Origin of the sequence: Methanosarcina vacuolata Z-761 (assembly GCF_000969905.1) — an archaeon.
In the GTDB taxonomy this organism is placed as follows: Archaea; Halobacteriota; Methanosarcinia; order Methanosarcinales; family Methanosarcinaceae; genus Methanosarcina; species Methanosarcina vacuolata.
Map to the genome: position 1 here is coordinate 3,402,620 of NZ_CP009520.1, position 115,343 is coordinate 3,517,962.

Annotated in this window: 105 protein-coding genes, 2 tRNA genes, 3 rRNA genes and 1 pseudogene; 50 read left to right on the top strand and 61 right to left on the bottom strand. The window is 39.7% G+C overall.

The window, feature by feature from the left end:
* Window positions 1-20 precede the first annotated feature (20 nt).
* Complete coding sequence (locus MSVAZ_RS13990) at window positions 21-629, top strand: TIGR00296 family protein (protein WP_048121933.1); 609 nt, start codon at window positions 21-23, stop codon at window positions 627-629.
* Between the two features lie 223 nt (window positions 630-852).
* On the opposite strand, the gene MSVAZ_RS13995 is transcribed toward MSVAZ_RS13990, so the two are convergent.
* Window positions 853-1,311 carry an Hsp20/alpha crystallin family protein gene (locus MSVAZ_RS13995; RefSeq protein WP_048121935.1) on the bottom strand — a complete coding sequence of 153 codons (459 nt, stop codon included), beginning with the start codon at window positions 1,309-1,311 and terminating at the stop codon, window positions 853-855.
* 556 nt (window positions 1,312-1,867) lie between these two features.
* Between MSVAZ_RS13995 and MSVAZ_RS19690 the strand changes: the two genes are divergently transcribed.
* Complete coding sequence (locus MSVAZ_RS19690; protein ID WP_269746778.1) at window positions 1,868-2,053, top strand: ATP-binding protein; 186 nt, start codon at window positions 1,868-1,870, stop codon at window positions 2,051-2,053.
* A gap of 295 nt (window positions 2,054-2,348) precedes the next feature.
* Here the strand turns inward: MSVAZ_RS19690 and MSVAZ_RS14000 are convergent, their stop codons facing one another.
* Window positions 2,349-5,210, bottom strand: coding sequence for a M1 family metallopeptidase (locus MSVAZ_RS14000; RefSeq protein ID WP_048121937.1), 2,862 nt, complete (start codon window positions 5,208-5,210; stop codon window positions 2,349-2,351).
* 146 nt (window positions 5,211-5,356) lie between these two features.
* On the opposite strand from MSVAZ_RS14000, the gene MSVAZ_RS14005 reads away from it, so the two are divergent.
* Entirely contained in the window at window positions 5,357-5,761 is a 405-nt protein-coding gene (locus tag MSVAZ_RS14005; RefSeq protein ID WP_232316107.1) for a hypothetical protein, read from the top strand.
* 177 nt (window positions 5,762-5,938) lie between these two features.
* On the opposite strand, the gene MSVAZ_RS14010 is transcribed toward MSVAZ_RS14005, so the two are convergent.
* Entirely contained in the window at window positions 5,939-6,466 is a 528-nt protein-coding gene (locus MSVAZ_RS14010; protein ID WP_048121939.1) for a protease inhibitor I42 family protein, read from the bottom strand.
* 235 nt (window positions 6,467-6,701) lie between these two features.
* Here MSVAZ_RS14010 and MSVAZ_RS14015 point away from each other — a divergent pair, with 235 nt between their 5' ends.
* From MSVAZ_RS14015 to MSVAZ_RS14045, 7 genes are all read left to right on the top strand, one after another.
* The gene (locus tag MSVAZ_RS14015; protein ID WP_048121941.1) at window positions 6,702-6,992 is read left to right on the top strand and encodes a hypothetical protein; all 291 of its coding nucleotides are present in this window, start codon (window positions 6,702-6,704) and stop codon (window positions 6,990-6,992) included.
* 393 nt (window positions 6,993-7,385) lie between these two features.
* On the top strand, window positions 7,386-7,625 hold the full coding sequence (locus tag MSVAZ_RS14020; RefSeq protein WP_048121943.1) for a hypothetical protein: 240 nt from the start codon (window positions 7,386-7,388) through the stop codon (window positions 7,623-7,625).
* Window positions 7,626-8,061: 436 nt separating this feature from the next.
* Window positions 8,062-8,352, top strand: coding sequence for a hypothetical protein (locus MSVAZ_RS14025; protein ID WP_048121945.1), 291 nt, complete (start codon window positions 8,062-8,064; stop codon window positions 8,350-8,352).
* Between the two features lie 551 nt (window positions 8,353-8,903).
* Window positions 8,904-9,713, top strand: a complete 810-nt coding sequence (locus tag MSVAZ_RS14030) for a helix-turn-helix transcriptional regulator (protein WP_048121948.1) — start codon at window positions 8,904-8,906, stop codon at window positions 9,711-9,713.
* A gap of 362 nt (window positions 9,714-10,075) precedes the next feature.
* The gene (locus tag MSVAZ_RS14035) at window positions 10,076-10,366 is read left to right on the top strand and encodes a hypothetical protein (RefSeq protein WP_048121950.1); all 291 of its coding nucleotides are present in this window, start codon (window positions 10,076-10,078) and stop codon (window positions 10,364-10,366) included.
* 367 nt (window positions 10,367-10,733) lie between these two features.
* Window positions 10,734-11,216 carry a formaldehyde-activating enzyme gene (fae, locus tag MSVAZ_RS14040; RefSeq protein WP_048124102.1) on the top strand — a complete coding sequence of 161 codons (483 nt, stop codon included), beginning with the start codon at window positions 10,734-10,736 and terminating at the stop codon, window positions 11,214-11,216.
* A 1,245-nt stretch (window positions 11,217-12,461) separates the two neighbouring features.
* The gene (locus tag MSVAZ_RS14045; protein WP_048121952.1) at window positions 12,462-12,869 is read left to right on the top strand and encodes a DUF1699 family protein; all 408 of its coding nucleotides are present in this window, start codon (window positions 12,462-12,464) and stop codon (window positions 12,867-12,869) included.
* Window positions 12,870-13,312: 443 nt separating this feature from the next.
* Here MSVAZ_RS14045 and ahbC read toward each other — a convergent pair whose 3' ends face one another.
* The 4 genes from ahbC to cobA form a co-directional block, all read right to left on the bottom strand.
* Window positions 13,313-14,512 (bottom strand): 12,18-didecarboxysiroheme deacetylase, encoded by a 1,200-nt coding sequence (gene ahbC, locus MSVAZ_RS14050; protein ID WP_048121954.1) that lies wholly within the window; start codon window positions 14,510-14,512, stop codon window positions 13,313-13,315.
* 1,083 nt (window positions 14,513-15,595) lie between these two features.
* The gene (locus MSVAZ_RS20510; RefSeq protein WP_156151104.1) at window positions 15,596-15,736 is read right to left on the bottom strand and encodes a hypothetical protein; all 141 of its coding nucleotides are present in this window, start codon (window positions 15,734-15,736) and stop codon (window positions 15,596-15,598) included.
* Window positions 15,737-16,362: 626 nt separating this feature from the next.
* Complete coding sequence (locus MSVAZ_RS14060; protein WP_048121958.1) at window positions 16,363-17,154, bottom strand: uroporphyrinogen-III synthase; 792 nt, start codon at window positions 17,152-17,154, stop codon at window positions 16,363-16,365.
* Between the two features lie 40 nt (window positions 17,155-17,194).
* Window positions 17,195-17,962, bottom strand: a complete 768-nt coding sequence (gene cobA / locus MSVAZ_RS14065; protein ID WP_048121960.1) for a uroporphyrinogen-III C-methyltransferase — start codon at window positions 17,960-17,962, stop codon at window positions 17,195-17,197.
* Between the two features lie 530 nt (window positions 17,963-18,492).
* Between cobA and MSVAZ_RS14070 the strand changes: the two genes are divergently transcribed.
* On the top strand, window positions 18,493-20,376 hold the full coding sequence (locus tag MSVAZ_RS14070) for an alpha-amylase family glycosyl hydrolase (protein ID WP_232316108.1): 1,884 nt from the start codon (window positions 18,493-18,495) through the stop codon (window positions 20,374-20,376).
* Between the two features lie 151 nt (window positions 20,377-20,527).
* Entirely contained in the window at window positions 20,528-21,445 is a 918-nt protein-coding gene (locus tag MSVAZ_RS14075; protein ID WP_048121964.1) for a ribonuclease Z, read from the top strand.
* 221 nt (window positions 21,446-21,666) lie between these two features.
* Here MSVAZ_RS14075 and MSVAZ_RS14080 read toward each other — a convergent pair whose 3' ends face one another.
* Entirely contained in the window at window positions 21,667-21,927 is a 261-nt protein-coding gene (locus MSVAZ_RS14080) for a hypothetical protein (protein ID WP_048121966.1), read from the bottom strand.
* Between the two features lie 553 nt (window positions 21,928-22,480).
* Entirely contained in the window at window positions 22,481-23,599 is a 1,119-nt protein-coding gene (locus MSVAZ_RS14085) for an AAA family ATPase (RefSeq protein ID WP_048121969.1), read from the bottom strand.
* Between the two features lie 792 nt (window positions 23,600-24,391).
* Here MSVAZ_RS14085 and MSVAZ_RS14090 point away from each other — a divergent pair.
* Window positions 24,392-24,580, top strand: a complete 189-nt coding sequence (locus MSVAZ_RS14090; protein ID WP_048107671.1) for a hypothetical protein — start codon at window positions 24,392-24,394, stop codon at window positions 24,578-24,580.
* A 458-nt stretch (window positions 24,581-25,038) separates the two neighbouring features.
* Here the strand turns inward: MSVAZ_RS14090 and rrf are convergent.
* The 3 genes from rrf to MSVAZ_RS14105 form a co-directional block, all read right to left on the bottom strand.
* Window positions 25,039-25,160 (bottom strand): 5S ribosomal RNA (rrf, locus tag MSVAZ_RS14095).
* Between the two features lie 71 nt (window positions 25,161-25,231).
* Window positions 25,232-28,139, bottom strand: a 23S ribosomal RNA gene (locus MSVAZ_RS14100).
* Between the two features lie 208 nt (window positions 28,140-28,347).
* A 16S ribosomal RNA gene (locus tag MSVAZ_RS14105) occupies window positions 28,348-29,825 on the bottom strand.
* The 16S, 23S and 5S rRNA genes sit together here, the layout of an rRNA operon.
* Window positions 29,826-30,543: 718 nt before the next feature.
* Between MSVAZ_RS14105 and eif1A the strand changes: the two genes are divergently transcribed.
* The 3 genes from eif1A to MSVAZ_RS14120 are packed head-to-tail and all read left to right on the top strand — an operon-like array spanning window position 30,544 to window position 32,213.
* Window positions 30,544-30,879, top strand: a complete 336-nt coding sequence (eif1A, locus tag MSVAZ_RS14110; RefSeq protein WP_084626153.1) for a translation initiation factor eIF-1A — start codon at window positions 30,544-30,546, stop codon at window positions 30,877-30,879.
* Window position 30,880: 1 nt separating this feature from the next.
* The gene (locus tag MSVAZ_RS14115) at window positions 30,881-31,663 is read left to right on the top strand and encodes a serine protein kinase RIO (RefSeq protein ID WP_048121974.1); all 783 of its coding nucleotides are present in this window, start codon (window positions 30,881-30,883) and stop codon (window positions 31,661-31,663) included.
* A 1-nt stretch (window position 31,664) separates the two neighbouring features.
* Window positions 31,665-32,213: a KH domain-containing protein gene (locus MSVAZ_RS14120; protein ID WP_048121976.1), complete on the top strand. Its 549-nt coding sequence runs from the start codon at window positions 31,665-31,667 to the stop codon at window positions 32,211-32,213.
* 290 nt (window positions 32,214-32,503) lie between these two features.
* Here MSVAZ_RS14120 and MSVAZ_RS14125 read toward each other — a convergent pair whose 3' ends face one another.
* The 6 genes from MSVAZ_RS14125 to MSVAZ_RS14150 form a co-directional block, all read right to left on the bottom strand.
* Window positions 32,504-33,910, bottom strand: a complete 1,407-nt coding sequence (locus MSVAZ_RS14125) for a dihydroorotase (protein ID WP_048121978.1) — start codon at window positions 33,908-33,910, stop codon at window positions 32,504-32,506.
* A 90-nt stretch (window positions 33,911-34,000) separates the two neighbouring features.
* Window positions 34,001-34,651: a phosphate signaling complex protein PhoU gene (gene phoU / locus MSVAZ_RS14130; protein WP_048121980.1), complete on the bottom strand. Its 651-nt coding sequence runs from the start codon at window positions 34,649-34,651 to the stop codon at window positions 34,001-34,003.
* 5 nt (window positions 34,652-34,656) lie between these two features.
* Window positions 34,657-35,433, bottom strand: coding sequence for a phosphate ABC transporter ATP-binding protein PstB (gene pstB / locus MSVAZ_RS14135; protein ID WP_048121982.1), 777 nt, complete (start codon window positions 35,431-35,433; stop codon window positions 34,657-34,659).
* Window positions 35,434-35,488: 55 nt separating this feature from the next.
* Complete coding sequence (gene pstA / locus MSVAZ_RS14140; protein WP_048124104.1) at window positions 35,489-36,346, bottom strand: phosphate ABC transporter permease PstA; 858 nt, start codon at window positions 36,344-36,346, stop codon at window positions 35,489-35,491.
* 68 nt (window positions 36,347-36,414) lie between these two features.
* Entirely contained in the window at window positions 36,415-37,305 is an 891-nt protein-coding gene (gene pstC / locus MSVAZ_RS14145) for a phosphate ABC transporter permease subunit PstC (protein WP_048121986.1), read from the bottom strand.
* Between the two features lie 56 nt (window positions 37,306-37,361).
* The gene (locus MSVAZ_RS14150; protein WP_048121988.1) at window positions 37,362-38,252 is read right to left on the bottom strand and encodes a phosphate ABC transporter substrate-binding protein; all 891 of its coding nucleotides are present in this window, start codon (window positions 38,250-38,252) and stop codon (window positions 37,362-37,364) included.
* A gap of 174 nt (window positions 38,253-38,426) precedes the next feature.
* Here MSVAZ_RS14150 and MSVAZ_RS20515 point away from each other — a divergent pair, with 174 nt between their 5' ends.
* Window positions 38,427-38,570, top strand: a complete 144-nt coding sequence (locus MSVAZ_RS20515) for a hypothetical protein (RefSeq protein WP_156151105.1) — start codon at window positions 38,427-38,429, stop codon at window positions 38,568-38,570.
* 611 nt (window positions 38,571-39,181) lie between these two features.
* On the opposite strand, the gene MSVAZ_RS14160 is transcribed toward MSVAZ_RS20515, so the two are convergent.
* From MSVAZ_RS14160 to MSVAZ_RS20920, 9 genes are all read right to left on the bottom strand, one after another.
* Window positions 39,182-39,859 (bottom strand): pentapeptide repeat-containing protein, encoded by a 678-nt coding sequence (locus MSVAZ_RS14160; protein WP_052727991.1) that lies wholly within the window; start codon window positions 39,857-39,859, stop codon window positions 39,182-39,184.
* Between the two features lie 243 nt (window positions 39,860-40,102).
* Entirely contained in the window at window positions 40,103-41,632 is a 1,530-nt protein-coding gene (locus MSVAZ_RS14165; RefSeq protein WP_232316109.1) for a PKD domain-containing protein, read from the bottom strand.
* Between the two features lie 523 nt (window positions 41,633-42,155).
* The gene (locus MSVAZ_RS14170) at window positions 42,156-44,270 is read right to left on the bottom strand and encodes a PAS domain-containing protein (RefSeq protein WP_052727993.1); all 2,115 of its coding nucleotides are present in this window, start codon (window positions 44,268-44,270) and stop codon (window positions 42,156-42,158) included.
* A 197-nt stretch (window positions 44,271-44,467) separates the two neighbouring features.
* A complete protein-coding gene (locus MSVAZ_RS14175; protein WP_232316102.1) occupies window positions 44,468-44,884 on the bottom strand; it encodes a transposase in 417 nt (138 codons plus the stop codon).
* 29 nt (window positions 44,885-44,913) lie between these two features.
* A complete protein-coding gene (locus MSVAZ_RS14180) occupies window positions 44,914-45,273 on the bottom strand; it encodes a transposase (RefSeq protein ID WP_048119490.1) in 360 nt (119 codons plus the stop codon).
* Window positions 45,274-46,038: 765 nt separating this feature from the next.
* Entirely contained in the window at window positions 46,039-46,785 is a 747-nt protein-coding gene (locus tag MSVAZ_RS14185; RefSeq protein WP_231592257.1) for a hypothetical protein, read from the bottom strand.
* A 147-nt stretch (window positions 46,786-46,932) separates the two neighbouring features.
* Complete coding sequence (locus tag MSVAZ_RS20520) at window positions 46,933-47,070, bottom strand: hypothetical protein (protein ID WP_157206098.1); 138 nt, start codon at window positions 47,068-47,070, stop codon at window positions 46,933-46,935.
* Window positions 47,071-47,639: 569 nt separating this feature from the next.
* Window positions 47,640-48,218, bottom strand: a complete 579-nt coding sequence (locus MSVAZ_RS14190; protein ID WP_198146748.1) for an acetoacetate decarboxylase family protein — start codon at window positions 48,216-48,218, stop codon at window positions 47,640-47,642.
* Between the two features lie 18 nt (window positions 48,219-48,236).
* Window positions 48,237-48,440: a hypothetical protein gene (locus MSVAZ_RS20920; RefSeq protein WP_198146749.1), complete on the bottom strand. Its 204-nt coding sequence runs from the start codon at window positions 48,438-48,440 to the stop codon at window positions 48,237-48,239.
* 408 nt (window positions 48,441-48,848) lie between these two features.
* Here MSVAZ_RS20920 and MSVAZ_RS14195 point away from each other — a divergent pair, with 408 nt between their 5' ends.
* Together MSVAZ_RS14195 and MSVAZ_RS14200 are read left to right on the top strand one after the other, a co-directional pair.
* Window positions 48,849-49,319 carry a hypothetical protein gene (locus MSVAZ_RS14195; RefSeq protein WP_048121993.1) on the top strand — a complete coding sequence of 157 codons (471 nt, stop codon included), beginning with the start codon at window positions 48,849-48,851 and terminating at the stop codon, window positions 49,317-49,319.
* A gap of 385 nt (window positions 49,320-49,704) precedes the next feature.
* Window positions 49,705-50,538 (top strand): SDR family NAD(P)-dependent oxidoreductase, encoded by an 834-nt coding sequence (locus MSVAZ_RS14200; RefSeq protein ID WP_048121995.1) that lies wholly within the window; start codon window positions 49,705-49,707, stop codon window positions 50,536-50,538.
* A gap of 172 nt (window positions 50,539-50,710) precedes the next feature.
* Here MSVAZ_RS14200 and MSVAZ_RS14205 read toward each other — a convergent pair whose 3' ends face one another.
* Entirely contained in the window at window positions 50,711-51,208 is a 498-nt protein-coding gene (locus tag MSVAZ_RS14205) for an inorganic diphosphatase (RefSeq protein WP_048121997.1), read from the bottom strand.
* A gap of 489 nt (window positions 51,209-51,697) precedes the next feature.
* Window positions 51,698-52,591, bottom strand: a complete 894-nt coding sequence (locus tag MSVAZ_RS14210; RefSeq protein ID WP_048122000.1) for a NosD domain-containing protein — start codon at window positions 52,589-52,591, stop codon at window positions 51,698-51,700.
* A 584-nt stretch (window positions 52,592-53,175) separates the two neighbouring features.
* On the opposite strand from MSVAZ_RS14210, the gene MSVAZ_RS14215 reads away from it, so the two are divergent.
* The 4 genes and pseudogenes from MSVAZ_RS14215 (at window position 53,176) to MSVAZ_RS14225 (ending at window position 56,801) form a co-directional block, all read left to right on the top strand.
* Window positions 53,176-53,583: a DUF1699 family protein gene (locus tag MSVAZ_RS14215; RefSeq protein ID WP_048122002.1), complete on the top strand. Its 408-nt coding sequence runs from the start codon at window positions 53,176-53,178 to the stop codon at window positions 53,581-53,583.
* Window positions 53,584-54,021: 438 nt separating this feature from the next.
* Window positions 54,022-54,198, top strand: a pseudogene (locus tag MSVAZ_RS21355) (Rieske 2Fe-2S domain-containing protein); the annotation flags it as partial.
* Window positions 54,199-54,448: 250 nt separating this feature from the next.
* Window positions 54,449-55,276 (top strand): sulfite exporter TauE/SafE family protein, encoded by an 828-nt coding sequence (locus MSVAZ_RS14220; protein WP_048122005.1) that lies wholly within the window; start codon window positions 54,449-54,451, stop codon window positions 55,274-55,276.
* Between the two features lie 1,027 nt (window positions 55,277-56,303).
* Window positions 56,304-56,801 carry a GNAT family N-acetyltransferase gene (locus tag MSVAZ_RS14225; RefSeq protein WP_048122006.1) on the top strand — a complete coding sequence of 166 codons (498 nt, stop codon included), beginning with the start codon at window positions 56,304-56,306 and terminating at the stop codon, window positions 56,799-56,801.
* 615 nt (window positions 56,802-57,416) lie between these two features.
* On the opposite strand, the gene MSVAZ_RS14230 is transcribed toward MSVAZ_RS14225, so the two are convergent.
* The 3 genes from MSVAZ_RS14230 to MSVAZ_RS14240 all read right to left on the bottom strand — a co-directional run bounded on the left by MSVAZ_RS14230 (window position 57,417) and on the right by MSVAZ_RS14240 (window position 59,914).
* Window positions 57,417-58,547, bottom strand: coding sequence for an ABC transporter ATP-binding protein (locus tag MSVAZ_RS14230; protein ID WP_048122008.1), 1,131 nt, complete (start codon window positions 58,545-58,547; stop codon window positions 57,417-57,419).
* A 2-nt stretch (window positions 58,548-58,549) separates the two neighbouring features.
* Window positions 58,550-59,227, bottom strand: a complete 678-nt coding sequence (gene modB, locus MSVAZ_RS14235) for a molybdate ABC transporter permease subunit (protein WP_048122010.1) — start codon at window positions 59,225-59,227, stop codon at window positions 58,550-58,552.
* 477 nt (window positions 59,228-59,704) lie between these two features.
* On the bottom strand, window positions 59,705-59,914 hold the full coding sequence (locus tag MSVAZ_RS14240; protein WP_048122012.1) for a TOBE domain-containing protein: 210 nt from the start codon (window positions 59,912-59,914) through the stop codon (window positions 59,705-59,707).
* Window positions 59,915-61,409: 1,495 nt separating this feature from the next.
* Between MSVAZ_RS14240 and MSVAZ_RS21360 the strand changes: the two genes are divergently transcribed.
* The 6 genes from MSVAZ_RS21360 (at window position 61,410) to MSVAZ_RS14270 (ending at window position 67,395) form a co-directional block, all read left to right on the top strand.
* Complete coding sequence (locus MSVAZ_RS21360; RefSeq protein ID WP_269746829.1) at window positions 61,410-61,823, top strand: FmdE family protein; 414 nt, start codon at window positions 61,410-61,412, stop codon at window positions 61,821-61,823.
* A 96-nt stretch (window positions 61,824-61,919) separates the two neighbouring features.
* Complete coding sequence (locus tag MSVAZ_RS14250) at window positions 61,920-62,960, top strand: 4Fe-4S binding protein (protein WP_048122014.1); 1,041 nt, start codon at window positions 61,920-61,922, stop codon at window positions 62,958-62,960.
* Window positions 62,961-64,715, top strand: coding sequence for a formylmethanofuran dehydrogenase subunit A (locus MSVAZ_RS14255; protein WP_048122016.1), 1,755 nt, complete (start codon window positions 62,961-62,963; stop codon window positions 64,713-64,715).
* A gap of 4 nt (window positions 64,716-64,719) precedes the next feature.
* Window positions 64,720-65,625 carry a formylmethanofuran dehydrogenase subunit C gene (locus MSVAZ_RS14260; RefSeq protein WP_048122018.1) on the top strand — a complete coding sequence of 302 codons (906 nt, stop codon included), beginning with the start codon at window positions 64,720-64,722 and terminating at the stop codon, window positions 65,623-65,625.
* A gap of 10 nt (window positions 65,626-65,635) precedes the next feature.
* Window positions 65,636-66,031, top strand: coding sequence for a molybdopterin dinucleotide binding domain-containing protein (locus MSVAZ_RS14265; protein ID WP_048124112.1), 396 nt, complete (start codon window positions 65,636-65,638; stop codon window positions 66,029-66,031).
* Window positions 66,028-67,395: a formylmethanofuran dehydrogenase subunit B gene (locus tag MSVAZ_RS14270; protein WP_048122019.1), complete on the top strand. Its 1,368-nt coding sequence runs from the start codon at window positions 66,028-66,030 to the stop codon at window positions 67,393-67,395. Before MSVAZ_RS14265 ends, MSVAZ_RS14270 begins: the two co-directional genes overlap by 4 nt.
* 464 nt (window positions 67,396-67,859) lie before the next feature.
* Here MSVAZ_RS14270 and MSVAZ_RS14275 read toward each other — a convergent pair whose 3' ends face one another.
* The 3 genes from MSVAZ_RS14275 to MSVAZ_RS14285 all read right to left on the bottom strand — a co-directional run bounded on the left by MSVAZ_RS14275 (window position 67,860) and on the right by MSVAZ_RS14285 (window position 71,487).
* The gene (locus MSVAZ_RS14275; protein WP_048122020.1) at window positions 67,860-68,933 is read right to left on the bottom strand and encodes a hypothetical protein; all 1,074 of its coding nucleotides are present in this window, start codon (window positions 68,931-68,933) and stop codon (window positions 67,860-67,862) included.
* A 1,096-nt stretch (window positions 68,934-70,029) separates the two neighbouring features.
* On the bottom strand, window positions 70,030-70,731 hold the full coding sequence (locus MSVAZ_RS14280; RefSeq protein ID WP_048122022.1) for a dienelactone hydrolase family protein: 702 nt from the start codon (window positions 70,729-70,731) through the stop codon (window positions 70,030-70,032).
* A 102-nt stretch (window positions 70,732-70,833) separates the two neighbouring features.
* Entirely contained in the window at window positions 70,834-71,487 is a 654-nt protein-coding gene (locus tag MSVAZ_RS14285; protein WP_048122024.1) for a phosphoribosyltransferase, read from the bottom strand.
* Between the two features lie 1,010 nt (window positions 71,488-72,497).
* On the opposite strand from MSVAZ_RS14285, the gene MSVAZ_RS14290 reads away from it, so the two are divergent.
* Entirely contained in the window at window positions 72,498-74,540 is a 2,043-nt protein-coding gene (locus tag MSVAZ_RS14290) for an MASE3 domain-containing protein (RefSeq protein ID WP_084626154.1), read from the top strand.
* Window positions 74,541-74,798: 258 nt separating this feature from the next.
* Window positions 74,799-75,410: a hypothetical protein gene (locus MSVAZ_RS14295; protein ID WP_048122026.1), complete on the top strand. Its 612-nt coding sequence runs from the start codon at window positions 74,799-74,801 to the stop codon at window positions 75,408-75,410.
* A 58-nt stretch (window positions 75,411-75,468) separates the two neighbouring features.
* On the opposite strand, the gene MSVAZ_RS14300 is transcribed toward MSVAZ_RS14295, so the two are convergent.
* On the bottom strand, window positions 75,469-75,687 hold the full coding sequence (locus MSVAZ_RS14300) for a transcriptional regulator (protein ID WP_048122028.1): 219 nt from the start codon (window positions 75,685-75,687) through the stop codon (window positions 75,469-75,471).
* Between the two features lie 633 nt (window positions 75,688-76,320).
* Between MSVAZ_RS14300 and MSVAZ_RS19700 the strand changes: the two genes are divergently transcribed.
* A complete protein-coding gene (locus MSVAZ_RS19700; RefSeq protein WP_232316112.1) occupies window positions 76,321-77,181 on the top strand; it encodes a PRC-barrel domain-containing protein in 861 nt (286 codons plus the stop codon).
* 296 nt (window positions 77,182-77,477) lie between these two features.
* Here MSVAZ_RS19700 and MSVAZ_RS14310 read toward each other — a convergent pair whose 3' ends face one another.
* Together MSVAZ_RS14310 and MSVAZ_RS14315 are read right to left on the bottom strand one after the other, a co-directional pair.
* The gene (locus tag MSVAZ_RS14310) at window positions 77,478-78,617 is read right to left on the bottom strand and encodes a DUF362 domain-containing protein (protein ID WP_048122031.1); all 1,140 of its coding nucleotides are present in this window, start codon (window positions 78,615-78,617) and stop codon (window positions 77,478-77,480) included.
* Window positions 78,618-78,738: 121 nt separating this feature from the next.
* Window positions 78,739-79,146, bottom strand: a complete 408-nt coding sequence (locus tag MSVAZ_RS14315) for a helix-turn-helix domain-containing protein (RefSeq protein ID WP_048122034.1) — start codon at window positions 79,144-79,146, stop codon at window positions 78,739-78,741.
* Window positions 79,147-79,383: 237 nt separating this feature from the next.
* Here MSVAZ_RS14315 and groES point away from each other — a divergent pair, with 237 nt between their 5' ends.
* The 5 genes from groES (at window position 79,384) to MSVAZ_RS14340 (ending at window position 85,089) form a co-directional block, all read left to right on the top strand.
* Window positions 79,384-79,662 (top strand): co-chaperone GroES, encoded by a 279-nt coding sequence (gene groES, locus MSVAZ_RS14320; protein ID WP_048122036.1) that lies wholly within the window; start codon window positions 79,384-79,386, stop codon window positions 79,660-79,662.
* 148 nt (window positions 79,663-79,810) lie between these two features.
* On the top strand, window positions 79,811-81,421 hold the full coding sequence (groL, locus tag MSVAZ_RS14325; protein ID WP_048122038.1) for a chaperonin GroEL: 1,611 nt from the start codon (window positions 79,811-79,813) through the stop codon (window positions 81,419-81,421).
* A 488-nt stretch (window positions 81,422-81,909) separates the two neighbouring features.
* Complete coding sequence (locus tag MSVAZ_RS14330; RefSeq protein WP_048122040.1) at window positions 81,910-82,737, top strand: ribonuclease H family protein; 828 nt, start codon at window positions 81,910-81,912, stop codon at window positions 82,735-82,737.
* Window positions 82,738-82,984: 247 nt separating this feature from the next.
* Entirely contained in the window at window positions 82,985-83,626 is a 642-nt protein-coding gene (locus MSVAZ_RS14335; protein WP_052727995.1) for a hypothetical protein, read from the top strand.
* Window positions 83,627-83,892: 266 nt separating this feature from the next.
* On the top strand, window positions 83,893-85,089 hold the full coding sequence (locus MSVAZ_RS14340) for a pyridoxal phosphate-dependent aminotransferase (protein ID WP_048122042.1): 1,197 nt from the start codon (window positions 83,893-83,895) through the stop codon (window positions 85,087-85,089).
* Window positions 85,090-85,174: 85 nt separating this feature from the next.
* Here the strand turns inward: MSVAZ_RS14340 and MSVAZ_RS14345 are convergent, their stop codons facing one another.
* The gene (locus MSVAZ_RS14345; RefSeq protein WP_048122044.1) at window positions 85,175-85,939 is read right to left on the bottom strand and encodes a hypothetical protein; all 765 of its coding nucleotides are present in this window, start codon (window positions 85,937-85,939) and stop codon (window positions 85,175-85,177) included.
* Window positions 85,940-86,233: 294 nt separating this feature from the next.
* Here MSVAZ_RS14345 and MSVAZ_RS14350 point away from each other — a divergent pair, with 294 nt between their 5' ends.
* On the top strand, window positions 86,234-87,316 hold the full coding sequence (locus tag MSVAZ_RS14350; RefSeq protein ID WP_048122046.1) for an FRG domain-containing protein: 1,083 nt from the start codon (window positions 86,234-86,236) through the stop codon (window positions 87,314-87,316).
* Between the two features lie 155 nt (window positions 87,317-87,471).
* On the opposite strand, the gene MSVAZ_RS20525 is transcribed toward MSVAZ_RS14350, so the two are convergent.
* The 7 genes from MSVAZ_RS20525 to MSVAZ_RS14380 all read right to left on the bottom strand — a co-directional run bounded on the left by MSVAZ_RS20525 (window position 87,472) and on the right by MSVAZ_RS14380 (window position 92,813).
* On the bottom strand, window positions 87,472-88,104 hold the full coding sequence (locus tag MSVAZ_RS20525) for a hypothetical protein (protein WP_157206099.1): 633 nt from the start codon (window positions 88,102-88,104) through the stop codon (window positions 87,472-87,474).
* A gap of 61 nt (window positions 88,105-88,165) precedes the next feature.
* Window positions 88,166-88,615 (bottom strand): hypothetical protein, encoded by a 450-nt coding sequence (locus tag MSVAZ_RS21365; protein ID WP_084626155.1) that lies wholly within the window; start codon window positions 88,613-88,615, stop codon window positions 88,166-88,168.
* Between the two features lie 186 nt (window positions 88,616-88,801).
* Window positions 88,802-88,993: transfer RNA gene (locus MSVAZ_RS20535), tRNA-Trp, on the bottom strand.
* Between the two features lie 175 nt (window positions 88,994-89,168).
* Window positions 89,169-90,326 carry an ABC transporter ATP-binding protein gene (locus MSVAZ_RS14365; RefSeq protein ID WP_052727996.1) on the bottom strand — a complete coding sequence of 386 codons (1,158 nt, stop codon included), beginning with the start codon at window positions 90,324-90,326 and terminating at the stop codon, window positions 89,169-89,171.
* Window positions 90,323-91,000 carry a molybdate ABC transporter permease subunit gene (gene modB / locus MSVAZ_RS14370; protein WP_048122050.1) on the bottom strand — a complete coding sequence of 226 codons (678 nt, stop codon included), beginning with the start codon at window positions 90,998-91,000 and terminating at the stop codon, window positions 90,323-90,325. Before modB (MSVAZ_RS14370) ends, MSVAZ_RS14365 begins: the two co-directional genes overlap by 4 nt.
* 21 nt (window positions 91,001-91,021) lie before the next feature.
* On the bottom strand, window positions 91,022-91,876 hold the full coding sequence (gene modA / locus MSVAZ_RS14375) for a molybdate ABC transporter substrate-binding protein (protein WP_048122052.1): 855 nt from the start codon (window positions 91,874-91,876) through the stop codon (window positions 91,022-91,024).
* Window positions 91,877-92,603: 727 nt separating this feature from the next.
* Window positions 92,604-92,813, bottom strand: coding sequence for a TOBE domain-containing protein (locus MSVAZ_RS14380; protein ID WP_048122053.1), 210 nt, complete (start codon window positions 92,811-92,813; stop codon window positions 92,604-92,606).
* A 610-nt stretch (window positions 92,814-93,423) separates the two neighbouring features.
* Between MSVAZ_RS14380 and MSVAZ_RS14385 the strand changes: the two genes are divergently transcribed.
* Together MSVAZ_RS14385 and MSVAZ_RS14390 are read left to right on the top strand one after the other, a co-directional pair.
* On the top strand, window positions 93,424-94,818 hold the full coding sequence (locus tag MSVAZ_RS14385; RefSeq protein ID WP_232316113.1) for a formylmethanofuran dehydrogenase subunit B: 1,395 nt from the start codon (window positions 93,424-93,426) through the stop codon (window positions 94,816-94,818).
* Window positions 94,819-94,930: 112 nt separating this feature from the next.
* Window positions 94,931-95,452, top strand: coding sequence for a gamma carbonic anhydrase family protein (locus tag MSVAZ_RS14390; protein ID WP_048122055.1), 522 nt, complete (start codon window positions 94,931-94,933; stop codon window positions 95,450-95,452).
* Between the two features lie 258 nt (window positions 95,453-95,710).
* Here MSVAZ_RS14390 and MSVAZ_RS18980 read toward each other — a convergent pair whose 3' ends face one another.
* A complete protein-coding gene (locus tag MSVAZ_RS18980) occupies window positions 95,711-96,883 on the bottom strand; it encodes a pentapeptide repeat-containing protein (protein WP_232316114.1) in 1,173 nt (390 codons plus the stop codon).
* Between the two features lie 95 nt (window positions 96,884-96,978).
* Window positions 96,979-97,716 (bottom strand): TIGR02391 family protein, encoded by a 738-nt coding sequence (locus tag MSVAZ_RS14400; protein WP_048122057.1) that lies wholly within the window; start codon window positions 97,714-97,716, stop codon window positions 96,979-96,981.
* Window positions 97,717-98,024: 308 nt separating this feature from the next.
* Between MSVAZ_RS14400 and MSVAZ_RS14405 the strand changes: the two genes are divergently transcribed.
* The 5 genes from MSVAZ_RS14405 to MSVAZ_RS14425 all read left to right on the top strand — a co-directional run bounded on the left by MSVAZ_RS14405 (window position 98,025) and on the right by MSVAZ_RS14425 (window position 100,638).
* Complete coding sequence (locus tag MSVAZ_RS14405; protein ID WP_048122059.1) at window positions 98,025-99,119, top strand: type I restriction endonuclease; 1,095 nt, start codon at window positions 98,025-98,027, stop codon at window positions 99,117-99,119.
* Window positions 99,120-99,714: 595 nt separating this feature from the next.
* Window positions 99,715-99,894, top strand: a complete 180-nt coding sequence (locus MSVAZ_RS14415; protein WP_048122063.1) for a hypothetical protein — start codon at window positions 99,715-99,717, stop codon at window positions 99,892-99,894.
* The gene (locus MSVAZ_RS14420) at window positions 99,894-100,229 is read left to right on the top strand and encodes a hypothetical protein (protein WP_048122065.1); all 336 of its coding nucleotides are present in this window, start codon (window positions 99,894-99,896) and stop codon (window positions 100,227-100,229) included. Before MSVAZ_RS14415 ends, MSVAZ_RS14420 begins: the two co-directional genes overlap by 1 nt.
* A 66-nt stretch (window positions 100,230-100,295) precedes the next feature.
* On the top strand, window positions 100,296-100,445 hold the full coding sequence (locus tag MSVAZ_RS20540) for a hypothetical protein (RefSeq protein ID WP_157206100.1): 150 nt from the start codon (window positions 100,296-100,298) through the stop codon (window positions 100,443-100,445).
* Window positions 100,435-100,638 carry a type II toxin-antitoxin system RelE family toxin gene (locus MSVAZ_RS14425; protein WP_048122068.1) on the top strand — a complete coding sequence of 68 codons (204 nt, stop codon included), beginning with the start codon at window positions 100,435-100,437 and terminating at the stop codon, window positions 100,636-100,638. The genes MSVAZ_RS20540 and MSVAZ_RS14425 overlap by 11 nt, the downstream gene beginning before the upstream one ends.
* Window positions 100,639-100,777: 139 nt before the next feature.
* Here MSVAZ_RS14425 and MSVAZ_RS14430 read toward each other — a convergent pair whose 3' ends face one another.
* Window positions 100,778-102,070, bottom strand: coding sequence for a transposase (locus MSVAZ_RS14430; RefSeq protein ID WP_084626156.1), 1,293 nt, complete (start codon window positions 102,068-102,070; stop codon window positions 100,778-100,780).
* A 214-nt stretch (window positions 102,071-102,284) separates the two neighbouring features.
* Between MSVAZ_RS14430 and MSVAZ_RS14435 the strand changes: the two genes are divergently transcribed.
* The 4 genes from MSVAZ_RS14435 (at window position 102,285) to MSVAZ_RS14450 (ending at window position 104,687) form a co-directional block, all read left to right on the top strand.
* The gene (locus MSVAZ_RS14435) at window positions 102,285-102,581 is read left to right on the top strand and encodes a nucleotidyltransferase family protein (RefSeq protein ID WP_048122071.1); all 297 of its coding nucleotides are present in this window, start codon (window positions 102,285-102,287) and stop codon (window positions 102,579-102,581) included.
* Window positions 102,578-102,928 (top strand): HepT-like ribonuclease domain-containing protein, encoded by a 351-nt coding sequence (locus MSVAZ_RS14440; RefSeq protein WP_048122073.1) that lies wholly within the window; start codon window positions 102,578-102,580, stop codon window positions 102,926-102,928. Before MSVAZ_RS14435 ends, MSVAZ_RS14440 begins: the two co-directional genes overlap by 4 nt.
* 522 nt (window positions 102,929-103,450) lie before the next feature.
* Window positions 103,451-104,074: a methyltransferase family protein gene (locus MSVAZ_RS14445; RefSeq protein WP_048122075.1), complete on the top strand. Its 624-nt coding sequence runs from the start codon at window positions 103,451-103,453 to the stop codon at window positions 104,072-104,074.
* 175 nt (window positions 104,075-104,249) lie between these two features.
* On the top strand, window positions 104,250-104,687 hold the full coding sequence (locus MSVAZ_RS14450) for a hypothetical protein (RefSeq protein ID WP_084626157.1): 438 nt from the start codon (window positions 104,250-104,252) through the stop codon (window positions 104,685-104,687).
* A 115-nt stretch (window positions 104,688-104,802) separates the two neighbouring features.
* On the opposite strand, the gene MSVAZ_RS14455 is transcribed toward MSVAZ_RS14450, so the two are convergent.
* Together MSVAZ_RS14455 and MSVAZ_RS20545 are read right to left on the bottom strand one after the other, a co-directional pair.
* The gene (locus tag MSVAZ_RS14455; RefSeq protein ID WP_232316115.1) at window positions 104,803-105,342 is read right to left on the bottom strand and encodes a site-specific integrase; all 540 of its coding nucleotides are present in this window, start codon (window positions 105,340-105,342) and stop codon (window positions 104,803-104,805) included.
* Between the two features lie 232 nt (window positions 105,343-105,574).
* Window positions 105,575-105,781 (bottom strand): hypothetical protein, encoded by a 207-nt coding sequence (locus tag MSVAZ_RS20545; protein WP_157206101.1) that lies wholly within the window; start codon window positions 105,779-105,781, stop codon window positions 105,575-105,577.
* A gap of 392 nt (window positions 105,782-106,173) precedes the next feature.
* Here MSVAZ_RS20545 and MSVAZ_RS14465 point away from each other — a divergent pair, with 392 nt between their 5' ends.
* Window positions 106,174-106,362 (top strand): hypothetical protein, encoded by a 189-nt coding sequence (locus MSVAZ_RS14465; RefSeq protein WP_048122082.1) that lies wholly within the window; start codon window positions 106,174-106,176, stop codon window positions 106,360-106,362.
* A gap of 1,078 nt (window positions 106,363-107,440) precedes the next feature.
* Here the strand turns inward: MSVAZ_RS14465 and MSVAZ_RS14470 are convergent.
* The 10 genes from MSVAZ_RS14470 to priS form a co-directional block, all read right to left on the bottom strand.
* Window positions 107,441-107,686, bottom strand: coding sequence for a hypothetical protein (locus MSVAZ_RS14470; RefSeq protein WP_229394561.1), 246 nt, complete (start codon window positions 107,684-107,686; stop codon window positions 107,441-107,443).
* A gap of 1,088 nt (window positions 107,687-108,774) precedes the next feature.
* A tRNA-Ser gene (locus tag MSVAZ_RS14475) sits at window positions 108,775-108,858 on the bottom strand.
* Window positions 108,859-108,981: 123 nt separating this feature from the next.
* Window positions 108,982-110,355: an endonuclease Q family protein gene (locus MSVAZ_RS14480; RefSeq protein ID WP_048122084.1), complete on the bottom strand. Its 1,374-nt coding sequence runs from the start codon at window positions 110,353-110,355 to the stop codon at window positions 108,982-108,984.
* A gap of 128 nt (window positions 110,356-110,483) precedes the next feature.
* Window positions 110,484-111,254 carry a proteasome assembly chaperone family protein gene (locus MSVAZ_RS14485; protein WP_048122085.1) on the bottom strand — a complete coding sequence of 257 codons (771 nt, stop codon included), beginning with the start codon at window positions 111,252-111,254 and terminating at the stop codon, window positions 110,484-110,486.
* A 9-nt stretch (window positions 111,255-111,263) separates the two neighbouring features.
* A complete protein-coding gene (locus MSVAZ_RS19710; RefSeq protein ID WP_082091151.1) occupies window positions 111,264-111,419 on the bottom strand; it encodes an RNA-protein complex protein Nop10 in 156 nt (51 codons plus the stop codon).
* A gap of 6 nt (window positions 111,420-111,425) precedes the next feature.
* Window positions 111,426-112,232: a translation initiation factor IF-2 subunit alpha gene (locus tag MSVAZ_RS14490; RefSeq protein ID WP_048122087.1), complete on the bottom strand. Its 807-nt coding sequence runs from the start codon at window positions 112,230-112,232 to the stop codon at window positions 111,426-111,428.
* A gap of 73 nt (window positions 112,233-112,305) precedes the next feature.
* Window positions 112,306-112,494: a 30S ribosomal protein S27e gene (locus tag MSVAZ_RS14495; protein WP_011306561.1), complete on the bottom strand. Its 189-nt coding sequence runs from the start codon at window positions 112,492-112,494 to the stop codon at window positions 112,306-112,308.
* A gap of 6 nt (window positions 112,495-112,500) precedes the next feature.
* Entirely contained in the window at window positions 112,501-112,779 is a 279-nt protein-coding gene (locus MSVAZ_RS14500) for a 50S ribosomal protein L44e (RefSeq protein WP_048122089.1), read from the bottom strand.
* Window positions 112,780-113,274: 495 nt separating this feature from the next.
* Window positions 113,275-113,997 (bottom strand): DNA replication complex subunit Gins51, encoded by a 723-nt coding sequence (locus MSVAZ_RS14505; protein WP_048122091.1) that lies wholly within the window; start codon window positions 113,995-113,997, stop codon window positions 113,275-113,277.
* Window positions 113,963-115,207: a DNA primase catalytic subunit PriS gene (gene priS / locus MSVAZ_RS14510; RefSeq protein WP_048122094.1), complete on the bottom strand. Its 1,245-nt coding sequence runs from the start codon at window positions 115,205-115,207 to the stop codon at window positions 113,963-113,965. The genes MSVAZ_RS14505 and priS overlap by 35 nt, the downstream gene beginning before the upstream one ends.
* Between the last annotated feature and the right edge of the window lie 136 nt (window positions 115,208-115,343).

A 115,343-nucleotide genomic window follows, 5' to 3' on the forward strand; every position in this document is an offset into this window, starting at 1 on the left:
ATTGAGGTGTTGGTTCAAATGTGCTTACAGACGTTGAAGGCAGGGCTGCAGTCAAACTTGCAAGGAAAACTATCGAGTTATTCCTATCTGAAGAAAAGTTTCCGGAACCTCAGGAACTGGGTTTTGAGCTTTCTCCGGTTTTCGGAGAAAAAAGAGGAGTTTTTGTCACACTTACTGAAAGCGGACTTCTTAGGGGCTGTATAGGACATCCGTTTCCGGATTCGAGACTTGAGGACGCGATTATGGATTCTGCAATTTCTGCGGCAACACGGGACCCGCGTTTTCCTTCAGTGAGAGAAGATGAGCTTGATAAAATAGTTGTTGAGGTAACAATTCTTACCCAGCCCGAAAAGATTAATGCCCCTGCAGAAGAGCTTCCCGAGCACATAGAAATCGGAAGGCATGGGCTTATTGTAAAGCAGGGATATTGCCAGGGTCTTTTGCTTCCTCAGGTCGCCCCTGAGTATAATATGGATTCTATTGAATTTCTGAGCCATACCTGCCTGAAAGCCGGCCTTTTGCCTGACGCCTGGCTCAAAGGAGCCGAAGTCTCCTGTTTCGAAGGGCAGATTTTCAAGGAAAAAGAACCATGTGGCGAGGTCATTGAGGAAAATATTTCAGGTGAATGAGAACTCTTGCGGTTCCCTGGCTTTCTTAAACATTTTAGAATTCTTACGCAGCTTTTAGAGTACTGCGGGCAGCCTGCAGGCTTTCAGAGTCCAATTCCTGAGCCTGTCCGCAGGTGATTTATGGAGTGAGAGTTTTTCAGGCTGGAATCAAGTTGAAATCCAGTTTATTCGGATTGTGGTATCGTGGTATGTGGTATTGAGTATTCTTATCCTGAGTGCCGGTTTATTCAATCTCGATTCTCTTTCCAGCTACGGGTTTTGTTTTCGGTAGAGTGATAGTTAAGACTCCGTTTTTGAGCTGTGCAGTTGCTCCTTCTTCAGTTACGCCGTTGGGGAGAGGAATCTCACGGTAATAGCGCATGAAAGACCGTTCTTTTTTGAGGTAACCTTCTTTTTCAGCTTCTTCTTCGTTTCCTTTCCCTGCACTGATTACCAGAACGTTATCCTTTAGATTGAGTTCAACATCTTCTCTGTCAACCCCGGGCAGGTCGGTTGTCACAACTACTTTCTCATCTTCTTCCATAACATCAGTTAGCGGAGAGAAAGCTTCGTTTCCGAACCGGCTTTCCAGTGCAGGAAAAGTCCTGAACATATGTTCCATATAGTTCTGCATTCTTCTGATGTCATCAAATGGATCCCAGCTATACATGTCACGGTCTGTTCTTTTCATTGGAAATTTCATATCAGATTCCTCTTTAGTCAATTCCAGGTTTCTTTGATTACAAGCTTTCCAGAGTCCAGACGCCCCAGATTTCAGGATTGCTTTTCGTTCATTTTTCCTAATTTTACTTGTTTTTATAGTGTTTTGATCTGTAAATTTAGTCCAGAACAGTTATTATCCAACTCTCCAGAGAACAGCCTGGATGTTACGGGAAAGAAATAACGGCGGAGGTCCGTTTTGATCTCACCCGTTTTTTTACAGGCACGATAATGAGAGTTCAAGACTCCCACGTTTTTTAGGAGGTTGGGACAAGTCCATTTTTTGAAAGCGGTACAGGTTCGCCTTCGGTCTGTTCGCAGATATCTATTGAGTAACTGATGGGTAACACTTACAGTTCTGGTTAAATTGCTCTGTAAGGGTGGTGTTGTACCCAAGTTACTACCCTATAGATAGTATGATTGGTATTTATAGTTTTCGCATAATACAGATTTAATATTTAGATGACGAAGCTTAGAACCCCTGAGTCTTTATGGGTTATCTCCCATTTGATGAAGAAGGAGCACACTTTTTGTTTTAGTTGATTTCCAGACGTTATGAAAAGAGTTCGACTATCTTTACGTCGGATAAGTCATATGGAGAATGGGGAGAGATATTAAAGGAACATGTAATAGTGACTGCGGTACTTGATAGAATACTCCACCATTGTCTGACAACTAATATCAGAGGGAAAAATGCATGTACTGATAGTAAAAAACGAACATGATATTCTTTGAATAACATACACAAAGAAATGAAAGTACTTGAAAACACTTTCATGCCAGATAGGACAATAACAAGAGATCCTGATAGTATTTAATGGAAGATATGAGGGCTAAACTGAATACAGAATGTAGTATTTGCAGCTTCCAGAACAAAACTTGACAATAGAGTATAGCTTGAGAAATTTAAAAACGTTATCAGCAAATATGCAAGGAGAGAGTTGATGGCTGTATCCTACGATTTGAATCGTAGGGATTAGCCTTTATTACTCCCTAAATAAGCTGATTCTCCAAAAAATTTTATTTATTTTCCGGCTTCAGTCCCGGAATTTCTCCGTGCGCCATACTGTATGCTGTAACAGCATTCGGAGCTCCAAGCAGGAGTTTTCTGATCCTGTTATAAACACTCGGGTATTTCTGGGCGTTAAGTTCTCCGAGAAGGTCTGCCAGGATCTTTACCAGCGGAACATGATACTTTGATTCCATCTGGTCTATGTTTGCAAAGGCATTGAGCATATTAACCGTGCTGTACTCGTTCACAGGGGCGAGCTTTCTCAGGATTTCTGCAAAGAGGGCCCTGCCTTCCTCGGTCTGGAGGGATTTTTTCCGGTTGCGGGCAAAGCTTCCATAAAGGGCGCGCTGGTCATTTGTCTGCTCGATCCTGAAAGCTTCTGACCTTTCCATTTCCCTGACAAGTTCCACTGCATCAACGCTGCTGTTACTTCCTATTACAGAAAGGAAAGCTTCCCAGGCAACGAGGTTTTTCTTTGACTCCGCTTCAAAGGCTCTCAGGACTTCAACTTTGTCGGGCGCCGAACTATTCAGGTATGCAGCAAAAGCGCTCAACCGGTCAGTTGCACAGGTTGCAGTCTCAAACTGTTGTTTTATCATTGCATGAATCTCAGAAGTATCAAGGGTTGCAAGGATGCCAAGACATACATTTTTAGCTTGCCGGTTTTTGATTACCCTTGCCGTCTCCTCAAGAGTTGAATCTCTGGGGACCGATGATTCTTCAAAGAAGCGGTAGGCGGAAATTACAGAGTTTACATATTTCCGGGCAACAGCTTTCAGGAGTTTCTGTCTAACTTCATAAAGCTCCTGGTACCTGTGGGCAAACTCTTCATCCTCAACAGACTCAAAAATAGTCAGGAACTGACCTCCCGCCTTTTCAAGAAGCTGCCGGTCATTCAGAAGCCTGTAGTAAAGCTCGATAAAGTCTTCAGAGGGCTTTGATTCAGGATTTTTGAGGAGCTTTAGTTTTTCCCTGTCAACAAGAGTATAGAAAGCCGTAAACCTGCCTATGGTATCTCTGTCTTTCCTTACCTGCATCATGAGCTCTTCGTGGCTTGCTTTGTATACAAGTTTCCCATAGAATGAATAGCCCCTATTAAGTGATAGGAAGGCTGGCATATCCACATTTTCAATCACAATCTCAGCGGTTTCCCCGCTTATCCTTTCCAGGATCTCGGCAAGTTCATTTCCATTTTCGTCAACAAGAGCTGCCCTGAAAGGGAATTCCCAGGGTTTTCCACCATCCGGGACTTTTTGTTTGAGGAAAAATGTGAATTTTCTGGAAGCTCCGTCATATTCGGCTGAAACCTCGACTACAGGGAATTTAGTCTGTCTCAGCCAGGTTTCAGCCATCTCTTTTAATGGCTGCCCGCTTTCTTCTTCCATGGCTTCAATCCAGTCCTGGGTGGCTGCGTTGGAATGTTTGAACTTTTTGAAGTACCTGTCCAGGCCCCTGACAAAAGTATCCTTCCCTATAAGGGCCTCGACCATGCGCACGTATTCCGGGGCTTTCACATAGGTAACTGAGGTAATCAGGTCATTTGGATCATTGAAGCCGTCAGGAATGATCGGCATGGAAGCTGCACCCGCATCCAGGGCAAAGGTCCCCGACGCCGGCGCAAGCAGCTCAAGCACTCTGCCGAGCCTGTTGTAGTCCTCGCCAAAGAGAAAGGCATGATGCTGTTCTTCCACATGCACGGTCACTGCTTCGTTCAGCCAGATCTCAAATGGGCTTCTTCCGGTGACCTCGGACCCGTTCTGGTTATGGTGATATTCGTGCGCCTTTACCCGGGTCATATATTCAAAAGCCGGGTCCGTTATCTGCGGGAAAGGCATTATGCGGTTTGTGGTAATCGTGGTGTTCCCAACATTTTCCATGCCTCCGAAGTCCGAGTTCTGCATGCCGATTTCCCGGTAGACGGTGCCTGTATACCTGTATCCTGGACTGATGGTCCTGTTAAGCTCGGCAAGCCTTTCCCTGATTTTAGTAAGGTCTTCTTCCAGCGTGGATTCGGGTTTTGCCTCACGTTTTATTTTCTCCCGCATGCGGACAAGGTCCCAGAGCTCCATCCTGACAGGCAGCTTCTCCTCATCGAACTGCTCAGGCCCTGTGAAAAGGTAAACCCACATAACCGCATCATGCAGGATATCCAGTGCCTTTTCGGCTGCAGCCGCATCTGAAGCAGGGGGCACAAGCAGTTCAAGCATGAAAGTGCCTCCGTCAGGGTACTCAAACTCCCTTTTAAAGGTCGCATAAGTCCCAACCCCCAGGAAAAAGAGATAAGTCGCCATTGGAGTTACCGAGTTATCATATACGATTTTGTCCCGCCCGGGCTTTATGGTATGCCTCTCAACCACGACATCCCCGTTCGTAATGATGTTCGTGTACCGCGAATCCGCAATTATGGCAGTTTTGTAAGTGCATTTTGCGGCCATGTCGTCAATGCACGGCACAATTCTCTGGAACCCCCACTGCTGGCACTGTGTGATCTGCTGAGGTGGAGCTCCTGCCGGCGTTTCGTCATAGTAAAGCCCTTCAAGGATATTTTTAGTCGGCCTGCAAACCGTATCCGTAACAACCGCAACCTCGGTATGCGGTGGAATCTCTTCCATGAAGTTAATCTCAAGAATCGCGTCATCCTTCCGGTATCTGTAAGAAACCTCGTACTGTATGCAGCTTACAGCCCTGATCTCAAGGTCCCTGCAGTTTAATTCCAGCTTCTCAATAGGGGCATCCTTTGTCCTTACCCTGAGTAAGGATTTCACATTCGTCTTGTCATCATAAACATCAAACGCCAAATTCATATGCAAAACGTCAACAGTAAGTTCCCCGAAATCTTCAGGATAATATTTGTAAAGCCTATTCTTCATAAAAGAGTCACCGAATAAAAGTTATAAGAGTAATATTGTGGGATAGAAAAGGAAGGGATGTGATTTAAAGGTGTAGTTTTAATAACTTTTCAACAATCAAAGTGTATAAAAATTCTAAATACATATGATGCAGTATGAGTTTTAGCTTGATTTTAAACAAAGAGTATACAAAAGAAGAAATTGAATCTATATTTGATACTCGTTTTGGTTATGGAATAAAAGGAATAAACTTGAGAAAATTCACAGATGGTAGGCCATATATTATTTTGTTCTCAAAACAATTTGGTCCTTACACAGATGAATTTAGTGAGAATAGCTTTTCCTATAATGGGGAAGGAGTAAACAAGAATCAAAAATTAACAGCTGCAAATAAAGCTCTAACTGATTCGCAAACAGATGGAAGAGAAATATATGGATTTAGACAAAATCATGAAAAAGGAGTATGGAAGTATCTTGGATTGCTCAAAGTGATCGATTGGAAGTATACTCCTAAAAACGGATTTAATACTTATGTTTTCAAATTAAAACCAGTTAATTTCCCAAACAATTAGTGCTATTTAACTATTCGTTATCAATTTTTGATATCCTTCTTTCATTATTTATCTTGAAACGTCAAATTTTATTACAGTTCACAAGCTCATTTTTATTACAGTTTCCAGCTTACTGTGATTTTCTTATCACCTAAAGAATGAAAAAAGAAAATGTAACCTGAAAAGTAAAAACTCTTCTCACTCAACCTCAACATTTAATGTAAATTTCTCCTCCGTGCCGGTTATATTCTCCCAGGACCTCCTATATATGCCATTTACCTCCTGGCTGCCCGGAGCTGTAGCTTCAATTACCCATAGATGAATTCCGGGGACACCTGTAAGGTTTTCAGGGTTTAGACCTTCGATATATTCGTCGTCTAGAATACTGAGCCCACTGCTCAGGTTAAGTTTCCATAAATAGCCTGCTGATGGGTCTTCTCTAAGAATAACAGTAAAATTCTCTCCTTTTTTGAGGCTTATGGTTTTTCCGCTGTCAGCTTCGGTTACTACCTGACCTTTCTCTACTATTTCGTTAGCTTCAGTTGTGTTGTTAGTCACGTTTGCGGGTATTTCAGGATTCACAGGCTGGAGCTGGTCGTTATTTCCCTGAGTTTCATTCTCCTGAGCTTCATCTCCCATGTTTCCTGTCTTTCCCGCACAGCCGGCTGCAAAGACGATAGCAGCGACGACGAAGAGCATTGCTATGGCTTTTAAAACTTTCTTCATAACCCTCCTCCCGAAAATTCTCTTCTTTTATTTCAAAGTGAAAGTTCGTTTTACTTCTTTATTGATGCTATTGACACTAATCTATTTCGTCGCTAAATTCTGGTCTCATACCTGTTTATGTAAAAATCAGATTTCGAAGAAGCTGGAGGCGATAATGACTTTCTGATATGCAGCAAAGCTCCTGTGAACTATCTTATTATAAAATGAAGCACAATTTCTATCTGGTGACAGGAAAATGACTCTCACTGTGGGTATAAAAGGTGATTTCACACCTCAGGAGGTAAGTGAGGTCATCCGTGCAGCTCTGGAACAGAATGAGCGTGTGGCTAAATACAAGATAAAAAAGTATTCGGATATTTGTGAGAATCTTGAAAAAAAATATGAAATGGACTCAGATACTTTTATGGAAAAATTCGATTCCGGAGAACTCGGAGACGACGATGACTTCTTCGACTGGTATGCAGCAAAAAGGGGACTTGATATCTGGAGTAAAAAGCTAAAAATTATCTCAACGATTAACATATAACCTAAAAACTGTCACCTATAAATCAGTATCAAGCTCAGAAATATCCGATCTCCTTCGCAAGTTATATATACTATCCCCAATAAATGGGAATATTGTATAAAAGTCTCTAATTTGGAGCGTGTTTTTTCAGATAATGTTGCACCAGAGGATCAATGTAGAACTGAACCTTCAGATGCATCCATTGAAGTTTTCAGCTTTTTCGTCTCATTTTAAGAACTCTATAAGAGCTAATCTATATGCTTTTGCGGAGAACCCTCTTTGATTTTTGAGCTAGTTGAAAACTGCCGACAATAAGGTCTGATTGACTAAAACACAAAAACAAGTTAAGACAAAACAAAAACGAGCTAAATAAAGAGCACACTTAGTACCTTTATTTGCGAGGCTTGAAATAAAATGTCAGAAGAATCAGATGATCCAGACAGTAGTGATAGTAGCAGTCGTCAAAAAATGTTCACAGTAACCGGAGTGGTTCTGTGTGCTATACAGCTTACGTTCTTCGTAGGCATGATTTTAAAATTTATCGAGACGGATTTCCTCGGTGGTTTTACATTCATGCTGCTTGCTTACTCTTCAGCATTCGTTTACAGGAATCTGGAGAATTCCGGGAAAATTCCCAGCCTAGCCGAGAACTGATGACTGTGTGGCTTTGATCTGAAAACCACATTCTATAGTAACTATCTGTTCTGAATTTTTCCTTTTTCCTTTTTCCTTTTTCTTTTTCTTTTTCCTATTTTTTGTCCTTTGTCTTTTACCTTTCACCTATTGAAATTATTTAATGCTTTATTGTTTTCCATTTCAGACCCTTCACTTTAAATTGATCATGATTTTTAAATGTAGATAATATAAAGTTTTTAGTTATATTTTCTGCTCAAAAGAGGTAAAAGGTTATTAATTGTGAAAACGTAGGGTACAAATAAGCCTCAGGCACGAAAAAAGGAATTAATTGAATTTTTCAGGCCAGAAGAAATGGCTTGACTAATAAACTTGACTAATAAGCTTGACTGATAAAATAGAAAAAGAAATATAGGATTATTTTTTAGTACCAGCAATAACTTTCAATGGGATAAACATGGAGTTGACTTTGCAGATTGATACCGATTACTCGCTTCAGGAAGCAAGCGAGATTATTCGCTCGGCTCTGGAACATGAGAAACATCTTGCAAAATACAAAATAGATCGCTACGCTATGATCTGCGATGAATTCGAAGATCGTTACGACCTGATCTCTACCGAATTCATACAAAAATTCGAAGCCGGAGAACTTATCGCTGAGGATAAATATCTTGAGTGGTATGCTGCAAAGCGAGGGCTTGATCACTGGAAGAAAAAGCTGGCTCTCCTTAAAGGCATCAGAATGTAACTGCTCTAAAAGCTTATCAACAAACTTCTCAAAAGCAAGAATATTCAAAAGCTTCTAGAAAATTAATCGACAATTTCAATTTTGTATCCTTTTCAAATTCAATGGAGAATATTCCAACCTGAGAAATGCACAACAACTTTATCATATAGTTGGGAAGTGGACTGCATTGCTTGACATTGTTTTTCAGATTTGATTAAATTATTAAATTTTCAGCAAAGACATGAAATTTACTTTTACCCATACAATTTGAGAAGGATATACAATTTTTAAAAAATGAATTGATAACTTTTAAAAAGTTAATCTACAACTCTTTGAGAACTATTCTTTGAGAAACTATTCTTTTGAGAAACTGTTTGAGTTCTTTCCCAATTATTACTTGGTTTTTAAATTTAAAATGTTTTCACATCAGTCTGAGGTTGATCTAACCCCTTAATTTTGATATAAGGCATTTTTGTATCTGGCACTCATTTTTAAGTGTATAAAATAAATGGAAATGTATTTATAACTGTCGTACTATATTTTCATGTTAAGCTTTTTTAATGGTGATCTGGATGGGCTCAAAAATCGGGTTAATGGAACTGGTCTTTCGGTCGGAGAGACGCAGAACCCTCCTGATTTACCTCAAAGATGGGCCCAGATCCATAGATGAAATTCAGGAACACCTGTCGGTAGATTCTGTCTCTATCCTCCCCCAGCTTAAAAGACTTAAGGACAGAGAACTAATTATACAGAAGGGTCACACTTATGAGCTTTCCATTATGGGAAAAGCAATTGTAGATAAGATGTTGCCTCTTCTGGGTACTCTGGAAGTGTTCGAAGATAATTTTGATTACTGGTCACGACGGAGTTTCGATGGAATCCCCTTTTTTTTACGAAGTAGAATCCTGGAGTTAAAAAGCTGCAAAATTATCCGTCCGGATCTGAGCCATATGTTTGAACTGGACCCCAAGTTTGTGGAAAATCTCCTTCTTTCAAGGCAGGTTATCAGCTTCAGTTCCTATTTTCATCCCTCACTTGTTTCTCTCTACCTGGAAATCGCAAAGAAAGAAACTCAAACTTCTTTAATTCTGACCGAGCCTGTGTTAAAGAGGTTTAAAGCTGATTACAGCGAAAGTTTCCAAACTCTGGCTCAGTTTGAACATGTCAGTTTGTCTCTTTTTCCGAAAAACTCTAAACTCGCAGGAGTTACAGTTACAGATAGGTTCTTCCTGCTCACCATTCTTCCTCAAGTAAAGTTTTTTGAGCATGAAAGCCTGTTCAGCTCCGAGCCTCAAGCTCTCAAATGGGGTACCGATCTATTTTCATACTTACAAAAGGAAGCCGTTCCGGTTTCAGTCAAAACGAATGCAATAATTCTTTAGATTTTACTTCATCTCGAGTTAAATGTAGATGAGTTAAATGTAGATAATAGTGAGTAGGGTCGCGTCAATTTTCAAGGATTCACTGATTCCAAATAATTGTAATTGATTTTATACGACATTTTGTGGTTGACTCGACGGTAGAGCATATAACAGTTCGATCTTTGTATAAAAGTTATAAAAGCTCAAAATATAAAAAGCTCAATATAGATAAAATTTGAAGTATATAAAATGCTAAATATTTAGGTTTTCAGGTTGTTCGAAAAGCTTAAAATACAGAGGTTTTCAGGTATCAAGCGTGTCTAACCATTTACCTTCAATAACTGTTTAATGGAATAAGAGGCTAATATTAGTGGGGGATAACTATGAGTTTCACGCTTAATATCGAAACTAATTTCTCGCCTCAGGAAGTGACTGAGGCTATTCGCTCGGCTCTTGAACATGAAAAGCACGTTGCCAGGTATAAGATCAAAAGTTATTCTGCAATCTGCAGGGATTTCGAAACAAAATTCGGGTTCAGTTCTGCTGAACTCCAGGCAAAGCCCGAAACTCCAAATAAAAATAAAGACAGCAGTTTTTTCGACTGGTATGCAGCAAAAAGAGGGCTGGACCACTGGAACAAAAGACTTGAAATCCTTTCAGGTATTTCTTTTTGAACCGAGACTTTAAGTTTCCAGTCATTACATTGAAGCTGTATCGGCATAGTTTTGCCTTTTGAAGCTTTATTTGAACATTTCTGTTTTTCTGTATAATTTACTTATTCCCTTTTGCGCCTGGATTTCAAACTCCTGTTTTCGTTTCCCTATTTAATCCAGAATTGGCAAATTATTTATGTATGTGTATAAGTATTAACAGGGTTAATCATTCTCCCTAAGGAGTAATCATGCTTAATAACTAATTCGCCATCATATCCCATTGATGATATGAAAATTGATTCTCTTCTCTCTGGCGATTTTGGGTATTAAGTCTTTGGTTGTAAAATATGCTGAGGTGTTAAATCTGGTCAAAAATATCCTAAAAAGTATGGTAGGAGAAGCTCTCATAGGCTCCGGTCCGGAAGTTGCACACATAGACCTGGTTATCGGGCCTAGAGGAGGCCCAGTTGAAGCAGCGTTTATGAATTCGCTTGCAATGCCCAAACAGGGTCATACCCCACTTCTTGCAGTCCTGGAACCAAATCTCCAGCCCAAACCTGTAACCTTGCTCGTAAATAAGGTAACGATAAAAAACGTATCGCAAGCTGCTCTTATGTTCGGACCGGCTCAGGCTGCAGTCGCAAAGGCAGTTATGGATTCTGTAGCTGATGGAGTGCTTCCTGAAGAACAGGCGGATGACACTTTTATTATCGTTTCCGTATTTATTGAATGGGATGCGAAAGATAAGGACAAAGTTTACGAATTTAATTATGAAGCAACAAAGCTTGCAATAGCAAGAGCTATGGAAGGCAGTCCTACTGTCGAAGAAGCGCTTGCTAAAAAAGATTCAGCAAAACACCCGTTTGCCTGAATTATAATTTAGTGCAATTTAAACTTCAAAAGCAATTTGTTTCAGGTTGAAACTTGACTTCTTAAACTGCAGACAGTGGGATCTCAGATTTTTTATTTACTCTAAGAGAGACTCTGCCTGCAGTCTTTTCTAAATAATCCTGGCATATTTAGGATAGAGATGCCTGCATATATCTCTCCATCCCTTTGTATTATTTTCCTGTGCAGTACAGAACCATTTTCCTGTGCATTACAGAACCAGAACTCAGTATAGACTGCAATATTTGTGGATTGCAGTATCTCTGAAAGCTGGTCCTTCCAGAGTAAATAGTGCCTGACATATACAGCACGTTATACTACAGCACGTTATACTACCCCACTTCAACGACAGGCTCTAATGCTATATCTCTAGCCTCAATTCCCAATATATGTCTCTCAGAAGCTAAAGAAGCCTGTAAGGAATAGAAACCCAATCTGATTTGAAAACAGAATCAGAAAACCATATTATTAGCTCAGGATTCTAAAGTGATAACACATTCAACTGACCAAATGCCGAATCTACTAATTATTTTTTAGTTAAAAGAAGCCCGAAACTAAAAGTTTATTGTAAAGTTTGTGTTAATAGTTAATCGGAAAATATATACGCAGTAGGCTGATACCTTGCTTTTTCCGGTAGTAGGTAACCTCAGTCCTTATTATTCCCTTTGGTGACAATTGTATTTCTCAAAGAATATCTTTCTCCCAAAATTATTTCCTGTTTTTTGTTTTTAATTTCTGGATTTTATCTCTCTTCCTCTTAAGTACAAAGCTGCCAGATGATCTGACATCAAGATTATATGACAGCAGGCTGGCTTTTTCGTTCAGGGTTTTGCAGTACTATATGGTTATACGCACAATGTTGTATTGCCATAATATTTCTCAAATTTTATGAGTATAGTATCTCTGTGTTTGGAGTCTTTCAGGAGTACATTTAAGAGTGCTTAAAGGAGCGCGTCCAGGGACACGTTCAGAGACAGTTTCTTGTTTTTTTCTATTAGTTCCTTGCTGAGAAAGTTCTCGCTAGAACTAAAATTTCTGAGTTATGATTATTTTTGCAGGTCTTATTCTTTCCAGGCTTTTACCGGCCTTTATGAGGACCGAAACGGATATTGGAGACTTAATGACTGCGTAAAAAATAAAAGCGCGGGCAGATAAATATTTATAATAAGTATAAGTAGTTTATATTGAGGTAAAAAAATAAGAACTTTATAGTGGGGGAATTACATACATGAAGATTAGAGTAGTTAGTTCCAGAGAGGAAATATTCACTCTCAATCCTAATGAGCGTGTTGTTCATCTGGCCTTCAGACCTTCGAACAAAGACATTTTTGCACTCGTTGAAACCTGTCCGAAAATTGAGGTAATTCAGTTGCCCAAATCTTATAGGCGCACGGTTTCGAAATCTATAGAAATGTTCCTTGAGATGCAGAGGATCCAGCTTATCGAAGGTGATGTCTGGGGTCACAGGAAGGATATTAACGAATACTACAGTATTCCTTCTTCAGTCATTGACAAAATAAGGGAGCTAAAATCGGAGGGAACACCTGCTGAAAGAATCGAAGAAAAGGTCGCAAGGGAAAGCAAACTAAATCCTGAGATGGTTGCATATATCCTGACCAAGGAAGCTTCTGCCTGAATAAGTATCAGCCCAGAAATTTTCACTAGATTCTTGAGTGCAGATAAAGCCATATGAATAGTCTCAAATCTTTGAGAATATCCTTTATCATCCAGATTCCAGCTTAAACCTTCAATTTTTAAGGAGCCTTAATAGGTTCCCTGATCCTGGACAGTAGCGTGAGCTTTCCGGGGCAGGGAGACTCCATCTGTTTTTTTAATTATTGTGCAATTGTTGTGCATTTTTGATGATCCGTTTGTATTTGATTTGAATTATATATATGGAGATCATATGTTTATATATGGGATAAAACGCCATCCACAAATAAATAATCGTAAAGTTATAACTCGAAAGAAAAAAGCCAGTGATAAAAGGCTTACAGAAGAAAATTTAAAAAATCGTTGTTTGGAAAGTTAAGAAATAATAGAAATTGGATAAACCGGAATAAAATAAAGCCTGAAATTTCAGGCTTCGTAGTATCCAATTTCTTCTTTTGTAAGATAACATGCAGGGTCATCTGCCCATACATTTCCATATACAGCTTCGGCACGTACCCTGAAATTCCCATTGCAAACATCGAGCCATTTGCACCTGGCACAACGGTCTCCGTGAACTTTTATAAGGGGTTTTCGGTTTTTAAGCCCTGCCATGATTTCATCGCTCAGGTCAGTCCAGATTTCACTGAATGGGCGTTCCCGCACATTTCCAAAGGAATAGTGCCTCCAGAACTGGTCGGCATGTACCGCCCCGTCCCAGGATACGCAGCCTATACCTATCCCTGAAGAATTTCCCTGGTTCATGGAAAGAAGTTCAAATACCTTGGCAGCCCTTTCAGGATTTTCTTTGAGGAGCTTCATGTACAGGTAGGGGCCGTCACAATGGTTATCCACTGTCAGGACTTCGGCAGGAAAACCTTTTTCGTGAAGTTTTCTTGTCCTCTCGAGTATCAGGTCTACAGCCTGCCTGGATTCCTCAAGGGAAAGGTCTTCATTTACCATTTTTGAGCCCCGGCCTGCATAAACCAGATGATAGAAACATATTCTTGGAATTTTTTCTTTTTCAAGCAGGTCAAAGATTGCAGGAATATCCCTTACATTTTGCTTGTTGATGGTAAAACGCAGGCCAACCTTTATGCCTTCTTCCTGGCAATTGTGAAGCCCTCTTAGAGCTGCATCGAACGCCCCTTTCATGCCCCTGAATTTGTCATTCGTTTCTCTGATCCCATCAAGAGAAACTCCTACGTAAGAGAGACCGACATCCTTTAGCTTTTTTGCCAGATCCCGGTCTATGAGCGTCCCGTTTGTAGAAATTACAGCCCTCATCCCTTTTTCACGCGCGTAGGCTGCAAGTTCAGGCAGGTCTTTTCTCATGGTTGGTTCCCCTCCGGAAAAAAGTATTACCGGGCTTCCGAAACTCGCAAGGTCATCGATAAGAGCTTTGCCTTCTTCAGTTGAAAGCTCATTTTCAAATTCTATGTCCTTTGCCTGGGCATAACAATGGACACATTTCAGGTTGCAGCGGCGGGTCATGTTCCAGACTACAACTGGCTTTTTATCCTTTGAAAACTGCAGCAAGTGAGAGGGAAGCTTTTTTGATTCCCTTCCATAGCGGAGGGCATCTGAGGGTTCCACGGTTCCACAGTAAAGTTTTGAAATGCCTATCATGTCGATCCGTCAAAATTGAGATTGTTTTACAGAAATAAGTAAACAATTTGAGATTGTTGTCTACTTTAACTTAGCCTTCTGATTGTTTTGTATTTGTAGAGACAGGGTGAGTATATGACATTCACGATTATAAAACTAAGGTCCGAATGTCCGGACTTGAGGATATGACCAGAAAAGCCGAATATCCGGAAGTCAACCGAGAAAAATATTCTCAATTACATATTTTCGATTTGTAAAATTATCTATTTGCCAATGACATAAAACCTCTTCGAATTTGATATATATTTGATATATCTGACTGTTTCTTCGACCCTATAAGTATCATACCCTGCTTTCCATCTATTTCAAAGTGGTAAATCCATCCGGGAGGCCTGCATTGTCAGGTTATCAGGAGTTGTTACCATCCTGCTGTCGCCAAAATATTCAATCCGCTTTCCTTTTCGCCGGTTAATTTGATCGGTCATGGTTTCATCTCATGAACGGTATACTGTTGTTGAAAAGGCATAATTAAAAACGTCGGTATCGTGGTCGATCATCGCAAAGACTTGAGTTTTCTTTCGGGATAGAAGGGCCGGAAGTCCCGACGAATGGAGTTTCTCATCTCGCAATAATATCCATGATTTTGATTGCTATCGCTTCAACCAGCCGGCTTGCGAATGACAGCGCAGTTTGACAAGATCTTCGTTACGGAATGACAGTGCAGTTTGACAAGGTTTTCGTTACGAGATGCCATCGCAGATAACGATTGATGCAGGAATGGCTTTGAAAATCTCTTTTTTCCAGGTATTAGCAACGATTCTGGAAAAGCAGAGTTTTTTTCCTCAGAGTAGTCAAAGGCGTGTGTGTTCCGCAGGAAGGTTTGAAAAAAGAGCATATTTTGAAAGAGGGTATATAAAAGAAAGTCGAGGTTTAAAAAAGAGGTCGGACTTACGCAGTTGAACTAAAAAATCAACAGCATCAGACCGGTAACTGTTTAAAACATGAATTACATGAATTTAATCCACATTCTTTGACGTAATTGATTTTGTTCTTCAAGTGCGTAAGTCCTGAGATAAAGAGCTCAAAAACACTTATTTTGAAGTGTTAAAAACCACCCTGTCCCGGGACAGTTTTACGTTTCAGGCATCTGAAATCAGTTTCTTTTGGAGAAACATATTCCATTATCCTCATGCAAAATCCATAGGATCTGCTGTACATTTCGCATTCTCCACATCTTACTGGCATCTGTTCCGTTAGCTTTTCCTCCCGTATATTACATTTTAATTATATTTTGTTCTTAAAGTGAATAATTTTTTAAAGTTATATACTTTACCCATAATTTTAGATTTGTTTTAATTCATCTATGACTATTTTTCATCCCTTTCATAACGGATTTCAGAATTACTTAAAGGAAAGATGCGGGGTCGATTGCAACTTAAAGTACACGGATTGAGAACATTATTATGAAGGAATTCCTTTAGACTGTTTTTTAATTTAGACTGTCTCTTAAATATAATATTAAATATAATATTTAATATGAGAAGTAAAGAATTCACATTCGGTGTGCTTAATGATGACAAACGTGGAGATATACCCGTCACCTGACCTGCAAAAAAGGGACTACTGGATTATGAGAAGCAAATTTGACATGTATTAAAGGTTTATTTGAACCATTCCAGAAATTCGTACATTGGTACGACAAAAGACCTCGGGGGCTTTTAAGTATTGTTATTTCGAACCGGTTTTATGAGAAAAGCATGGTTTTATGAGAAGAGCCCGGTTTTATGAACTCATTCCCATATAACGTTGTTCTCAAAACGATTTGAGTCATACTTTTAGAGCAGTTCTTCAGTTACTTTTAAGCTGACTTTTCATAGCTCTTTTTTCATAGCCTTTATCAGGGCTTCGAAGGTAAACTCTTCAGGGATCACGTCCGCATTGACACCATATTTTTTCAGGGTATTTCCTGTAGGCGTTCCTATAGCTCCTACCACGGCCCTGCTGAGAGATTCTTTTATGGTTTCCTCTGCTCCCAGCTCTTTAGCATGCTTCATAAAGCCTTTAACCATCATCGAACTTGTAAAAGCAAAAGCATCCACTTCCCCTGCGAGCGTGCGCTCTATCAACTCTCTCTGGATCGCTCCTTCAGGAATACTGAGAGTGTATACGTGGGTCTCATAAACCGTAGCTCCGCACTTTTCAAGCCCTTCTATTAAGACTTTAGCCCCAAAAGAGCTCCTGGCAAGGTCCACCGTCTTTCCTGCGACCTCGGGACAGAGAGCTTCTACAATTCCTTTGGAACTGTAATCTCCCGGCAAAAAAGAGTTGTCAATTCCTATTTTTATGAGTTCTTTTTCCGTATTAGGCCCGATGGCAATTACCTTGATTTTTTTAAGCGCTGTAATGAAATCTTTCTTTTCAGTTTCAGAAAGCTTGTCTAGAGTAAAACTTATTCCGTTTGCACTGGTAAAGACTACATAATCCGAAGATCCCTCAAGGACTCTTTGGATAAAGGGCTCAAACCCTTCATCTTTTATGCCTTCAAGCTGGATCATGGAGGCATATAAGGGCTCAAAACCGTAATCTTGCGCAAGCGCCTCTGATTTTTCCCTGTAGCTTTCCGGCCTCATAATTGCGAGAACAGGTCTTTTTTCTTCTGCCATATTCCTCTCTCCTGTTATATCCCGTTATTTCCGCGCCGGGTTAAAAGTCAGCTCCTGTCCGCTGTTCCCCGAGAATATCGTGCAGGCGTACAACATCCCCTACAACCGTAATAGCTGGAGCCTTTACTTTCCTTTCTTCTGCTAGGCTGGCGATGTTTGCAAGGGTCCCTATAGTTACTCTCTGGTCGGCCCTGGTTCCTCTCTCAATGACTGCAACAGGAGTATCCGGGGCTTTGCCGTGCTTCATGAGTTCTTCTGCATTCCGGCCGAGCATCTTCACACCCATAAGGATTACAATTGTTCCGCCGAATTTTGCCAGGGTTTCCCAGTCAAGTCCGCTTTCTTCTTTTGTAGGATCTTCATGCCCTGTGATGAAAGTAACCATAGAGGTGCTTTCCCTGTGAGTTACAGGAATTCCGGCATAAGCAGGCACTGCTATCGCAGAAGTAATCCCAGGCACAACTTCAAACTCAATTCCTTCGGCTACAAGCACTTCGGCTTCTTCTCCGCCTCTTCCGAAGACATAGGGATCTCCTCCTTTAAGCCTGACTACCATCTTTCCTTCTTTTGCTTTCTGCACAAGCACTTCATTAATCTCAGCCTGGGTCATGGTATGGTTGCCGGCGTATTTCCCAACATCAATTTTTTCCGCACTTGTCGGCATTGAGTCAAGAATAGCTTTTCCAGGAAGCTGGTCAAAAACAATTACTTCAGCACTGTCAATTAGCCGGCGGGCTTTCAGGGTAAGGAGCTCAGGGTCGCCTGGACCAGAACCCACAAGATAGACTTTTCCGTAATTTTCTGACATGTGACGACGGTTCCTTTATGTTTTTTGGATAGAAATGTGTAATCTGGAGAAGGTTAACGAGTTTTTAGAATATATAATATCCTGAAAATCAAGCCAGAAATAATGCACTTGAATCGCACTTGTTTGTATTGTTGTACCTGTTTATCTTTGTGTTTGAAACTTAATATATCCAGAATCCCTGTATCCTTACTAACAACCTGAAAATTTTCAGCCATTTTGTTGTCATTTGCTGGAATCTGCAGTTTGGGGACATTATCAGAAGCATTTTTCCGAAATATTGTTTCACAAGTTATATGGAGTCTTATTCTTAATTGTATATTTATATATTTATTATGTGACCTTTATTATATGACTTTAATCATTTTTTTTATATATTATGTTCTAATGTATATGAAGTCGGTATATGAACTTTGTATATGAACTCGGTATATGAACTTTGTATATGAACTTTGTATATGAACTTTGTATATGAACTCAAATGTACACTTTAATTCTAAAATATAAGCCATAGTTTCTAAAATAATCAAGGAGTGGAAAACTTGCCAAATGAACCTGAACTTCTGCCGCTCCATAAGCTTGGGGCACGGAAAGATGAACAAACTTTTGGGAAAATAAATTTTGGGCTTTTTTTACCAGGTATTTCGGAAGAGGGAGAATATGAACTCTTTGTGAGAGTTATTCATGAAAAGGACCAGTTCCTTCAGGATATACCTCCAATGGACTTTGAAATGGAACATTCGATAGACCCAGATTACGGGGACTACTGGTCTGCAACGATAAATATTGAAGCTAAAGATAAGCTAAAGCCATTTTCTGCGTGGGGAACCCCTGGAAAATATGTCTATCGATATTGCCTTAAAACTCCAAAAAATCCAGAGCTTATTGACTGGATTATCGACCCCTTTGCCAGGGAATTCGGGGTTGGGAAATTATCTGCTTTCACTCTCGGGTACGAACACTATACGTGGGACAAAAATGAACTGGAATGGAAAACCCCTTTCATAAATGACATTGTCCTTTACGAACTCATGATCAACGAGTTTGGGGATGATATAAAAGGGACGATTGACCATCTGGATTACCTCGCAGACCTCGGAATTAATTGTATAGAACTGATGCCTCTTTCAAACGTTGAGAAAAGGATAGACTGGGGATTTGCACCGATTGGGTATTTCGGGGTGGACGAACGTTTCGGAAATCGAAAAGATATGCAAGAATTGATCGATAAGGCTCACCAGAAAGGCATCGCGGTCATAGTAGATTCGGTTTACGCACATACAAGCCATCTTTTTCCGTATTACTATGTTTACAACCAACTTGGATACCCTCAGAATGAAAATCCCTTCATGGGCCCTTTTGCTGAAAACGCTTTTGGAATAAGTACAGACTTTAATCAGAAATTTACCAGGGATTTCTTTTTAACAGTCAACAATCACTGGCTTGACCGTTATCATGTAGATGGTTTTAGATACGACTACGTTCCCGGTTACTGGCTGGAGAATGAGGAAAATGGCTACACCAAACTTGTAAGGGATACATACCAGCTTGTTAAGGCAAAAAAAGGCTCTTCTGATCACTGGCAGCGATTTTTTGAAGGAGAGTTTGTAAACCTAATCCAGTGCGCTGAGCAGCTTCAGAAACCTGTTGAAATCCTGAATAAAACCTATAGTAACTGTACCTGGCAAAACGAAACCCTGGATGCGGCCAGAGGAATATATGGAAATTGTGAAAAATTGACCAAGCTTGGTTCCCTCTTCGGACTCTCAGGCTATCCAGGAGAAATTCCGAACAATGGAGATAAGATTACAAAAACCGCTCTTCAGTATCTGGAAAATCACGATCATTCCCGGTTTATCTGTAATTTTGGAACAATAGCCAGTGATAATGAGCTTTTGAAGGAAGGCTATCGCGCCCTCTGGTATAAGGTACAGCCTTATCTGATAGGCATGTTTGCAGCAAAGGGCATTCCAATGTTATGGCAGGGGCAAGAGTTTGGGGAAAACTACTGGCTTCCTCAAGAAGGATGGGGAAGAGTGCTTTTGTACAGACCTGTGCGCTGGGAATATTTTTATACGTCTGAAGGTCGGTCCCTAGTTAATCTTGTCAGGAGACTGGTTAAGCTTCGCAGGAATAACCCTCAGTTTACCAGAGGAGAGCATTATTTCTACAATGATTATACCTTATATCAGTCCCGAAATGTCATGATGTTTTCCCGGACTTACAAAGGTGTTTTCAGCCTGGTTGCATTGAACTTCGGAGCCCAGGATCAGGTGGTTTATTTCAAGTTTCCATCTAATGGTAATTACCGGGAAGAACTTCATGGTCAGGATAATTTAAAAGGGGTTTCTGCAGGAAAGGACGTACAGCTTAGCATTCCCAGCAACTATGGAAAAATATGGACATTGGCAGTTTGAGACATATGCAGACATAAACATCTTTCTGAAGATGGATATTAAATATAAACAATTTTAATTCACGATGGGTTTCTCGGATACATTAGGTGGTAATTAATAAATACCTCTTGAGCACTAGTGAATTCAACATTTGAGTACTAGTGAGTTCAACATGCTTCGTATAATTTTTCTTGGTACTGGAGGTTCTCTTCCAACCCGCAACAGAAACCCATCGGCAGTAATGGTTAATAGGGAAGGAGAGCTTATCCTGTTCGACTGTGGAGAAGGAACCCAGCAGCAGATGATGAGGGCAAAGACAGGGATGATGAACCTGTCCTCTATTTTTGTCAGTCATTTCCATGCGGACCATTTTCTGGGAATTCCTGGCCTGATCCAGACTATGTCTTTTATGGGAAGGAAAGACCCCCTTCTGATTTATGGCCCTGAGGGAACAAGGGAATTTACTGAGCTTTTTAAAGCCCTTGGCTACTTCAACCTTAAGTACGAAGTCCAGGGCATCCAGTTGAAACCCGGAGATGTTGTTGAAAGAGAACAATATGTGATCCGGGCTTTAAAAACCGAACACAGCATCTCAAGCCTCGGATACGCCCTTATAGAAAAACCTCGCCCAGGGCGTTTCAACAGGGAAAAGGCGATAGAACTGGGGATTCCTCCAGGTCCTCTTTTCGCAAAATTGCAAAAAGGAAACAAGGTAGAAGTCAATGGAAAGACCGTAAAACCTGAGGATGTAATGGGGAATTTACGGCCGGGGCGAACTGTTGTATATAGTGGAGATACCAGGCCCTGCAAGCCCGTTCTCGAAGCCAGCCGGGATGCAGATGTGCTGATACATGACGGAAGTTTTGCGGACGATATGGCAGATTGGGCTGAAGAGTCAAAACATTCGACAGCAGGAGAAGTTGCAGCTCTTGCAAAGGAGGCAAAAGTCAGGAGTTTGGTCCTTACCCATATCAGCTCCCGGTATACTGATGATGTTGAACCTCTTCTGACCGATTCGAAGAAAGTGTTTGAAAATGTAATTATAGCCGAAGACCTGATGGAAATTGAAGTCCCGTACATGTCGAAATAAGGCTTAACTCTTATATTCAAAATGGCTCTTCGCTGTTTTGTATGGGTTGAAAATAATTGTTTAGTTAGAAAGCATTGAGATCAAAATTCAAAGTACCTTCCAAAAAGACTCTAAATGGCCTTTAGAGAAAGACTAAAAAATTTCCAAAGATATACACCCGGACGTTTTAGTGAAAAGAAGTTGTCGCAGATATAATCTGCCCACAACAGAATTAGAATAGTTTAGACGAGAGTCCAATCCAGTTTTTTATTTTCGGCATCGTAAAGTGTCACCTGCATGGTTTTGTCTTCGACTTCATAGACAGGCCTGATACCTAAATAAAGAGTGTCTCCATGATTAATATTGAGTTCACCATTCACTCTTCCGAAGTATACTCTACCTTTTGTACCATTTTCTTCTACTGTTATACCTTTCCACACAAGGTTTTGAATTACATTTACAACTTTACACTCAAACCGGTCGACTTCACGTATCTCATTCATGGGGATCCCTTTTAATTATTATTTAAGATATGGTGACTCAGTACCAAAATCCAGTGATAAACGTGAAATTGAAAATCACTAGACTTTATAATTGGTTATAATCCATTAAATACGTCCTCTCGATGGAAGTCTTTCGATATCAAATATTGAGTTTGATTGAAGAACGAATTCTTCCTGCAAGTTCATGATTTCAATCGAAAAATACAAAAATCACTAGATTTTGGACCAGAGTCGATATGGTTAAGAGTTTATAAAACTCGTTCCGTTAGAAAATAACGATTTTTATACATAAAATTATTCCTGTTCTTCATAAAGAAGAAAAATATGTAAAAGTGTTATACTGAAGCAGGTAAAAGCATTACATTAAAGCAAGTAAAAGTATCATACCGAAAGCAGGTAAAACACTGGTACTCTAAAAAGCTAGATATTAAAAACAATTATTTTTTAAAATTATTTTTTAAAATTAGTTTTTAAAGTTAGCAATCAAAAAGTCGGTACTTATTTTAAAGTACCTTAAAATTTCATAATTTAGCAGTAATGTACCTCCTTCGGATCAAACGTAAAGCTCAGAAGGGCCTTGAGGTGTGTCTTTCCTGCCAAGTTTTGCAAGCGCATTTTCAAGATCCTTGTTTGTTACTATTTCACGCTCTTCTATAATTGCCTGGTGAAGAGCAGTTTTTAAAACCTTTTCAACAAGGTCTCTGCCCGAAAGTCCATTTGCTTTCTTTGCAAGTGCCCGGAAGTTACAGTCCTCTACCTGCAATGGGAAGGTTTTTACATTTGACTCGAATATCATGATGACTTCTTCTTCTCCAGGAAGAACAAACTCAATTTCTTCTTCGAACCTGCTTCTTATAGCTGAGTCCAGGGAATAGATCCTGTTTGTAGAGCAGATAGTACATACTCCATCGCGTTCTACTATGCCATCCATTTCGGTCAGAAGAGCGTTTACAATTTCACTAACATCTCCTCTCAACTCCTGGAATTTTCGATCCAGGGCTATGGCATCGAGCTCGTCAATAAAGATTATACAGGGAGCCATCTCTTCTGCTCGGTCATAAAGCTGATGAATCTGGCGGGCTCCATCTCCCACATATTCCCCTATCAGCTGTGTAGCTTTAACAGGAATGATGGGGACATCGGTTTTGTTCGCAAGACCCTTTGCAAGCATGGTCTTTCCGGTGCCGGAAGGCCCGAAAAAGAGGATATTTCTTGGCGCCCATTTCCCAAAGCGTTCGGGCTCTTCAAGGAAACGTTCAATCAGCCTGCACTTTTGCTTTGCAAGTTCCTGCCCGATTATGTCTTCAAATTTAACGCTACTCTTTATTTCTGCCGAGGAGGGAAGCCCATTTTCTTCTTCAGTTACAATAATTGAGGTTGAAGTTCCTATTATGGATTCTGCAGGTTCCACATCTATGATACGGTAAGCAAAATCCGGGAACATCCGCCGATCAAAGAGATAATCTCCTTTACGAGCAACATATCCATTCCACTGTTCTCGGGCATAGAATTCAAAAACATCCCGATTTTCAATAACAGGATATTCGTCCATCATGCCGCTTAACGGATAACCTTCAGGCTTCAGAATCAGAAGCTCAGAGGTAGATCTCCCAAACTCGGTATTACTTTCATGAGTCTTTTTCGCGTTCACTCTTTGTGAGACTGGTCGCACTTTGTAATCAACTCGAATACTTTTCTATGCCTCTATAGTACTATAGTACTATAGTACTCAGAAGAGCTAATAAAATTAACCCCATAAACAAGGCAAAATATTCGACTGCGAAAGGCTCGCTCACTTTATGAAGATGAGAAAGGTCTTCTAAAAGCCCTGTCTTTAAGTTGCTCCTGGAGTAACTATCGGGTTAGGTTTCTTTTCAGGATTCAGGTAATTGTTATATATTCAGATATTCAATGTAACAATGTATAAATCCTGTAGAACCCCATATAAGTGTAAAATATTTATATGAGTAGCCAAATAGGTTATTTGTTGTTTGAAATATGTTTGAATTAATGGTTGTGTAATATAACATATAACAGGCTTTCTAAAGATTCTGATATTAGAATTTTGAGGTTGTGTTTCTATTATAGTACACATGAAGGTCTGATGTAAAAGACAAAGCTAATATATAAGGTAAATAATATAAAACTTATAATTATTGAATGAAACGGGCTCTTCGCTATTACGTATGGATAAGATGATTTTCAACTCAAGACCGCATCGGTTTTCATAAGAATATTATGAGAATATCCACACAAAACAACGAAGAGCCATGAAACGTATGTTCAAACTGTTTGAAAATCTATCAATAATGTTGAGTAAATTACCTGACTAATATATTTATGTATAGAATATTTAGAGATCAAGTATTAAATTAGCAGCAATAAATATTATGTCGGTAATACAGCAGACTAACGACTTAAAAATGTAGTGCCTAATTAAGGCCAGTTTCAGAGTATGATTTTTATGTTTACTATGGAGAACACGGAAGGTTTCGACCAGAAAACTCTTGATAAGATGAATGCTGAAGTCAAGAAAACTATGAGCAAGCACGATCCTAAATCGAAAGATTACAAAAAGTTATTCGAGCAGGTTGAAGACCAGATCTTCGACAAATATTGTTCTGAGGTATTTAGACCCTCTCTCAAACTTTAATAATTTACCTTTTTGGATTTAATTGCTAATTAAATCCAAAACGACAAATTCTTTTTTTTATTTTGCTTGATGAATCCATATTAATAAGTTGATATTTTTATAGTCTATAATTTAGTAATTTTTTAATAGCCATTTCTTTTTTGTAAGTTAAGATTTTATTCAGGCGTCTTTTTTGAGGATTACTAATGATTCTTCAGTCCCAACTTTTGAGACGTTAAGTTCTTTCATCAGATCTTCGTTTACCTTCTCACATTACCCCATTGTACAAAACACCCGGTTACCAACCATGAAAAAAGAGAAGGAAAAAGTAATGGAAAGAAGAGAAGGAAAAAGTACCAGAATATAAACAGAGAAAACAAAATAGAACTATCAACGTAAAATTGTCACTGGAAAAAGACATAAAATTAATCAAAAACCAATTAAAAACAGATCATGAAAAGTAAAGTATTATAAGGTGAGTATGGCAGCGATCCAGAGTTCCCGAAGGCTCGCACACTTCAGTACAGTAAGGAACGCGGGCAGGCTTATCTACTGTGTTCGGGATGGGTACAGGAGTTACACTGCCGCTATGGCCGCCAGACTCAACCTATAAGTGGGATTATGAAATGAAGTCATGTATAGTGCTGCATACTGGATTTCGCCTGGACTTGATTAGGAAAGGAACGGATGGTTAGTTAACGCGGACTGAACACCTCGTTGCCTTGGTGCTTACATCCCGTTTCTATCAAACCGGTCTTTTACCGGAATCCTTAATGAGGTCTCTTTTTAGGTTAGATTTCGAGCTTAGATGCATTCAGCTCTTATTCCGAAGCGCGTAGCTGCCCGGCGATGCCTTGTCAGACAAACGGTACACCAGTGGCGCCGCTGCTTGGTTCCTCTCGTACTAAAAGCAGCTTACCCGCAGACCTCGAACACCTCTAGTAGATAGTAACCGACCTGTCTCACGACGGTCTAAACCCAGCTCACGATCTCCTTTAATAGGCGAACAACCTCACCCTTGGCCGCTGCTGCACGGCCAGGATGGAAAGAACCGACATCGAGGTAGCAAGCTGCCGGGTCGATATGTACTCTTGCCGGCAACGACTCAATTATCCCCGGGGTAACTTTTCTGTCATTTTTGGCCCCCACCAAGGAGGCTCAAAAGTTCGCTAGAGCCGACTTTCGTCTCGTCATCCACTGCTATGCTGAATAACGTCAGGCTGACTTATGCTCTTGCACTCTTCAGTGAGTTTCCGACCCACTTGAGTCAACCATTGCGCGCCCTTGATATCTTTTCAAGGGCGTCCCGCCCCAGGCAAACTGCCCACCTATCGGGGTCCTCTTCGCAGAGTTAGGGTCGTAGTCCCAGAAGGGTAGTGTCCCAATTGCGGCTCCACGGATGCTGGCGCACCCGCTTCGATGCCTCCTACCTACACTGTACATCCAGAACCACAACCCAACGACAGGCTGCAGTAAAGCTCCACGGGGTCTTCACTTCCCCCTAGAGGTCTCTAGACTGTGCACTAGAATGTAAGCTTCACCGGATTCCAGTTAGGGACAGTAGGGCTCTCATTGATCCATTCATGCAAGTCGCCAATTAAGCGACAAGGTACTACGCTACCTTAAGAGGGTCATAGTTACCCCCGCTGTTTACAGGCCCTTCTTCCCGTTGAAACGGGGTTTCAGGTACCTGCACTGAGCAGGATTCAGAGATTGTACTAGCCCTTACGGGTTTGCAATCTCCTATGTTGGTATTAGACAGTTAGAGCCCCCTGGTCACTGCGACCTGCTGTCTTCACAGCAGGCACTCCTTATCCCGAAGTTACGGAGCTAATTTGCCGAATTCCCTTAACTGAAGTACTCCGACACGCCTTAGCCTTTTCAGCTAGGGGCACCAGTGTCAGATCTTGGTACGGACATTTAGCGGCCTTTTCACGGGTCCCTGGGTGCAGCCGACTTTAGCCATTACAGATTCGCCCGCTTCTCGCCATTACGGCTCTCCACGGGGTTCGCTGCTTAGACGGCGCGACGACGCCGCTCGGCCTGCCCTGAGACGTCAGACGGATTGCTAAATGGTACAGGAATATTAACCTGTTTCCCTTTCGGCGTACTCGAATTACGGTACGTCTTAGGACCGACTAACCCTCGGCTGACGATCATTGCCGAGGAAACCTGGCCCCTTCGGCGGCAGGGATTCTCACCCTGCTTTGCTGCTACTATTACCAGGATTTTCGTTTGCGAACGGTCCACAGGACTTTACAACCCTGCTTCAGCCCGAACGCAACGCCTTCCTACGAGATTACCTTGCGGTACTCCGTGGTATCGGTGGTCGACTTGAGCCCCGTCAATTTTCGGGGCCCCAAACCTCGACTGGTGAGCTGTTACGCACTCTTTGAAGGGTAGCTGCTTCTAAGCTAACCTTCCAGCTGTCTTGGGCTTGGGACGCCCTTTAGTATTAACACTTAGTCGACACTTGGGGACCTTAACCACGGGCTGGGTTGTCTCCCTTACGGACTACAAGCTTACCCCAGCAGTCCGGACTCCGACTTTCTACAATGACGGTGGGTTTGGAGTTTGACAGGCGGGCGAGGGGTTTCCCCCCCGGAACCGCTAATCAGTGCTCTACTCCACCGACGATCTCCAGTCAGGTCATGCTGCGACATGTTTTGGAAGGAACCAGCGGATGCCGGGTTAGATTAGCATTTCACTACGAGACGCAGGTCACACGAATGATTTGCAGATCAATACCGCTTGCGGTCCTCCACGTAGCTTTCGCCACGCTTCAACCTGCCCACGCCTAGATCACCCGGCTTCGGGTCTTACCCCAGTGACTCCACGCACTTGTATACGTCGTGCCTCGCTCGGAGAGCTGCGCACATGTTGCTTTCGCTTCGGCTGCCCAAATATAAGGTTAGCCATTGCCACTGAGATAAACTCCCTGGCCCGTTCTTCAAAACGTAAGATACGACACTGGCAGTGATATTCGTACAACATTCTCGCGAATGTTTCCTTCATATCAGAGTTCCTTTCATGCCATATCGTTCTATCACTATCAGGTTTCAGGCACTTTGCACCTCCCTTCTCGGGGTACTTTTCAGCGTTCGGTCACCCTACTATTTCGCTATCGGTCTCAAGTAGTATTTAGTTTTGGAGGTTGGTGCCCCCCAGATTCCCGCACGATATCCAACGCACGGTACTCAGGGACATGTTCCGGTCTTTTGGTTTACACATACGTGACTGTCACACTCTACGGTCTGCCGTTTCAGGCAAGTTCTGTTTAGCCGCCGGACGTTTGAACAGCCCTACAACACCACATTTCCCTGTGAAGGGATTCGGTTTGAACTGTGCCGTTTTCACTCGCCGTTACTCACGGTATCTCGGTTGATTTCTTTTCCTGCTCCTACTAAGATGTTTCAATTCGGAGCGTTCCCGATCATTACTGATCACTATGGAGAGGTCCCATTCGGAAATCCCGGGTTCATTGGCTCCTTGCACCTACCCCGGGCTTATCGCAGCTTGGCACGTCCTTCATCAGCTCTTGAGCCGAGCCATCCACCTGATAGCATAATTCCTGTGTATCCTAACCAGGTCCAGAAAGCGTCCAGTATACAGCACCTATACATGACTTCATGTACCTGCGTGTCAACGCAGGCAATCCGCCCTTCCCCGAAAATTTACTTTCCGGGTGCATTTGATGAGTTTGAGTTGATCATGAGATTATGATCGATGATTTTAATGGTGAGGATTTTGTTCGGTTTATCGGCATCTGGGCAGTGGGTTTTTTGCTTAGGAGGTGATCCAGCCGCAGATTCCCCTACGGCTACCTTGTTACGACTTAACCCCCCTTGCAAAGCACAGGTTCGAACACGACACAGAGTTCGTGCCCTCACCCATACCTCACTCGGGTGGTTTGACGGGCGGTGTGTGCAAGGAGCAGGGACGTATTCACCGCGCTATATTGAAACGCGATTACTACGGATTCCAGCTTCACGAGGGCGAGTTACAGCCCTCGATCCGAACTAAGGATGGGTTTGTGAGATTACCAGCCCTTTTCAGGGGAGGGGCCCATTGTCCCATTCATTGTAGCCCGCGTGTAGCCCGGGAAATTCGGGGCATACTGACCTACCGTAGCCCGCACCTTCCTCCGATTTAACACCGGCGGTCCCCACAGAGTACCCATCATCCCGGAGGACATGCTGGTAACAGTGGGCACGGGTCTCGCTCGTTGCCTGACTTAACAGGATGCTTCACAGTACGAACTGGCGACGGCCATGCACCTCCTCTCAGCGATTCAGGCAAGGTCTTCAGCCTGGCCTACATTTTGCTGTCGTCCCCGGTGAGTTGTCCGGCGTTGAGTCCAATTAAACCGCAGGCTCCACCCGTTGTTGTGCTCCCCCGCCAATTCCTTTAAGTTTCAGCCTTGCGGCCGTACTTCCCAGGTGGCTCGCTTCACGGCTTCCCTGCGGCACCAGACACGGTCGCGCCATGCCTGACACCTAGCGAGCATCGTTTACGGCTGGGACTACCCGGGTATCTAATCCGGTTCGTGCCCCCAGCTTTCGTCCCTCACCGTCGAACCCGTTCTGGTAAGACGCCTTCGCCACAGGTGGTCCCACAGGGATTACAAGATTTCACTCCTACCCCTGTAGTACCTCTTACCTCTCCCGGTTCCAAGTCTGGCAGTATCCCCCGAAAGCCTAACAGTTGAGCTGTCAGATTTCCCGGAGGACTGACCAAACCGGCTACGGACCCTTTAGACCCAATAATCACGATCACCACTCGGGCCGCCGGTGTTACCGCGGCGGCTGGCACCGGTCTTGCCCGGCCCTTGCTAACAGGTGTATTTTACACACCTGGACAGCCAGCATATGATGCTAGCACTCGGTGTCCCCTTATCACGGTTTCCCGCATTGTAAAGTTTTCGCGCCTGCTGCGCCCCGTAGGGCCTGGATTCATGTCTCAGAATCCATCTCCGGGCTCTTGCTCTCACAACCCGTACCCGTTGTAGGCTAGTAGGTACATTACACCCACTACTACCTGATAGGCCGCAGACCCATCCTTGGGCAGACGAATCCATTTTACGCATAAAGCATTCCAGCATATGTGCGTTATCCGGAATTATCCCCAGTTTCCCGGGGTTATGCCGGACCCAAGGGCAGGTTATCCACGTGTTACTGAGCAGTACGCCATGTTCACGAAGAACATATGACTCGCATGGCTTAGGCGAACACCGATAGCAGTAACCTCTGGCAGGATCAACCAGAATTGTTAATGTATCGCACACTTCAAAATAAAGGTCTTGGTCGCAGAAACTTGCACTAACAACTATCAATTCAGTTATTTCAGTTTCGCGATGATATGTTATGAAAACTCTCACCGCCCAGAATTAACCGAACCGACAAAATCCTCGTCAGTCAGGAAACAACTCCTGACTCCATTATAAATGAATCGTAATTGCTGCATTTATGATGCAGGAAATTATAGTTATGTGCTCATAGTATTTAAAGGTATCTATTTCCTTCCAAATTAAGAAGGAACCTTAACCAGATGGCTATGAGAAAAACCGCCCAGCACAAGAAATTCATGCTGAAACAGGGAACATATATACATCATTTTTAGTATATAAAGCTTTTTGTTCAGGAACATTTGTGAAAAACAAATTAAATAAATAATGAAAATCTGTTTTGTAAAATTCCTGATTTTCACTCTCAAATCACAAATTCAAGAGCAATCCACGCTTGTTTTGCGCGTGGAACATACAAAGGAATATCCGATATATATACCTGTCGCCTGTTCAACTACTTAGAAAAAAATAAAAATAAGAGAAGAGAAAAAGAGAATAGAAAAGCGCAGCATTAAAATATTAGCAGAAAGTTGAAAGCTGCAAGACAAATAACCTTAAAACTCGAAAAAACGATATATAAGGGATTTAAATGTATAAAAATAAAAAATATAACTATAATATAAACTACACATAATGAGGTATCAAACTGGCAGACTTAAAGAAACCTACATCTAAAGCCAAGCCCGCAACTGAAGAAACCGTTACAAGAGTACGCACACCGCGCATGGAGAATAACGAAATCCTGGCAACCGTTGAGAGTCTACTGGGTGCAAACCGGCTGAGACTCCGTTGCATGGATGGGGTCGTTCGTATGGGGAGGATTCCAGGTTCAATGAAGAAAAAAACCTGGATAAGAGAAGGAGACGTCGTTATTGTCGTGCCCTGGGAGTTCCAGAACGAAAAGGCAGATGTGATCTGGAAGTATACAAGGCCGCAGGTAGACTGGCTTGAGAGAAAAGGGTACCTGAAAGGATAATATGGGAATGGATCAGGAAAAGAAGATAAGGCGCATAGATAGCGCTAAAGATAAATCCAGGGCCAGGGAGAAGGACTCCGACCGGCTGAAAGTAGAAGAAAACGTATTCGATGTACCCACCCTTAAAATTCTTTATACCCTTTCCAACAAGGGCGTAATAAAAGCAATGGGGGGATCTATCAGTACTGGAAAGGAAGCAAACGTATTCTATGCCGAAGGCCCAGATAAAGAGCTGGCTATAAAAATATACAGGATTGCAAGCAGCACCTTCAGGGCCATGGATGCCTACATTATGAAGGACCCTCGCTTCACAAACATCCGAAATAAAAAGCGAGACATTATTTTTGCATGGACACGCAAGGAACTTCAGAACCTGAAACGTGCGAAAAGTGCAGGAGTACGAGTTCCGGAGCCCATACTTGCCGAAAAGAATATTCTTATAATGGAATTTATGGGGGAAAAAGAGGCACCTTACCCGCTCCTCAAAAACACGCATCTTGAAAACGAGGAAGCAAAGAGTATTTTTGATATCATCGTTGAATACATGCGTCTTCTATATAAAAAAGCAAATCTTGTACATGCCGATCTAAGTGAATACAATATCCTGATCGACCCGAATAACCTGACTCCCATATTTATCGATATGGGGCAATCCGTAACCCTGGAGCATCCTAATGCCCGGGAGTTCCTTTACAGGGACGTGCAAAATATACTCAGGTTCTTCAGCCGCTATGGGATAAAGGACAAACCTGAAGATCTATTTAAAAAAATACAGGCGGAATAACATGACCCAGTATGTCAAAATCCCCAAAGAAAGAGTCGGAGTAATAATAGGCCCGAAAGGAGAAACAAAAAAGTTTATCGAGGACAAAACTGCGTGCCAGCTTGAAATCGATAGCGAAAGCGGAAAGATAGACATTACCTGTGAAGAAGATCCACTAAAAGAGTTCAGGGTTCTCGAAACTATAAAAGCGATAGGAAGAGGATTCAGTCCAGAAAAAGCTCTTGAACTTCTGGATGATGAGATGCTTATGCTTGAGATCATGGATCTTTCCGACGTTGCTACAACTCCAAAAGAACTTCAGCGGATAAAGGGCCGGATAATAGGAAGAAACGGAAGAACCAGAGAACTTGCAGAAACCCTGATAAACGTTAAGATCTCAGTCTACGGAAAAACCGTATCCATACTTGGGCACCCTGAGCAGAACACTATAATTCGGACAGCTATAAGGATGCTGCTCGACGGAGCTACCCACGGTGCAGTCTACAAATTCCTGGAAAAAAAGCATCAGGAACTGTTGCAGTCACAGTTAGACTCGGTTGACTTTTTTTAAAAGAATAATATGAAATCTGCAGGACCTTAGAATAGTATATAAATATTTCAAGGTCCCTATAATATTATTTTAACTTTTCTGGAAAACTGATTTGCAGTTTTCCGCTTTTGCTGAACCTTCTCAGCTAAAGCTTCTCACTCGAAGTTTCTCACTTAAAATATCTCACCTAAAATTTAGCATGAAAGTACTGCCATCTGCAAGCACTTTCTTTGATTGTGCATGTTATTCGAAGAATATCATGTGCGTTTTTCATGTAAAGTATCTCACCAGGCTTTTTCAAAATCTGTTTCTTAGTCCTGAGTTTCACCAGTTTCTTCCAGGTCTTCTTCGTCCTCTTCGGATCGTTCTCCTCTGCCTTCGAGGAAGTTACCCCGCCCAGGTTTTGCATTAATTGACTCCTCAATCCAGATAACTTCACCCCTGGAGAGAGTATACTCAGGGAAAACTCCTTCCATACCTTCAAAGGGAGTCCAGCCCGCTTTACTGTGAAGGAATTCGGCCTTTATAGGACGAAGCTCGCGGGGATTTACAATAATCAGATCTGCATCAAAACCTACCTCAAGCCGTCCTTTGGATTTGCGGTCCAGCCCAAAGGCTTTTGCCGGATTCCAGCTTGTAAGCATGATCATCCGTGAAAGCGGCAGGATGTTTTTTCTTACTGCAGCAAGCATAAGAGGCATAAGGGTCTCAACTCCGGGAACTCCCGAAGGAGCAACTCGTATATCGACATCTTTTTCAGATTCCAGATGCGGGGCATGATCCGAAGCCACCATGTCAATAGTGCCATCGTTAATCCCATTTACGAGAGCTTTAATACTGTTGCTTCCCCGGAGAGGAGGATTCATTTTTCCAAAAGACCTGAGCCTTTCCCAGTCTCGTGTAGAAAGGAAAAGGTGATGAGGAGTAACCTCACAGGTGAAAAGGGGTTCTTTATTTTCCCTCCTTGCAAGGTATTTTTCCTTTCGTATAATACCTGTAGCTTCAAGCGTGCTCATGTGACAAAGATGAGCCCTTACTTTTAGTTTGGAAACAAGCTCCAGGGCTTTTTGAACAGCAATCGCCTCACAAGCATTAGGGCGTACCCTTGAATGGTACTCATAAGAAATGTCTCCTTTTAATAGCCCTTCCAGCTCAAGGCGCATTTTCTCGTCTTCAGCATGGATAGTTGCAAGCGCCCCAAGACGTTTAATTTCAGCAAGTGATTCTTCAAGGGTTTCTTCATTAATATTTAGCCCGCCTGTAGACTCGGCCATAAAGATTTCCCCAAAAGCCGTGATCCCCAGTTTCCATAGTTCTTCTAATTTCTCAATATTGCCTGTTACCCCACCATTGATTCCAAAATCAACGATAGACTTTCCTCTGGCAAGTTTAAGTTTCTGTTCGAACGCCCGCCGGTCTGTTGTGGGAGGCACAGTATTAGGCTGATCAATAACAGTTGTAACTCCCCCAGCCGCTGCCGCACACGAACCTGTATACCAGTTTTCCTTTGAGGTCATGCCAGGTTCCCTGAAGTGGACATGAACGTCAATCCCGGCAGGTAAAGTAAGAGCGTCGCCTGCATCTATTATCATATCCGAGCTTGAGACCCTGAGATCTTTTCCTATCCTGGTAACTTTGCCGTCTTCAATAATGATCTCGGCAGACTGAAGCGAATTATTGTGATAAATCCTTGTATTTTTGATAAGAATATCAGGCATGGGCGTCTATATGCTTATAAACGTACTTAAAACCTGACATCAGATAGAACAGGAAATGGTTAGTTAAAAAAGAAAAAGAAAAAAGCCTGTTCAGTTCAGTTTGACTCTCTCAGCCGTAGCAAGATAAACTACACTTTCACAGATATTGCAGCAGTGGTCTGCAATTCTTTCAAGATAACGGATCAGGAAAAGTAAATTTGTGGCTCTCGAAATGATACTTGTATCTTTTGCCATCATTTCGAGCAGCTCAACCCAGACTGCGTAAAAGAGTTTATCGACCTCTTCGTCCCTTCTTGCTGCTGCTCTTGCAAGTTCGACATCCTGAGTCTCAAAAGCCTTGAGAGAATTTTCAAGCATGAATGCGGCAATATCTGCCATTTTTTTTGTATCTATGAGTGGTTTTACATGTTCGCCCTCTATTCTTCCCGGAATTTTGGCGATATTTATTGATAACCCCACAATTCTCCTCAGATCTGCCGTGATCTTCAGAGTAGATACTACAAGCCGGAGATCACTGGCCATCGGCTGCTGAAGTGCAAGCAGATCAAAAACCGAGACCTCGATACCTTCCTCAAGTTTATCCACTTCAGGCTCAAGGGCAAGTGTCTTTTCAGCAAGCTTGACATCGAGATTTATAACTGAAGTCATCGAGTCCCGGAAAATTAGTTCTACCGTTTCTCCAAGAGAAAGTACAGACTCCTTAAGCAGATCCAACTGCTTCACATATTGTTCTCGAGTCATTTAAATCACCCAAACCTGCCTGTAATATAATCCTCAGTACTCTTTTCCCCTGGATTTTGAAAAATCTGCCTGGTCTGGCCAAACTCAATCAATTTTCCCATTAGGAAAAATCCGGTATAATCTGAGATCCTCGCTGCCTGCTGCATATTATGAGTTACTATTACTATAGTATAATATTTTTTAAGATTCATGATAAGGTCTTCAATCCTTAAGGTGGAAATAGGATCAAGAGCGCTTGTGGGTTCATCAAAAAGAATTGTCTTTGGCTTTACTGCTAGGGTTCTGGCAATGCAAAGTCTTTGTTGTTGCCCTCCGCTTAGAGAGAGAGCAGGAGACTTAATCCTGTCTGAAATTTCATCCCAGATCGCAGCCGAACGAAGGGCCTGTTCAACAATGCCGTCAAGATCTTTTCTGTTTGCACCGTGAATACGCGGCCCATACGCAACATTATCATAAATCGACATAGGAAAGGGGTTGGGTTTCTGGAAAACCATGCCCACATCTTTTCTAAGCTCAACAACATCCACATCTGGTCCGTAGATATCCTTGCCTTCTATCGTAACTTTACCTTCGATTCTGCAGTTATTAATAAGATCATTCATCCTGTTTAAGCAACGAATAAAGGTGGACTTGCCACAGCCTGAAGGGCCTATAAGGGCAGTTACACTGTTTTTAGGGATCTGCATGGAGACGTTAATAAGCGCCTGCTTCTCCCCGTACCACAGATTAAGGTTTTCTATTTTTATCTGAGGTTGAGATACGTTTTGAATACCTTCAGTCATTTAGGAACCTCATTATCATATAAATCCTGATAGATTACTAGTAACAAAACTCTAGTTAAATTTTCAATTTGTTTTTGTAGTGCCTGCGAATCAGAACAGCTATAAGATTCAAACACAGGACGAGAAGTAACAGAACCAGAGCTGTCCCATATTGAATAGGCCTGGTTTTTGCAATATTTGTCCCTGCCGTTGCAAGCACGAAAAGGTGGTAAGGGAGCGCCATAAACTGCGAATAGATCGAATCGGGCAGCCTGGGCAAGAAGTAAGCCACACCAGTAAAAAGAATTGGAGCCGTTTCCCCTGCAACCCTTCCGATACTCAGGATAGAACCTGTAATGATTCCAGGAATAGCAGCCGGCAGTACCGCATGTCTGATTGTCTGCCATTTACTGACCCCAAGTGCAAGGGATGATTCCCGGTATTCCTTAGGAACCGCAATCAATGCCTCTTCAGTGGAACGGATAATCACTGGAATGATCAGGAGTGAAAGTGTAAGGGAAGACGAAAGTAGGGAAGGACCAAAACCAAAATATTTAACAAATAGTGCCAGTCCGAAAAGCCCAAAGACCACAGAAGGAGTTCCTGCAAGGTTGTTGATTGCCATTTCAATTAACCAGGTTGTGCGGGTTTCTCCTGCATACTCATTAAGGTATATAGCAGCCATAACTCCCACGGGAAGGGCCACGCTCATGGAGCCTATGATGAGGTATAAGGTACCTACAATTGCTGGATAGATTCCGCCTTGAGTCATCATAAGTCTGGGCATTTCAGTAAGGAACTCAATGTTGATTGCACTATACCCATTGTAAATAATATAACCAAGAATGACTAGCACAAACCCCATTACTGTCAATGCTGAGAGGCCAAGCAGCGCAAAGGCGATTTTTTCACTGTTCTTTGCGTTTAATCTCATACTTAGTCCTCCTTGAATCCTGGCCACTTTACTATCGGTTTCTTTTACTTCTGCGTTTAGCTCCATGCTCAATCCACCTTGAATCTGTACCTTTTTTTGATTGAATCCGCAATCAGGTTAATCAGGAAAGTTATGATGAAAAGTACAGACCCGACCGCAAAGAGAGCATGGAAATGTGTACTTCCCTGAGGGACCTCTCCCATTTCAAGCGCAACTGTGGCAGTCATTGTCCTTACCGAAGCAAAAAAGCCTCCTGAAAAAGAAGGAATAACCGCAGTATTTCCAGTAACCATCATAAGGGTCATAGTCTCCCCTATAGCTCTTCCTATGCCCAGCATTACCGCCGCTGAGATTCCCGATAGTGCCGCAGGAACTATGACTTTATATATTGTCTGCCATTTTGTAGCTCCAAGAGCTAGAGAACCCTGTTCGAGAGTACTGGGAACAGAACTTATGGCATCCTCTGAAATAGTGATAATCGTAGGAAGTGCCATGATTCCCAGCATAATAGAACCTGTAAGAGCAGTTTGGCCAGTTGGCAGGTTAAAGCTCTTCTGTATAAGTGGAACCAGTACAACAAGTCCAAAGAATCCAAATACAACAGAAGGAATTCCTGCAAGAATTTCAATAAATGGCTTCAGGAAATCTGCAACCTTTGGATTAGCAATTTCAGAAATATATATAGCAGTAGCAATTCCCAGAGGCACAGCAAAAAGAATAGCTCCGACAGTAACAATGAGAGATCCGAAAAATAGAGGTAATAACCCAAACTGCATGTTTATAGACGTTGGATACCAGAACTTTCCTGTAAGAAAATCCATAAGAGACGTATCTTTAAAAAGAAGTAAACCGTCTCTAAATAAAAAAAGGCATATAAGGAAGATAATTACAACCGTAAGGACACTGACTGAAAACAGTATCCATTCGATTGTTTTTTCCTTATAATTTCTGCTTAGCATTTTACCCCTTAGATAAGTATATAATTTATTTTAGAAGTCGTTTTTTAGAAGTTGTTTTACTTCTTTAGTGGAATATACCCGACAGTGCTCACAATGCTCTGCCCATTCTCGCTCAACACAAAATCGGTGAATTCCTTTGTTAAGCCCGAGGGTTCCCCATTGGTGTAGAAGTAGAGAGACCTTGAAAGAGGATATGAGCCATTAAGTATAGCTTCGGCAGTTGGAGCTACAGATCCATTACCTTTGTCCAGGCTTAATGCCTTTACACTGCTGTCAAGGTATGCAAAACCAATATAGCCTATCGCATTGGTATTCTGAGATACCTCAGTAACTATGCCTCCAGTAGCAGGCTGAGTAAGAGCATCAGGTCGGTATTCATCGCCTTGCAAAACGTCTTTCTGGAAGTCTTTATAGGTTCCGGAACTGCTGTCTCGTGAAATTACAGCAATTTGCGCATCTGCTCCGCCAACGTCTTTCCAGTTGCTAATGCTTCCGTTATAGATACCACGTAGCTGGTCAAAGGTAAGGTTAGAAACAGAATTAGAAGGGTTTACAATTACAGTAATACCGTCATAAGCAATAGTAGTTTTAACAGGATTGATTCCTTTTGCTTCAGCAGATTTAATTTCGTCATCAGTCATTTCTCTGGATGCCGAAGCAATATTTACTTCACCATCAATGAGCGCAGCAATCCCTACACCGGACCCGCCTCCAGTTACTGTTACGCTTTTTCCAGAGTTTTCAGCCATGAATTCTTCAGATTCAGCCTGTGCAAGAGGCAAAACCGTATCCGAACCCTTCAAGAAAATGCTTCCAGATTCCGCACCAGTAACGTTTTCTGCAGAAGATCCTTCGTTATTTTTAGTTCCGGTACACCCAATTCCCAGGAACACAAGCCCGATGATCAATAGCAAAAGAATTGTATACTTTTTTAACTTATTTGCCATGTGTACAGATACTCCATTATTAAATAATTTAAATTTACATTTGTCTAAGTTGTTTTCAGCATAATGCACAATAAATGAAAAATATATAAAGATTCGCCTGGTAGAATATAGAGAAGTACATATAAATAAAAAATATGAAAGAAAGTAGTATAGTATATACAATCTATATAAAGTATGGAGAAACAGAGAGAAGAGAGGGTAGACAAAGAGAAAAATATCATTAAGAAAAATCAGTATAAGAGACCAATCGCAGGCAAAAAATTGATTGAAGCCCGGAAACTGCCTTTCCACAGATTTCCATTCAAATCTTCAACTTAATTCTCTTTTTGAGCATTGACCAATATAAGATAATATAAACAGAGGACAAGCACCATCGTCAAATCGTTGGCTATGTCAATTCACCTCCTGGGTCGCAGTGACCAATTTCTTAGACTTTATGGCAACCAACCAGAGCAACAGAAAATCCAGTATTAATTGGAATCTTTCCTAAAAATATACCTGTGCAAACTCAGAAGTTATCAAAAAAGTTGCTGAATCGAAGAGCTATCCGGAGACTGGAAAAAAAAGACGGGAAAAAAAGACAGGAAAAAAGAGACTGGAAAAAAGAGACAGGAAAAAAAAGACGGGAAAAAAAAGACGGGAAAAAAAGACGGGAAAAAAAGACGGGAAAAAAAAGACGGGAAAAAAAAGACGGGAAAAAAAGACGGGAAAAAAAGACAGGGAAAAAAGATAGGAAAAAAACAGTGATATTTCATTGTTTACAACACAATATAACACTAAAAAGAACATCAATAGCTTAGAATTAGATAGAAAATACAGATGAAAATACAGACTCTTACTAGCTAGAATTAGTAGAAACCTTTAAAAAAACTCAGTCCAAAGAAAAATACGGAAATTTAAATATGGAGAAATTTAGACAGAATGTCTGATCATTCTTCAGGCCCTTTAAACAGGGCAGGATATTTTTCTCTTAATGGAATCAGGATCTCCTCGTCTAATTTTGCGTTATAAAGTGTTTTTACTTTAGAAGCTTGCTCAATGGATAAATCATGAACTCCAGTAAGGTTAGCCCCTTCAAGGTTAGCTTTCTCAAGATCAGCTCTCATAAGATGAGCTTTGTGAAGGTCTGCTCCATAGAGGTTAGCGCCTCTAAGGTTGGCTTCTTGAAGGTTTGCCTCTTGAAGGCCAGCTCCATACAGGTCAGCCTCTTCAAGGATAGCTCCCTGTAGATTAGCTCCCTCAAGATTAGCCACTTGCAAGTTAGCCTTTTTAAGGTTAGCTCCTTTAAGATTAGCCAGATGAAGGTTAGCCAGTTGAAGATTAGCTCTTTCAAGGTTAGCCTGTTCAAGATTAGTTTTTACAAGGCTGGCTCCCTGTAGATTAGCTTCTTGAAGATTAGCCCCTTGAAGATTAGCTCCCTTACCTTCAAGAAGGTGAGTATCTGAAAGGTTGGACCCTCGAAGATCTGCTTTTTTAAGGTTAGCCCCTCGAAGGTCAGCCCCTTCAAGGTTAGTTTTTACAAGGTCAGCTTCTTGAAAGTCCGCTCCTTGAAGTTTAGCTCCTATAAGATTAGCTCCCCTAAGGTGTGTTCTCCCCGGTATACCCATGAAAGTAAATCTGCTCTAAATTAAAATAAACATTGCTATTCTGGAGAAATATTTGAGAAATATTTTATACTTCTCAAAGTATGGTCCGTAATTTTTTACTCAGAAACTTGTATGTTCACAGTTACACACGGTTCGTGTATACCTGAAGTTACACATGGTTACTGTATTCCTAAACAGAGTAACTTAAGAACCCTCCACTCCTTTTTAGATTTGCCCTCTTTTACTGTTTCTTATTTAAGCTGCTCATTTTTTGGCTACTACGATATATCCAGATATTGTTTTAGTGTTACTTCCTTTTGCATTCTTTACCGTCAAACTGACAGTATATTTTCCGGCTTTACTGTAGGTATGTGAAGGGTTCTGGGATGTTGAATACGTTTTATCTCCAAAGCTCCATTTCCATGAAGTTGGACTATTGCTACTTTTATCAGTAAACTGCACCTTAAGTGGGGCTTTTCCGGAGGTCGGTTTTGCAGAAAAAGCAGCAACCGGAGCTTTCAGCGCGTTTACAACAATATAGTTCTTTATTGTTTTCGTACTGCTTCCTGCAGCATTCTTTACTGTTAAGCTGACAGTGTATTTTCCTGCTTTACTATATGTGTGTACAGGATTTTTAACTGTTGAAGTTTTTCCGTCTCCAAAAGTCCATTTCCATGAAGTTGGACTATTGCTACTTTTATCAGTAAACTGAACCTTCAGTGGGACTTTTCCAGACGTAGGTTTCGCAGAGAATACAGCAACAGGTCGTTTTGGTTGTGATACTTCAATAGTAGCCATGTAAATGTCGCTGTTTTCACTATATCCCTCCCCATATTGCCATACTATCTTGTTACCGTAAATAGCAGGCTGGTATGCTGATCCTTTGGCGCTAATTTTCATTTTCTGGTTAGTGGAAATATCGTACATGTAGATGCCATGATTTTCCCAACCATCATCATCACCACCATCATCCTCCCACACTATCCTATTTTCATAGATAGCAGGAGATCTCTGCCAATCTGGACTGCTAGTTATCTGAGTTTCCTTTTTAGTAGAAAGATCATACATATAGATATCAGCGTTTCCGCTACGTTCATCTGCCCATACTATTCTGTTACCATATATCGCAGGTTTTCCCGCCGATCCACTGGTGGTTATCCGAGTTTCCTTTTTAGTGGAAAGATCATACATGTAAATGTCAGGGGCGGAGTTTTCATTGCGATAGGCATAATATACTATCCTGTTACCGTAGATATCAGGAGAGTATGCATCGGTGGTGATGACAGATTCCTCTTTAGTAGAAAGATCATACACAGAAACACCCGAATCCTCATCGTAAAGATCTTGCCACACAATTTTGTCACTGTAGATTACAGGTGCGACCTCAGCCACCATTCCTTCAAAATTGGGGGGAATCTGAGTTTCCTTTTTTGTAGAGAGATCGTACATATGTATATCGGATAAGTCCCAATAGGGAAGCATGTGGCTATCGTCTTCCCACACGATCTTATTCCCGTAGATTGCAGGAAAACGCTGACTTGATTCGTTTGTAGATATATGAGTTTCCTTTTTAGTGGAGATATCATACATGTAGATACTCCAATTTCCATTGCGCCCATCTTCCCACACTATCCTGTTATTGTAGATCTTAGGATATTGTGCATGCCTACTGGTGGTTATTCGGGTTTCAGTGATCATGGGTGAAACGCTTTTCTCAGTAGTTACCGACTCTGTAGACAATGTGTAATTATCTTTTATGGTGGAGTTTCCGGTATCATTTTCAGTAGCTGCCAATGCTATAGATGAAACTAAAAGCAAGATTAAAGCTATTGAAACTAAACTTATCTTAAACATAGTCTTCTTTTTATTCATTATTTCCCATCTCTATTTTTTAAACTCAGAAATTTAATTTCATTAATCAAGTTTTGTATATTATAATTAAAGTTTTTCTTTTAATTCATATATGTATAAATTTAAATTTATAGTTATAAGAAAAGTTGGCTTCGTCGACCAGAAAAATTAGGAGGCAAAGAAACCAAAACAAGTTTATCTGTAATGGAAAATACTTGAGGACAGAAATGTTATAAAAATTAAAAGTGGCTCGCCGAATTTCAATAAAGAGATTCACGAAAAATTACTAAAAAGTGACTGGAGAGAGTTGAAGGAGCCTAAAAGTCTGATGGGCCAGGTAGTTTTATAGATACTGTTTATTATCATTAATCTTTTAATTGGACAGTTGATGATGAGAATACCAACCCTACAAGCAAAAAGTTGCTGGCTATTAAATAACTGTCTTCGTTAAGTGGAAAGTGTGGCTTCATATCCCGATATTGTTAAACCATATAGTGAATTGCGTACCTTTACCACTTTTAATTTCTAAACAACCGTCTATTTGCTCAACAAGAATGTGTACTAGCTGGAGCCCAAGGGAATTTGAACCCTTAGTGTCTATCTCTTCTGGAATTCCTTTTCCATTATCCGATATTTCTAATATGTAACTGAAGCTATCTTTGCAACCTTCATCTAGACCGGACATCTCACTCTGGGCAATAGAAGTTTCATTTCTGCGAAGATTTACCTGGATTTCTCCTTTCCTTCCTGCAGGGAAAGCATGTTTAAAAGAATTTGTAACCAGCTCATTTACAATAATTCCAAGAGGGATCGCAGTATCCATGCCAAGATATATCTGATCAAGGTTCAACTTCAACCTGATACTTTTATTTCCGAGATTATATGAATTAAAAAGGTCTTCAGTTAATTTATTTAAATAAGCTGCAAAGTCAAGGGTATCGATATTATCGCCTTTATACAGCTCTTCGTGAATAAGAGCCATTGAAGCTACACGATCCTGACTTTCTCTAAAAGCCTCAACAACTTCCTGAGTTTTACAAATTTTACGGTTAAAGAATGTTTCTGATTGAAGGTCGAGCAAGGATGAAATTACCTGCAGATTATTCTTAATCCTGTGATGAATTTCCTTTATGCGGATTTGTTCTACCTTTGCAAGAGCCTCTTCTGCCTTTTTATGCTCTGTTATATCTTGAGTTGTCCCTCTGACCCTCACAGGACTGTTTTTCTCATCGAAAACAACTTCAGATTTCGCATGAACTATGCGTTCTTCTCCATTTGCTAGAATTATCCTGAAATTAATATCAGCAGGCTTTCCGTTTAATGCATCTTTAGCGGCATTATCCATACAATCTTGATCATCCGGATGCACGTAACTTAAGAAGATATCGTAATTTACTTTTAGTTCTTGTGGATTAAGTCCAAAAATACGGTACATTTCGTCAGACCAACGAAATTCATTGCTTTCAAAGTCCATTTCCCAGTTTCCAAGGTGAGCTATTTCTTGAGCTTCCGCAAGACTTTTTTCACTCTTTTTCAAAGAATCATAAGCATGTTGAAGTTCTACTGTACGTTCTTTAACAAGTTTATCCAAATTGTCGAGCGTGTCTTTCAGTTTTGCTTCCACTTTTTTGCGCTCTGTGATGTCACTGGCGGTACCAAACCATTCAACAATTTCGCCATTCGTATCCAGCATAGGAACCGCACGCGAAAAAATCCATCCTAAACTGCCGTCTGCTAGACGGACCCTGTGTTCCAGTTCGTAAGTGCTCTTTGTCAGGATAGCTTCATTGATAACGGCCATCACATTCATCTGATCTTCCGGAGGAACATATTCCTGAAGCCAGTTACGATTTGGGCTTTCCGTATTGACAAGAAACCCTCGGCCATAGAGATAACGCATCTCGCTCCAGTCCGGGCTCACCCGGTATACCATTTCTGAGCTGGCCGTTACCAGAGTACGAAACCGCTCTTCACTTACACTCAGTGCTTTCTCAACCTGCTCGCATTCCTTATTATTTTTATGACAGGAGCATCCTATCTGCTCCCATTTGCCTTCTTTTTTAGTCAAAGCAAACTGGTGATTTGCAATAATGTCCAGAATTTCAAATGCATTGTACCTGTCAATTGGATAGGTGCAAAGAGCTATCATTTGGTACTTGCCTACTACAGAATCCAGTAATTTTTCGTGACCCGAAAAATTGTTTCCACTATACCTCAAACCATCGTATCCACTGGCGAGAGCCTTACCAGTTTTTTCAGTCAAGCAGTTTAATACTGTTTGTGGATCTAAAAAATCCGTTTCTACATGCCAGTAAGTATAGGGAACAATTTCGACTTGCCCATTCTTTAAATAAACGTCAATATTGGGAATGGCCACTTTCAAAGCTTTTTTTGCGCATTCTTCATTTACAGGTTTCGATATGACCCATAAGCAATACTCATTATCTTCAAGTCCTGCTTTGAAATAGGGGACAAGTATGTCCATTAAATCTTCTTTTGTCCTGTAGAACTGACAAAAATGTACTCCCCACGGTACATTCCCAATAATATCAATACCAGAAATTCTGCTGCTGTTACTCATATTATTCTTTGATAATCGGGTGTAAAGTCAAAAGTTTCTCTCAACATTATTGCTTTATTTAGTGTATTTACCTGGCTCAAAAATGCTCGAAATTCTTTTTGCAGGAATAATTTCTATGATTCTATTAGTAATATAAAGATTTATTTATATAAACGTAATCTTATAATTAATTGCCTGTCTTTATTTATATAAAGAGCCTATCCCAAAAGCTCATTTACTCTAATTATTGCTGCTACCATTACAACTCCTAAATATGATGTCTCTTTAATTTCATATCTTGGAAATACTTTCTTGCATGACTCTATCCAGCTAAAGAACCTTTCTACTATGCTTTTCTTTTTGTATTCTTCTTGATCTACTTTTATTGGTCTTCCTCTCTTCTTTTTCTTCCTATTTCTTTTATTTACTGGTATATTGGACTTTATTCCTCTTCTCCTGTTATATTTTCTAATTTTAGCTGTATCATACATTGCATCAGCTGTTACTTTGGAAGGCCTGTTAACAGGCCTTCCTACAGGTCTCTTTATATTGAAATTTTTAAGTGTAGGTATATAAAGTGTAGAATCATTCTTATTTGCAGGAACAATAATAATCGAGAGAGGTAAACCTTGCAAATCTACTAAAACGCTTATTTTTATTCCTTTTATTTTTTTGTGGCCATCGTAGCCGATATCCCCCCTTTTTTAGCCGGAACATCCTTTGTATCAGTAAAGCAGTGAGAAAGATCTATTTTATTCAAATCGTAACCTTTGTTTAAAAGTTCATTGAAAATCTTCTGATATATGCCATGTTCACACAGATATAGATGGAATCTATGTACTGTTGACTTAGATCCATATTTCCTGGGAACGTCTTTCCACGTACAACCTGTCATAACAACGTACAAAATACCGTTCATTAACTTCCTCAGATTTGCACGTGGCCTTCCTGTAGGCGGTTTCTGTGGAGGAAGATAAGGTTCCATGGATTCCCATAGAACATCATCGATTTCACGAAATGACATAAAGGTAAATTTATAATTTCAACATAATATTGCTTTTGGGATAGGCTCAAATAATAACTTCGTCAGGCATATTTCGTTATCAAGGTAACCTGACTGAAGGAATAATCTGCCAAGAAGTCCGCAGGAACCTTAGGCTTACACAAAAATTATCACATTTTGTAATTGTCTGTTATTAAAAACAAACATGATATTCTTTGAATAACATGCACAACCAATGAAAATGCTTGCAGATGGCAGCATTTTCATGTTAATATAAAAAAGGCTTAGAAGTTATCACAAAACTTTCAGCGATGGAGGGGTTCAGCCATTACGTTTTTCAATAGACTTTCTTAAATATTACTCAGATATTTGGCTGAACCTTATCACGGAGGTATAATTTAGTATTCAACAATACTGCAAAATTTAGGTGTAATTTTCTGGGATTTATCATTGGTTATTTAAGATGGTATTCGAGATATTTTATATCATCTCCTTGATTTTTTGGGATTTATTGTAGGTTGTTTTGAAAGAGGAATGGTAGAGATGCTTCATATCGTCTCCTTTATTTTTTTGGGATCTATTGTAAGTTGCTTTGAAAGAGGAGTGGTAGAGATGCTTCATATCATCTGATGCTTCATATCATCTCCTTTTTAATTTTCGGTCTCCTATTTTTATCAATTTCATCTCACTTTTTAATCAGTCTGTCAACTATGTCTAAGTTTAAGCTTCAATACTGTTCTCAGCACTGTTTTCAAGCATCCATTCGGGGTTCATTGGGAAGTTGCCTTAGTGATGCATCGGGCTTCCAGCTCCCATTCCGGGCATTCCCTGAGCAGAAGATATGATTTCCTGAAGGTCTTCGAGGGACTCTGCTCCGCTGATATCTTCCATTAGGCCATTGAGTTCTGTGATCCTGCTGCTAAGGCCCTCACTCATATTCTCATCAGTTGTGTTCCCGCTCTCACTTGCCATCTCTTCAAGGTGTTCGATTTCCATTTTGAGTGAGTCAGTAGCCTGAGTTTGCAAATAGGTGAATACAACGTTTTGCAGTTCTTCTGCACTGGAAGCTGAACTTATTTCGCTGGATAGATTTTCAAGATCAGTTACCTGTTCGCTGAGCATCGCAGTCATATTTTCATCAGTCGTATTATCCAGCTGACCGTTAAGTGTTTCAGTCATATTTCCAAGGACATTAACCATTTCAGCCTGAACCTCAGTGTAATTATCATCAGTTACGTTCTCAACCTCGGCGAAGTCAAATAATCCGGGCATTCCACCAGGTCCCATATTCATTCCATTAGGCATACCCGCAAATTTCTGATTTGATAAGACTTCCTGAAGGTCAGATGCACTGGAAGCTTCGCTTACATTAGTATAGAAGCTCTGAAGTTCAGAAATTTGTTCACTAATGGAATCAAGCATTTCCGCCTGGACAACAGTAAAATTTTCATCAGTTATGTTCTCTCCAGGAGTAAATGCAGATTTGTTTTCTGAAGCAAAAGCTCCTACAGGAAGGATGCATAATACTATCATTACCGCTGTAAAACGGTAAATTGAGTTTAACACTTTTGTTTTTACTTTCATAGTATACTTCCGTTATTGACTTCAATCTCTATTTTTTTCGTTGGTTTTGTTTTTCGAGATACTTACCTTGTGGTGAATTGTTCTATTGTCTGGCTTTTACTGGTTTTCTTGCCTGGTTTTATAGAGGGTTTCTTGCCTGGTTTTTAGTGGTTTTCTTGCCTGGTTTTTAGTGGTTTTCTTGCCTGGTTTTATAGTGGGTTTTGGCTCTTCGTTATTTTGTGTGGATATCCTCATAATGTCTTCATAAAAACCAATGAGGTATCGAATGGAAAATCGTCTTATCCACAGGAAATGACGAAGAGCCGTGGTTTTTCTTGCCTAGTTTTTAGTGGTTTTCTTGCCTGGTTTTATAGTGGTTTCTTGCCTAGTTTTTAGTGGTTTTCTTGCCTAGTTTTTAGTGGTTTTTCTTGACTGGTTTTGTAGTGGTGTTTCTTGACTGGATTTTTTATTGTTCCATTTTTTACGTATTTTCGGTTGTCTTCAGACTATTGATCTGCTGACAGTCACTAAATGAGCTGGCAAAAATATAAAGTTACTTTCAAAAATTGAGGGTTTAAAGAGATTTAATTTAAAAAAGAAGCTTTATTATAACTTTAAAATCTTAAAGAACCTTAATGTAATGAATGAATACTTATCAAAGCCCTTAAAACTTAATGTTTTAATTAAAAAAGGTTCTTTATATATTTCACAGGAACTTCCAATGCTGGCATACCTATAAAATGTGCTTATCTCCAAGTAATCCTGCAAAAATTTATGAAAAAACCTGCAAAATCGCGACAGGTATGTGACAGGCATATTTTCAGTTATTCGAGAACAAGCCCTTTATTCGGTTTCAAAACGACAATACCTTTCGACATGATGACCGTAGCTATTTCAAACATGGGAAGCTCTGCCAGCGCCTTTATTATATGCCACTGGCCAGGGTTCTGTTCCCAGCTCAGTGGAGTCCATTTGATAGTACCGCTACCTGTCCAGGCGCTATGGATCTCGGCCCCCTGGGGATATAGAATGGGCTGGCTTAAGTCTGCTCCAGGACTTCCAACTTTGGGAATATAGCGCCATCCAAGGGCATTGATCGTGGCTGCAGAAGCCTGCATTTTCGATAACATTTGCCCTTCCACAGGCTTTACCCCTAGCATTTCCAGGCGGAGAAATGTGTTTCCTTCATAACTTGCACTTGTATAGTAGTTAGGTTGAATGATGTGCAGGTCCTCTATGTCAGCATAAATTTTTGGTATACCCGTTTCCTCTCTTCCCCCAAGAATCGGCCAGGTTTTATTTTCCCAGACCACCAGAATAAATTGTCCTTCCACCTGGTCACGCTTACCGTTGAAACGAGCTGGAACACTGACCTGAACTAAATTATATCCTCCTCCTGCCATCCAGTCGATCTCTCTGAATTAACTGTAGGAAATGTTCAGTTCAGGACGTAACAGCTCAAAACCCTCGGGCACGTAGTTTTCCAGCTGGTTTTCATCCGTGGTATATGCAAAAGTTATAGAAACTGCATCCCTGTAATACAGTGCAGCTTCAGGACCAGGGCAGTCAAAACCGCCAAAATGAGCTGGCATCCTGTAACATTTATTTTCTTCAAACCGAAACATAGTCAAACCCCCCAGGTATTCAGATTATAATTCTGAGATTATAATATAATAATATGCATAATATATGTAATCTAATCTGACAGGCATATGATACGTTATAGTGTTTATTTTAAGTTGAGATTATTATCTAATATTAGGCATATATCTAATATTAGTTATATATTATTAGGAATAATCGATCTCCAGATATGCAGCAATAAAGGGTCAAAAAGAGTTTCACAGTAAGTAACAGAAAGACTGCAGTCTGTCGTTTTATTGGGGAATTTTGAGGGATATTTATCATTTTACAGACATGCTTTGAGACAGGTTTTGATGCTTAATCCGCTTTGCATGAATGGGGGGAAATGATTGCCATAAATTAAGAATCTTCAAAAGGTTCACTGCTTATTTTGGTAGTGGAGAGGAGATATGGTAAACCTGAGCTCAATTGATTCATATATTCATAAACAGGCTCTTGTGGCTGCCCTGATTAACATGGTGATAAATCCTCTTCTGGCATTTTACATCAACAGGAGTGTGGACAGCGTTGCTTTCTCCGGGATTATAATTGATACAATAATCACCTCAATCGTGATGACGTGGCTTGTGACGGTTTTCTCCGCAGCTGATATTAATCGCCAGCTTCACGCCGGCAGTTTCAAAAATGAAAATCTGCCCCATCCGGGACCAGTACTGTCACGGTTACCCAGGCGAGGATTACTGCTGGGTACTGTACTGTTCATTTTCACGGTATTGATTATGATGATTTTAACTATCTTGATTTCCTCTCTATTTGGCATTAAAGAGCTTTCTGCTGAGAAACTGGCATTGTTCAAGCTGATTTATACCGGGCCGGTCGCCTATTTTGTAGCCCGTATGGCAATACTTCGCCAGTTGTAACTCTACTGGAAAATGCATGAGAGAAGTTTGTATTTCAAGAAAATCTTATTTTATCCTGGCAGAAATCTTATTTTTATCCTGGCAGAAATCTTATTTTTATCCTGGCAGTGTGCCAATTTTTCTATAAAATCATAAATCTCAAGAAGTTATTGGGTAGAAAATCACATATTGAAAGATTAATTTTCTCCATAGTACGCAAAAACTTGACTTCAAATTACAGCAAATTTGAGACACTGTGTTTATGCCTGAAAAGATCGACAAAAATCTTATCGATAATACAATGGTATATTTAACCGGAAAGTAAATCCTTACTGGTTCTTCCATCTGGATATACAGGAAAATTAGTCAAAAATACAAGCTGTGAAAAGGAAAAGGGGAAGTGAAAATGGGGGTTGAAGATTACTTCAAGGATAAGTGTTGCCTGGTAACCGGTGCAAATTCTGGAATCGGTTATGCTATAAGTGAAGCACTGTTGGAGAAAAGAGCAATAGTCTTCATGGCTGGTCGGAATGAGGAAAGCCTGGAATCCGCGGCTAAGAATCTTGATGCATATGCCGGACAGATTCGAATTCTGCTTGTTGATGTGACAAAACAGCCTGAGGTGGATAAAGCTATTCAGGACACCATTGCTGCGGAAGGTAGAATTGACTTTCTATTTAATAATGCGGGTATTGGAGGTACGATGCCGACTGTTGACGCTACGCTTGAACACTGGCGATCCATTATTGATGTTAATCTCTGGAGTGTTATATACGGCATTAATGCCGCGTTGCCAGTTATGCGTCTTCAGGGTGGAGGGCATATTGTTAACACGGCTTCCCTTGCAGGAATTATACCTTTTCCATTCCAGGCTCTTTATTGCGCTACCAAGTACGCAGTTGTTGGGATGAGTGAAAGTATGCGGTACGAATTTGCTGAAGAAGGCATTCATTTCTCAGTTACATGTCCTGCAGCGGTCGTTTCACGGATATGGAAAAAGCCCATAATGGGCCCAGTTCATGAAGAGATTAAAGTCCCTGAGGACGCAATTCCAGCTGAAGAAGCCGCAAATATAATCCTTCAGGGCGTTGCGGATAAAAAAGGAATAATTGTGGTTCCGGAGCAGCCAGGTGGGTGGCTCTGGCATGAATACTCTAGTTCCTCTGAAGTCGCAGAAGACTTTCTGTTGAAAATGGCTCATGATCGACGGATAGAGTGGTCAAAAAGACAGAAGATATGAGGGAGTTGAATCAGTGAGTGGGACTTTACAACGCTCAATGAGAATAATCTGTCTCCGGGCATAGGCAAGACTATAAAAGTAATAGATTTTTAAGGGTCGCTTAGCTGGACAAATTATAGAGCTTAAGCCCTCACTGATGATTTTATTTCTTTTGTTCTTATTTAGTTTGTTTTTATTTCTTTTGTTCGAGATATCGATCTTTAGCTTCCTGAAGTACAGCGACTGCTGTTTCGAGGTCTTTCCAACCGATAACCTTCACGCGTTTTTCTTCTAAATTCTTATAAGTTTGGAAAAAGTTAGTAATCTCCTTAAATAGATGAGGTGGAACCTGCTCAACGGTCTCAATATAATTCCACATAGGGTCATTCTTTGGAACACAGAGTATTTTTTGATCTCTTCCTTTATCATCTTCCATGTCAAAAAGTGCCACAAGATGTACCTCTATTATACATCCCGGAAATGTAGGTTCCCAGGTTAAAACCATGGCATCTAAAGGATCACCGTCAAGGGCCAGGGTGTCTGGGAAAAAACCATAGTCCGAGGGATATACCATTGAAGAAAAAAGCATTCTGTCGTATTTAATTACTTTTTTTTCTTTATCGTATTCATATTTGTTTCGGCTTCCTTTCGGGATCTCGATAAGTACACTTTCAACCGGTCTTTCCGTCATACCGTCACTTCCTTTTTACTCCTGCTTGCTAATTGCTTTTTATGATTGTAATAATTTATTAGTTCATAGATCATGTTCCCTGATAGAGTCATACTATTAAAACATGACCTCATGAGGTTAATTTTCTTAATATGAAAGGAGAAACTGAAAAAAAAGATTCTAAATAAAAAGACACATAAATGACACCAATTTTAGTTGGTAAAAAATAATTATTCAAAAAACGAACATGATATTCTTTGAATAACATGCACAAAGAGATGAAAATGCTTGCAGATGGCACATTTTCATTCCAAATAAGGCAAGATATAATCGCAAATTTTGCTTTAAGTACAAATATCGTTGAGAAAAGCCCTTATGGGTAAGAAGGATCTACTGTATTTGCTTTTAATACGTGATCCTCTTACCTAAACTTAATATTCTAATTTGATTTCAATTTGCATGTTCATATTAATATTTTTCACTTTTTTGTTAGCAACTACGTTTTCAAAGTTACTCTTCCTGGGCAGGAGGTTCCGAAAAAACAATAAAAGAGGCGTTCAACGGTATAAGAGGTAGATAATCAACATAATTAGAACCTTCCAATTTATAAGGTTCATCTGCAAAACCATCCCTGTTTTTATCGGAATGGGTCTGTGAGAAACCGTCGCCTGAAGGGGTTGCCCAGCAGTTACCACCCAGATAAGAGCCGCCTACAATGTTTACACCACTTGTTTTCGTAGTGTTGAAGATGTTTTCGGTTCCATCAGAGATATTTACATTCACTGTATTGTTAAAATTATTATTAGTAACGGTACATGGAGCATCAACAAGATATAGTCCATTGTCACAGCCTGTAATTTTATTTCCACTAACTGTCATGTCTTGAAACATGAGATCAAAGGCGTATACTCCCGTTTCGCAGTTGTAAATCTCATTATTGAGAATATACTCGCTTCCGCTGTACATATAAAAACCAACATCTGCCGCCATATTAAAGTTATATATCTTGTTATCTTGAACCGTACAGTAAAAAGCACCGTTTGTACCTTCATTGCGGCCAAACGAAAAACAAATACCTGAAGATCTCCCTGGGCCTCTTATGTCAAAGTCTTTTATTGTAACATTCTTTTCATAAATATTGAAGGCATTGTTTTCAGCTTTAATTATTGCTTTATATGGACTGCTTGACATTACGGTTATATTCGCAGTTGAGATTTCAATATCTCCACTGTATGTTCCCGGGTTTACAATTATTGTATCTCCGGAATTAGAACTATCTATTGCTTTTTGAATTGAGTTTCCAGACTCTACATAAATAGTTTTAGCAGAAGCATTGCAAGTAATAGCTTGAAGTGAAAGTAATACTGCTAATATCACCAACATAACTTTTTTTGTATCCCGCAAGACAAAACCCCGATAAAGTTCTCTAGTATTGATGAAATTTCTTAGTCTGTTCTTTTGTTTAGCTGATTATCAAATAACTAGTTATCCAGAATTTAATTAATTATCAAGAGATTAATACTCAGAGAATTCAATTTTTGAACTAACTCGATTAGATTCTATTTTCAAATTAATTTGACTATTATCTAAGCTACAGTATTTTATTTAGAAAGGTATACGTATTAAGCTGTTAACCATATATAATAACTTAAGTCTGTAAGATTGAAATAATATATAATTTTTCCTATTTATTCATGTATATTTACTAATATTTTCTTAAATATTCTGAAATACATATTATTTCATTACCTTTTCATGAACTAACATCAGTTTTAATCTAACAATTATCTCAGCTGGCTAATTCCAGTCTTTAAATCACAACAATTCTTTCAGTTGGTTCATTCATTCGTTTAATTGAAGGAAATTACGGAATCAAGAGAAACAGAAGACTGTATGAAAAATAACTACACTGTAAGATAAACATTTATAGTCAGTGAAAGTAGTTTCTATTAATTAAAAACATAAAAATTTCATAGTGGGGGAAAAACATGAAAATCAGAATAGTTAGTTCAAGAGAAGAAATCTTTACATTGAATCCTAATGAACGCATTGTTCACCTAGCTTTCAGGCCTTCGAACAAGGATGTATTTGGACTGGTTGAAACCTGCCCTAAGATTGAGGTAGTTCAGTTACCAAAATCCTACATGGGCACGATCTCAAAGTCCATAGAGATGTTTCTTGAAATGCAAAAAATCCAGCTTATCGAAGGTGATGTCTGGGGTCACAGGAAGGACATTAATGAATACTATACCGTTCCGTCCTCGGTTATTGAAAGAATAAAAGAAATGAAAATCGAAGGCAAATCCAATGAAGATATAGAAGCAAAAGTTTCAAGGGAAAGCAAAATCAATCCCGAAATGGTTGCTTATATCATGAACAAGGAAGCGCCTGCCTGAGTTGATACTAAGATATCTTTAACTCTTCACTGGAGATTTGACCATATTCAAAGATAGTCAGAAAAGTCTCAGGCCTTTCAGGGATCCACTTTATTCCCTGATCTCCAGTTTAAGTTTTCCATTTACAGAAGCTCTATAAAGTTATCGAGCTTAAAATTTAGCCTGTGTTTCCTACTTAAGGGAATTCACAGTGGTGTTTTTCTTTTTTATCACCGTAATGTTTACCTTTTTTGGTGGTACTATTTTTTGTTGGAACCCTTTTTTGTTGGAACCCTTTTTTGGTGGAACTTTTTAAGTGAATCTCCAAAATTTTAATAAATGTTAAAAAATACTGTACCTGTTTATGAAAAAGTTTCGCAGATTTTGCCTGGAGAAGGTGCAATTGTCAAAATCGAAGGTGAAAAGGTTGCAGCATAAAGAAATGAGACAGGGACACTCCATACACCTGATCCTTTCTACAGGCACATGAGATGTATTGTTTCCGGGAATAATGCAGAAAAGACATGGGACTGTCCATGTCGCGGCTCCCGCTATAATGCAAATGGAGATGTAATTAAAAGTCCTGCAGTATATGGGCTTCCGGAAAAGAAAGTAAATACGAAAATAAATAAGTAAGATTGATATCATGGTAATTAAAAAACTTAAGCCAAAAAGGATAATGTGAGAAAAAGTAAGTAGTCCAGGCGGACTGAAATAATTAACAGCAGAGCACTCAGCTTCTCAAACATCAAAATTTTTGAGCAGATACTTTGATTAACTCATAGGCAAATGCATGCTCAAAAGAGGAAAAGGACGTGTTTCTTCTTTTATTGGAAAAAAAGTACAGGACCTCAGGTAATTAGAAATAAATTCTACTTGACTGGAAATGACTCCTACAGACCCCCTTTATCTTGGTATCCTAATTCTTACAGGATTTTTTACTGGTATTGTCTCGGGTATGCTTGGTATTGGTGGAGGCTTTATCATGTCTCCTGTTCAGTACTGGCTTCTGCAGGAGACCGGGCTTCAGCATGACATTGCAATAAGAGTAGCTTTTGGGACAACTCTTTTTGTAGTTCTGATAAATGCTATAAATGTTGCTCACATTTACCATCAAAAGAATGCAGTACTCTGGAAACAGGCAACAATAATAGGGGTTTTCGGATCAATCTTCAGTTTTGTGGGAGCAGGCGTGGCTTCTTACTTACCGGCTTCCACCCTTAGCAGAATTTTCGGAATTGTAGTTTTAATTGGTGCAATAAGGACTTATTTTACTCCTGCTGTTGTAGAAAAGAAATATACCAGCTCTAATCCATTTCCTTATATTTTTTCAGGCATTCTCATAGGCTTTTTTTCCGGTCTTTTAGGACTTGGGGGAGGAGTTATTGGAATTCCAATCATGTTGATTTTTCTTCATTTAGATATGCGAAAAGCCATAGGGACATCAGCTGCAGTAATAATCTTTACCTCTTTTAGTGGATCTATTGGGTACATAATCAATGGCTGGGGAAAGGACGGACTTCCTCCTTATTCTGTTGGATACGTAAATCTTCTAAATTGGATTTTACTTGCATTTCCATCGTTTCTTGCAGCAAAAAACGGAGCTAAAATTGCTCATCTTATGAATCCCGAGCATTTGAAGTATTTATTTATAGTTATAATGCTCTATGTCGGGCTGAAAATGATAGGAGTTGTTGATCGTATTTTATATTGAACTCATTTGTTCTTTTTATAACCGCGAAATATAATCTTTAGACTGTATAGGACTTCTGTTCAATTTATGGCCCGTTTTCTAGTAAAATATTTATAGTATAAGGAGGAAATAGACTTCCATAGGGAAAAGTGAAAAGAAGAAATAGAAGAAAATAGAAGAAGAAAGTGGTTTTGTTCATGAAACATCTCAAAATATGTCCAAAATGCCATTCAAAACTGAAATTGCACTCCGATGGTGAAACTCAGTATTGTAATACTTGCAGTTACTGGACAAAAATAGGTACTGTAAGACTCGATTCAATAATGATTTACGGATAAGTAGCCTGCATAAAGAATGCTGAGATTTTTATATGGGATCGTAAAAATTGAGGACTTTTTTCAGAATTCAGTGGCTGAAATCAATAAAGACCCAGAAAACAAACTGATCCCTAAAACTGTTTTTAACCTTAATCAACGGGATTGTTAGAACTGCTTTCATTAGAAGAATTTGAGTAGTCACTAAAATACTAAATCCAAAGAAGCAAATTTTGAGTATAGGGGTCATTTCATATCCAAATTTTGTTATTTATTGGTTTAAAATTATGGAATGCCACTCACTTTAGCCATTTCTAATTTTGCCACGCGTTGATCCGTTATTGATTATATTATTAGTATGATCCTGCAGTAAGGACAAATTGTGTGCCTATACTTGAATTCTACGCTTTTACCCTCTCCTGAATAAAAGAGATGTTCTGATAAGCTGGTTGACCATCAATAATGAATTGAGATTTTTCTAAATAATTCGCATACTCATGTCTGCTTTCTTGTAAATTTCATAAGAATAAGGAAAAACTGCAGGTACTTCCTCGTGCTTATCTCAAATTTTAAATTCCACGAATAGTGTTAGTATAATAGTTGATATTCAGTATTAGGTTAGATTGACCTATATACTTGGAATAATAACGGCCATCAGGAAACCTTTAAAATAATTCAATCTAATTGAATGACTTTTTAATACAAGAAAATTAAGTTTTTAAAGGCAGATCAAAATGTGTAAAGTTATTTTTGATGAAATAAAGGAAGAACATCTGAATGATGTTTTGGAAATTTATACTCACTATGTTCTCAACACAAATGTAACCTTTCACGCGCATGCTTTCTCAAAAGATGAAATGCGAGAATTGGTATTCTTTGAAAATCCGAAATATAAAACTTTTGTCATAAAATCTGCTGATAAAATTAATGGATATGTAATATTGACTCAGTACAAAAAGCGTGAAGCATACGATGGAACTGCTGAAGTAACTGTATACTTAAAGCCGGATTACATCGGTAAAGGTATAGGCAGCCAGGCTGTTAAGTTCATTGAAGATGTTGCAAAAAAGCAAAATATTCACGTACTTATTGCGACAATATGCGGAGAAAATTCTAAGAGTATTAATTTATTTGTAAGAAACGGCTTTAGCAAATGTGCGCATTATAAAGAAGTAGGAGAGAAATTTGGACAACTGCTAGATGTAATGGCATACCAAAAAATAATATTATAATGCTTACATCACAATGCTTTACACCATTGATAATATGTCCGTTATAATAACCAGCCAGAGGTTAAAGTTTTTCTGCATATAGTCACAAGGCTAAATAATGCAACTGCCCAATGAGGTATAATGAAGTTTTTTGTTGCAACAAGTACAGGGTGACTACATCTAGTGCATCGATTCCAAAGTATGTCAGAAATGAATTTTTTGAAAACCACGGAAAGCACGGAAGACACGGAGATCAGTAGTAAAGGCGTGTTTCTTCCGTGCTTTCCGTGTTTTCCGTGGTTGAAATATCCAGATAGAATCACTCTGCGACAGGCTGCGTTTTCCGTGTTACAAAATTCCATGTGACTTTAAAATAATATTTGCGTCATGAACTGTGCTTATTTTAGTATTATGTATGTATTTGAGAATCGATATACTAGTATTGGCCCTTCGCTGTTTTGTATGGGTTGAAAATAATTGTTTAATTAGAAAGCATTAAGATCAAATATGAAAAAATCGAGCTTGAATGTGATTCTCAACAAAAACTGTTTTCATATCTGAGATATGCTACTTTAACATTTAGAAACTAAATGCAAGTTACCCACTCGAAGTAGTGAAGAGCCTAAATTTATTGAGTCATGATTTATGGAATGCCACTACTTTAGTCATTTCCAATTTTGCCAGGCATATATCACCTGCATGCAGTTTAAGAGAATCAACAAACTGTGCAGGTACCTCTGCAGTCAGAGTCTTGTTGCATCTAACAAGTGTAAGTGTAATGCGCTTTTTTGGTCCCTTATTGATTATATTATTGATACGGACAGAGTAAGTATTTTCATTTTGATTTTCAGAGCTGGAGTCAGGTAAAAGAAGAGTTATGTTCTCAGGATGAATTCCCCAGGAAACTTTATCTCCAGGTTTGAATTTCTGGGTTTTTATCCTTAAACTCAGGTCTCCACTTTTTAACACTGCACATTTTGACTCCTCATCATGTTTTTCAACATAAGCATCATCGAAAATATTGGAGATCCCAACTAATTCTGCCACATGCAGATTTTCAGGATGATAGAATATTTCTTCCGGAGCCCCGAACTGCTGAGCTTTTCCTTCGTATAAGATAAGAATCTTGTCGGCCAGATGGAAAGCTTCTTCCAGATTGTGAGTGATAAACAAAACAGGTATTCCAATTTTGGCTTGAAGGTCTTTTATTTTTTCTGCAAGCTCGGTTCTTATTTCCAGATCAAGTGCAGAGAAGGGCTCATCCAGAAGTAAAATTTCTGGTTTGGGAGCCAGCGCTCTTGCCAGAGCAACTCTCTGCTTCTGCCCGCCTGACAGCTGGGACGGATATCGAGTCTCTAACTCCTCAATATGAAGAAGATTAAGCATTTCCAGAACCCTTTTTTCCTTTGCTTCTTTCTCCCAACCTTTGAGCCCGCATTCTATGTTTTTTCTTACACTCATATGGGGAAAAAGAGTATAGTTCTGGAAAACATAACCCAGGTTGCGTTTCTGAATAGGTAGATTTATTTTTTGATCTTTATCGAAATAAACTTTATTCTCTACGGTTATTTTTCCCTCATCAAGATCCGTAATCCCGGAAATGCATTTAAATAACGTGGTCTTTCCCGACCCTGAAGGCCCAAAAAGCACAACAAGTTCATTTTCCATTTCAAAGCTGACGTCTAACGTAAAGGATTTCTTAACGCTTTTTTTACCACTGTGAGCAGTATCATTATACTGTTTTTTAAGGTCAACTTTAATGCCCAAAATTATGCCTCTAATTTTCCTACGAATCGTCCGGTTAGAGATATAGCCAGCAGGGATATAAAAATTAGGATTAAAACCAGAGCCTGAGCAAGTTCATCATTACCTGCCTGAAAAGCGCTGTATATTGAGATAGACATTGTGTTTGTTTTCCCCGGAATATTCCCTGCCAGCATAAGGGTTGCTCCGAATTCTCCGACAGCCCTTGCAAAACTAAGTACCAGCCCTGCCAGTATGCCCCTTTTTGCAAGAGGAAAAGTTATAAGGAGAGCAGTTTCAATCTCACTTCTTCCAAGAATGTAGGCTGCATATTCAAGCTCTTTATCTACTGCTTCAATGGCTGCCTGAGCAGCTCTAACCATAAGAGGAAGGGAAACTGTATAAGCCGCAATGACTGCTGCCTGCCAGGTAAACATGATCCCGGTGCCAAAAAAGTCGTAAATGAGGTGGCCAAGAAGTCCGTTTCTACCTACAAGAATAACCAGAAGATATCCAATTACTGTGGGTGGGAGAACTAGAGGAAGTGTTACTAAAAGCTCTGCAAGCTCTTTTCCCCGGAAATCATGCCTCGCAAATACATAAGCTATGATTACGCCAGTGCAAAGGACTAAAACTGATGATATGGTTGCTACCCAGAGCGTAAGAGATAAAGGAAACCATACCTTGTCCAACATAATGATCATGTCTTTTATTTTCGGGATAATCTTATTCAAGAGATAACTAAATGCCTGGAAATGATTCAAGTATAATATCAGGGATATCAAGATATTTGTTGCCAAGAATCATTATTGGGATAATGAAATTATGGGTCAATTCCTGAACTGCAAATTTGAAGTTATATTTTTAATATTCCTTATTTAATCAGGATATTTTGAGGTAAAGTTTTTTAGCAGAGCACTTTAGATTCTGGAAATTGAGTTTAGATTATGGAAATCGAGTATTCAAAATAAATCCGAACTAAATAAGGTCCCGCTAAAGACACAAACTGATTTAAACTGATTTAAAATTATTTTACACTCTGCAAATGTACGCTACACTTACTTTTTTAAGCTACCGCTAACAAAATTGGGCAGCCATAATGGACTTCTGCAGAGTGGAATGACTCTATTTACAATTTTACTAATATTTTCATGCACAAAGCATGAAACGAAAATTGGGGATTAATCTGTACCAATCATCACATTTGAAGCCTTGATGATTGCGTATACTTCGCTTCCTTCTTTTAGCTTCAGGTTTTCAGCTGAGGCCTTTGTGATGATGGAAGTCATTTCTGCTCCGCCTGGCAATTCTATTACAATTTCAGAATTGACCATCCCCGTGACAATACTTTTAACCTTTCCTTTTAAAACATTGCGTGCACTTAATTTCATTTCCTTGCTCCTCCTTCAAGTGTTCATAATAAACACTTGCGTTTTCACTTATGGCCTACTTGATAATATAGTTTGCGTATATATAATACAGCTTTATTCTATATGTTTGGTAACAATTTATAATCAACATCGAAAACCAGAATTTATATGGTTTGTTATGTACCGCATACCATGATAGATTTTGCAAACTAATGCCAATTGATGCCGTTTTTATTTTTGCTGAAAATCTCCAATTGCTGCAAATTCCCAATATATATTTGGGTCTTCGTTATTTTGTGTGGATATCGTTATTTGTGTGGATATCGTTATTTTGTGCGGATATCGTTATTTTGTGTGGATATCGTTATTTTGTGCGGATATCGTTATTTTGTGCGGATATCCTCATAATGTCCTCATAAAACCCAATGCAGTCTTGAATTGAAAATCATTTTATCCATAAAGAATGGCTAAGAGCCAGTTTTATTAAATGAGGACCACAGAAATACAAGAACAACATATCCATTTCAAAATCCCAACATTTACATTCAAATTAAACCTTTTAAATTTATGAAGTAACTCTCGCCAAACCAAGTCCAACCTTCTTTTTTGTGAGGTTTAACTTCCTCTCCTGTCCTTCTCTTTCAGGAAAATCCATTATTATATTTTATTTGGAGCAAGGATGTGAAATAATGGATTTTATTTTCCCTGAAAATGGGAAAGTTTCTGGAATAGGGAATAATTTTCCTATGGCCTATTCTCTTATACATAAAGATAGGAGCTCATAGGTAGGGTGGTTCACAGGTTAATTTTCGGTATATTACTTTTGCCCAGTAAATACCTGAATTTTTTATGGGATTTGAAACTTTTTTGGATAAGATTTTATCTTCTGTGATCCTCAATAACCATGAAAGCATACAAACTATATATAACGTTATGTTTCACAAAACATAACGATGTTTCATCCCAAAAATGATTTTGCTTTTTTGATTTTTTTTATTGCAGTCAAATATCGTATAAAGATGGCTCATTATTTGAGCTCAACTTTAAATTTGCTTCTTTAACATGATCATCCTGAGTACCAAAATAGAATCAGAACAAAATAGAATCAAATAGAATCGGAATTGACTCAGTATTGAACTTTTTGCGTCACCTGATGTTGCATTGTGTATTGAACTTTCAAATGGATTTGAATCTGCGAAATCAATTCAGGATACAAAGATACAACCTGGAAAATTATAGAGATTCTTATGATACGGTTTTCTACAATTCATAGACAACACTTATTGAGAATAAGCATTGTTTAAAGATAAATATATATTCTATTTATTATATAAATGTACGCAATATCTTATCTGACGTTCCTGCTCAAAAATAAGAGCGTTTGAACCTGTGGGGGGTGTATGCATTGCATAAAAGCTCGCAATTAGAGAAAGAAGCAATGGAAGCGATCATAAAGCAGATAAAAGACCCTGAACTGCTTTTACAGATCGAATAGGTCGTTCCCTTTCACGGCTTCCTGACTTCCGGGGCATTAATTGACATCCAGATGCTCAATATCGCAAGACGAGAACTCGACGTCCATGATAGGGAACGCATATACGTGACCTGCAAAACGAAAAGCTGCATGCCGGATCCATTCCAGATCCTTGCCGGAGCAACCATCGGAAACAATGGGTTAAAGATCGTGAATTTGGGGAAAATGGCTGTCACGGTAAACAAACAGGCGCCTGAAGGAGTGCACAGCATAAAAGGTGTCAGAATCATTCTCGACCCTGAAAAAACGAAATATTATCCCAAACTCCACGCCTGGTTCCTGAACACTGAAAAGCTTCCTCATACAGAGGTTGTACCAATCCTTCTGGATGCAGGGGAAAAGGTCTATTCCTGGAAATTTATGGATGTAGAAGTTCCGGTACGCAAAAAAAAGTGAATTCAGTGCTGTGAAAGCTGTGGTGAAATGTTCATTCAACACGATAACGAACTGCTGTGCGGCGGTTGCACAGAACAATGTTGAGAGGTAAGCAAAATGCAAAAAGATATGCAATTGCCTGTCTTTGCTGAAAAAAAAGGCAAGCAGCTAATTTATTACCCCGAAAAATGCATTGGCTGCGGGACCTGCGTACAGGCATGCCCAAAAGGTATACTGGCCATTGGGGCTGTTGGAGCTGTAGTAAGAGGGCTGTTGGATGCGGATTTTTTGGAAATAACAGAAAGTGAAGCCTGCATTGCCTGTGGAATTTGTGCAAAAGTCTGCCCCACAGGTGCCCTTGAGTTGAAGCAGGAAGGAAAAACCCTCACTGACATGTCCTATCTTTTCAGGGCCATGAAGCCAACGGTAGTAAATGAAAGCTGTGTCCACTGCGGACTCTGTGAGGATATATGTCCCAGAGGCTGCATCGAGGTAACCCGTGGAATTTCAGGGGACGGAAATCTGAAACTCGTCGGAAAGACCAATATTGATTTGGAGTGTTGCATCCACTGTGGCTGGTGTGCAGCAGTCTGTCCGGTGAATGCTATTTCGGTAGAAAAGCCCTTTGAAGGGCGCTGGAACAGAGATGAGAATGTCTGCCAGACCTGCCATACCTGTGTGGAAACCTGTCCTGCAAATGCTATTTTCAATAAAAAAGCTAAACCTGGAGAAAGAGTAGAAAAAATAAGTCACCGCCCTGATGCCTGTATTTACTGCGGGGCCTGTGCGGTTGCCTGTCCTGTTAACGCCATTGATGTCAGAAAAACTGCAATTATCCCTAATGTGGAGAAAAAGAGCGTTCTTGAGAAAAAAGTGCTTGAAATCCCGGTTCCTAATGCTATATTACGCACCTGCCTGGAAGTGGATGAAAATGCATGTCTGGGCTGTGGAAATTGTGTGATTGTCTGCCCTGTAAATGCTCTTTATAGCTCTGAACTTGCTGCAGGATACCTGAATGACATGGACGAAAAAGCTCTCCTTGAGGTTAAGAATGGCAAAATTTCGGTCGTAAACCAGGATGCGTGTGGAGCAGATGGAGCCTGCGCCATGATCTGTCCTGTGAATGCAATCTGGCTTGTGAAAAGAAAGGTGAAATAAATGGCAGGAACAATTGCAATCAAGAACGGATACGTCTTTGATCCTCTCAACGAAATAAATGGAGAAACAATGGATGTTTTTATCAAAGACGGAAAAGTTGTAAGGGAGCTTTCTGCTGCCGAACTGAAAGACGCAAAGGTTATTGATGCCTCTGGTATGACGGTAATGCCCGGAGGAGTTGATTCTCACTCTCACATTGCAGGTGCAAAGGTTAACGCCGGCAGGTCGATGCGTCCAGAAGACCATTATAAATCAAATCTTCAGAAGACTTCACTTACCCATTCAGGCTCAGGTTACACTGTCCCCTCGGTCTATAAACAGGGATACGACTACGCAGCAATGGGTTATACAACTGTCTTTGAAGCTGCCATTCCTCCTCTTGAAGCACGTCACACCCATGAAGAGATGCGTGCTACTCCACTCCTTGATATGGGAGGATATCTGGTACTCGGAAACAACTTTTTTTTGATGCGTTACCTTCGGAACGGGGACATTGAAAAAGCTGCGGCTTATGTAGCCTGGATGATGAAAACCCATAAGACCTATGGAATTAAATGCGTCAATCCTGCAGGAGTAGAAAACTGGGGCTGGGGTAAAAACATCAGCTCGCTCGATGAGGCTAATATCCATTTTGAAATTACCCCAAGAGAAACTATAAAAGGGCTTAGCGAGCTCAATGAGCGCCTGGGAATGCCAGCGCCTATCAACCTGCATGCAAACAACCTGGGACACCCTGGATGCTATGCAATTACTAAGGATTCCCTCAAAATCCCGGATGGGGTAAAGACCAGTCAAAATATGGATGTGAACTGGGCTGAAACAAAAATTAACCCTTTAAGGGACCGTTCCGTATATCTCGCCCATCTTATGTTCAACAGTTTTGCAGGCACCACCTGGGCAGACTGTGAATCTGGAGTAAAGGATATTGCCGACTACATTAACAACAAAGATCACGTAGTGATCGACAGTGGATGCACTCCTTTTGGGGAAGCCACAGTTATGACAGGAGATGGGCCTGCCATTCATGACCTTTACACCCTTACAGGAAACAAATGGTCAAATACGGACGTTGAGATGGAGTGCGGTTCAGGTGTACTCCCTTTTACCTATTCCATGTCCAATCCGGTACATAGCTTGCAGTGGGCGATGGGGCTTGAATGTCTCTTGCTAATCAATGACCCCTGGAAAACAATTATGACCACTGACAGTCCCAATGGTGGGCCGTTTACGAAATATCCTGAGGTTATGACCTGGATCATGTCCGAAGCTTTCAGGAAACAGACTTTCAGTGAATGCCATAAGTGGGCAAACGACAGGAGTGACCTCGGAGGCATAAACCGGGAACTTTCCCTCTATGACCTTGCGATCCTGACAAGAGCAAATCCCGCTAAAACAATTGGCGTGTCCCACAGGAAAGGTTCTCTTGGATTGGGCGCTGATGGAGATGTCACAGTCTATAACATAAATCCACAGCAGCTTGACACAAATAACTATGAGGCTCTACTTCAGGCTTTCAGGAAGGCCGAATACACCGTAAAGGGTGGCGAAATTGTAGCTGTCAAGGGTGATATTGTTTCCGTACCTGAAAAGCGGACTTATTATTCTGAAGTACATGTAGAAGACGAGCGAGAAAAGGAAATGCTGGCCGATGTGAAGGAGTGGTTCAGGTACTACACCCTGGGCTTTGCCAACTATCCAACTCCAGAAAAGTATCTGAAAAATCCGACTCCCATACAGATTAATGTTGTGAGGTGAGGTAATGACAGAGGGAGTTCTTATTAATAAAAATGAAAGTGATAGTAAACTCGAAGCAGTTATAAAGCCTGCATCATCTGCCGGTAAAAGTGTCGAAGAAATGGGAGAAGTACTGCTTATTCCTAAAAAAGCTATTGACATTAAACTGGAAGCCGATGTTATAACTCCTGATGCCTTTGCAGGCAAAAGTGCCGAAGAAATTGGAAACCTGGCAATCTGGCAGGGGCCAAAGACCTATCCTCTCTCCGAATTTTTTGAAGTGATAGGCAATGCAGGTAGCTCTGCAGCTGAGACTCTGATCCGCATAAAAGGTGACGTAATGAGAGTAAAAAGGATAGGTGAAGGCATGAGTGCAGGAAAAATCGAAATTGAAGGTTCTGCAGGCATGCATGTAGGCACCGGGATGAAAGGGGGAGAGATCGTCGTTTACGGAGACGCAGATTCCTGGGCAGGTATGGAAATGACAGGCGGACTCCTGAACATAAAAGGCAACGCAGGAGACCATGTGGGCTGCGCTTACAGAGGTAAATGGCATGGAATGAAAGGTGGACGCATTGTTATTGAAGGTTCGGCGCGCCACCAGCTCGGAGGCGGCATGGACGGAGGCGAAATCCTGGTAGAAGGCAATGTTGAAAGCTTCTGCGGAATCCGTCAGAACGGCGGGCTAATCTTCGTAAAAGGCAACGCTCTTCGTGGAGTCGGTGCTGAAATGGCAGGAGGCATCATAGTAATTGGGGGCAAAATCGAGCGCTTCTCCCCGGGTTTCGAATTTGTATCCATGGAAAACAGCGTCACATCCGGAGAGGTTGAACTAATAGGCGAATTCAAGAAATTCACAGGGGACTATGCGATCAGCAAGCGGGCAAAAGGAGCGCTTTACGTGGTTGCAGACGCAAACCCGGAGCTTTGAGGTGAGAAGCATGGAAGTATTACTCCTTACTGGAAGTACAATTGAAGAAGGCAGGCTTGCAAAAGGAGGGGACAAGTTTACGGATGAGTATACTCTGGAGTGCGCATCGTGCTGGATTTCTCCTGTGGATTTTGAATCGCTTTGCTCTCCTTCTAAAGTAAAAGTAACAAGCGAGAATGGAAAATATTCGATTGTAGTTTATACAAAATGTACAGATGCAGTCCAGCCAGGGCAGGTGTTTATGCCAAGGGCTATCTGGTCGAATGTTGTTATCGATCCCGATACCCTTTCTACGGGTTCCCCACTTTATAAGGGTGCCCCGGTAACGATTGAACCCACTGAAGAAGAGGTCCTTAGCGCCGAAGAGATAGTATTGAAAGTTTATATCGGGGGGCGGGGAGTATGATTTACAAAAACATAATATGTCCGGTCTGCGGGGCAGCCTGTGACGATATCCAGGTTGAACTCGGAGACGGAAAGATTGAAGCTAAAAACGCATGTAAGATGGGAAATGCCAAATTTCAGGAAATTGTAAGTTCCCACAGGATTATGCAGCCTCTTATAAAAGTTGAGGGAAAACTGGCCCCTGCCGCCTGGGATGAAGCTCTTGAGAAAACTGTCGATATCCTTGTTTCGGCAAAGCGTCCCCTGTTTTTCATGGGCAGTGAAACCTCCTGTGAAGCACATGAAATCGGGCTCAAGATAGGAGAATACCTTGGTGCGATTGTTGATTCTAATTCTACTGTCTGCCACGGGCCAACAGCTATGGGAATTCAGGAAGCCGGAAAAGTCGGTGCAACAGAAGGACAGAAGAAAAACAGAGGAGACCTCATAGTCTACTGGGGAACCAATCCTCTTGAATCCATGCCGAGACAGATGTCGAGGTACGCGGTTTTCCCGAGAGGTTACTGGACAAAACGCGGACGTTTCGACAGGACAGTTATTACTGTAGACCCGAGAAAAACCCCAACCACTGAAGCTTCTGATCTGCATGTTCAGCTCAAACCTAACTCGGATTTTGAACTGATAAGTGCACTTCTGACCCTGCTCCACGGAAAAACTCCCCATCCCTCAGTAGAAGAGATTACTGGAGTTCCCATCCCTGTTATGGAAGAGATGCTCGATATGATGAAGAACTGTACCTTCGGAGCCATCTCAGTGGGCCTCGGGCTTGCTTCTTCAATGGGGAAGTACAGAAACTCCGAGATTGCCATGAATTTCGTAAAGGAACTGAACAACTATGCCAAGTTCACCCTTGGAGCTCTCCGTGGCCACTGCAACGTGGCAGGCTTTAATCAGGTGGCTGCCTACATGTACGGCTACCCCTTCGGGATTGACTTCATGCGCGGGCACCCGCGTTATAACCCCGGAGAATTCACAACAGTAGACGTGCTTCGAGAAAAAGATGTTGACGCAGCTTTCGTTATGTGTGCTGACCTTGTGTCTCATATCCCTGCAGATTGTGCGGCTTACCTTGCCAAAATTCCAATGGTCTGTCTGGACATTGCTCCCTGCCCGACAGTATCTGCTTCGGATGTCGTACTTCCTGGAGTCATTGATGCTATGGAATGTGAAGGAACCTTCTACAGGCTTGACGATGTGCCAGTATATTTTGAACCTTTCACGAGTTCACCTTTCGAGTTCACGAAGAGCAATGAAGACACTTTAAAACAGCTCTTTGAGAAGATTAGAAAAAAAAGAGGTCAGGATATTCCTTTTCCTTCTCTAAATAAGGAACACGAAAACCTAACACCTGAAAATTTGCCTTGATTTTCGGAGCTCTACAAGTAAGCAATTCGAAGTTATGCAATTGAGGACACAAAACCAAGTGCAGTCTATGTTAATCTGATAGACTTGATTTACTCGTTCAATGATTAAAGAACATTGATTTTAGTCCAACTGTATTTTAGTCCAACTGAATTTTAGTCCAACTGAATTTTAGTCCAACTGCGTAAGTCTTAAACAAGCTATGAGCTTATCCCAAAACCAATTTTACTCTCAAATTAGTAAAGTTTCGAATGATTTTCATGATAAGAAACTTGATAGATTATTTGGAATCCAAAATTCTAAGAAATAATTTTGAGTCTTGGGATTAGTTTTAAGATAAAAATCAAGGGTTTGGATAAGAGTTTGGACAAGGGTTTGGACAAGGGTTTGGACAAGGACTTGGAGAAAAAAAATTAATCCTTATAAAAATTAGTCATTCTCCTGGATAAAAAATTAAAAAGGGATTTTCAGAATTTTTCATTGCTCAGAAAGAAATTGAAAATCTCCGGAAGTCCCAGATTAAATTTACATTTTTGATAACTTGAAGCTTCAAGAATCTGCTGCTGTATATAGTATAGCGAATTCAGAAGGGTATCACTGTCTTCAGAATTCATATCTCCGGCATAAGGGTGGATATTTTCTTCAAGGGCATTTAGAAGCCCTGGATCAAGGTCGTTTACGAAGTAAGTATCCAGAACCAGAAGGTTTGAAATCTGCTCGTAGAAAGCTATAAGTTTCCGAAGCCAATCTGGAACTCCGTAATCCCTTGCATACTTCTCTCTGTTCAGGAAAGCAAGGTATCCAGAGATAGTAGTTATGAGATCTTCAGTTAGCATGTTATCAGGAAACACGATTGGAAAACGTTTCATCGCTGCAGGAGCTACATAGCTCGGGTATATCATTTCAGAATTACAGACTGAAGGAAAGATCCTGGCAATCGAACTGTTAAGCACTGCAGTAATATAGGCACACCTGCCTGGATCTTTAAGAACAATGCCGCATCCGTTCTCAAATACATGGTTCCCTTCAGCGTCATATGCAGCTTGCAGATGATAGCCTTCAGTAGCAATAATCTTAGGAGTATTAAAATATTCCAGAAATTGTCTGCCTTTTATGCTATAGTCTGCAGATTTAAGAGGAGAGGTATCGTGGAGGAACTTTTCTTTGAATTCCAGAATTCTCCCGTAAGCCATAGGGAATTTTGTCTTGAGTTCTTCGGGCGGAATTACATTGTATTCTTTCTTTTTCTCTATTGACAATTCATAAGGCAGCATGAACCGATAAGGTGAAGGGCGAAATGCAAATTTTTCGGAAGAAGCCCCTGAAACATACGGGTAAACAAGTTCAGGCTCTATAAATACAGGTTCGCACAAGCCTTCGCAAAGATAATACGAATCTGAACCACCCTCTTCAGGAAGGTAAAGCCTGTTAAGCAGGCTATTTTTTGTGTTTATACCCTCAAAGATGCTCTCGGAAACATCTCCAAGTGTAACCGGGATTTCATAAATCTTTTCTACTATTTCGCTTTGTTTAAGAGACATCTATTTTTCACTTCTTAGAGGTACATTATGAAATATATTCTCATGTACTTTTTATTTTTCAGGCCACACTTATCCGGATGGAGTCTATCATTTGAATGATCATCCCTGAATCCTGGACTTTTGGATTCCAATAAATTGTCAAACCCTGCCAGAAATGTAGGTACGATCGGATCACTTATACAGAGATCTCATTCCCAAAATCAAAATTGGTTCACTAAATCTAGAAATTTAAACAGCCAATCAAGTTTCTTGTCATTGAATACTGACTTAAGAAGAAACCTGATTTTGGAATGAGCTCAAAGATTTGTTTAACTCTTTGGAGATCTTGGAGGTTGTCTAAAGGTTGTTTCTGGATAAATTTATAATATGTCTCATTTTCATTTTAATATGTCTCATTTTCATTTTAATATGTCTCATTTTCATTTTAATATGTCTCATTTTAATGTTAATAGGCCTCTAATTTTAATAGGCCTCTAATTTTAATAGGTCTCATTTTCATTTTGATATGTCTCATTTTCAGATTCAGTTTTAAGTTTAGATTAGTGTTGTATGAATAAATCGAAAATTTTCCATAATTTCAATTTTATCAGGAGTTAAAGGCATATCGTTGCCGAACAAAAATCCACGTGAAATTTAGTTTGAAAGCTTTTACTCTGTCATTTTATTGATTAACTGGTTCTCCTATGTCCTGAGTTTTATTTTTTTCTCTTTTAATACACGGTAATCAGTTTCCTAGTAATAATATAAATAACTTTGTATTGAGTGAATAAATTAAACGAATGTTCCACATAGTATAAAGAATCCAGGTAAAAAATGAGTAACTGAAAAAGCCTGAACAAATACCTTCAAAACAAGCGTGGAGAATAATACGAGTGATAAGTATGCGAAAGTATGTTAGCGAGAAATACGTTGCGAATAAAAAAGTTGTAAAGAAAAAGGTTAATTAGTTGGTACAGAGGGTCTTAGATTTACTATATCACAAAATACAAAAGGTCATAAAATTATGGGCTCATGAGTCATAACTGTATAACTCTAAGTAATATTAGTTTTGGGATTGTCTCAATGTGTGTTTATCCAGCATTTTGTTGCTAACTTGTTATTTTTCTCCCATAAGTGTTATTTTCGTTTCCAGAAGATATCTTTTAAACCATTCTCCAGCCAGATTTGCAACTTCTTCTAGCGTGCCCGGTTCTTCAAAAAGATGGGTTGCTCCGGGAACAATCTGAAGTTCTTTTTGTTCCGTCTTCAATTGGTCTAACGCCCATTGATTCATTTCTATTACCTGATAATCCTCCCCACCCACAATGAGTAATGTTGGTGCCTTTACGTCCGGCAGGGCTTTTTCAGCCAGATCGGGCCGTCCTCCTCTGGAAACTACCGCTTTTATAATATTTACATGCTCTTTTGCAGCTATAAGTGCGGCTGCAGCTCCCGTACTGGCACCAAAGTAACCGATACTGAGTTTTTTAGTATAAGGATTGCTTAAAAGCCAGTTTGTTACGTTAACAAGCCGATTTGCAAGCAGGTCAATATCAAACCTGAGGCGAGCAGTTATCATATCAATTCTCTCTTCCTCAGCCGTCAACAGATCAAATAACAGTGTTCCAAGACCTTCTTTCTGAAGTTCCTGCGCAACATACCGGTTCCGAGGACTGAAACGACTGCTCCCGCTTCCGTGTGCAAAAACAACAATTCCTTTTGCTCCTTCAGGAATTGTGAGGTTTCCTTCAAGTGTAATAGAATCAATTGGAATTTGGATTTCACTACTGCTTTTACCTTTACTTGATAATTCTCTCATGCCGACCCCCAAAATGGCCTTCCCCCCAAATGGCTTTACAATTAATTATAAATCTGCATATGAAAAATCTCAAATATTATTTTAAAATATTAAACATTACTATCATCTTGCCGGAAGGGCTCTTGCTTTATCCAGAAGTTCGCAGACCTCTTCATCGGTGGTTTGACTGAAGTTTCCGTACCAGGCTCCAACCCCATAGAACGGTTCAGGGGTAGCTATACATATTACTTCATCTACCTCCCTTCCGAAAAGCTCACATGTATCGCGTGCACCAGTCGGCACTGCAACCACTATTTTCGCCGGGTTTTTAGTTTTAATGGCAGATGCAGCTGCACGCATTGTCGCACCTGTAGCAAGCCCGTCATCTATTAAAATCACAATCGAGCCGCTAATCTCAGGCTTGGGACTATCTCCACGGTAAGTGCGTTCCCTGCGTTCAAGTTCTTTGAGCTCGTTCTCAGCTACCATATTAATTACCCGTTCAGGTATCTGAAAAGACCTGACAATGTCTTCATTCAACACACGGATATTATCAGAAGAAATTGCTCCCATTGCCAGCTCTTCATTTCCCGGAACCCCCAGTTTCCTTACTATAAACACATCCATTTTTACATTAAGTTCCTTTGCAACTTCAAACGCCACCGGAACCCCACCACGCGGGAGAGCAAGTATCAATACATCTGAACGATTTGCATATTTTGAAAGTTCTTTTGCAAGTTTTTTCCCGGCATCCACCCTGTCTGTAAAAAGTGCCATTTGCTTCTCAACCCCCTGTCAAACTGGATTAATTGATAATAAACAATATTATATAGAATATATATTCAAACCCTTAAACGTATAGAGTATGAAATTTATGCTTAAAATTTATATAATTACTCCTCTTTGAAATGGAGCCCAGAAAAAAGTAAAAATTTGAAAATATTTATTTTTCTAGCTATTTGCCTGTTCTGTAGTGGAAAAGCGGACACTGGTCGAGCCCTATGAAGTAATACTCTGGGTAGCTATAATTAGTGTCCTTTAATTAACCAATCTCAGTAACCATCTTCTTTTTCATATTCTGGTTCATATTCTGGTAGAACTTTTCAGTGTATATGTCACATATATAAGCCTGATAGAAGTAAAGGAACAAAATTCGTAATTCGGTTTGGCAATATAGAGGACACAGAATTTAACTAGGACACAGAATCTAACTGAGTGACCAAATATAGTAAAATATTTTACATTGTTTTAATTAAGTAATAAATTTTATCAGGTGTACAAAATTTTTTAAGCCATATTATTTTTTACTTATAGACAATTTTTTGAATAATTAATTTAAAATAATTTCTGCTCTTTATATCTCATGAAGTTGGGAAGTGAGTTGGGAAGTGAGTTGAGTGTGAACAAGTAAAGAATTGCCTGGAGACCATTGATGATTCTTCTCGGGATCGGTATACTTGGGGGAGCATATCGTCTGCGCTGTAGGTATCGGAAAATACGATAAACAGCGTATAATGCCTCTGGGATTCTTCTTATTCTCGTTTCTGCAATGCTTTTTACTCTTCCGATTCCGTTATTTGCAGATTATTCAGGTATAAAATTGAATTAAACTTAGTATAACTCGACATTACAACCACTTACTCGACATTACAACCATTTACTCGACATTACAACCATTTACTCGACATTACAACCATTTACTCGACATTACATCCACTTTGTAAATTAAAACATTAAGTTTTATATGAAGCTCATGAATTCTTGAGGCGTTAGGTGCAAGGGGGTGATTGAACATTCCAGCTGTAAGGAAAAACATATTAAATGTAGACTTCTACGAATTAATGGTCTGGATAACCATAGTTATCTTGCTCTATCTAATTAGCCTTAACAATTACCTCCTCTTCCATGTAGTAATAGAACTGTTCAGCGTCTACTTTGCATACGTGATATTTCTTATTGTTTGGAAGGCGAGAAGTCGCCTGGAAAACCGATACCTTCTGATATTGGGAGTTAGCTACTTTTTCGTAGGGAGTTTTGATTTTCTGAGTGCACTTGCGTTCCACCACACTGGGGCATTTCCCGGATTTGGTACAAACCTGACTGCTCAGTTCTGGACCATTTCAAGATTCCTGGAAAGCACTTCTTTTCTGGTAGCTCCGCTGTTTTTGATACGCACTGGAGAGAGGCAGGAGAGGAATGTCAAAACCCTTGAAAGCTCAATTTTTGCCTGGAAGGCATTTCTTGTATACGCAGTAATCAGTGTTACCTGCCTGATTTCAATCTTTTTTTCCGAAAATTTCCCGGCTTCTTATTTTCAGGATTCAGTATTTACTCAATTCAAAGTAGCAAGCGGATACTTAATTTCTTTCATACTTCTCTGCTCACTTTTTTTCCTGTATATTGTCAGAGATAGGTTCGAAGAAAAAGCTTTTAATTTACTCTCAGTCTCCCTGGTTCTTACAGGTTCTGTGTCACTGTTATTTGCATTTGACAGTCAAACGGGCGAGGTTCCGGGCATTTTAGGTCTCTTCTTTAAATTATTGTCTATTTATCTGGTCTATAAAGCAATCGTAGATATCGGGTTCGAAGAACCTTGCAGTCTTTTATTCAGTGAGCTTAAACACCGAGAAGAAGATTTCAAGCAGAAAGCCATTTTCTTTGGGGACGAGTACGGTCATATTTACAGAACGATAAACAAGAGATATCTGAACCGAAGTGCTAAGGAAGAAGACAAGCCCGAAGATGGGCTAGACAGTTATAGTTCCTATATGCAAAATCTTCAGGGAATTGGATTTCAGTTTAATAAAGATTTTAAATTGATATTTTTATATGGTCCTGTTGAGGAAATGACAGGCTATCCGAAGCAGGATTTTCTCTCTGGAAAAGTTGCCTGGCAGGAAATAATAATACCTGAAGACCGCCCTGCTATTTCTAAAAAAAAGGATAAACTAAAGCTAAATCTTAATTCTATCGTTGAAAGCGAATACAGGATAAAGAAAAAAGACGGGGAGATAAAATGGGTCCGTGAGATTATCCAGATAATATCGGATGAATCCGAAAGTTCGGGAAAGTTTCAGGGGCTGGTTTATGATATCACTGAACGCAAAATGGCTGAGGAAACTCTGGAAAAAATAGACAAAATTCGATTAAAAGAGGTCCACCACCGCATAAAAAATAACCTTCAGGTAATCTCATCTCTCCTCAGCCTGCAGGCAGAAAAATTCGAAGATAAAGAGGTACTCGAAGCCTTCAGGGAGAGCCAGAATCGAGTCGAATCTATTGCGATGATCCATGAGAGACTTCATGAGAGTGAAAATATGGATGCTTTTGATTTCTCAGACTACCTAAGAAAACTAACCACAGATCTTTTCAATTCCTATAATGTGGGAAACAGGAATATAAGCCTCAAATTGAGCCTTGAACCGGTTTATTTGGGCATGAATACTGCCATCCCTCTTGGAATTATTGTAAACGAGATCGTTTCAAATTCCCTGAAGCATGCTTTTCCCGCGGGAAAAAGAGGCGAACTCAGCATAAATTTTTTCAAAGCTGAAACTTTAGTTGCAAAGTGCGGGACTTCATGTTCGGATAACTACTGTTCATATGAGGGAGACTATACGGATTATAAGGACTGTATAAACAATAATTTCCGTTACATACTTACAGTAGCCGATAACGGAATAGGAATTCCCGAAGAAATCGACTTGAAAAATACCGACTCCCTGGGGCTTCAGCTTGTAAATATTCTTGCCAAACAAATAGGCGGGCGTATAGAGCTTAAAAGAGATCAGGGAACAAAATATATTATCTGTTTTAGTAATGAAGGGTAATGAAGCCTTATAATTTAGAAATATTTGTCCGTCTAAGGCTTTCCTTTTTTAGATAACTTTTTCTCTTACCAATCTTCTTACCAATCTTCTTACCAATCTTCTTACCAATCTTCTTACCAATCTTCTTACCAATCTTCTTACCAAAACTTCTTCTTACCAAAACTTCTTCTTACCAAAACTTCTTCTTACCAAAACTTTTTCTCTTACCTTATCCAAGTAAAAAAGTCTATTTTTAGTTAGCTTTATGGAGGTGGCTCTATGAAACGCAACACAAAGGAATGGAAAGAAAAAAGAGCCGAGTTTCTAAAAGGTAAGACTTGTGAATGGTGCGGGTCTTCCGACTCTTTATGTATTCACATTCCCAGAGCTTTTTCTCCGGCGCAGGTTAGCTCCGAAATTTATAGTGCTGCCTATGCCAGGTTCAGAGAGATTTACAGGGAGAAGTACCAGAAGTTCGATTCTATCCCTACCGGCAAGCACCGTCACAAAAGCCATCCGACCTGGCATAAAGCTTCAACTGTACATAAAACCGAACCCGACCATACAGACCTTGAGGAGCAATTTATTGAAATTCTCCTTGAAGATTTAGAAGAAGGTAACTTCAAGAAGCTTTATCACGAATGGCTAGAAGAAACCGGAATTAAAGAATTAATTGAAGAAGAAACTAAAAAAGCCGCGGAAGAATGCGAGGCTCTGACAAACGCAATTGTGCTCTGCAAACGCTGTCATTTTGCAAGCCTCAGGGGCATGAATCTCTGCCCTAAATGCAGGAGTAAATATAAGTCTGTAAGCTATGAAACTTGCTTTGACTGCCTGCCTGACGAAAGAAAAGCAGAGTTTAGGAAAAGGCAAAATCGGCAGGCTCCCTGAAAATTCAGAGATTCTCTCTAAGTTGCCCCTTTCATTCCGTGATCTATAAAATTATTGTTCAAAGAAGAGCCCAGCCGCTTCCTCCACATACCCTGCAAGTCCCATTATCAAAAATCCCGGAACCGTTACAGAGAGGACATACTATTGCAGGCTGAGCAACGAGTACATCGCCCTGTCCCCCGCAAACTTCACAAATTTTGCCATTAACATGTCCGGTTCCATTGCAATGAAAACATTTCTCCGGAGCATATTCGGTATCTATATAGGTCTGGAGCATCTTATCACCTTCTAAGGTAAGATTACAGAAATATTATCTGAAAATTCTAATACGTATTTTCGGCTTTATGGGTTAAAAGAGCTTTCAAAAAGATAAAAAGGAAAAGATTATAACTTAATTGCCGGCTTTTCTCCTCTTTCAGGATCTGTAGACCTTATAACATAAATTGTTTAAATATTTTAAAAGAGTATAAAATCGCTGTAAAAAAATGGATTCGTGCAACTAATCGTGTAACTAATTGAAAATTTTCTTATTTAAATTTCGTTTTTTAAGCTGGCAGTTCAAGCAATAATTTTTGTCGCAGGAAAAAGTATTATCCAACGGTTCAGACGATCTGCCAGCTTGATATTCTTAAATATAAAAGAACACTTTCAAATGAACACTTTCAAATGAACACTTTCAAATGAACACTTTCAAATGAACACTTTCAAATGAACACTTTCAAATGAACACTTTCAAATGAACACTTTCAAATGAACACTTTCTCAAAAAACTCGTTACATTTCTGCCTTCTCTTTATTATATTTATCCATGAATTTTTACTGAATAACATAAAATATTACTTTTAATGAGTACGATAGTTATAAGTAACATCAAAAAAATAATATTAATTAAAGGAGATGTTTTGGAGCTGTGTCAGGGGGCGCAGGCTTTGGGACGGATGTCTCCGTAAATATAGGGAGTTGGAATATGGCAGATAGGGATTTTCCGGATTTTTTATCAACAGGCACGATAAAAGGAGGCAAGGTCGTCAATAGGGCAGGAGAGGACCTTGGGAAGATTGAAGAATTAATGATTGACCTTCAAAGTGGAAGGATAGCATACGTCGTATTGTCTTTTAGCGAATTTATGGACCTGGGTGACAAATTTTTTGCTATTCCCTGGCAAACTCTTACACCGAGGCTACAAGAACACGCCTTCTTACTTGGCATTACTAAAGAAATCCTGGAAAAGGAAGGAGGCTTTGAAAAAGGCAACTGGCCTCTGGCTCGTGAAGAACTCGCCGGAACTTATACTTCCTACGGATACCAGCCTTACTGGCAGGTACAAACAGGAATGCCAGAAGAGGCCGAAACTAAAAGGATGACCCGGACGGGAACTATGGCAGGCAGAGACAATCCGGATTTTTTGTCAGCAAGTACAATAAAAGGAGATAAGGTTGTCAATAAAGCAGGAGAGCACCTTGGGAAGATTGAAGAATTAATGATCGACCTTGAGGATGGAAGGGTAGCATATGCTGCACTATCTTTTGGCGGATTTTTGGGCCTGGGCAGTAAGCTATTTGCTATCCCCTGGCAGGCTCTTCAAATGAAACTGCACGATCACGCTATCCTGCTTGATATTCCCAGGGATGTCCTGGAAAAAGCAGAGGGTTTTGATAAAGATCACTGGCCTGTAACTAACCGTGAGTGGCTTTCTGCAATGTACAGCTACTACGGATATCAGCCTTACTGGCAGGCACAGAGAATCGAAAGTCGGCCAGGCAATCTCTGAGCTTTAATCGGATGGCGTATACAGGCATCAATTTACTGTCAAATAGAGATGCGTAGAGATGCTGCTAAATTTGAAGTATAAAAACCTGCAGCCAAAAATTAAACTTGATCAGTTGGGTTTATGGTAAAAGTTTTACATTTTTCATAATTCATAGGACTGACGCAGTTGAACAGGAATATACGCAGTTGAACTGAAAAATCAGCAGCATTAAACCGTTAACTGTTTGAAACGTGGATTTAATCCACAGTCTTTGAAGTAATTGCTTTTGGTCCTCAAGTGCGTAAGTCCTATCATTGTCAGGTTTTACGGCTTAGATTATCTTTTTCTGTCAAAAGCCTTGCAAGCAGTGATTTTTTAATTTCTACCGCATTGCTGGGACAGAGTTCACGACAACAATAACACAGGATGCATTTCTCCTCATTGATCTTAAAACTCCCGTCTTCGAGCCGTTCAATAGCGTGGGGAGAGCAGTTTAAATAGCAAGCTCCACAGTGAGTGCATTTTCTTCTGTTGATCCTGGGATAAATCTTATAATATTTGCCAAGGTTGCGGGTAAGAAAGGAAGGGGCTGTACTGACTCCTCCACTGGATGGTTTGAATTTCATTTTGACTTCTTTTAACGGAGTTCCGACTACAACAGGGCACTGATTTCCAAATCCTTTTTTCATGGCTCCTGCAGTCGTGGGAATTTTGAGAGGGTCAAAACCTATCATTTCCGCAGCAACAATATCCAGGGAAACACAGTCCTGGCTTGCCAGAATTACTCCGGAATTTACGGGCTTCCCATGAGAAGGCCCATTCCCTTCCATGCCTATAACCCCGTCCATAACTGCAAAGCTGGGCCTGACAACCGAATAAAGGTCGGCAACAGCTTCACCAAAAAGATCCCTTTTTCCAAGGAGATGTGTCTCTTTTCGGCACTTTAAAGGAAGAGTTCCGAAAAAGTTCTTGACCGCGCCTGTGTAGTAGGTAAGTTCATGAGTTTTTAATTTTGGGAGGGATATAACTACATCAGCTTCAAGGACAGGATTTGCAATGTATAGTTTGCGGAATTGCAGGGGGTCAGGGACATCTACCAAGGTAAAGCCCGAAGTTTCGAAATTTACTACCTTTGCTCCGGCTTTTCGGGCGGCTTCTTCTATACCTGAAACTTTCAGGGCTTTTGAGGTGGCTCCTGGCCTTGAGATCCCGGCTCCGTCCCCGACTACAGGTCTTCCTCCGGCTTGAAGTACGAACTTACACATTGACGCTACAACTGAAGGATGAGTGGTTACTGCATTTTCAGGAGAAGCAGCCGCAATGATATTTGGTTTAAGGAGCACGCTGTCACCGGGATGGATTATATTATCAAGGCCCCCGAGAAGTTCCAGAGCCTCAGCTATCGCTTTTTCTGTATCAGAATAATCAGGGCAGCAGACTACGGATACTCTATTCACGGCTGAGGAAATAAACGAGTTTATTGTTGAATTTCTTTCCGGTTCAAAGTTTTATTGTTGAATTTCTTTCCGGTTCAAAGTTTTATTGTTGAATTTCTTCTTTATCTCTGTCTTAGTTTTCTCATCTATTTTTGATCCCTATCCTGAGATCTATTTCTTCAGCTATGCTTTCGAGCTCATCAAAAATTCTTTCCGAGTCTTTTCGCATCTCTTTTACTGCAGCTTTCAGGCTTCCCCCGCGTAGATATACCAGGCGTTTTTTTCTGTAAAGGAGACCTGAGTCATTAAGATTCCTGATGTGATGGTTTACTCTGGATATTTTTATCTCAAGGTCTTCAGCAAGGGATTCTGAGGAAGTTATTTGCTCATTTGAAAGTCTATCAAGCAGGGTAAAAACGATCCTGGTCGCGGTATTTTCCGTATCTCTGCCCGAAGAAAAGCCAAAGCTATCGCACAACCATAAAAGGTCGTCTTCCAGACTTTTGACGTGCGGTTTTTCAAGATATTTGAGGATTATCTGTTGGACCATCAGTGTATATTTTACAATAGTCCTTATATTTAATTTCTTTGTATTTTGTTGATATCATTTCGATTTTTTGGGAATCGTATTTATTTTTCCAGTAATTTTTAAATAGGAGTTCCACATTATATGCAGATAGTCAAGCGCATGAGCGCTCAACATATTGATCAATCCCATACTGACTCATAGCTACCAGTTAATGTTCAGCTAACATGGGGTCACTTACACATAAGGAGGAACAATAAAGTGATTATCAAACCTATTGGCGAACGAGTCTTGCTTAAGCACCAGAAGAAACAAGAAGTTACAAAAGGCGGGATCTATATCCCGGAGTCTGCACGGCAGGAGAAAAAGGAAGGTATTGTTATTTCGGTAGGGACTTTTGAAGATGGAAAGGAGCTTCCCCTGAAGAAAGGAGACCGTGTGATCTACGGGGGATATCAGTCAGACGAAATTGAAATTGACGATGAAAAGTACCTTTTTGTCGACTTCAAGGATATTCTGGCAACAATTGCTGAAGAATAATGTTGAACGAGGCCGATCCTGAAGAACATAAGTATGAATGTATTCAGATTTGATTCATGGAGTTTAAGACTATATCCAAAATTTAATACTCCAAATTTAATTGGAGAAAAGATTTGATTCTATTTGACTTTAACCCAGGTGAATACAGATGGCTTCAAAGCAGATAATGTTTGATGAAAATGCAAGAAAGGCACTTTTAAACGGTGTAGATAAAGTTGCAAATACTGTCAAGATAACTCTCGGACCGAAGGGACGTTATGTTGTACTGGACAAAATGACAAAACCTGTGGTCACAAATGACGGGGTAACCATCGCAAAGGAGATCGAGCTTCATGACAAGTTCGAAAATATGGGGGCCAAGCTTGTCAAAGAAGTTGCTTCCAAAACTCAGGATAATACAGGAGATGGAACAACTACTGCAACTCTTCTTGCCCAGAGCATGATCAGGGAAGGCCTGAAAAATATCAGTGCCGGAGCAAACCCGATAGATGTCAAGAAAGGTATTGAGATTGCAACAGAAAAGGTTGTAAGCTATCTCAAGAGCAAGAGTAGTGAGGTAAAAGGTAAGGAGAAAATCGTACAGGTAGCTACGGTTTCTGCAAATAACGATGAAGAGATTGGCAATTTGATCGCGGATGCCATGGAAAGAGTCGGCTACAACGGGGTAATCACGGTTGAAGACTCTAAAACAATGGAGACTAACCTGGACGTTGTAGAAGGAATGCAGTTCGACAGAGGTTTTGTATCTCCTTATATGGCAACTGATTCTGAGAAGATGGTCTGCGAGTTTGAAGACCCTTACGTCCTGATTACGGACAAGAAAATCAACAGCATGAAGCAGATCGTTCCCGTGCTTGAAAAAGTCGCTTCTGAAGGCCGTTCTCTCCTTATTATTGCCGAAGATGTCGATGGAGATGCCCAGGCTGCTCTGATCCTGAATATCATTCGTGGAGCACTGAGGGTCTGTGCTGTCAAGGCTCCAGGATTTGGGAATGAGAGAAAGGAGATGCTTGAAGACATTGCCGTGCTGACCGGCGGGCAAGTAATCAGCGAAGACAAGGGCATGAAACTTGAGGAATTCGATGATTATATGCTCGGAAGTGCCAGAAAAATCACAGTTGACAACCACAAGACCATCATTGTAGAAGGCAAGGGCGAGAAAGCACAGATTAAGGATAGGGTCAAACTCATCGAATCTCAGATTAATATTGCTGACACGGATTACAAGAAGACCGAACTCAAAAAACGCCAGGCAAAGTTAGGAGGCGGGGTCGCAGTAATCAAAGTGGGAGCTGCAACCGAAACCGAGCTGAAAGAGAAAAAGATGAGAATTGATGACGCTCTCAATGCCACAAAAGCCGCAGTTGAAGAAGGTGTGGTTATAGGGGGCGGAATAAGCCTTTTCCGTGCAGCTGCCATTCTGGACTCCCTGAAACTTGAAGGAGACAGAGAGATAGGTGTAAAAATAGTCCAGAGAGCTATCGAGGAACCTGTACGCCAGATCGCTGAAAACGCAGGCAAGGAAGGTGCTGAGGTCGTTGCAACCATCAGGGCTGAACCCCGCGAACTCTTTGGGTACAACGCGAAGAAAGATGTCTTTGAAGACCTCTTTGAAGCAGGTGTCATTGACCCCACAAAAGTAGTCAGAAGCGGCCTCCAGAACGCTGCTTCAATTGCTGGAATGGTACTTACAACCGAAGCTCTTGTCACGGACTTCAATGACGAAAAGGACGAAAAAGCAGCTACAATTATCATCTAATTTTAGCTTTTTTCTTTTTTCCTTTTTTGTTTCTTTTGTCCTATCTTCTTTTTTCTTTACTCTCTTTTTTTCTTTTTACTATTTTTTGTTTCTTTTGTCCTATTTTCTTTTTTCTTTACTCATTTTTGTTCTTTTTACCTTTTTTCGTTTCTTTTGTCCTATCTTCTTTTTTCTTTACTCATTTTTGTTCATTTTACCTTTCTTTGCTTCTTTTGCCCTATTTTCTTTTTTCTTTACTCTCTTTTGTTCTTTTTGCCTTTCGTTGCTTCTTTACTCCTTTTCTGGATTTTCTTCCAGCTTATCTCCCCTTTGCCCTGATTTTTTATTTTACTTATAAGTTATATATTTCGAATATCATATTTTATCAATAACCATAATTATTAATTTGCCATCTTGTAGCCCATCTTGTAAGATTACTGTTTATACATTTGGCCTACGTTTTAATCCAGTTTACAATAAAATCTTCTACTGAACAGGTGAAAATAAGTATGTTTGAGGTTTACTGTGATTCTTCCTTTAATGAAGGCGAAGACTCTTATATTGGTTGTACTGTGCTCCGGGACGGCAAACAGATCCACCAGTCTACAACAAAGGTCCCCGGTGCCCCTAAAAATAACCTTGACTGTGAACTTGAGGCCCTTTCTTTCGCTGTAACTCTTTCTAAAATTTTTTCCGAAAGCGATAGGGACATTACCATTTATAATGATTCTACTGAGGCTGTAAAAGTTTTCCAGAAGGAAAAGCCGGAAATTGAAAAGAAATTTCCGGATCTCAGCATTAATTTTGAATATATTCCACGCGAAAAAGTAAATCAGGCAATTGCAGACAGTTTATCTAAAAAATTTCCGGTATTTTTCCTGAATGTTCCCACCTGTGAGGTTGAATCTTTTTCCCGGAGAGAAGACATTCTTTCCGATATTGCCCGAAACGAGCGTAATATCTTTTATCTGGAGAAAGTCGACGAAAAATCCACGAATAAAAAGACATGCTACAGGTTGATTATCCGTACAATAGATAAAATCCTCTCGAATGACCGGTTTTATCTAATAAAAAAAGGAGGGCCGGGCACGCAGGTAAAAGCCGCAGAAGAGATAAGGAAAGACCTGTCCGACCCGCATTTCGTCTCCTCGATGGAAGCAAAAGGTGTCAGGCTTGAAAACTCCTACTTTCTGCTCACGGACGAAACCTGGGGGCTTCGGGGCACGGACAATCAGACCTGCTCCATTCTTCCAGGCTCAATTTCACACAGGATCATCTGTGACGAAGTAGACCGCTCCCCTGAAAACCTCTTCAGAAGAGCTGAACGCTTCAAGTAATTTTTCTGCCCGAAACCAAACCTGTCTTATTTTTTCGACCAACCGTTGCGCCTGTTTATCACAAACCGTTGCGCCGGTTTATCACGCCGGATAGGGGCCGGGGACAAGAGTCTCAAACTCAAACACTTCTCGGGTTTTCGCTCAAGCCTTTTTTGAAAAGGCTTGCGGGCAAGCAGTTTTTTAAAAAGGCTTGCGAAAGGGCTTGCAGTACCTAATATTTAGGAGTAGTCACTATATACTATATGGGGTGCGAGTTACGGTAGAAGATCCTGAAAATAAGATATGGCAGACTGTCCCCGATGTTCGGCGGGAAACAGGAAAGGAATCTGAAGGAAATGCCAAAGAACCGAAAAAACTCGGTAAAGAAGAGGTTCAGTATGCTGGAGTTCCGGCCGGTGAAGGCTGTATGTCCTGCCTTGAGATGCCTGAAGAGCAACGTAAAAACTTCATCCTGGAGATACAGCAGGCGGCAGAAAAGATACTCAAGGCCCACGGGGTTATCAATGAAGTCTCTGATCTTTTGAAGGGCGAATGGTTCCTTAAGCTTCAGAAATCCGGGTTTGAGAATAAACTGGTTCTTGCAAAATACGGGGAAGAGGTTTCCATAGGGTTTTTTATTTACTCGGACGATGTACCGGTTCCAGATCCGAACCTTGTCTTGCTCTCACGGGATGGGCTCTGGTATCCCCAGAGAATAGAGGAAAAACTTGAGGAAACGGTTTCTTCCTTTTTTGCAGGGGCATATGGAGACTATGACTTCCTTAATATTATTCCTGAAAATCTTGAAAAGTTCCAGGTTTTCCAGCGAGATTTTGCGAAAACACTTGAAAGCCAGGGCTGGAGTGATCCGGAGGTAAAAGTTCTCGAAAAAATCATGCCAAGAAATTAAGCTATCTTATAAACTGGTTTCTGTCTTATAAACGAGTTTCATGCAGAAACTAACTTTTTTCCTCTGTTTTCCCAGGAGTTACCCTTTTTCTAATTCAGGCTTATCAGGATTTGACCTTTTTATTTCTGTTTTCTCAGTTCTGATTTTGTGTTTCCCACAGAATATTTAAATATTGAAAGCATACGCAGTTTCAGATATAACATCAACAGTGTTACTTGCTTTTACTTCAGCTCCTCTCACAATAATCGATTTTCAGAAGGTTTTCTATGTTTTCAATAAATTCCGAATGCATCTTATCAAAAAAATCTGAAGATATCCCTCCTTTCTATGTGATGGAAGTGCTGGAAAGTGCCCAGGCTCTGGAAGCTGAGGGAAGACACATAATCCACCTTGAAGTAGGAGAGCCTGATTTCCCTACAGCTCCCCATATCTGTGAAGCTGCCTGTGCTGCTATTCGCCGGGGAGCCACAAAATACACTCACAGTCAGGGACTTCCTTCGCTCAGAGAGGCAATAGTCGAATCCTACCAGCAGAAGTTCGGAGTCGAACTGAGTCCGGACCAGATTATTGTAACATCCGGCACAAGTCCGGCTCTTTTGATTGTTTTTATGGCTCTGCTTGAGAAAATGGATGAAGTAATAATGTCGAACCCCCATTATGCCTGCTATCCTAACTTCGTGAAATACCTGGGTGGAACTCCTGTTTTTGTTTACACGAGCGAGACAAACGGGTTTGCCCTGGAACCGGAAACAGTAAGGCAGTGCCTGAGCCCGAATACTAAAGCCATCCTGATCAATAGTCCTTCAAATCCTGGAGGGCATGTCATGTCTCCGGAAAATTTGCAGGGCCTTGCCGAGATCGCGGATGAAAGAGGAATTCCTATTGTTTCGGACGAGATTTATCAGGGTTTGATCTATGGCGGGAACGATCATACTATTCTGGAATACACAAAGAACGCCTTTGTCCTGAATGGTTTTTCCAAATTATATGCTATGACAGGCTGGAGGCTCGGTTATATTATCTGTCCTCCTGAATGCGTCCGTGCAATTCAGAAAATTCACCAGAACTTTTTCATCTGCGCCAATTCTTTTGTCCAGGAGGCAGGAATCGCAGCCCTTAAAGGTCCGCAGGATCACGTCGATGAGATGGTCCACACTTACAATACACGCCGCCAGTACATGTTGAAAAGGCTTATAGAAATGGGCCTTGAGGTCCGTAAAGAGCCGATGGGAGCCTTTTATGTCCTTGCCGATGCTCGCAGGTACGGCAGCGACTCTCTGGAACTGAGCCGCCGCATTCTTAACGAGGCTGGCGTTGCAGTTACGCCAGGAATCGATTTCGGAAATGGCGCCGAAGGCTATCTGCGTTTCTCCTATGCCAACAGCATAGAAAATATAAAGGAAGGTATGGACAGGTTGGAAGCTTTTTTGGAAAAAGAGCTTGAAGGATTAGAAATTCTATAACTGAGTTTAGATCAATCCTTCCTTCATTTTCTGACCAATTTTCGTCTTCACTTTTTCTAACCAATTTTATCCTCTAATATTGTTTTTAAAATCCGGAAAGACTGCTCTGAAGCTTGCCGTTTTTTTCCGGGCAGAAAAGCCCTGTTATCATCCAGGTCCCATACGTGAAATGCGTCCCCATGATAAAGTAAAGTTCTTTCTCTTTCATGAAGTCCAAGAAATGCTCTTCTAATTTTCGTTCTAAGGCTGCCGGTTCCTGTTCATCCCTTATAATGTTCCGTACGGTTTCATTGAATTCCCAGTCGAGCAGGATTATTTTATGCCCCCTGCAGGCTTCTTCTCCCTCACACCTGAAGAAAAAACTTATCTCGACAGGCATTCGGGCGGATTTTTCCCCTTTTTCCAGAAAATCTCCTATGAGGTTAAAATACTGCTGCCGGTCATAAGCCTCAGTGCTGTTCACCTTTATCTCGAAATCCAGGACTTCAGGCTTTACCACTCCAAGGCTTGCTCCTTCGAGATTCAGCTTTTCAATAGACGTTACGAGCGGCAGGATAAGCTCCTTTATTTCTCTTTCTTTAAGGGGCTTTTCCAGGTTTATATGACTGAGGACTTTCCTGCTCTCCCACCTGACATCATGCTCAGGTTTAGTAACCGTGACCTCAAGCAGGTCATTCTTTCGGAAATCAACCAGCCCTTCTCCGTATCTGAATCCCAGGGGATAGAGCCTGAGCAGTTCGCCATGTTTATTGATGCCGATAACTCCAACGGCATGTCCGTCCCCATCTTTTTTGCTTTTTTCAGGGGTGGCTCTGACAAGGACAGCTATTTCTTCTTTTTCGCGTTTCAAAATAAGAACCTCGCTTGCTGTTGAGCAGTTTTTTGCAAGTTTGAGCAGGTAGAAGAAGATTGGATCTTCGGGTTATTAACCGTTGGGGAAGTTACGTGAAAGTATTATTTCTTCAAACTCTACTATCTTCAGGCATGAAAAATTAAATTTTTGAGTGTTGATTAGCATGAAAGTATTAAACCTGAGTACAGTGTACCGACTTTTCCGTAAAATCTAAATTTAATATGTTTTTGAGTCAAGAAGTAGAATCTTTTTAAGTTATTGGCTTTATTCTATCAAAAAAGAGGCTAAAAAATGACTATTGATTTCAATGAAACAGATAAATATTTTGAAATTAACTTTTTAAATGAAGAAAAACCGCACTCATTATTATTAGATCTATATTTTAATCCTGCCAAAATTCTGGGCGACTATTTTGAAAAAATTTTTCCTCGAGATATTGAATATCAAAAAAATCATGCGTTAATACCATATACTGTTGACTTTATAGGATGGAATGGATGGTTATTCCGCGGTCACAAAGATGCTGGTTGGAAATTAGAAACCTCATTCGAAAGACTAATCCACAACAGAACTATTTTTAAAAATGATTTTGAAATCGAGACTGACAGAACCAAGTTTAGAGACTATTTTGAAATAGAAATGGGTATGATCAGAGAATTTAGAAGAAAAGTATTCGAATATGCCCCTCATTTAAAAAGCCTACGTGAAGAAGACTATTATGAATGGATTGCAAATATGCAACATTATGGTTGTAAAACAAGATTTTTAGATGTTACCTTTTCGTTTTTTGTTGCATTATATTTTGCAGTTGAAAGTATTGAATTTTCTAAGGTAAACGAGGACAGTAAAAAAGGAATGTTCACTATATGGTTTTTTAATAGAATGTGGATCGAAAAAAGATATAAGGATTTTCTTCCACGTGAAATAATGGATCTATATAATAAATATGATCAATTCGGAAAAGATGTTCGCATACAAGATAAAGTTTTAAACTACGTACCTGATTTGAAAAAACAGAAAAAAGAATTCAAAGACGCATTTAAAACTGTGATTAATATGACCCCTTATTATTTAAACGAAAGGTTAGTAAGACAGAAGGGCTCATTTTTGGTTCCAACAAATCCATACTGTTCATTTGAAGAAAATCTGTTTAATATGATCAAAGATAAAAATGACATTTTTAGAATTATCAAAGTGAATGTTGAATATAATGATAAGTCGTTGTTGTATATGTTGAAATTCCTGGATGAAATGAACAATACTAGCAGTGTACTTTTTAACAGTATTGAAGGCCTATGTAAAAATATTAATTATAAAAGTCTGCTGCCCAATGATTCAATTATCATTTCGCCCAATAAAGGAATTAAGAGCTAAGAAAAACATAAGCAGACCCTGAAAATACGTCTAGGATTAGCGCCAACATTTTTACGAGAATATATAAGTGCGATTATTGCGATGCATAAACAAACCTCAATAATGAAGTCACTGATCGCTTTTAAATGATATCGTTTTTGGGTCGTGTCCTCAAATTATTGAACAGGAACTCTAAATGTTAATAGTTCCTTTAAACTCCATATGTGATCAGTTATTCCTTCTGCCATAGCTGGAGTCCTTTGAAACCATTTTCTATTTCCAGAATCTATTTTTAACCTTAGAGACTTATGAGGTTTTACAAAGTTATACCATGCTTGGAATAAGTCAAATGCTTTCTGATGCATCCTTTTGGTTTTACTGAAATTCATTCCTTTTCTTATAAATCTTGCAAGAGATGTCCTTATCGTAAGGTTTATCCTTTCTACATAAGAAGTTCCAATATAACCATCCGAATCAGCTCCAAGCATTTCGAATATCTCTTCAGGATCTCCAAAGATGATACGTTGAACTGTTTCAACTATATAATTTTTTACCTTTTTTTTCAATACTTTGACATATTTTAAATCGTCAAGTGGAACTATTTTAGGTAGCGGTTTTCTTCCGATGCCTTTGTACTGTGGCAACTCGATTTTACCATAAACGTTTATAAGTGCTTCTTCAAAGGCATCCCAATCATCTGAGGTAAATACAGGGATAGGAGAAGATGGGGAACGCATATTCTCAACTTCTTTAAATAACTCTATAGCATCCTCTGTACTACGTTTTCCTTCATGATGAGAAAGAAGCAATCTTGTGTCACTTTTGATTGCTGTAAGTGAATATACGTCACCATACTCTTCAGAATCTTCTTCAGTAACATTTTTTTGCTTTTTTTATATATGACCAGATCTCATCAACCTCTACTCTCGTAAGATTAAGATTTTTGAGGAAATAAGTTGTAACTTCTTCTGCATGCCTTCCTGCAATCTCAAGCCATCTGCAAATTGTATCTTTACTATGTCCAGTAGCTCTTGCAACTCCACGGATACTTCCTTTTTCAGGAATCATAGCTATTGTCCTTAGAACTTCTTCATCAGAAGTGTTGAGTTCGAAAAATATTGTACCTCTAGTTTCACTAAAACATTTTTTACAAGTTTTACATTTAAGAAGCAAATGGTTATTTTTACCATATCTTTCTTTAAGAACTATATTCCCTTGATTTTTAATTCCATAATCAGTGCAGTCTTTGTTCCAGCAAAAAAATTGTGAAAAATCTATTTCAGAAGTAATTAAGATGCCCCCAAATAATAATAGATTCAAGATTATATAAAACTAAGTCAATGATTTAGGGACACGACCCGTTTTTGATCTCTAAACATCATATAGTTGCTTTTACTTTCTGCACATTCCAGTAAATGAACCATTGCAAAGAGTAATGTAAAAAAGTATGTATGAAAAAAAATCTTAAAAGAAAATGTATAAAGAATTTAAAGTAAAGAAAAAACGTGGGGCTGGTGAGATTCGAACTCACGATCGACGGGTATCTCCGAACAACTGCTTACACAGTTTTCTGGTGAGCATCTATCAGTGCTCCAACGGTTCCTCATTATCTTGCCCCGTCGGGAAAGACTCAGTATACCCGTTGTTCATCATTTATCCGCTGGAGCCCATCGCCATGCCGGGCTAGGCCACAGCCCCTTTACAAGGATACTCAAATATCTTTTCTCTATTAAATACTTAACGGCAGGAAATGATGTTTTTCCGGAAATAAGAGGTTAATTTTAAGAAATTGAATGTAAATGTCCTGTTCAAAATAGAATATGTTAGAATAGATGCGTTATTTTCCAGTCCTAATCTATGTGGTATTTTCGAGTTATAAGCTACGGAACGCAACCACTTTACTCGTTTCCAGTTTAACTAGGCATAAACCACCTGCACACAGCTTCATGGAATCAACAAATTGCGCAGGAACTTCTGCAATCAGAGTTTTGTTTTGTCTGACAAGCTTAAGTGTGATTCGTTTTCTTGGCCCTTTACTGATGATGCTATTGACATGTGCAGAATAGACATTTTCATCATGATTTTCAGGACCAGAACCCGGTAAAAGAAGAGTTATGTTCTCGGGATGTATTCCCCAGGAAACTTTATCTCCAGGTTTGAGGTTTTGAGATTTTACTTTTATTCTCATATCCTCGCTTTTTAATATTATATTTTTTGATTCTTCATCATACCTTTCTACTTTAGCTTCATCAAAAATATTTGACAGGCCAATGAGGTCTGCCACATGCCGGTTTTCAGGATGGTAAAAAATTTCTTCCGGAGTTCCAAACTGCTGAGCCTTTCCTCCGTGCAAGATAAGGATTTTATCAGCCAGCAGGAAAGCTTCTTCAAAGTTGTGGGTGATGAATAGCAACGGTATTCCAATCTTGTTTTGTAAATTTTTTATTTTTTCGGCAAGTTTGGTTCTTATTCCCATATCAAGTGCGGAGAACGGTTCATCCAGAAGCAAAATCCCAGGTTTGGGAGCAAGAGCCCTTGCCAGAGCAACTCTCTGCTTCTGCCCGCCTGATAGCTGCGACGGGTAACGGGTTTCCAGTTCTTCAATATGGAGAAGATCCAGCATTTCCGCAACCCTTACTTCCTTGTTCTCTTTTTCCCAGCCTTTGAGGCCGCATTCTATGTTTTTTCTAACATTCATGTGAGGAAAGAGGGTATAGTTCTGAAAAACATAGCCAAGATTGCGTTTCTGGATGGGCAGGTTAATTTTCTGGTTTTTGTCGTAGTAAACTTTACTTCCCACAGTTATTTTTCCATCATCAGGTTCCGTGATACCTGAAATACATTTGAACAACGTGGTTTTTCCTGATCCTGAAGGCCCAAAAAGTACGACAAGTTCGTTTCCCATTTCAAAGCTGATATCTAACGTAAAAGCTTTCTTAGTACTTGTAAAAGCTTGCTTAGTACTTTTTTTGCCATTGATTTCAGTTTCGTTATACTGTTTTTTAAGGTCAACTTTTACGCCCAATCTCATACCTCAAGTTTTCCTACGAATCTGCCGGTCAGTGCAATGGTCAGCAGGGACATAAAGACCAGGATTAACACAAGCAGATTGGCAAGTTCGTTATTGCCTGCCTGAAATGCGCTGTATATTGAAATCGACATTGTGTTCGTTTTTCCCGGGATATTTCCTGCCAGCATGAGAGTTGCCCCGAATTCTCCAATAGCCCTGGCAAAACTGAGTATCAGTCCTGCCAGTATTCCCTTTTTTGCAAGAGGGATTGTTATTTGCATAGCAGTCTCAAGTTCACTTTTTCCAAGGATATAGGCAGCATACTCTATTTCCCTGTCCACTCCTTCAATGGCAGCTTTTGCGGTATGTACCATGAGAGGAAGGGAAACCGTATAAGCCGCAATAACTGCTGCCTGCCAGGTAAACATTATCCCGGTTCCCAGAGCATTGAAAATTATCTGTCCGAGAAACCCATTTCTTCCCACCAGAATCACAAGAATGTAACCAATTACAGTGGGGGGAAGGACAAGGGGAAGGGTCACGAATAACTCCGCAAGCCCTTTTCCCCGAAAATCACGCCTTGCAAACACGTAGGCTATGGTTACACCACTACAAAGTACGAGAATAGACGATATGGCTGCTACCCGGAGCGTAAGAGATAAAGGAAACCATATCTTGTCCAGCATGGAAATCATTTTTTGTTTTTAACTTGTTTTTTATTCGGATTCGGGAGTAAATCCGTATTTTTCCAGTATTTCCTGTCCTTCTTCTCCAGTTACGAAATCCACGAATTCCTGTGCTTCTTCTTTGTTATCAGAAGCAGAAACTAAGGCTATAGGATAACTGATGGAAGTATTAACAGGGACGGTAGCAACGATTTTTATAGTTCCGGGGTCTGCGGTCTTTGCATCGGTCATGTACACAAAACCTGCATCAACCTCTCCTCTTTCCACGTATGTGAGTACTTGTTTAACGTCTTCAGCTAGTATCGTCTTATCTTTTAGCTGGTCCCAGAGTCCTGCTTCGGTCAATGCCTGAGTTGCATATTTGCCTACAGGAGCAGTTTCGGGGTTTCCAATGCTGATTTTTCCCACATCTGAGGCTGTCAGGTCTTTTATTCCGGTTATATTAAGATCGCTGTTTGCAGGGACTATGAGCACAAGGGAGTTCTCAGCAAAGTCTTTCCTTGTACTGTTGTCGATAAGGGTCTCATTGGCAAGCATGTCCATGTTTTTCTGGTCAGCAGAAGCAAAAACATCAACTGGAGCTCCTCCTTCTATTTGCTTACGCAGATTTCCTGACCCTGCAAAATTTAAATTCACATCCGTGCCAGGGTTTTCAGTTTCAAACTGAGATTCCATATCCGTAAAAGCTTCGGTAAGGCTGGCAGCGGCAGATACTGTTATAGCGTCAGGGTTCTGCCCAGAAACCGACGTTTCATTTGTGGCTGTAACAGTTTCGTTTGTGACTGGAGTAACAGTTTCGTTTGTAGCTTCATTTCCATTACCAGTACACCCTATTGCAAGGAATACTCCTAATATTACTAACAGAACTATCAGTTCTTTTCTCATACTTTCACCTACTCAAAATATTATTATAATTAAGTACTTACGCGGTTGAACTCAGAATCGAGAACAATGAACTCTCGGCAGTATAATCACTCCTCACTTTTTTGTATTTTTTCATATTAAGGTATTCAAAACCGGTAAAGTTGATGTAATAAAATTTACTCTAGTTATTATGGGTTTATTTATTTCAACTCACGATTTTCTGGCTAATTTTTCTAATTACATGAAGATAAGTTAAAGTAATTTTTATAAAAAAGCTTCAATCACTTGGGTCATATATAAAATAAATGCAGATGAGTCAATCTATTATTTTTAGGAGTTTATTGATACTGACGCTCTATAAGCAAATTTTCCGTGGGATGGTCTGCATTATGAAGTTAAGTATACAGAACACGGCAATACAGATGGAACTTTTTCAAATGTGTTAAGTTAGACCTATACTATGCAGATATGCGTAGATATGCATAGATATATATAGATATGTACAGACATACACAGCTGTAATACTTGTTTATTTCTTATTAAACGAGTGTTGATATTACCAGACAGTTTTTTGCGCTTCTGCGGAATGAGAAATTAATTATTTTTGACTATACATCCTCATCAATTGCTGAATTAGGGCTCTTCGCCATTTCCTATAGATAAGACGATTTTCAATTCAAGGTCGCGTTGGTTTTTATGTGAACATTATGAAGATATCCACACAAAACAACGAAGAGCCAAAATACAGTTAGTCTGTGGCTATCATCACACTTGAGGCTTTGAATGCTGCGTAAACCTCGCTTCCTACTTTTAAGTTCAGATTTTCAGCTGATGTTTTTGTGATGATAGAAGTGATTTCCGTTCCCTCTGGCAATTCAATTACGATTTCAGTGTTTACCATTCCGGGGATAATGCTTTTAACCTTACCTTTTAAAACATTGCGTGCGCTTAGTTTCATATTTGATCCTCCTTTTCAAGACGGAAGTTAAATTCCTTCAGCTATTATATAAACATATCTAAATATGAACCTTACGAACTTAATAAGATCAGTTTCCCATCTATGATCCACATTTGAAAAGAAACATGAAATCCCCACTCAAAAAAGTGAGTTGCCGATATGTTTATATTTGAGTTGTAAATTTATTTCTTAATGTAAATTCTTTATATGAAATGCATGAATTTGAAAGAGAAAATAGTTTACTGGTAGTGAATGTAGGTCTGGAAATCTACTAACTGGTAAACGACAGCAAAAGACTTGAACACGGTTTTTTTCTATTGGGATCTGGAAAGTTATGGTCTCTCCTGAATTCCCCCACCCGTCTTCCAGGATGCAGGGAAAAAGGCGTATTCCTCAAAACCTGTTGACATTGAAGTACTAGTTCATAAAAATGAAACAGTGTTATGAAATTACTGTGCACTGTTCATTCGCATGAAAACGAACTGCTGTACAGTTGCATAGAACAATGTTAAGAGGTAAGTAAAATGCAAGATGAAACATTACTATCAATTTTTTCGGAAAAGTGCACCGAGGACACAATATTAAAATTTTATGCCGGAGAGCAGTGAGTATGATTCACAAAAACATAGTCTGTCCGGTTTGCGGAGCTGCCTGCGATGATATCCAGGTTGAAATCAAGAACGGAAAGATTGAAGCTAAAAATGTATGTAAGATGGGAATTTCCAGATTTAATGAGATAACAAGTCCCCGAAGATTTAAGCAGCCCCTTCTAAAGTTCGGAGGAAAACTAAGGCCGGTTTCCTGGGACGGAGCCCTTCAGATAGCCGCAGACATCCTGTTTTCGGCAAAACGCCCCCTAATTTCCATAGGCAGCGAAACTTCCTGCGAAGCACATGAAGTGGGGCTTATGATAGGGGAATATCTGGGTGCAATCGTTGATACAATCGGCAATGGGGCCACAGTGATGGGAACTCAGGAAGCTGGAAAAGTCGGTGCAACTGAAGGACAGAAGAAAAACAGGGCCGACCTTCTGGTTTACTGGGGGACCAATCCACTTGAATCCATGCCCAGGCAAATGTCCAGATATGGGGTTTTCCCGAGAGGTTACTGGACAAAACGCGGGCGTTTTGACAGGACAATCATTACTGTAGACCCAAGAAAAACTCTAACTGCTAAAGCTTCTGACCTGCACGTGCAGCTTAAACCGGACTCCGACTATGAGCTAATAAGTGCACTCCTAACGCTTTTACATGGAAAAACGCCTCATCATTCCATAGAAAAGATAACAGGAGTTCCCGTTTCTGTTATGGAAGAGATGCTTAATATGATGAAGAACTGCAACTTTGGGACTATCTCAGTTGGAGTTGGACTGTCTTCATCCCCCGGGAAGTACAGGAATATTGAAATTGCCATGAACCTTGTGAAAGAGCTGAACAAATATTCCAAATTTACCATTGGAGTTATCCGCAGTAACTGCAACGCTGCAGGTTTTAATCAGGTTGCTTCCTACATGTACGGTTATCCCTTCGGGCTTGACTTCATGCGCGGACACCCACGTTACAACCCTGGAGAATTCACAACCGTAGATTTGCTTCGAGAAAAGGACGTGGATGCAGCTTTCATAATATGTGCCGATCTTTTGAGTCAGGTACCCCCTGACTGTGCAGCTTACCTTAAAGAAATTCCTTTGATCTGCCTGGATACAATTCCCTGCCCAACTACGTCTATCTCAGACATTGTGCTTCCGGGAGTCGTTGACTCCATGGAATGTGAAGGGACTTTCTACAGGCTTGACGATGTGCCTATTTACTTTGAACCGTTCCTCGATTCTCCATTTAAATTCACTCAGAGTAATGAAGATACCTTAAAACAGCTCTTTGAGATAATAAAAGGGAAACAAAACCAGGACAGTATTTATCAGGACAGTATTTTTCCGGTTACATACATTGATGACCCTAAAACTCAAAATTGCTCTTCTGGATCTCAGATTTCGAGTGTTCAGTAAAGTTTCTAAGAATGGAAAATAATTCTGAAACCTTATTGGTTTCAGAATTAAATTGGTTTGAGATAAGCTCTATACAAATTAATTTTCCTGATACACAAAAAGGAGAAATTCGATGATAACGAATTACAAAGACAAAAACCCGAAAATATCAAAGACAGTTTTCGTTGCCGATTCTGCGGATATCATCGGGGATGTAGAAATTGGGGATTATTCAAGTATATGGTTTAATGCCACAGTCCGAGGAGACCAAAATAAAATAACAATTGGAAACCGAACAAGTATCCAGGATAATGTGGTAATTCATGTAGACCATGTTAATGAGGTCCAAATCGGAGATAATGTTACTGTAGGACACGGAGCTGTACTCCACGGTTGCAGAATCGAAAATAATGTGATTATAGGGATGAATTCTACAGTATTGAATGGCGCTGAAATAGGGAAAAATTCCATTGTCGGTGCAAACGCACTGGTTCCTGAAGGAAAAAAATTTCCTGAAAGAAGCCTGATCATTGGAGTTCCGGGGAAAGTAAAAAGAGAACTCGAAGAAGTAGAAATCGAGGCTATATCAAGAAATGCCGAAGAGTATGTAGAACTTACAAAGGAATACAAGGAAAAGAGCAAAGTTAGTGTTTAAGTTAATAGCTTTTCGTTGAGCTTTTAACTTAAAAATTCACTTTTTTTGAGCGTTTAACTTAAAGATTAGCGCCCAGGGCAGAATTTGAACCTGCGCTCCCCCAAAGAGGAAACGGTTTTCGAGACCGTCGACTTACCATAGTGTCTGAACACGAATTTTGCAGGTTCATAGCCCATTTTCGTTCATTTGTTGTTATAAAATTAAATTTGAAAAGGCAGCGTATAAACCATTTTCTTTATGAGTTCTTGCTCTTTTTTATTAAGTTTCTGTAATTCGATTTGGTTCTTTGTTCTTATTCTTCGGGTTCTCATCCAAAAGGGAACCAAAGCCTTTCGCTCTTACTTCTTCTTCTAGCCCTTCGTCTAATTCAGCCTTGTAAAGAGTTTTCGCCTTGGAAAGCTGGTCAACTGTTAGTTTTTTTGCTTCTTTTAGTTTCGCGTATTCAAGGTTAGCATTTTTAAGACTCGCTCCTTCAAGATTTGTTCCTTCAAAGTAAGCACCACCAAGATAAGTTCTCTCAAGATTAGCTCCTGAAAGGTTTACATCTTTAAGATTAGTCCTGTCAAGATTAGCACCCATAAGGTCAGCATCTTCAAGATTAGCTCCTTCAAGATCTACCCTTTCAAAATTTGCTAATACAGGGATAGCCCCTTGAAGGTTGATTCCTTGAAGGAAAGCCTTTCTGAAATCTGCTCCAATAAGGTAAACCCCTTTAAGCTTAGCATCTACAAGGTTAGCTCCTTTAAGGTAAGTTCCTGTAAGGTTAGCTCCTGAAAGATCAGCATCAACAAAGACAACCTCTTGAAGGTTAGCATCTTCTAGATCAGCATCTTGAAGGTTAGCTTCTCTAAAGTTTGCTCCTCCAAGGTAAGCCCACTTAAGGTTAGCCCCTTGAAGATTGGCTCCTTGAAAGTTAGCTTCTCGTAGGTTAGTTTCTCGTAAATCTAGATGGTCATCCTCGTCAGAATTAAAGAAACACCTGCGTCTTCTAATCACAGTAATGATTGCGTGAATGTCCAAAGAGACTCTATCTTGCATTTTTCTGTCTTCAATTTCTATACTCTCTTTATGAGCATTGGAATATTCAAAATGAAAGGTTCTTTCCCCATATTCAACTTGTGAATTCTTTCTCAGGTAGGCTGTTAAGTTTTCCATTATTGGCCAGTAGTACTCGTCTGATTTGTCTGCTATTATTTTCAGAGAGGATATTGCACCCAAGCGAATTTCTATAGCTGGATTCCCTTCTTTATCTACTGCTCCTAATTGTTCAACCGCTCTAGTAAAATGCTCTGTTATCTGGTTTTCCTGAGTGACAATTATACTTTTATCAGTAGCAGATGCTTGATTTTCCGTAACATGAGTTTGTTTACGAGTATAGTATAAACTAATAATGCCGACAATAACACCTAAGATGGTTATTATTAAACTCAAATCCATGTTTTACGCCTAAATTCGAGAATCTCAGTCTTTTACCAGTAAATGCTTTTGTCTCTATCCACTATAAGAAAAAGCTACTAATCACATTATCACTTACAATCCTGACTAAAATAAACAGCCTCATCCAACTTTTTCATTAAGAATGACACAAAACTCAGTATATCTAGACATTCTTCTTTTGTAATTGGCCAGAGATGTGCAGGTTCATGAGCGGTTGGATTCCTTATAGCTCGCATTAGGCCAGCAGACAAAAAGCCGATACCTTCTTGAACATTTTTATCAGTAAGTGATATACATTTTGTTACTTTCAATGTTCCTTTTTCAGGATTCCAAACCTGAAGCATTAGAGCCTCACCATCTTTAGTACTTTGAGATTTGACTTGAACAAGTTTGTGATAGATTTTAGCTGCTTCAAAGACTGCATGAAAGTAATGACCGTCAAAGTATAGCTTGCTGCAATTTTTCACAATTTCAGGATGAAATTTTCTGTTAGTGAATTCACTTAATTCTTTTTTACTGACTTCTGTGATGCCTGCGTTAGTCAAAAGGTTGTTTATCTGTTCTTTATTTTCATCAGGAACGATCAAATCAAGAAATTTACACAAAAATTTATTTCGTTCATCAGGTGTCAGTTTCTGTTTTGCTAAAGTCAATATCCAATCGTGTATCTTCTTTGCTCTTACAGAACTAATGGAGTCATTCGGAAAGTCTTCGCAGTTAAAGGAAAAAACAGAATTTGCTGCTCTATCTATTTCTTTTACAGAAGTAGAATATTTTAGAGCATCACCGATTTGGATTGCAATAAGCCTGTAGTTTTGGGAATCCATGCATCATTCTCCTCAAAGATGGCATTACGATTGTGAAAACACTCATTTGAATTTACAAATTAAATCATATAAAATTGGAAAAAGTTTGTTGGCATAATACTCATTATTCCACTGATATGAAAACAATCTTATCATAAAAATCAAACTGTCAAATTCAAGTTTAACGCAGTAGTTTACCAGATGAAAAGAAAAATTTCTGTCTGTTTAGGATTCTTTTGAGTCAAGCAAACAAAAATCAGTAAGTATATCTGTAAAGATGCTGTTATATACCTTACTATTGAGTAAATTTACACCAGAGGCGTTTAATTTTGGATTTCATCGACCAAATAAAGGTTCTAGCTGCAAAGATCCCTAGTTTATCTGCGAATATTAAGACTGAAGAGGCGACAAAAAACGCTCTCGTGCTGCCTCTTTTAAACATTCTTGGATACAACGTATTTGATCCAACAGAAGTTGTCCCTGAATTTACGACAGATTATGGCACAAAGAAAGGTGAAAAAGTTGATTACGCCATTTTTAGGGACGAAAAACCAGTAATACTAATCGAATGTAAAAATATTGATGCTGATCTGGATACAGTTCACGCATCTCAATTATTCCGATACTTTACAGTCAGTGAAGCAAAAATCGGAATTCTGACAAATGGAACTGTATATCGCTTTTTTACAGACATTGACGCTCCAAATAAGATGGATGAAAAACCTTTCCTAGAAATAAATCTACTAGATATTAAAGAGCCTTTATTAAATGAATTGAAACGATTTAAGAAAGAATCTTTTAATGCTGATGATTTAGCGTCTGTAGCCTGCGATTTGAAGTACACTAAGGAAATAAAACTTATTCTTGCAAATGAAATCAATAATCCATCTGAAGAATTCGTTAAGTTCTTTGCCAAAAAAGTAAAGGAAGGAGTCTTTACCCAAAGCGTCCGTGATAAATTCACAGTGATTACAAAGAACGCCATCAATCAGTTTATTAATGAAAGAATTAACGATAGATTACAATCGGCAATGACTGACACTGTTATATCTAATCCAATAGGGGATAATGTCGAAAATCCTCCAGCTCAGCCTGAGAATCTCATTCAAGACGAGATTGTAACAACAGAAAAAGAGTGGCAAGCCTACTTTATCGTAAAAGCGATTCTTCATGAGGATCTCGATATAAAAAGAGTCTACATTCGAGATAAGAAGAATTACTGCGGCATACTGTTGGATGACAATAATAGAAAACCTATATGTCGGCTTTATTTCAACACTAAGAAGAAATACTTAGGATTGTTTACCGATAATAAGAATGAAGAGAAGGTTGCAATTGAGGATTTGAACGACATTTATACGTATGCTGAAAAACTAAAAATTACCATTGGCAACTATGATAACAACAAAATCCAGGTTGATTAATTCTTTAAACTAAAAAAGCCTTCTTTGGCCTAAATTATATATTTTGCTTTTAGTATCTCAGCCATATGTGGAATTTTTAGTATTCAGTTTATAAAACCCTACTTCCACAAAACTACATTCCCACAAAAAAAGACTTCAATCCTTTTTAGAAACTACGCCCAGGGCAGGATTTGAACCCGGGTTTTTCTCCCTGGCTCAGATCCTCCGGAGCGTTATTTGTCTCGATAAGAGTAAGCTTCAACCGAAGCAGGTCGGTTGTATAGATTTAAAAAAATCGTTCCCTGCTCTCGGATATCGGCTATAACCTGTTAGCAGCAGGTCCTGACCGAGTTCAATTACTTATTGTGAAGTGCTTGTTTATAAATTTTGTTTTACTTAATCTTTATATATGTTAACACATATACAGAATTTAGCGTCTGAAATTTAGCAGATTTCGGGCAGTTGAATAATGGTTGTATAGAAATGAGATTAACAAAATCATCATTAGTGGAGCTTTTCTTAATTGCTCTTTGTATCGTGTCAGACAAATTTTGCATAAGTAACTTCAGCTTATTTTGTATTGAGTTTCCCGCCAGCATTTCCTGGAGGACCTAAGATGGAGTACATTTCCCGGATCTGCGGGCATGGACCTGAAACCAAATACAAACGTTCCAATGTTCCGGCTGCTCTCTGCTCTGAGCTTGAGATATCCATAGGCACAGTTGATTCCTGGCAGGTCCTTGACAAGGACAGTGCTGTCGTAAGGGTAGTAGCCCGCAATGGAGTGCTGGTATAATGGAAGGCAAAGTCCCTTATGCTAATGGAAACTCCAGTTCCAATGGGAATGGCAGTCCTGGTGCCAATGGCAAAAAAGCTGGAACCTCAGGTTTTGCAGATTCTCCGTCCCTACGTCTGCCTGAAGCTTTTGTGATTCTATCTCCTGACCAAGTCAGCGGAGAAAAGACCTATGAAGGCACTGTAGGCTTCAAATACGGGCCTTCTAAAGACGACTGGCTCAGGATACCTTACACAAGCATGAAAAAAGTCATCGACTTTTGCAGCGAGCACAAGGATCTCTTCAACATGCATCTGCAAAAAGAACGTGAAAAGAATCAGGTATCTGACCTGTAATTCTTTTTCTTGCAGGTGTAAGTATGCAAAGTCGTAATAGTCGAAGATGTAAAAGAAATCGGTTCAATGGGCGATGATTATAACAGAGTAATTGAAAAGTTAATAGCTGAATATAGAATTAATATTGCTCGACAAAATATAGATAAAACTGTTGAAGAAGGGGAGAGGCTATATAAAGAACATCCAGAAGAGTTCGTGAGCGTCGATGATCTTTAAAGTACTTGTTTCGAAAAACGCTTTATCTAACGTTCCTACTGAACGACGAGATCAAATAAAAGAAGCTCTAAAAGAACTTGAATCCCCGTTTGGGGGAGGAAACCAAAAGAAATTAAAAGGTTATAAAACAGGACACTTTTTAATTTATTCTGGGGCAACCAAAATTGAGACTAACTTTATGAAATTACGTTAAAAACTTCTTCAAAATTATAGTTGAATTTGCTTCCCGTTATAGAACTTACTAATTTTTTATGGGTTTTATGAATTTCATCAGAATTTCTTGATAGCTATCGCTATAAGATTTTAATTTTTGATTGCAAATTTCCTTTACTTCATCCAGAACCATATAGGATTTTTGCCCTCATTAAGGGCGAAAATCCCCTCCATTTTCCAGTAGCAAAATACCTATTATTGAAATAAGTAAATAAGTTGTAACAAAAATTGGCTAAACCACTTTCGGTTTTGAAAGACCTTACATTCTCTATGATATCACGTATCAAAGAAAAAGTTTGTTCCATTGTGTTGTTCGTTACTGGTGTGAATCCTTTCATCATGTGGTCTACATTTCTCTTGAAAATCTCTTTTGCATAAGAGATTGCCTTAAGAGATGCTTTTGAAAGTTCCAGATAGGACTCTGAATTCAGCATATTTTGATAACGTACAACAGCTTCGACTACTGTATCTGATGTTATCAATTGGCAAATCTCATTGTATACAATTTCATCCTCAATGGGAATTTCATCACCAGCTTTAAACTCTTCAGAATACTTCTTGCTTACGTTTTTCAACTGATGATATACACAAAAAGAATGACTCACTTCAGGGAAGACAGTCTTTACAGCTTCAATTATCGCATTATCTTCATCAGAAACTATTCTTTTTATTTTGCCTTCAGGAAATCGGTTCTTTATACGTTCCATAAGAGGAATTAAGGCTTTAATATCCGGTAAACTGTCAGTTATCTCAAAATCTAAAATTACTTTTTCTTTTGTAGCAACAACGCACACAGATTTATATCGCAACTTCTTCCATTCTTTTTTTGAAAGCTTTTTTCCAATCAACTCTTCAAGACTTTTTTTCCATCCCGTTTTGGTCCAATCTCCATCAACATATAAAGTTTCATCAAAATCAATTTTTTGATCTAAGAGTTCTTGCTTTGAAAGTTCTGCTTGTTTCTGCTCATATAACCACAATGAAGTTGCACAAGGAGCTCTTCCACAGACATTTATCACTCCTTCTGTATATGTTTCCCCAATTCGTCGAGAATTGTGTAGACTGCATCGTCCATTGCATCTTACAGACATTTGTTTGTCATAATATTCAGAACTGTAATTTGCAGAACCAGGAACGCCAATAATCTGATCATGAAAAGATTTCTTACAAGAAGGACAAATCCAGTATGTAACATTGCAAGCTATAGTGCCGTGGCTTGATAAAATCCAACGAGTGTGATGAGAGTTTACATGTAATTTACTGCCACAATCATCACAATGAGTAAATGATGATATGGAGAACATAGGATAGTAGCGATTTCCAACCAAAACCTTTGGTAAAGGAATTATTATTTTGCCGTCAACAACCATTTTTACCATTGACTTATCTATTGCGATGTTTCCTTTTCCCATAAATAGAAAATTATCTCAATATAATTAAAATTTTATTGTTTTGCACGATTTAGAGAGAAAATCTGAAGACCAGAAAATAATAAAAAGTCTCAAATTTACAGAACGTTTAATACACTGCCATAAAAATTGACAAAACAAAACTATTCTAAGACAAAACAATTGACTCTCTTTCATCAGGATATGTTTAAATTGTAACAAACGAAATTATGATGATATGGAGAGTGCTTCCCAGAATAAAGAGTTATTCGAAAAAATATCTTCATTCCTCAAGAAGGAAGGAGCAATAAAGGTAGCTATTTTTGGTTCTTATGCAAGAGGAGAAGAAAGACCAGAAAGTGATATCGATGTTCTTGTAGAGTTTTCCGAAACAAAAGGTCTGCTCACTATGGTCAGAATTGAGAGAGAGCTATCAGAGTTTCTTGGAGTAAAAGTTGATTTACTAACCGAGGGGTCGATAAGCCCATACCTTATTGAAGGAATCAAAAAAGAAGCAAAAGTGATCTCTGCATGAAAAAAAACGACTCGATTTATCTTAGCCATATCCTCGATTCAATTGAACGTATTGAAGAGTACACTAAAGGTATGGAAAAAAAAGATTTTTCGTCTAGCAATCTAGTTCAAGATGGGACTATCAGGCAAATTGAGATTATAGGTGAAGCCACTAAAAACTTATCCAAAGATCTCCGCGAAGAGTATTCTCAAATTCCCTGGAGGGACATTGCTGGGATGAGGGATCGATTGATTCATCATTATTTTGGAATTAATTTGGAAGATGTTTGGCATACTGTTAAAGTCGATATTCCTGCTTTAAAAGATGAGATTCTTGTGATACTCGATATTCTGGAGACTAAAAAATAATGATGTCTCTGATTGAATGGTTCCACTGCAAAAATTAATTTTCTAGATTTCTGCCTATGAGTTTGCAATCACAACGTTAGGAAGTATATAGAAATATACTTGTTTCCTCCGACAAACTGCAGTAAATGGGGTAAAAATAGGGAGAAACATATAGGAACTTTTATTCAATGGCTACCGCGATCGGTTTTTATAAGGTAGCAAGACAAATCAAATTGCGGGCGGCCACCCCACCCTAAAGGATTGGGTATGCTTCGGGCCGCCCGCCCGGTTACTTGGATACAGATAATTAGGTTCTGTTGCAAAAAATCTGGTTACTTTACAAAACAAGTGAAAACCTTCACAATTAGGAAAGTTAATCATTCTCACGACCCGGAAACAAAGTACGAGAAGAAAATTTTTGCAACACAACCGTTTGTTCTATATTGCCTGAACTTCTAATATTTTTAAGGAACTATAAGTAAGCTTTTCATATTGGTGTAGAAATAGAAGTTATTTAAATAAAAATAAGGGGGACTACTGGAATTGGTTTCTTCCAAAATTACTCCTGTTTTTTCTCTGGCAGCATTTGCAGTTATTCACAGCCTGACTGCGAGCCTGCCCTTCAAACGTCTCCTCGTGAGGGGCCTGGGTTCAAGGGCAGATTGGTTGTATCTACCGGTATATAGCCTAGTTGCAATGCTAACGATATTGCCGCTCGTTTATCAGCTCTACAAAAATCCTGGACGGGTTCTCTATAAAATACCTTCTCCTTGGCGCTGGCTGATGGTCGGCGGGCAGTTAATTGCTTCGATTATTGCCCCAAAGGCTTTTCTGGATGCACCCAACCGATTCAAAATACGCTCACAGCTCTCTGTTCCACAGACACCTGAAGCAGGTTCCCTGAATATCCGGGGTATTTACCGATGGGTAAGAGATCCCTTCCTGCTCTCAGGCCTTGTCATAATCTGGCTCACTCCCACTATGACCGTTAATCTGCTTGTCATATACCTTTTGACTACTATATACCTGTATCTTGGATCCCTGCACTGGGAAAGCAGGCTGATAGCACAGTTTGGTGACGAATACCGTGAGTACCAGAGAAGGGTAAATAGATTAATTCCCAAATCATGGAAAAATGCTAAAGATATTGATAAATTCAAAGAATAAGATATTTTATAGGTATCGCTAAAGCGTGTTTTCAGCAAAAGAAAAATATTATTAGTATTTTTTCCTGTCAGTTCAAAAGGGGGGAAGTTTCATAGCAGAAGATCAATACTCTTACAAACAGGATTTAAATTCTAAAAATATAGGTAACAATATCATTGGAAGGCTTTTTCCTGAAATAACATCAAAGTCTCTAGCAGGCGATGTTGTAACCCTCCCTGAGGTTTCGGAAGGAAAGGTTACACTAATCTGTATTGCTTTTGTGCGCAACGAACAGAGCATGATCGACTCCTGGGCTGAACCTTTAGAGCAAGAATTCGGGAAAGACAGCAGGTTTGCTATATATGAGGTTCCAATGATAAATGCAGCATGGAAAGTGTTCTCATGGATGATCGATTCAGGCATGAGAGGGGGAATTCCTGTAGAGAAACACAGTAATGTCGTTACCTTTTATGGAGATTACTCAGACTATCAAGAAACCCTTAAAATGAAAGATACGAACTTTGCCTATGTTTTTTTGCTGGATCAGAAGGGTTTTATTCGCTGGAAAGGGAAGGGATATTCAAGTCCTGAAACCATAAAAGAACTAATCGAGACTGCAGAATCTCTTAAATAAATGAATAAGTAGCTCTGTAGAAATCCTTAATTTCTAGTAGTAAGCTCAAAAGGTATATTTCTATTGTAATATTTTGGCGTAGCCTCCAATATTTGATAGTACGGACAACATTCACTTAAATTCCCCTTCTAAGAATTCCCCACTCAGTAAGTCTCTTTTCAATATCTCTCATTTCATAATCTGTAAAACTTAAACTCTGGTAGTGCCTCAATGACGTTACTGGATCGTGTCCCTGTCTACTGTAAATCTCAATTTCCGGTATTCCGGCTTTAAGCATCCATGACTCTATTGTTTTCCTGGGAGTCTTCGGACCGACTTTCGGGCTTATATCTGCTTTCTCAGACCACCTGCTAAGGTTATCCCACCAACTTGTACGATCTGGGGGTCTCCTGCCTTCCTGAAATGCCTTAATTAGATATGGAAAAGTAGTGGGAAGTTTGTCAATAGTGCGCTTTGGTGCTTTCTGTTTGACCTTCTTCTGGGCTTCCTTTGGGAGTATTATTTGATTCTTGCTCTCAATGTACCATGATGGATTATAATATAATCTTTGTAATTCGACATAGCGAAGCCCCGTAATTGTGTTAAGTTCAAAGATAGGCTTAAACTTTGCAGGTATCGCCTTAACAAATCGATCATACTCTTCGACAGTTAACACTTTAGTGCCGTCTGCTGTTATTAATTCATTTTCTATAAAAATCCCTTCAAAAAGTAGTATACCAACGTTCTATAAATAAGTTGGTGTTTTCTATACTTTGCCTTTTAAATAAGTATTAAAAAGATACTTGATTTTTATTTGTTGCTGTCGTTTTTGCTCTGTCACTATAATCAGAAATACCAACGTTCTATCAGAAAACATTCGTATATCAAAAATGAAAAGAAAAAGAGATTCAGATGTATTTTTCTATTTCGTTATCATCTAAAACGACGCAGCATTTATTGAACCTTTTTAATCCTTCTTTGTATTCATCTTCAGTGCAACCACTCATTCTCATGACATTGTTTTTTATCGTAGAAAATAATTCATCCCTTTGGAGCACTGACTTATTCTCGTCTGCTATACGTTGTAATAATGCGAATATCTTTTCAGCTATCATACATGTACGATTGCAAAAATTGAATTCAAGTTTAACGCCTTTTGAGCCATCCGTTATAATTGTCTTAGTAATGACATAAGGTTTATGCGAAAACTCCTCTCTGCAAAAATCACATATCATTTTTTATCACATCCGATTCTTCGGTTATGTTTTAATATGATTTAATTGAATGCTCTAAGTCTTGGCGTGGATCCGGGAGGATAGTTCGGCCTAGGCGCGTGAAATACAAACGTTCTATACTAAAATGTAGCTATTCAAAAGGGATATCGTACTAAAAACACCAAAAATAAAAAATATTTAACGGTTTTAATCGAAGTTTTTAATATAATTCACACTAATAAAACACAAATATCTGAAGTTGCTTAAGTTCTGTATTAGAGGTGTCATCTACCATGAATCCAGCTATAGTCCCCCAAAATGTGTTAGATGATCTTTCTAAGTTCATCTCATCATTTAGTGATTTGCCACATCCATTACTTATTGCTCAAAAGTTTTGTTTAAAATATAAAGAATATGGGAAACAATTTGGTCTTCCTGTAATTGTGGATCTGGTAGAGCAGTTGATCAGAAATAATTCCTAAGTATTAGATTTTTTCGCCTATGACTGGCTAATCATGTCATAAGGCTACATTTTATGTATAAATGTAGCTATCTAATATGATTTTTTTCAATATAGAATTTCTACTCAATAACTTCGTTAGATTTATGATTTCACAGAAAATGAATGTGGATATTTTTAACAACCCGCCAAGAAGAGGATTAACCTTATCGTTTAGGATTTTACATCAACATTTAAACGTCATAGATAAAAGCATCAGGCATTAAACGTTCTTGGTAGAAACTGTCGTGGTAATAGGTGTTAATGCTTGAACTTCATAAGATGCACATCTTGGATTACATCCCCATAAAGAGTTAATTAAATCCAAATCGCGCTTATCTTTTATAGGACACTGTTCAATTTCATGAGTACCAAGACTAAGTACTTTCAAAAAACGACATTTAAGGTGGATACAGTCTGTTTTAAAATTCACTATTCACTACACATTTAAGTCCTTATTAAATAACCGCTCTGAAAATTATAATGGCTTTAAATATAATTGATAGTGTACTAGTTTTTCTGTAAAATCCTCAATTTTAAGAAGTCACTAACTCAAATATAATACAATATTTAGAAATGTGATTTTAAATTTATAGCTATTTTATAAAAATCAAAACTACGGCTTTTTTCCATTATCAAGAGACATCGAGAAAAGTACCTATGTGTTCATCATCGAATATTTGCATTTACTTGGGTTTATCGAAGGAAACAAGCATATTCGTATAGTCTCTAGAACAATTGAGAAAACAAACACATAGGTAATTGTGGAAAATCAGCCTGAAATTGGCAATTTTCATTATAATAATCAGATGATAAGACAGAAATAACATTATTGGTATTACGACTTTTAGCAAAGTTATGTTAGTTTTGCATACTATAATAGATATTTTGTAATTTTTTGGGGATCTGAAAATTTTGGGGATATCTATAGGTTTTACCATGAAACATATGAATAAACTACGAAGCAAATTTACAGAAAACTCAATGCACTGCCAACACATCAATGCCTGACAGCTGCAGGCATTCTATTATGACACAAAAAGGAAAGAAAAAAGAATAGATTATTTAACCACTCTATACAGAGGTTCTCCTAACTTTTCATTTCCGTTTTCATCTAGCTCTCGTATCGTGTACTCTGTGACTATCAAATTAAAAGTTTGGTCCGGATCATCCGCGAACTTTCGGATATCATCAATTTCTAAATCAATTAAAGTAGGTTCATCATCTTTGATTTTTACTAAAATTTCTTCGTAGTTGTTGAGCTCTGCGAGTTTTTCAAGTGCTTCAATTATTGTCATTTCAGTCATGCTTTTATTCCTCCTTTTCCGTAATTCAATAGTTTTCTAGCTCGTTCGTGGATTCGGTTTCTTCTTTTAGCACCACAAAATCTTTTATTATGTAATCGCAGGATGACGAAGGGCAAGCCCATCCATACGGGGAATATCGCCACTTACTGTTTATTCTCTCTCTTTTATAGATTCTTTTCAGATATTCACTATGCTTTGGACACAGTGGTTTAGGAATTGATTTCTTTCCATTAAGCTTTAGTTGTCCCTGGTGTTTGTTTTGTTCTGTTAGATATTAAAGTAGTGTATAATCTTCTGTGAATTCGTTTTATTACTAAGCACTGGTTTTACTATAAAACCTGTGCATAAATTAAAGGCAAATTTTACAGAACATTTTGTACACTGCCAGGCTCGGCAGTGTTGCAATCCTTCTGTAAATTTAAAGTTAAATGTCTATATATTCACAGATATGTGAACATAATACGTAAGGTACACAAAAATATTTGAATATTTGAAACCGATAAGGATAATATGCACACTGACGCTATAAGCTCAAGCTCTACTATAAGCTCTAGTGTTGCAACAATATATGGAATACCTATATTAGATATTATAGTTGCCACTTTATTAATATTATTTGTTTTATATTTATTATGCAGAATAAAGAGAAAAGATAGATATTCCTTCAGCACATCCCGCAACTCGGGGTAACTCCCTGAGTTTATTTTTGTAACTTGTTTATAATTTCTTCTATATGTGATTCGGTTCCGAATTCAGGATTCATTTTTTTAATCGTGTTCAAGGTATAGGAGAAAATTATTTTCATTTGAATAAGTTCTCTGTGAAGATGAGCAATATTGAGAGTCAAGAAGATTATTGTCAAGCTTATAATGGGACAAAAAAGAAGAAAAATGGTATTTTCTGGAGTTAAAAGATTCATAATGTTACATATGAAATAGTTTTGAAAAGCTTTTTTATTTGTGTTGAAGGCGCTGCCTGAGAATTACTTTTAAGAAAAAATATATAAAATGAATTATTATAATGAAAAAAGTTATAAAAAGGGTTTTTTTGCTCGATAGGTGTCAATCGAGCTTTAATTTGACAAATAACGCCCAGGGCAGGATTTGAACCTGCGCTCTCCCAAAGAAGAAACGGTTTTCGAGACCGTCGCCTTACCACTAGACTACCTGGGCATTTTGTTTTAAAGTAAGAATATTTCCGGGCGCTACCCGACGTATTTAATGCAACGTGTTTCAGATGCAGGGTAGTGAATATACTTTCTTTCTTATATATCTTATTATCCTCTAACCTATATATTAAAAATCGAAAAGTGAACTCTGGCCTGCATCATCCGGTTCCGTATTATTCGATTCTTGATAATCCGACCTTTCTTTTTCGGTTTCGTCGGGTTTTTTCCGGAGATTTTTTTCTCTCTTTTTTTCGGGTTTGCTTGCTTTTGCGGGATTTATCTCTTCAAGATCTGCAAATGAAAGCTGTCCTGTTTGCCGGATTTCTTCATTTTTCAGGTTTTCAGGCAGCTCAAGCCAGCCATACTGGCCTCCTCCACCGGGATGGATTATAACATTGCCTTTCCTGAAAGCCAGGATCGCGTTTACTATCCTGTCATCACCCACGACCTTCAGGTCTTCAGGCTCGGAGTAAATAAGAGCTTTGACTTCGTTTTCAAAGCGTTCTATAAGTTTATTCCAGGCCGTCTGTACGCCTTTTGTCTGAACGCTTGCGTGGCCGAGCGCCATCTGGATAATCTCGGCAAGAGGAATGAGATGGAGGTAAGGAGGACGGTATTCAGGATGCTCTGGTTCTTTAAAATCTGCGAGTTCATTAACGCGGTCGAAAACCCCTTTCTTTATGACGCCTCCACAGACAGGACAGCGCCACTTATTCTCAACGGCTTCAGGCAGCGGATACTGAGTAAAACACTTAATACAGGCTGACCGGTTGTATTTTCCCTCTTCGGGAAAAAAACCCACATTCAGAGTAGCTTTATACCCCTGTTCCCTTAGTATGGCTTTTTTCAAGCCGTCAAAGGTAAGCTCAGGCATATCAAACTGCGTAAACTCCCTTGCCAGTTTATTGGTCGAAGGGGAATGAGCATCGGAATTCGAAAGAAAAGTCAGGCGGTGAAGGTCCTGGATTCTGTCTGCATAATCACTGTCTGCACTCAGGCCAAGCTCCAGGAAAGAAATATAATCTGTCATATCTCCATAACAACTTTTAAGGCTGTCATGGTAGCCGTAAAGTGCAGTCCAGGGAGTAAAGGCATGGCAGGGGCCGATAAGAGCTCCAATGTCTTTTGCAATTTCTGCAATTTCAGTGCCATCCAGCCTGACACTCGGGCGGCCATCGGCTTCAAGGTTGCCGAAAGGAGCAATGCGCTCGGACAGTTCTTCAGCCTTTGAAATCGAAGGTAAAATAAGTAGATGGTGTACGCGGTTTCTGTCTTCTATCTCGGTAGTTGGGATGAAATAAATCTCATCTATGCGGATTTCTTCATCTGAAACAGATACTCTTTTGATCTCTTCTAGCCACTTCGGATGAGTGCAGTCTGCAGTACCGATTAATTCCATCCCTTTTTTTGAAGCCTCCCTGGCAATTGTCGGCAGTTCCATTTTTATGGAAGATGCCATGGAGTACTTTGAATGGAGATGGAGGTCTGTATTGACTTTCATTTCCTTCCCTTTACCGGAAAATCCAAATTTTAATGCTCACTTTTAATGCTCACTTTTAGTGCTCACTTTAATTAGATAGCTTTAGATTGAAACTCACATTTAATTCTCTGGTTATCTCTAAGGCCATATCATCCTATATAGCGCAGGTCTTCTTCGGTAGGTTTGACTTCCTGGATTGTCTGCTGCTCTTCTTTTTCCTTTAGCTTCTCAAGGATGCTTTCCATTTCCTCGGCCTTTTTCTCAAGAGACTCCATATTCACTTCAATTCCAAACATTTTACAGAGTACTTTTAGAAGAGACTGGGCGCTTTTAGGGTCCATTAAATATCCTGGGGTCATACCCATAAGGCAGGCAGCATCAATACCTCGCATCTTGCTGAAAGCCACAAGCAGGCCCGACGCTCCAACTATGCCTCCGCTAGGTTCGGATTCCCTGAACTCTACCCCATACTCTTTGATCTCTTCGATCATTTTCGTGTTATTGGCGACCCCAAGAACAGTTTCCTCATAGGTCAATTTGCCTGTGGGATACCCTCCGAGCGTGTAAATCTTCTTCACTCCAAACTCTTCTGCAATGTCAAGATAAAGCGAACAGAGTTCATAATGTCCCTGTGAAGTTGTACTTTGATGATCTCCCACAAGGAAAAGGATGTCATTCTCCTTTGCTTTTGCGTAGTATATAGTGTTGCTTACCGGACGAACCGTACAGTCTTTATTGACCAGGACCTGAGGTGGAAAATGCGGAGAATAAACTTCTACTATTTTTTCAGCCCCAAGTTCGTCTACCAGATGCTCTGCCACTAGCTTGCCTACGAGTCCTACTCCTGGAAGTCCCACTACAAGGATTGGAGTTTTGAATTCAAGATTTTCTTTCAGGCGGACAAGTGTACTTTGTTGCATAACAATTCCTTATCCTTTCTTTGACATTCTGCGGTACCTGCCATAAGGGTCCTGAGGAGAAAAGCGAGCCGGAATTGGGGAGAAAGTTTTTCCTCCACAACCCGGACAAATTTCCCTTAAAGTGTACCTGCCGCAATTTTTGCATTTGCGGATCTTTTGTCCCAAAGGGTATCACGCCTTTGCTGATTCGATATGCCGCTTGAAGGTCCCATGTCCGCCAAGTTTAGTAATACTATCGACTGCTGTCTGGGCAGATTTTTTAAGGACTGATTCAGCTTTCTTGTAATCAGGAGCAATTACCTTAATTCGGTATCTTGGAGCCCCTGTGTAACTTATTTCGAGCCTTATGTCTTTTTCATCAGCATCATTGATAGAATTTGCAGCACTGAGAGCCTGCTTTATGACTTCTATGCCGTTTGGAAGATTACAGGTCAGATCCACATAGCCTGCAATGTCTACAAAAGGCAGTTTGATGTTTTCCCCTGCGATTTTGATTATACTCTTTAAATATTTCTTATTGACTTTAATTCCTTTGAAGGCTCTCTCCCCTTCAATGGCAGCTTCTTCAAAGGCTAAATATGCACTTCCGAACTCTTCTACGAGTTTTTCGTGCAACTCTTGCAGAGTACTCTCATCGGTTTTTGTCTCTTCAGCCACGAACTGGAGCCATTTGGCGGCTTTTTGTTCATTTTTCCATTCCTGGATTTTAGCGCGCCTCTGGTGCTCGTTTACATCTTTCAATGAAAGGTCGATGTGGCCGCGGGAAGGGTCCACGTTAAGAACCTTGCAGACTATCTTCTGCCCTTCCCTTACGTAGTCCCTGACGTACTTGACCCAGCCTGCTTTTATTTCGGAGATGTGGATAAAACCTTCTCTCCCTCCGAACTCCTCAAGCTCGACATAGGCTCCGAAATCCGTCACATTCTTTACAGTACAGACAACAAATTCTCCGACTTCGGGCCAGTTATCGTTTCCCATTCGTACCACTTCTCAAATTTTATATTTTTATTACCTGTTACTCTAATGCTATAAAGCGCTTTTACCTGTCCGGTTATTCAAGCACTTCCAGAATGTGAGTAGTAATTGTCGATTTTCCACCGGTTGGTTCGGCAAGGGTCCTTCCACAGACAACGCAGGTGATTTTACGGCTGGCACTCCCGAATATAATCTGTTCGTTTTCGCAGTCGTTGCACTTTACGCGCAGGAACCTGCTTTTTGGCCTCTGGATATAATCTACCATTTTATCTTACTCCTTGAACTCAAACTTCTTTGCCCTGAAACAGGGTCTCTGGTGGGCTTTTTTACATACTGTACAGCGGTATCTGAGCCAGATGCGCTTTGTGGGTTTATCGCCACCGGGCACCTTGGAGAATTTTCCACTGTTTCCTATGCCTTGCTGTCTATCCTTCTGTCTTGCAATGTGAGTCATGGATGAAGCCTGACCCTTCTTGACCCTTTCAACCACGATTTCCTGATGGGTTTTACAGTAAGGGCAATAAGTCCTGAACTTCTTTGGAATCCTCATTCTTTACACCTTTTTAATGATTATTGGTATTCAGCTTGCCTTCTCCGTCTTTTGCGGAAAGGCACTATTACTCATATGGAATAATACGTATGGCGTTACGTATGGCGTTTAGATCCTGGGAAGATCTTATTTGGGAAGCCTTTGATTGGATGAACTTGATATTTTTCAGACCTCTTTCGGTCTTGATATTATGATTGGAAATCTTCTATCAAGGCGAGGTCACAGAGTTTACCAGGTTAAGCTACTACTAGTTTTTGCTCAAGCTTTTTCTTAAAACGCTGTGCTAAGAAGGTTAAGCTAGTTTTTGCTCAAACTTTTTCTTAATAAGCCTGGTACTAACAAGGTTAAGGTACACAAATATAGCTACACATATAAATACTCATACTATTACCTGATAGGCTTTCCGGCCTTCATGGCTTAGTTTAGAATCTCCAACACTTTAAACTGCCTTCCATCTTCTTTCTCAAGCCAAAACAAGCTGTAAATCTCAGGAAATTAATTTTCTCCAGGAAATGAGTCTTTTCCCGAGTCTTCCTGTCCGACAATCAGTTTAGCTGCATTCCGCCTTATCAGCCCTGTAGCATTGAGCTGCGGCAAAACAACGACTTCTTCTGCACTGACAGTATAATTCCGGCCGTCTGCGCCTGTGAAGGTAGGCAGATCCTTCAGTATTCGGACAACAACGTATTCCTCATTTATATTGTTTTTGTCTGGGACTAATCCTGTTTCCCCTCTGGCTGCAATGCCAGGAATTCCCATTTTTGCATCTGTTTTCCCCTTAAAACCGGCAGGAATTTGTCTTTCCACAATTTCAGGCCAGACTGCAGTATTCTCGGAACCAGGGTAAAGAATAGGACCTAAGAGTTCGGTTTTTGCGGCTTTAATTTCTTGCAGTACAAGATCATAAAGCTTCTTTTCTACAGGAAGTAATTTTTCTATGTCTTTTGAAATAGGTTTATTCGCATTAGACTGAATTGTTGCCCTGGTTATAACCTTTCCTATCCGTTTCATGAAGATAGTCTCAAGGTCCGAAAGTGCTCTTTCATGCTCGTCGTGAAGCATTTTGAACTCAGGAGAACGGGAATTGTCAACTTTTTTAATATCCTCTTCAAGTTTCCGGACATATTTCTCAGCCTCCAGGTAAAAATCAGCTGGAATTGTCTTTAATGTCTGGTTTTTTTCCTTATACAGGACCTGGCTGATTTCTTCTATGTCCATACTCAGCAACACCTCTACAAATTAAATACACTGCTGCATACTCAGGAATCTCCTGTATGCCCTCTTCTACTTTTAAGTCCTTGCCCTTTAACTGAACTGAAAAAGGTTTTAAAACCGTTACCTTTACCGGTCTTTCGCCAAAGACAACAGCATCGGTAAGTGGGTCAAACTTCTCTAACTCGGATAAGGCAAGTTTCTTTACCAGCATCCCTGATCCGCCGTGTAATGAACCCGGCACCCGGATCAAACGTTTGATGTCTGCAGTCACTGGTTCGTCGACACTGGCCCCGAATCTGTGCAGGAAATCTTCGACAGACTCTCTCATAAAATAGGCAGCAATATCTTTAAAGTTTCTGACGTCAAAGTCAAGCCGTCCTTTCTCCAGGATATCCTTTAAGCCATTTTCGCTATTTGTAAGACTGATTAGCTTTTTTACTGCAGTATCCCCGACTTTCTCATACCTGCGAAGTTCGGGAAACATATCTTTTTTGTACCTTTTCCCGCATTCAGCTTTCATATAATCCGTAAGATAAAGCGCAATCCTTCTTCCCCAGCCTGAATCATATCCCACAAGTGTGCATTTAAAAGGCACGTTTTTCATTCCTTTAAATGTCTTTGAGCCGGTCCCGAATTCTCCATCCATAGCAACTTCCCTGAAAAAATATTTAAAGTCAAGGTCTCTCCCGCTGAGATAATTCACGATTTCCCTTCTTTCAGCACTTCCAAGCTTCAGGACTTTTGGGCTTCTGACATGGAAATGATACCCTCTTCCTCCGGAGAATACCAGCTCAATCTCCTGTTCCGAAAACCCGAAATCATCTAAAAGGAAGTCCATGAGCTTGAAACTTTCCTTCTTTACAAGCTCCAGCATATCCGCGTAGTTTCTCGGGGCATCTGGAAGGTGGTCTGCATCAAGGTCAAAAATCAATTCTGCCCCTAGCCAGTTCTTCTCATTCATTTTCCGCGCATCGGGATATTCGTAATACGCAGTTGAATTGTAAACATGCGCAGGAGCCATGCCGTAAAGATAGTCAAGAGCTTCTCCGGGTGAGCCGAACGCCTTGTGCCTGTGCATCATCTTATCAGGCATATCGTCAAAGAAGATAAAAGCCCACTCCCTGTTAGGCAGGTGGTCAGGAAGACCTATTTCGGCATTTTTGTAATATTTCTGAAAGCGAGTTTTCAAAAAGCGGGCAGTTCGATTATCCATGATTTCAGGGCTTCTGGAGTTTTGGATCTTAATTTATGGATTCTTATGAGAGGTGTAGATTAGAGACTCTGACAAGATTATGGTTTATGGATTTTGACCAGAATTATGGTTTATAGATTCTGACAAGATTATGGTT

Bases quoted from the DNA above. Each gene is read 5' to 3' on its own strand.
- MSVAZ_RS13995 (WP_048121935.1), bottom strand. From the start codon at position 1,311: ATGAAATTTCCAATGAAAAGAACAGACCGTGACATGTATAGCTGGGAT.
- MSVAZ_RS14000 (WP_048121937.1), bottom strand. From the start codon at position 5,210: ATGAAGAATAGGCTTTACAAATATTATCCTGAAGATTTCGGGGAACTT.
- MSVAZ_RS14010 (WP_048121939.1), bottom strand. From the start codon at position 6,466: ATGAAGAAAGTTTTAAAAGCCATAGCAATGCTCTTCGTCGTCGCTGCT.
- MSVAZ_RS14015 (WP_048121941.1), top strand. From the start codon at position 6,702: ATGACTCTCACTGTGGGTATAAAAGGTGATTTCACACCTCAGGAGGTA.
- MSVAZ_RS14020 (WP_048121943.1), top strand. From the start codon at position 7,386: ATGTCAGAAGAATCAGATGATCCAGACAGTAGTGATAGTAGCAGTCGT.
- MSVAZ_RS14025 (WP_048121945.1), top strand. From the start codon at position 8,062: ATGGAGTTGACTTTGCAGATTGATACCGATTACTCGCTTCAGGAAGCA.
- MSVAZ_RS14030 (WP_048121948.1), top strand. From the start codon at position 8,904: ATGGGCTCAAAAATCGGGTTAATGGAACTGGTCTTTCGGTCGGAGAGA.
- MSVAZ_RS14035 (WP_048121950.1), top strand. From the start codon at position 10,076: ATGAGTTTCACGCTTAATATCGAAACTAATTTCTCGCCTCAGGAAGTG.
- fae (WP_048124102.1), top strand. From the start codon at position 10,734: ATGGTAGGAGAAGCTCTCATAGGCTCCGGTCCGGAAGTTGCACACATA.
- MSVAZ_RS14045 (WP_048121952.1), top strand. From the start codon at position 12,462: ATGAAGATTAGAGTAGTTAGTTCCAGAGAGGAAATATTCACTCTCAAT.
- ahbC (WP_048121954.1), bottom strand. From the start codon at position 14,512: ATGATAGGCATTTCAAAACTTTACTGTGGAACCGTGGAACCCTCAGAT.
- MSVAZ_RS20510 (WP_156151104.1), bottom strand. From the start codon at position 15,736: ATGCCAGTAAGATGTGGAGAATGCGAAATGTACAGCAGATCCTATGGA.
- MSVAZ_RS14060 (WP_048121958.1), bottom strand. From the start codon at position 17,154: ATGGCAGAAGAAAAAAGACCTGTTCTCGCAATTATGAGGCCGGAAAGC.
- cobA (WP_048121960.1), bottom strand. From the start codon at position 17,962: ATGTCAGAAAATTACGGAAAAGTCTATCTTGTGGGTTCTGGTCCAGGC.
- MSVAZ_RS14075 (WP_048121964.1), top strand. From the start codon at position 20,528: ATGCTTCGTATAATTTTTCTTGGTACTGGAGGTTCTCTTCCAACCCGC.
- MSVAZ_RS14080 (WP_048121966.1), bottom strand. From the start codon at position 21,927: ATGAATGAGATACGTGAAGTCGACCGGTTTGAGTGTAAAGTTGTAAAT.
- MSVAZ_RS14090 (WP_048107671.1), top strand. From the start codon at position 24,392: ATGTTTACTATGGAGAACACGGAAGGTTTCGACCAGAAAACTCTTGAT.
- MSVAZ_RS14115 (WP_048121974.1), top strand. From the start codon at position 30,881: ATGGGAATGGATCAGGAAAAGAAGATAAGGCGCATAGATAGCGCTAAA.
- MSVAZ_RS14120 (WP_048121976.1), top strand. From the start codon at position 31,665: ATGACCCAGTATGTCAAAATCCCCAAAGAAAGAGTCGGAGTAATAATA.
- MSVAZ_RS14125 (WP_048121978.1), bottom strand. From the start codon at position 33,910: ATGCCTGATATTCTTATCAAAAATACAAGGATTTATCACAATAATTCG.
- phoU (WP_048121980.1), bottom strand. From the start codon at position 34,651: ATGACTCGAGAACAATATGTGAAGCAGTTGGATCTGCTTAAGGAGTCT.
- pstB (WP_048121982.1), bottom strand. From the start codon at position 35,433: ATGACTGAAGGTATTCAAAACGTATCTCAACCTCAGATAAAAATAGAA.
- pstA (WP_048124104.1), bottom strand. From the start codon at position 36,346: ATGAGATTAAACGCAAAGAACAGTGAAAAAATCGCCTTTGCGCTGCTT.
- pstC (WP_048121986.1), bottom strand. From the start codon at position 37,305: ATGCTAAGCAGAAATTATAAGGAAAAAACAATCGAATGGATACTGTTT.
- MSVAZ_RS14150 (WP_048121988.1), bottom strand. From the start codon at position 38,252: ATGGCAAATAAGTTAAAAAAGTATACAATTCTTTTGCTATTGATCATC.
- MSVAZ_RS20515 (WP_156151105.1), top strand. From the start codon at position 38,427: ATGGAGAAACAGAGAGAAGAGAGGGTAGACAAAGAGAAAAATATCATT.
- MSVAZ_RS14160 (WP_052727991.1), bottom strand. From the start codon at position 39,859: ATGGGTATACCGGGGAGAACACACCTTAGGGGAGCTAATCTTATAGGA.
- MSVAZ_RS14170 (WP_052727993.1), bottom strand. From the start codon at position 44,270: ATGAGTAACAGCAGCAGAATTTCTGGTATTGATATTATTGGGAATGTA.
- MSVAZ_RS14180 (WP_048119490.1), bottom strand. From the start codon at position 45,273: ATGTCATTTCGTGAAATCGATGATGTTCTATGGGAATCCATGGAACCT.
- MSVAZ_RS14185 (WP_231592257.1), bottom strand. From the start codon at position 46,785: ATGATAGTATTATGCATCCTTCCTGTAGGAGCTTTTGCTTCAGAAAAC.
- MSVAZ_RS20520 (WP_157206098.1), bottom strand. From the start codon at position 47,070: ATGAGGATATCCACACAAAATAACGAAGAGCCAAAACCCACTATAAAA.
- MSVAZ_RS14190 (WP_198146748.1), bottom strand. From the start codon at position 48,218: ATGGCAGGAGGAGGATATAATTTAGTTCAGGTCAGTGTTCCAGCTCGT.
- MSVAZ_RS20920 (WP_198146749.1), bottom strand. From the start codon at position 48,440: ATGTTTCGGTTTGAAGAAAATAAATGTTACAGGATGCCAGCTCATTTT.
- MSVAZ_RS14195 (WP_048121993.1), top strand. From the start codon at position 48,849: ATGGTAAACCTGAGCTCAATTGATTCATATATTCATAAACAGGCTCTT.
- MSVAZ_RS14200 (WP_048121995.1), top strand. From the start codon at position 49,705: ATGGGGGTTGAAGATTACTTCAAGGATAAGTGTTGCCTGGTAACCGGT.
- MSVAZ_RS14205 (WP_048121997.1), bottom strand. From the start codon at position 51,208: ATGACGGAAAGACCGGTTGAAAGTGTACTTATCGAGATCCCGAAAGGA.
- MSVAZ_RS14215 (WP_048122002.1), top strand. From the start codon at position 53,176: ATGAAAATCAGAATAGTTAGTTCAAGAGAAGAAATCTTTACATTGAAT.
- MSVAZ_RS14220 (WP_048122005.1), top strand. From the start codon at position 54,449: ATGACTCCTACAGACCCCCTTTATCTTGGTATCCTAATTCTTACAGGA.
- MSVAZ_RS14225 (WP_048122006.1), top strand. From the start codon at position 56,304: ATGTGTAAAGTTATTTTTGATGAAATAAAGGAAGAACATCTGAATGAT.
- modB (WP_048122010.1), bottom strand. From the start codon at position 59,227: ATGATCATTATGTTGGACAAGGTATGGTTTCCTTTATCTCTTACGCTC.
- MSVAZ_RS14240 (WP_048122012.1), bottom strand. From the start codon at position 59,914: ATGAAATTAAGTGCACGCAATGTTTTAAAAGGAAAGGTTAAAAGTATT.
- MSVAZ_RS14250 (WP_048122014.1), top strand. From the start codon at position 61,920: ATGCAAAAAGATATGCAATTGCCTGTCTTTGCTGAAAAAAAAGGCAAG.
- MSVAZ_RS14255 (WP_048122016.1), top strand. From the start codon at position 62,961: ATGGCAGGAACAATTGCAATCAAGAACGGATACGTCTTTGATCCTCTC.
- MSVAZ_RS14260 (WP_048122018.1), top strand. From the start codon at position 64,720: ATGACAGAGGGAGTTCTTATTAATAAAAATGAAAGTGATAGTAAACTC.
- MSVAZ_RS14265 (WP_048124112.1), top strand. From the start codon at position 65,636: ATGGAAGTATTACTCCTTACTGGAAGTACAATTGAAGAAGGCAGGCTT.
- MSVAZ_RS14270 (WP_048122019.1), top strand. From the start codon at position 66,028: ATGATTTACAAAAACATAATATGTCCGGTCTGCGGGGCAGCCTGTGAC.
- MSVAZ_RS14275 (WP_048122020.1), bottom strand. From the start codon at position 68,933: ATGTCTCTTAAACAAAGCGAAATAGTAGAAAAGATTTATGAAATCCCG.
- MSVAZ_RS14280 (WP_048122022.1), bottom strand. From the start codon at position 70,731: ATGAGAGAATTATCAAGTAAAGGTAAAAGCAGTAGTGAAATCCAAATT.
- MSVAZ_RS14285 (WP_048122024.1), bottom strand. From the start codon at position 71,487: ATGGCACTTTTTACAGACAGGGTGGATGCCGGGAAAAAACTTGCAAAA.
- MSVAZ_RS14295 (WP_048122026.1), top strand. From the start codon at position 74,799: ATGAAACGCAACACAAAGGAATGGAAAGAAAAAAGAGCCGAGTTTCTA.
- MSVAZ_RS14300 (WP_048122028.1), bottom strand. From the start codon at position 75,687: ATGCTCCAGACCTATATAGATACCGAATATGCTCCGGAGAAATGTTTT.
- MSVAZ_RS14315 (WP_048122034.1), bottom strand. From the start codon at position 79,146: ATGGTCCAACAGATAATCCTCAAATATCTTGAAAAACCGCACGTCAAA.
- groL (WP_048122038.1), top strand. From the start codon at position 79,811: ATGGCTTCAAAGCAGATAATGTTTGATGAAAATGCAAGAAAGGCACTT.
- MSVAZ_RS14330 (WP_048122040.1), top strand. From the start codon at position 81,910: ATGTTTGAGGTTTACTGTGATTCTTCCTTTAATGAAGGCGAAGACTCT.
- MSVAZ_RS14340 (WP_048122042.1), top strand. From the start codon at position 83,893: ATGTTTTCAATAAATTCCGAATGCATCTTATCAAAAAAATCTGAAGAT.
- MSVAZ_RS14350 (WP_048122046.1), top strand. From the start codon at position 86,234: ATGACTATTGATTTCAATGAAACAGATAAATATTTTGAAATTAACTTT.
- MSVAZ_RS14365 (WP_052727996.1), bottom strand. From the start codon at position 90,326: ATGAGATTGGGCGTAAAAGTTGACCTTAAAAAACAGTATAACGAAACT.
- modB (WP_048122050.1), bottom strand. From the start codon at position 91,000: ATGATTTCCATGCTGGACAAGATATGGTTTCCTTTATCTCTTACGCTC.
- modA (WP_048122052.1), bottom strand. From the start codon at position 91,876: ATGAGAAAAGAACTGATAGTTCTGTTAGTAATATTAGGAGTATTCCTT.
- MSVAZ_RS14380 (WP_048122053.1), bottom strand. From the start codon at position 92,813: ATGAAACTAAGCGCACGCAATGTTTTAAAAGGTAAGGTTAAAAGCATT.
- MSVAZ_RS14385 (WP_232316113.1), top strand. From the start codon at position 93,424: ATGATTCACAAAAACATAGTCTGTCCGGTTTGCGGAGCTGCCTGCGAT.
- MSVAZ_RS14390 (WP_048122055.1), top strand. From the start codon at position 94,931: ATGATAACGAATTACAAAGACAAAAACCCGAAAATATCAAAGACAGTT.
- MSVAZ_RS14400 (WP_048122057.1), bottom strand. From the start codon at position 97,716: ATGGATTCCCAAAACTACAGGCTTATTGCAATCCAAATCGGTGATGCT.
- MSVAZ_RS14415 (WP_048122063.1), top strand. From the start codon at position 99,715: ATGGAGTACATTTCCCGGATCTGCGGGCATGGACCTGAAACCAAATAC.
- MSVAZ_RS14420 (WP_048122065.1), top strand. From the start codon at position 99,894: ATGGAAGGCAAAGTCCCTTATGCTAATGGAAACTCCAGTTCCAATGGG.
- MSVAZ_RS20540 (WP_157206100.1), top strand. From the start codon at position 100,296: ATGGGCGATGATTATAACAGAGTAATTGAAAAGTTAATAGCTGAATAT.
- MSVAZ_RS14425 (WP_048122068.1), top strand. From the start codon at position 100,435: ATGATCTTTAAAGTACTTGTTTCGAAAAACGCTTTATCTAACGTTCCT.
- MSVAZ_RS14430 (WP_084626156.1), bottom strand. From the start codon at position 102,070: ATGGGAAAAGGAAACATCGCAATAGATAAGTCAATGGTAAAAATGGTT.
- MSVAZ_RS14435 (WP_048122071.1), top strand. From the start codon at position 102,285: ATGGAGAGTGCTTCCCAGAATAAAGAGTTATTCGAAAAAATATCTTCA.
- MSVAZ_RS14440 (WP_048122073.1), top strand. From the start codon at position 102,578: ATGAAAAAAAACGACTCGATTTATCTTAGCCATATCCTCGATTCAATT.
- MSVAZ_RS20545 (WP_157206101.1), bottom strand. From the start codon at position 105,781: ATGATAGCTGAAAAGATATTCGCATTATTACAACGTATAGCAGACGAG.
- MSVAZ_RS14465 (WP_048122082.1), top strand. From the start codon at position 106,174: ATGAATCCAGCTATAGTCCCCCAAAATGTGTTAGATGATCTTTCTAAG.
- MSVAZ_RS14470 (WP_229394561.1), bottom strand. From the start codon at position 107,686: ATGACTGAAATGACAATAATTGAAGCACTTGAAAAACTCGCAGAGCTC.
- MSVAZ_RS14480 (WP_048122084.1), bottom strand. From the start codon at position 110,355: ATGAAAGTCAATACAGACCTCCATCTCCATTCAAAGTACTCCATGGCA.
- MSVAZ_RS14485 (WP_048122085.1), bottom strand. From the start codon at position 111,254: ATGCAACAAAGTACACTTGTCCGCCTGAAAGAAAATCTTGAATTCAAA.
- MSVAZ_RS14490 (WP_048122087.1), bottom strand. From the start codon at position 112,232: ATGGGAAACGATAACTGGCCCGAAGTCGGAGAATTTGTTGTCTGTACT.
- MSVAZ_RS14495 (WP_011306561.1), bottom strand. From the start codon at position 112,494: ATGGTAGATTATATCCAGAGGCCAAAAAGCAGGTTCCTGCGCGTAAAG.
- MSVAZ_RS14500 (WP_048122089.1), bottom strand. From the start codon at position 112,779: ATGAGGATTCCAAAGAAGTTCAGGACTTATTGCCCTTACTGTAAAACC.
- MSVAZ_RS14505 (WP_048122091.1), bottom strand. From the start codon at position 113,997: ATGGACATAGAAGAAATCAGCCAGGTCCTGTATAAGGAAAAAAACCAG.
- priS (WP_048122094.1), bottom strand. From the start codon at position 115,207: ATGGATAATCGAACTGCCCGCTTTTTGAAAACTCGCTTTCAGAAATAT.